Here is a 114,323-nt window from a genome sequence, read left to right as displayed (position 1 = left end):
GCGTGCAGCGCGTGCCCTCCACCGAGTCGCAGGGCCGTATCCACACCTCCGCCGCCGGCGTGCTCGTGACGCCCGAGGCGGAGGAGGTCGACGTCGAGATCCACGCCAACGACCTCCGCATCGACGTCTACCGCTCCTCCGGGCCCGGCGGCCAGTCCGTCAACACCACGGACTCCGCCGTCCGCATCACGCACCTGCCGACCGGTGTCGTCGCGTCCTGCCAGAACGAGAAGAGCCAGCTCCAGAACAAGGAGCAGGCCATGCGCATCCTGCGGTCCCGGCTGCTGGCCGCCGCCCAGGAGGCCGCCGAGCAGGAAGCCTCCGACGTGCGCCGCAGCCAGGTGCGCACCGTGGACCGCTCCGAGAAGATCCGGACGTACAACTTCCCGGAAAACCGGATCTCGGACCACCGCGTCGGCTTCAAGGCGTACAACTTGGACCAGGTGCTCGACGGTGACCTCGACGCGGTCATCCAGGCCTGCGTCGACGCCGACTCCGCCGCCAAGCTCGCCGCCGCATAAGCCGCACCCGCCCCGCCCCGCTCGTGAACCCGTACGGAGAACCGCGATGAACCTGCTGCTCGCCGAGGTGGCCCAGGCCACCCAGCGGCTGGCCGACGCCGGTGTCCCCTCACCGCGATTCGACGCCGAGGAACTCGCCGCGTTCGTGCACGGCGTCAAGCGGGGCGAACTGCACCACGTGCCGGACGCCGACTTCGACGCCCGCTACTGGGAGACGATCGCCCGCCGCGAGAACCGCGAGCCGCTCCAGCACATCACCGGCCGCGCCTTCTTCCGCTACCTGGAGCTCCAGGTCGGGCCGGGCGTCTTCGTGCCCCGCCCGGAGACCGAGTCGGTCGTCGGCTGGGCGATAGACGCCGTACGCGCGATGGACGTCGTGGAACCCCTCATCGTCGATCTCTGCACCGGATCGGGCGCGATCGCGCTCGCCATGGCGCAGGAGGTGCCGCGTTCGCGTGTGCACGCTGTCGAGCTGTCCGAGGACGCCCTGAGGTGGACCCGGAAGAACGCCGAGGGGTCCAGGGTCACCGTCCACCGCGGCGACGCCCTGAGCGCCCTTCCCGAGCTCGACGGACAGGTCGACCTGGTCATCTCCAACCCGCCCTACATCCCGCTCACCGAGTGGGAGTACGTGGCGCCGGAGGCCCGCGACCACGACCCGCAGATGGCCCTCTTCTCCGGCGAGGACGGCCTCGACACCATCCGCGGCATCGAACGCACCGCCCACCGCCTGCTCCGCCCCGGCGGGCTCGTCGTCATCGAGCACGCCGACACCCAGGGCGGCCAGGTGCCGTGGATCTTCACCGAGGAGCGGGGCTGGGCCGACGCGGCCGACCACCCCGACCTCAACAAGCGCCCCCGGTTCGCGACGGCCCGCAAGGCCATGCCGTGACCACCGGGACACCGGCACCGCACGATCCCTACCCGCCCCACCCGTACATGTCCGAGGAGGCCGGCTGATGGCACGGCGATACGACTGCAACGACGCGACCGACCGTACGACCGGCCTGCGTGAAGCCGCGTCCGCCGTCCGCCGCGGCGAACTGGTCGTGCTGCCCACCGACACCGTGTACGGGATCGGTGCGGACGCCTTCAGCTCGGAGGCGGTCGCCGACCTGCTGGACGCCAAGGGCCGCGGACGCAACATGCCGACCCCTGTCCTGATCGGCTCCCCGAACACCCTGCACGGCCTGGTCACCGACTTCTCCGAGCAGGCGTGGGAGCTCGTCGACGCGTTCTGGCCCGGTGCCCTGACGCTCGTCGCCAGGCACCAGCCGTCGCTCCAGTGGGACCTCGGCGACACGCGGGGCACCGTCGCCGTACGGATGCCCCTGCACCCGGTCGCCATCGAGCTGCTCACGGAGGTCGGCCCGATGGCCGTCTCCAGCGCCAACCTCACCGGACACCCCTCGCCCGAGGACTGCGACGCGGCCCAGGGCATGCTCGGCGACAGCGTCTCCGTCTACCTCGACGGCGGCCCGACGCCCGGTATCGTCCCGTCGTCCATCGTCGACGTCACCGGCAAGGTCCCGGTCCTGTTGCGGGCCGGCGCGCTCACGGTCGAGGAACTCCGCAAGGTGGTACCCGACCTCGAGGTGGCCAATTGACCGCCCCTGAGGGGCGTGGCATAGCGGGGCAGCACGACACTTTCCGCATCCTCCACGTCAGCACCGGCAACGTCTGCCGCTCGCCCATCACCGAGCGGCTGACCCGCCATGCCCTCGTGGACCGGCTCGGCGACCCGCTCAGCGGCGGCCTCATCGTGGAGAGCGCCGGCACCTGGGGGCACGAGGGCGCACCCATGGAGGCCAACGCCGAGGTCGTCCTCGCCGACTTCGGCGCGGACGCCACCGGATTCGTCGGCCGTGAGCTCCTCGACGAGCACGTGATCCGCGCGGACCTGGTCCTCACCGCCACCCGCGACCACCGCGCCCAGGTGATCTCCATGGGCCACTCGGCGGGCCTGCGGACCTTCACCCTCAAGGAGTTCACCCGTCTGGTGCGGGCCATCGACCCCGCGACGCTGCCCGACGCCCGCGAGGAGGGCGTCGTCGAGCGCGCCCGCGCGCTGGTGCGCGCCGCGGCGGCCCTGCGCGGATGGCTGCTGGCACCCACGGCGGAGGCCGACGAGGTCTACGACCCGTACGGCGCGCCGATCACGTTCTTCCGCTCCATCGGCGACGAGATCAGCCAGGCGCTCGATCCGGTCATGACGGCACTGACCGGAGTGCGCGCCCCGCACTGAGGTGCGCCGACCGGCGTAGAGGGGCGCCCGGCAGCGGGCAGGCCGCCCGGGGCGGGCCTACATTGGATCTGACGCCACGCACCCCCCTCCTCCAGGCCCGGAGCCGTCAGATGCCGGTCACCACTCCAGCCGCACCCGCGCCGCCGCTCTCCGCGTCGGAGACCGCCCTGCCGCAGGACTTCGGCGCCCTGCTCCGACAGGACCCGGAGGTCGGGGGCATCCTCCTGGCCGAGACCGGCCGGCAGTCGAGCACGCTCCAGCTCGTCGCCGCCGAGAACTTCACCTCGCCCGCGGTCCTCGCCGCCCTCGGCTCCCCGCTCGCCAACAAGTACGCCGAGGGCTACCCCGGTGCCCGTCACCACGGCGGCTGCGAGCAGGCCGACGCCGCCGAACGCGTCGCGGTCCGGCGGGCCATGTCGCTCTTCGGCGCCGAGCACGCCAACGTCCAGCCGCACTCCGGCTCCTCGGCCGTCCTGGCGGCCTACGCCGCCCTCCTGCGCCCCGGCGACACGGTGCTGGCCATGGGCCTCCCGTACGGGGGACACCTCACCCACGGCGCTCCGGGCAACTTCTCCGGGCGCTGGTTCGAGTTCGCCGGTTACGGCGTCGACCCCGACAGCGGGCTCATCGACTACGCGCAGGTGCGCGCCCTCGCCCGGGCCCGGCGCCCCAAGGCGATCGTCTGCGGATCGATCTCGTACCCCCGGCACCCCGACTACGAGGAGTTCCGGGACATCGCGGACGAGGCCGGCGCGTACCTGATCGCGGACGCCGCCCATCCGATGGGGCTGATCGCCGGGGGAGCGGCGCCCAGCCCGGTGCCCTACGCCGACGTGGTGTGCGCCACGACGCACAAGGTGCTGCGCGGACCGCGCGGCGGGATGATCCTCTGCGGTGCCGAGCTCTCCGAGCGGATCGACCGCGCGGTGTTCCCGTTCACCCAGGGCGGCGCCCAGATGCACACGGTCGCGGCGAAGGCCGTCGCCTTCGGGGAGGCGGCAGCCCCCGGCTTCGCGGTCTACGCCCACCGGGTCGTCGCGCACGCCCGGGTCCTGGCCGCCGCTCTCGAGGCCGAGGGCTTCGAGGTCACCACGGGCGGCACGGACACCCACATCGTCGTCGCGGACCCCGGCCCGCTGGGCGTCGACGCGCGTACCGCCCGCGAGCGGCTGATGGCCGCCGGCATGGTGTTGGACACCTGCGCACTGCCGTACGGGGACGCGCGCGGCATCCGGCTCGGCACCGCCGCCGTCACCACGCAGGGCATGGACGAGGACGACATGGCCCGGATCGCGTCGCTGCTCGGTGCGGCCGTACGGGCGGAGGACGACGCCGCCCGCACGCGGGCCGAGGTGCGCGCGATGACGGAGCGCAATCCGCCGTATCCGGGGTAGACGGCCCTGATGAGGCATGTGCAACCAACACCCGTGGCTCGGTGTCCTTGCTCATGAGACTAGGGTGTGGGGCTGAGATGGCCGGCGAAATCTGTGGGGCAGCCCGTGCGTGATTACCTGCTGACGCTCTGTGTCACGGCCGCAGTGACCTATCTGCTGACCGGACCGGTGCGGAAGTTCGCCATCGCGGTCGGGGCGATGCCCGCGATCCGCGCGCGTGACGTACACCGGGAACCGACACCTCGGCTCGGTGGCATCGCCATGTTCGGCGGACTGTGCGCGGGCCTGATCGTCGCGGACCACCTGTTCAACCTGAACAGCGTCTTCGAGCTGTCCAACGAACCCCGGGCCCTGCTCTCCGGGGCCGCCCTGATCTGGCTGATCGGCGTCCTGGACGACAAGTTCGAGATCGACGCGCTGATCAAGCTCGGCGGGCAGATGATCGCCGCCGCCGTCATGGTCATCCAGGGTCTGACGATCCTGTGGCTGCCCATCCCCGGTGTCGGCACGGTCGCGCTCACGCAGTGGCAGGGCACGCTGCTCACGGTCGCGCTGGTCGTGATCACCATCAACGCGGTCAACTTCGTCGACGGGCTGGACGGCCTCGCGGCCGGCATGGTCTGCATCGCGTCCGCGGCGTTCTTCCTGTACACCTACCGGCTCTGGTACGGGTACGGCATCGAGGCGGCCGCCCCGGCGACGCTCTTCGCCGCGGTCCTGATGGGCATGTGCCTCGGCTTCCTCCCGCACAACATGCACCCCGCCCGGATCTTCATGGGCGACTCCGGCTCGATGCTCATCGGCCTGGTGCTGGCCGCCGGCGCGATCTCCGTCACCGGACAGGTCGACCCGGACGTCATGAAGCTCTTCCTGGAGGGCAGCGAACGGCAGGCGACCCACGCGATGCTGCCCGTCTTCATCCCGCTGCTGCTGCCGCTGACGATCATCGCGATCCCGGCCGCCGACCTGGTGCTGGCCATCGTGCGGCGTACCTGGAACGGCCAGTCGCCGTTCGCCGCCGACCGCGGGCACCTGCACCACCGGCTGCTGGAGATCGGGCACTCGCACAGCAGGTCCGTGCTGATCATGTACTTCTGGTCGGCGCTGATCGCGTTCGGCGCCGTCGGCTACTCCGTCCACTCCGCGTCCCTCTGGATCGTGCTGGTCATCGTGGGGCTCAGCGCGGTGGGCCTCATCCTGCTGCTCATGCCGCGCTTCACCCCGCGCGCCCCGCTCTGGGCCGAGTCCTTCGTGCCGCCGCGCTACCGCAGGCGCCGGCACCGGGACCACGAGGAGTCCGCGGACACCGCGGACGCGACCTCGCGGGGCCAACAGGACCTCGACGGCTCGCACATGGCCTCCCCGGTGCCGGACAGGCCCCCGGTGGCCGTGGGGGTCTCCGGCGTCAACGGAGCGACCGCGATCGGCCCCCGTTCGCGGTTCACAGATCGGGACCGTGCCGATTCGCCGCGTTAGCGACCACGGTGCAGAAGTCCCCATACCAGACAATGCGCCGTGATGTTCTGCACAGACGCGCGGGTTAACTCTCATGTGTGACAGCTGGCACACTTTCTGAGTAAAGACCTCATCAAATAGTTTGTGATACCGTTCACGAAGCCCGGTGAGGAGCCGAAGGACCTGAGTAGCACGGTCCCTCGGCCCGAGGTATCGACTCGGACCGGGCCTACGCTCGTCCCTGACGACCACTGCCCACCCCCTGCAATGCGGAGTAACCGCCATGCCGTCCAACGACGTCCGGACTCTCCTTCACACCGCCGTGCCCACCGCTGCCGTCGGTGTGGTCGCCGTCGCTGTCAGCGCTGCGCTCGCAGGCGGCAAGGGGGCGATCGGTGCGGCCGTCGGGACGCTGGTGGTGATCCTCTTCATGGGGATCGGGCTCGGCGTCCTGCAGCGTACGGCGAAGTCCCTGCCCCACCTGTTCCAGGCCATGGGGCTGGTGCTGTACACGGTCGAACTGCTGCTGCTGTTCGTCTTCGTGGCCGCCTTCCAGAACACGACGCTGTTCAACCCGAGGGCCTTCGCCGCCTCGCTGATCGCGGCGACGCTCGCGTGGGTCGCGGCGCAGATCCGTGTGCACATGAAGACCAAGATCCTTTACGTCGAGCCGGACCCGTCCGCGGGCAAGACGCCCGAGAACACGGGGTCTTCGACGTGAGGGGTAGGGCCGGGATAAGCGAGCGTTCGAGACCCTGCTATCGTCCGGTGCCAACTGCGGCACTGCGGGCGCGGGCATCAAAATCGGCGCCTGCTTCATCGCGAGGCGCAATGCCTGAGCCGCCCCCCATCCGTAAAACCAGTCCAGTGCCGACCAGCGGCTGCTTGCCGCGCCGACACAACGAGGTTGCCGTACCTATGCGCCACGCTGAAGGAGCCCGCGGTGAGTGCTGACCCGACGACGGTGCTCGCCTTCGAGACCGACTGCCACATCTTCGACGGATGCGGCTTCCCGGCTCCTGGCCTGCACTCCTTTGTTTTCGAGCCGATGTTCACCGTCGGCGGCATCGAGATCAACAAGCCGATGCTGCTGGCGGTCCTGAGCACCGTTGTCGTCGTCGGCTTCTTCTGGGCGGCCTTCAACAAGCCGAAGGTCGTGCCCGGAAAGCTCCAGATGGTCGCCGAGGCGGGTTACGACTTCATCCGCACCGGTGTGGTGTACGAGACGCTCGGCAAGCGCGAGGGCAAGAAGTACGTGCCCCTCATGGTCTCGCTGTTCTTCTTCATCTGGATCATGAACCTCTGGGCGATCATTCCCTTCGCCCAGTTCCCGGTGGTCTCGGTCATCGGGTTCCCGGTGGCGCTGGCCGCGATCGTGTACATCCTCTGGGTCAGCCTGACCTTCAAGCGGCACGGTTTCGTCGGTGGCTGGAAGAACATCTCCGGCTACGACCCGTCGATCGGCCCGGCCCTCCCGTTCGTCATGCTCATCGAGATCATGTCGAACCTGCTGATCCGGCCGTTCACCCACGCCGTGCGACTCTTCGCCAACATGTTCGCCGGCCACGTGCTGCTGCTGATCTTCACGATCGCCAGCTGGTACCTGCTGAACGGCATCGGCATCGCCTACGCCGGTGTCTCGTTCGTGATGACCATCCTGATGACCGCCTTCGAGCTGTTCATCCAGGCGCTGCAGGCCTACGTGTTCGTCCTTCTGGCCTGCAACTACATCCAGGGCGCTCTCGCAGAGAACCACTGAGCAGCACCCGGCTCCACCCCCGATAGTCGTCCGGTGGCCAACCCCCACCGGTTCTGAAAGAGAAGGAAGAAACGGCATGTCCGCTCTTGAGACCCTCGCCGCCGTCAACATCACGGGCAACCTCGGTTCCATCGGCTACGGCCTCGCCGCGATCGGCCCCGGCGTCGGCGTCGGCATCATCTTCGGTAACGGCACCCAGGCGCTGGCCCGCCAGCCCGAAGCTGCCGGCCTGATCCGCTCGAACCAGATCCTCGGCTTCGTGCTCTGTGAGGCGCTCGCCCTGATCGGTCTCGTCATGCCCTTCGTCTACCCGGTCGACTAATTCGCGGCATTACCACTGCCCGAAGCGACGAAAGGCATTGATGTGAACGCCCTACTGCTGGCGTCCGAAGAAGAGATCCAGAACCCGCTGCTTCCCGCGGTGCCTGAGATCATCATCGGCCTCATCGCCTTCGCCATCGTCTTCGGTTTCCTCGCCAAGAAGCTCCTCCCGAACATCAACAAGGTTCTGGAAGAGCGCCGCGAGGCCATCGAAGGCGGTATCGAGAAGGCCGATGCGGCCCAGACCGAGGCCCAGAGCGTTCTTGAGCAGTACAAGGCTCAGCTCGCCGAGGCCCGCCACGAGGCCGCCCGTCTGCGCCAGGAGGCGCAGGAGCAGGGTGCCGTCATCATCCAGGAGATGAGGGCGGAGGGTCAGCGGCAGCGCGAGGAGATCATCGCGGCCGGCCACGCCCAGATCGAGGCCGACCGCAAGGCCGCGGCGTCCGCGCTGCGTCAGGACGTGGGCTCCCTCGCCACCGCCCTGGCCGGCAAGCTCGTCGGCGAGTCCCTCGAGGACCACGCCCGGCAGAGCGGCACCGTCGACCGGTTCCTCGACGAGCTCGAGGCGAAGGCCGAGGCCGTCCGATGAACGGAGCGAGCCGCGAGGCGCTGGCCGCCGCACGCGAGCGCCTCGACGCACTGACCGACTCCACGTCGGTCGACGCGGCGAAGCTCGCCGAGGAGCTGGCAGCCGTCACCGCGCTGCTCCACCGCGAGGTGTCGCTGCGCCGGGTCCTGACCGACCCGTCGCAGGGCGGCGAGGCCAAGGCCGAGCTGGCCGGGCGACTGCTGAGCGGACAGGTGGGCGGCGAAGCCGTGGACCTGGTCTCCGGCATGGTCCGTTCCCGCTGGTCGCAGTCGCGTGACCTGGTCGACGCGGCCGAGGAGCTGGCGAACACCGCCGACCTCACCGCTGCCCAGCGCGCGGGTGTGCTCGACGACGTCGAGGACGAGCTGTTCCGGTTCGGCCGGATCGTCTCCTCCGACGTGGCACTGCGGTCGGCCCTGACCAGCAAGTCGGCCACGGGCTCCGCCAAGAGCGAGCTGCTCCGCAGCCTGCTCGGCGGCAAGGCCCAGCCGGTCACGGAGCGTGTGATCACGCGCCTCGTGACCCAGCCCCGAGGACGTAGCCTGGAAGCGGGACTCGACTCCCTGTCCAGGCTCGCCGCGGAGCGCCGGGACCGCATGGTCGCCGTCGTCACCTCGGCGGTGCCGCTGTCCGATCGGCAGAAGCAGCGCCTCGGCGCGGCCCTGGCGAAGATCTACGGCCGGCAGATGCACCTGAACCTGGACGTGGACCCCGAGGTCCTCGGTGGGATCTCGGTGCGCGTCGGTGACGAGGTCATCAACGGCACGATCGCGGAGCGCCTCGAAGAGGTCACCCGCAGGATGGCCGGCTGACAGCGCGCAGCGCCCACACCGCACCAACTGAACGAGCAAGAATTGCGGCCCGGTTGGGCCGTGCAGAAATTGCAGAAGATTCCTGGGGGTCGCCCCCAGACCCCTTTGAGAAACTTCGGGCCCAACAAGGAGAGCAGGGAACCCCAGATGGCGGAGCTTACGATCCGGCCGGAGGAGATCCGGGACGCACTGGATAACTTTGTCCAGTCGTACCAGCCGGACGCGGCCTCGCGCGAGGAGGTCGGGACGGTCAGCGTTGCCGGCGACGGCATCGCGAAGGTGGAGGGCCTGCCCTCCGCCATGGCGAACGAGCTGCTGAAGTTCGAGGACGGCACCCTCGGTCTCGCCCTCAACCTCGAGGAGCGCGAGATCGGTGCGATCGTCCTCGGCGAGTTCAGCGGAATCGAGGAGGGCCAGCCGGTGCAGCGCACCGGTGAGGTGCTCTCCGTCGGCGTCGGCGAGGGCTACCTCGGCCGCGTCGTCGACCCGCTCGGCAACCCGATCGACGGTCTCGGCGAGATCGCGACCGAAGGCCGTCGCGCCCTCGAGCTGCAGGCGCCTGGCGTCATGGTCCGCAAGTCGGTGCACGAGCCGATGCAGACCGGCTACAAGGCCGTCGACGCCATGGTGCCGATCGGCCGCGGCCAGCGTCAGCTGATCATCGGCGACCGTCAGACGGGTAAGACCGCTCTGGCCGTCGACACGATCATCAACCAGCGCGACAACTGGCGCTCGGGCGACGTGAACAAGCAGGTGCGCTGCATCTACGTCGCGATCGGTCAGAAGGGCTCCACCATCGCCTCCGTGCGCGGTGCCCTCGAAGAGGCCGGTGCGCTCGAGTACACGACCATCGTCGCCGCCCCGGCGTCCGACCCGGCCGGCTTCAAGTACCTGGCGCCGTACACCGGCTCGGCCATCGGCCAGCACTGGATGTACGACGGCAAGCACGTCCTCATCATCTTCGACGACCTCTCGAAGCAGGCCGACGCCTACCGCGCCGTGTCGCTCCTGCTGCGCCGTCCGCCGGGCCGCGAGGCCTACCCGGGCGACGTCTTCTACCTGCACTCGCGTCTGCTGGAGCGCTGCGCCAAGCTCTCCGACGACATGGGCGCCGGTTCGATGACGGGCCTCCCGATCGTCGAGACCAAGGCGAACGACGTGTCGGCGTTCATCCCGACCAACGTCATCTCCATCACCGACGGCCAGTGCTTCCTGGAGTCCGACCTGTTCAACGCGGGTCAGCGTCCGGCGCTCAACGTCGGTATCTCGGTCTCCCGAGTCGGTGGCTCCGCCCAGCACAAGGCCATGAAGCAGGTCTCCGGCCGACTGCGTGTGGACCTCGCCCAGTACCGCGAGCTGGAGGCGTTCGCCGCCTTCGGTTCCGACCTGGACGCGGCTTCCAAGGCGTCGCTGGAGCGCGGTAAGCGCATGGTCGAGCTGCTGAAGCAGCCGCAGTACGCCCCGTTCCCGATGGAGGAGCAGGTCGTCTCCGTCTGGGCCGGCACCACGGGCAAGATGGACGACGTCCCGGTCGAGGACATCCGCCGCTTCGAGAGCGAGCTGCTGGAGTTCCTGCGCCGTGAGCGCAAGGACCTCCTGACCAGCATCGCCGAGGGCGGCAAGATGTCCGACGACACGCTGCAGTCGATCGCCGACGCGATCGCCGCCTTCAAGCAGCAGTTCGAGACCTCGGACGGCAAGCTCCTGGGCGAGGGCTGATCGATGGGCGCTCAGCTTCGCGTTTACAAGCGCCGCATCCAAGCCGTCACCGCGACCAAGAAGATCACCAAGGCGATGGAGATGATCGCCGCCTCGCGCATCGTCAAGGCGCAGCGCAAGGTGGCGGCGTCGATGCCGTACGCGACCGAGCTCACCCGTGCGGTGACCGCGGTCGCGACCGGCTCGAACACCAAGCACCCGCTCACCACCGAGGCCGAGTCCCCGGCCCGGGCCGCGGTCCTGCTCCTCACGAGCGACCGCGGTCTGGCCGGCGGCTACTCCTCCAACGCCATCAAGGCGGCGGAGCGGCTCCGGGAGCGGCTGGCGGCCGAGGGCAAGGAGGTCGACACGTACATCGTCGGCCGCAAGGGCGTCGCGTACTACGGCTTCCGTGAGCGCAAGGTCTCGGAGTCGTGGACCGGCTTCACCGACAGCCCCGAGTACTCGGATGCCAAGAAGATCGCCGAGCCCCTCATCGCGTCCATCCAGAAGGACACGGCGGAGGGCGGGGTCGACGAACTGCACATCGTCTTCACGGAATTCGTGTCGATGATGACGCAGAACGCGGTCGACGGCCGGATGCTGCCGCTGTCGCTCGAGAAGGGCGAGGAGGAGAGCACCGAGAAGGGTGAGATCCTTCCGCTGTTCGAGTTCGAGCCGTCGGCGGAGGACGTCCTCGACGCCCTTCTGCCGCGCTACGTCGAGAGCCGTATCTACAACGCACTGCTGCAGGCCGCCGCTTCCGAGCACGCCGCCCGCCGCCGTGCGATGAAGTCGGCGACCGACAACGCCGGGGACCTGATCAAGAGCCTCTCCCGGCTTGCCAACGCGGCCCGCCAGGCCGAAATCACCCAGGAAATCAGCGAGATCGTCGGCGGTGCAGGTGCGCTGGCCGACGCGTCCGCGGGGAGTGACAAGTAATGACGACGACAGTTGAGACGGCCGCTGCCACGGGCCGCGTCGCCCGGGTCATCGGCCCGGTCGTCGACGTGGAGTTCCCCGTCGACGCGATGCCGGAGATCTACAACGCCCTGCACATCGACGTCGACGACCCGGCCGAGGCCGGCGCTCGTAAGACGCTGACCCTCGAGGTCGCCCAGCACCTGGGCGACGGCATGGTCCGCGCGATCTCGATGCAGCCCACCGACGGCGTGGTCCGCCAGGCCCCGGTGACCAACACGGGCACGGGTATCACCGTCCCGGTCGGTGACGTCACCAAGGGCAAGGTGTTCAACACCCTCGGTCAGATCCTGAACGAGCCGGAGGCCGAGGCGCAGATCACCGAGCGCTGGCCGATCCACCGCAAGGCCCCGGCCTTCGACCAGCTCGAGTCCAAGACCGAGATGTTCGAGACCGGCCTGAAGGTCGTCGACCTGCTGACCCCGTACGTCAAGGGCGGCAAGATCGGTCTGTTCGGTGGTGCGGGCGTCGGCAAGACGGTCCTCATCCAGGAAATGATCATGCGTGTGGCGAAGCTGCACGACGGTGTGTCGGTGTTCGCCGGTGTCGGCGAGCGCACCCGTGAGGGCAACGACCTCATCGACGAGATGACCGACTCGGGCGTCCTGGACAAGACCGCGCTGGTCTTCGGCCAGATGGACGAGCCGCCGGGCACCCGTCTGCGGGTCGCGCTGTCCGCCCTGACCATGGCGGAGTACTTCCGCGATGTGCAGAAGCAGGACGTGCTGCTCTTCATCGACAACATCTTCCGCTTCACGCAGGCCGGTTCCGAGGTCTCCACGCTGCTCGGCCGCATGCCGTCCGCGGTGGGTTACCAGCCGACCCTGGCCGACGAGATGGGTGTGCTCCAGGAGCGCATCACCTCGACGCGTGGTCACTCGATCACCTCGATGCAGGCGATCTACGTCCCCGCGGACGACCTGACCGACCCGGCCCCGGCCACCACGTTCGCCCACCTCGACGCGACGACGGTTCTCTCCCGTCCGATCTCCGAGAAGGGCATCTACCCGGCCGTGGACCCGCTGGACTCCACGTCCCGCATCCTGGACCCGCGCTACATCGCGCAGGACCACTACGACACGGCCAGCCGCGTCAAGGGGATCCTGCAGAAGTACAAGGACCTCCAGGACATCATCGCGATCCTCGGTATCGACGAGCTGGGCGAGGAGGACAAGCTCGTCGTCCACCGTGCCCGTCGCGTCGAGCGCTTCCTGTCGCAGAACACCCACGCCGCCAAGCAGTTCACCGGCCTGGACGGTTCGGACGTCCCGCTCGACGAGTCGATCGCCGCGTTCAACGCGATCTGTGACGGGGAGTACGACCACTTCCCCGAGCAGGCGTTCTTCATGTGCGGTGGCATCGAGGACCTCAAGGCCAACGCCAAGGAGCTCGGCGTCTCCTGAGCCTCCGGCTCACCGAGGGGGGTGGGTGTGTCCCGCCCCCCTCACCACGCCCCGTAGAATTGACCCAACACCCGGCACGACCGCCGGGTGGTGACCCGAGGAGCCACCCTTGGCTGCTGAGCTGCATGTCGAGCTGGTCGCCGCGGACCGCAGTGTCTGGTCCGGCGAGGCCACCCTCGTTGTCGCACGTACCACGTCCGGCGACATCGGCGTCATGCCCGGTCACCAGCCGCTTCTGGGTGTGCTGGAATCGGGCCCCGTGACGATCCGTACGAGCGACGGCGGGACCGTTGTCGCCGCTGTGCACGGCGGTTTCATCTCGTTCGCGGACAACAAGCTCTCCCTGCTGGCGGAGATCGCGGAGCTGGCTGACGAGATCGACGTCCAGCGCGCGGAGCGTGCGCTGGAGCGCGCGAAGTCGGACACGGACGCAGGTGCCGAGCGCCGCGCGGACGTGCGACTGCGTGCGGTGGCGGCGCACTGAGCGTCCCCACGAGGAGTTTTCAACTCAGCCGCGGCCCGAGCTGGAGAGATCCAGACCGTGTCGCGGCTGAGGCAATGCAGGTGCAGTCCGGTTCGGCTCGGTTCGGTATCCGTTACTCGACGATGCGAGGAGGTTGGTGGAGATGGTCCTCGCGTTGTGGGTAGGCGGTCTGGTCGTCGTACTGGTCGCGGTGGGTCTGTTCGTCTTCGGCCTCCGCAGGCGTCTGATCCAGCGCTCCGGCGGAACTTTCGACTGCAGTCTGCGGTGGGACGTGTCCGAGGAGCCGGATCCCTCCGGCAAGGGCTGGGTCTACGGTGTCGCCCGCTACAGCGGTGACCGCGTCGACTGGTTCCGGGTGTTCTCCTACTCGCCCCGGCCGCGTCGCGGTCTGGAGCGCTCCGCCATCGAGGTGGTCGCACGCCGGCTGCCCGAGGGCGAGGAGGAGCTTGCGCTCCTGTCCGACTCCGTCGTGCTCGGCTGTCTCCACCGGGGGACGCGCCTGGAGCTGGCGATGAGTGAGGACGCGCTGACCGGTTTCCTCGCCTGGCTGGAGGCGGCGCCTCCCGGCCAGAGGGTCAATGTGGCCTAGGCGGAGCTCTCGCTGGTCGAGGCCCCCCGGACTCCGTCCGGGGGGCCTCTGCCGTCCGTGCGGCCGTCTACCGCGCCGCTGAGGTCGCGAGCACACCCCGGGCTGACGTCCCGTCTGGCCAGGTCCACCCCGCGACGACGCGCGCGGAGGAGTCCTCCGCGGTGTCCGCTGGCCGCAGGACCCGGTTGACCCGCACGTCGGCCCCGTCGTCCGGCCCGGCCGGGTGCACCGCGACGGACGGGTCGGCGGTGTCGCTCTCGCTCCGGTGCTGCGGAGCCGCCTCACCGCGCAGCAGCGCGCGCAGCTGTTCGGCGGCCACGGGGTCCTGGACACCGTCGTAGATCCACCGGGTTCCGAGCACCCCGTGCTCGGAGGTGCCGATCAGGGCCCCGCCGGGGACGGTCTCCGCGGCCGCGGCCCGGTAGGTCATGGGCACCAGGTAGGCCACCGGAGGCTGCGGCGCGGTGTCCACCACGATCATGAGCTCGATCCCGACCTCCCCCTCCGGATCGTCCAGGCGGAAGCCGCCGGCCACCACGAGCTCCGGTGCCTTCGTGTCGCCCGCGTACCAGCTCTGCTCCGGGAGCCAGCCGGTGAGCAGCTCCAGCTTGGTGGGCGCCATGGTGGTGCGGTGGATGAATGCCACATGAGCTCCTTCGACGGTCGGGTCCTGCCCTTCGGCAGGGCCCGATCGAACCTATAGGAACCCCTCGCGTCGTCTCAGGGGGGCCGGAGCACGAAAAACCGGGGAGACAGGGGGCGGTCCTGTCTCCCCGGCGCTTTTCCGGGGGGTGGCGGCCGTCTCGTAGGGGCGGACCGAGACGGTGTCGTGGACGGGCTAGTTGAGGCCGTTGTCCATCGCTGTCACGAGCTCACCGTTCGCGGTGTCACCGCTGAACTCCCAGAAGAACGCTCCGCCCAGGCCCTGGCTGTTCGCCCAGGCCATCTTGGACGTGATCGTCGCCGGGGTGTCGTAGCTCCACCAGTTGGTGCCGCAGTGGGCGTAGGCGGTGCCGGCGATCGTGCCGGTGGCGGGGCAGCTGTTCTTCAGGACCTTGTAGTCCTCGATGCCCGCCTCGTACGTGCCTGTCGCGGCACCGGTCGCCGTGCCGCCGGGGGCGGACTGGGTGACACCGGTCCAGCCGCGGCCGTAGAAGCCGATTCCGAGGAGCAGCTTCGAGGCCGGGACGCCCTGGGCCTTCAGCTTGGCGATCGCGGCTGCGGAGTTGAAGCCCTCCTGCGGGATGCCGGAGTACGAGTTCAGCGGGGAGTGCGGGGCCGTCGGGCCCTTGGCCGCCCAGGCGCCGAAGAAGTCGTACGTCATGACGTTGTACCAGTTCATGGACTGGGCCGCGCCGGCGTAGTCCGCGGCGTCGATCTTGCCGCCGGTGGAGCCGTCCGCGGTGATCGCGGCGGTGACCAGGTTGCCCGTCCCGAACTTCGACCGCAGGGCCGAGGCGACGTTCTTCAGCGCGGCCGGACCGCTGGTGTCACAGGTGAGACCGCAGGCGTTGGGGTATTCCCAGTCGATGTCGATGCCGTCGAAGACATCGGCCCAGCGCGGGTCCTCGACCAGGTCGTAGCAGGACTGGGCGAAGGCCGCCGGGTTCTGGGCCGCCTGCGGGAAGCCGCCGGACCAGGTCCAGCCGCCGAAAGACCAGAGGACCTTGATGTGCGGGTACTTGGCCTTCAGCTTGCGCAGCTGGTTGAAGTTGCCGCGCAGCGGCTGGTCCCACGTGTCGGCGACGCCGTCGACCGACTGGTCGGCGGTGTAGGCCTTGTCGTAGTCGGCGTACGCGTCGCCGATGGTGCACTTGCCGTTCTGGACGTTGCCGAACGCGTAGTTGATGTGTGTGATCTTCGCGGCGGAGCCCGAGGTCACCAGGTTCTTCACGTGGTAGTTGCGTCCGTAGACGCCCCACTCGGTGAAGTAGCCGAGGTTGATCTTGTCGCCGGTGCCGGGGGTGCCCGGGTCGGTGGTGCCGGTGGTGCGTACGGCCACCGAGGCGCTGACCGGGCCGGTCTGGTCAGCGGTGTCGCGGGCCTGCACCGTGTACGAGTAGTCGGTGCCCTTGGTGAGGCCGGTGTCGGTGTACGTCGTCGTGGTGACCGTCGCGACCTTGGCGCCGTCGCGCAGGACGTCGTAGTTCTTGATGCCCTTGTCGTCGGTGGCGGCGGTCCAGCTGAGCTTCGCCGAGGTGTCCGTCACGTTGCTCGCGGTGGGGGTGCCGGGCTTGGACGGGGCGGTGTCACCGGGGACGGTGGGGCCGCCGTCACAGGAGGCGCCGTTCAGCTTGCAGCCGGCGGGGGAGCCGGAGCCGGTGCCGTTGAAGCCGAAGCTGATGCTGGCGCCCGGGGCCACCGAGCCGTTCCAGCCGAGGTTCTTGGCGGTCCAGTGGGTTCCGGAACTGGTGACGGTGGCGTCCCAGGCGGAGCCCACCGCGGTGCCGGAGGGGAAGTCCCACTCGATGGTCCAGGAGGAGAGGGCGGTGGTGCCGGTGTTCTTCACCGTCCACTGGCCCTCGAAGCCGGTGCCCCAGTCGGACTTCTTGACGTAGGTGGCGGTCGCGGAGGTGGCGGCTTCGGCCGGGGAGGCCAGGCCGACCATCGCGGCAAGGGGGAGCAGCAGTGCGGTGAGGCCCGCGACCGCCTTGGATCTCGTGGCCGAACCGGCTCCGCGTCTCCATCTGGGGCGGGACCGGCGTAGGGGGTTGTCAGTGCTCAACGGTGCTCCTCGGGTGAGGTCCGGCAAACGGGGATCAAACCCTGCGTCGCCCTGAGCCCGCTTTGTCATGGCGTACTCACCGCAGCGTGTTCGGTGAGATTAGGAAGGTCTGGACCAATCGTCAAGAGGTCCAGACCAAAGATTCGCGCCAGGATTCAGAGCTCCAACTCCTGCGCGAGCACCGCCGCTTGGACCCTGCTGCGCAGTCCGAGCTTGCCGAGCAGCCTGCTGACGTGCGTTTTCACGGTGGCCTCGGCCATGGAGAGCCGCACTGCGATCTCCGCGTTCGGCATCCCCTCGCCGAGGCAGCCCAGAACCTCGCGTTCCCGCCGGGTCAGGGTGTCGAGCGCCTCGGGGGCGTGCCCGCGCGTCCCGCGCGCGGAGGAGGCGCCAGCGAACTCCCGGATGAGCCTCCGGGTCACGGTGGGGGCGATCAGGCCCTCGCCGCGCGCCACCGTGCGGACCGCCTCGATCAGGTCCGCGGCCTCGGTGTTCTTCAGCAGGAAGCCCGACGCGCCCGCGCGGAGCGCCCCGAAGACGTACTCGTCCAGATCGAACGTCGTCAGCACCAGCACGTCCGCCAGCCCCTCCGCCACGACCTGCCGCGTCGCGGAGACCCCGTCGAGCCGGGGCATCTGCACATCCATCAGCACCAGATCGGGCCGCAGTTCCCGGGCCAGCCGTACGGCCTCCTCCCCGTCCGCCGCCTCGCCCACGACCTCGACGTCCTGGGCGCTGCCCAGGATCAGCACGAGTCCCGCACGCACGGCCGACTGGTCCTCCGCGACCAGCACCCGGATCGTCATCTCTCGTACGTCCTCTCCTCGACGGGCAGTTCGGCCCGCACCAGCCAGATCTTCACGCCGTCCTCCCGGGCCTCCGGGCCCGCTGCGATCGTCCCGCCCAGCAGTGCCACCCGCTCCCGCATCCCCACGAGCCCGGCGCCCGAACCGGGCGCGCGAGGCCCGGGGCGGTCACCCAGCACACTGCTCACCTCGACGGTGAGCACCTCGCGCGTCCGCCCCAGCCGGACCGCCACCGGGCCGGGCGCCGCGTGCTTCAGCGCGTTGGTCAGCGACTCCTGGACGATGCGGTACGCCGCCAGCTCCACCGGCGCGGGCAACGGCCCGGTCTCCTCGCGGCCGTCGTCCAGGGTGACGGTGAGGCCGCTGGAGGCGGAGTTCGCTCCCGCCTGGCCGACGAGGGCGTCGAGCGCGGCGAGGGTCGGCGCCGCACTCGGGGGCCCGGCCGCTCCGTTCTCCCGCAGGAGGCCGATCAGCCGCCGCATCTCGGCCAGCCCGTCGACACTGTTCTGCCGGATCACCCCGAGGGCGTCGCGCGAGGTGCCAGGGTCGTCGATCGAGAGCGCGGCGGTGGAGTGGATGGCGATCGCGGAGAGGTGGTTGGCGACCATGTCGTGCAGCTCGCGCGCCATGCGTGACCGCTCGGCGGTCACCGCCTGGACCCGGTCCATCTCGGCCAGCAGGACGGTCTGGTCGGCGCGCAGCCGCGCCGCCACGGCGGCCTCGCGGTGGTTGCGGACACTGGCGCCGGTGAGCGCGGGCCCGAAGGAGACCATGCCCGTGACGATGCCGATGAGCAGCGCGTCCGCGGACGGGATCCAGGCGATGAAGCCGGCGGTCACGGCCACCGTGACGAGCAGGGTGGTCACCGGGATGCGGCGTGCGGCGGCCGGGGTCCCGTACAGCACGGCGGCGTAGACGAGGTCGGTGAACATCAGCAGGGTCGCCAGGCTGCCCACGGTGAACTGGTCGGCGACCAGCGCGAGGGTGCCGATGACCAGCGCGGTCTGCGGGGCGCTGCGCCGCATCAGCTCCAGTGCCGACATCACCGCCAGCGGCACCAGCGAGGCCCAGGGGGCGTCGAGGAGCCGCCCGTTCTGGATGTGGATGCCGACCAGCCAGAGGAACACTCCGCCGGACAGGCCGACGGACGCGAGGATCACGTCGTCGCGGTGCGGGCGCGCGAGGGAGGACACCCTCCCATCCAACACGGCGCCGTGCCCCGCGGCGTCCCCGCCCGGGGTGAGGTGGCGCTACATCGAAGGATGCAGTCACGTTTCGTCACTGCCGACGACGAACCGCGGCCCGTCGGAGGGGAGTCTGGAGAGGACCGGAAGGAGAAGGACCGTGATCGTCACGCTGATCGTGCTCTGCGAGGCCGGATTCTGGGTCCTCCTGGCCGCCGGACTCGCCCTGCGGTACGTCGCGCGAAAGCCCCGGCTCGGCGCGGCCGTGCTGCTGTGCGAGCCGCTGCTGGAGGTCGTCCTGCTGGTGGTGACCGCCATCGACCTCAAGAACGGCGCCGTGCCCGACTGGAAGCACGGTCTCGCCGCCGTCTACATCGGTTTCACCGTGGGACTCGGCCACTCGACCGTCACATGGGTCGATGCCAGGGTCGCCCACCGCTTCGCCGGCGGCCCGCCGCCGGTGAAGCCCCCGAAGTACGGGATGGCGCGGGCCGCCCACGAGTGGCGCACCGCGGCCCGGTGGATCGTGGCCGCGGGGACCGCCATGGCCCTGCTCCAGGCGGCCATCTGGTACGTCGGAGGGGACGGCGACACCGGCTCGCTGCAGATGTGGCAGCAGAAGATGCTCTGGGTGATCGGGATCAACCTGGTCATCGCCGTGGGGTACACGGTGTGGCCCAAGCAGGAACCCAGGGACCGGGCCGGCGCCGGCCGCTGATTCAGCGCTCCCCGCCCGGCACCCACAGCACGTCCCCGACCTCCTTGTTCGCCGTCCTGGCGAGGATGAACAGGAGGTCGGAGAGACGGTTGAGGTAGGTCGCCGTCAGGGCGTTCATGACCTCGCCGTGCTCCTCCAGCGCCGCCCAGGTGGACCGCTCCGCCCGGCGTACGACCGTGCAGGCCTGGTGCAGCAGGGCCGCCCCCGGGGTGCCGCCCGGAAGGATGAAGCTGCGGAGCTTCTCCAGCTCCTCCAGGAAGGTGTCGCAGTCCGCCTCCAGCTTGTCGACGTAGGACTGCTCCACCCGCAGCGGCGGGTACTCCGGGTTCTCCACCACCGGCGTGCACAGGTCCGCGCCCACGTCGAACAGGTCGTTCTGCACACGGACGAGGACCTTCACGACGTCCTCCGGGAGATTCCCGAGCGCGACGGCCGTGCCGATGGCGGCGTTGGCCTCGTTGGCGTCGGCGTAGGCCGAGATCCGCAGATCGGTCTTGGCGGTCCGGCTCATGTCGCCGAGGGCGGTGGTGCCCTTGTCGCCGGTACGGGTGTAGATACGCGTCAGGTTGACCATGGGTCCAGCGTAGTTACGCTCCGGCCCGCCGGAAGGCGCGTGTGCCGGCCGTCACCGCCAGAAGGGCGAAGACGACGGCCACCGACGCCCCGTACAGCATGTGCGCCGTGGCGTACGAGCCGACGTACGCGTCCCGCACCGCGTCCACCAGGTTGCGGAACGGCGTGAGGTGCGACAGCACGTCCAGCCAGGAGGGGCCGAGGGTCATCGGGAGCATCAGCCCGGAGAGCAGCACGGCCGGCAGGGTGACCGCGTCGGGCACCGGACCTCGCGCGGTCCGCGGACGTCCCGGTCAACACCGTGTACAACTGCTTCCCCCGCCGAGGAGGACCTCTTCCTGGACCGCGGCAGCGGCATCGTCGACCGGCTCTGCCGTTATGTCCGGGGCCGAGTGGCGGGGGAGTCCGCCGCCGACGCCGTGCTGCGCGAGTTGCGCATCCAGCTGGAGGGCGTCTCGCCCACGGCCGGCCTCATGGAGGGGTACGCGGACTTCATGAGGGCCGTCGAGGGCGCCGACGGCCTCGAGGCCCGCCTCTGGCACATCCAGCAGGAGGCCCGGCTCCACCTGGAGGCGACCATGCGGGCGGAGTCCGGGGCGGACCCCGGCGACCCGGCACCGGATCTGGTGGCCGGTCAGCTCTCCTGGGTGCACAGCACCTGATGGACTTCATCGGCGGCGAGATGGTGGCGGGCCCGCAAGCCGGACGAGGTCTCCCGTGACGCGCTCGCCCTGCTCGACGGCGTGGAGGACCTCCTCGGCGAGAAGGTCCTCAACTACGCGCGGCGCGCCGCCGCGTGACGGCGGACGGTGTGATGTCCGTCATGTGAGACGTGACGCGCATCTCTTCGCGGCCTCAGGACCCCTCACGGGTACTAATCTCCGCCGGAGAGCATGCGAACTACCGAGAATGCATAGGGGTGCGAAACGTGGCCAGGAAGCTCGCCGTCATCGGCGCCGGACTCATGGGGTCCGGTATCGCGCAGGTCTCCGCCCAGGCGGGCTGGGACGTCGTGCTGCGTGATGTCACCGACGAGGCCCTGGCCCGCGGGCGCGCCGGTATCGAGGCCAGCTACGGCAAGTTCGTCTCCAAGGGCAAGCTGGAGGCGGCCGACGCCGAGGCGGCGCTCGCCCGGATCACCACGACCACCGACCTGGACGCCGTGGCCGACGCGGACGTCGTCGTCGAGGCCGTCTTCGAGAAGCTCGAGGTCAAGCACGAGATCTTCCGTACGCTCGACAAGGTCGTACGGGAGGACGCCGTCCTCGCCTCCAACACCTCCGCCATCCCGATCACCAAGATCGCGGCCGTGACGGAACGCCCGGAGCGGGTCGTCGGTGTGCACTTCTTCTCGCCGGTCCCGATGATGCAGCTCTGCGAGCTGGTGCGCGGCTACAAGACCAGCGACGAAACCCTGGCCACCGCGCGGGAGTTCGCGGAGTCCGTGGGCAAGACCTGCATCGTCGTCAACCGCGACGTCGCGGGATTCGTCACCACCCGGCTGATCTCGGCGCTGGTCGTCGAGGCGGCCAAGCTGTACGAGTCGGGCGTCGCCTCGGCCGAGGACATCGACACCGCCTGCAAGCTGGGCTTCGGCCACGCCATGGGCCCGCTCGCCACGGCCGACATGACCGGGGTGGACATCCTGCTGCACGCCACGGGCAACATCTACACCGAGTCCCAGGACGAGAAGTTCGCCGCCCCGGAGCTGATGCGCCGGATGGTCGATGCAGGTGACATCGGCCGCAAGAGCGGGCAGGGCTTCTACACCTACTGATCACGACCGGGTTCCCGGGCCGCCCGATCCGCCGTCGGGCGGCCCGGGAACCCGGGATCCGGCGCCGTCAGGCGTACGGATCCGGCGTGCGACGCCGGAGCCTTTCACCCCTCGGGGTGAATTCGGTATCGGTTCGCTTACAGACGGCAACTTCCCTGTCGCCGCGGCAGTCAGTTGTGGCAGAGGAAGAAAGAGAAAACAGACAGACCGACCTTGCTACGGGGTACTCCAGGGGAGCGCATATGCACATCAGGGGCGACCACGCCGAGCTGGTCGTCGGGGGCCGCCTCGACGTCCGAAGCGCGGCGGACGCCCGTACGGTTCTGCACTCGGCCGTCGACGACGGAGCCGGTGACCTCGTGCTGAACCTGACCGAGCTGGACTCCTGGGACGCCACCGGCCTGGGGGTCATCATGGGCGCGCACCGCAGAGCCGGCCGGGCCGGACGGCGGCTCGTGCTGCGCGGCGTGCCACCGCAGATGCAGCGCCTGCTGGTGGCCACCAGGCTTCACAGGATCCTCGCCATCGAGGGCGGGATCGCTGCGGACTCCCTGCCGCGCGTCTGAGCCGGCCGCGGGCGATACACGCACAATCCTCACGAGAACGTGATGTCAGGGGCGGCGCGGCACCCCGCCGGTTCGTAGATACTGTGCGAAGGTTTAGGGTTCGGCCGTCTGCCGATCGACGACGACCCACTGGCGGACACCGGACCGTGAGCGACAGCGGGGCGTGCGAGGCCGGAGGGGGCGACCGCGCGCTGCGCGTCTGGGGGACTGTGACGATGGACCCGACCAACCGGGGACCGGAAGAGTACGGCCGTGGCACCGACCGGTCCGGTGACGACGGCGGGCGCCGACGGCAGTCCCGCGACCCGCTGACGCCCGACTTCGGGCACCAGGCACCGCAGCAGTCGCGCACCGTGCAGCTGATATCGGGCGACTTCCTGCTCACCGTCAACCCGGTCGACGGCAGCGAGATCGAGCCCTGCAGGCCGGGGGAGGGGCCCGACGCCCCCGTGCGGCACACCGCCGCCCAGCGCGTGGAGCGCGAGCGCGCCGCCGCGCCGCCCGTCCCGCCGGGGCCGCCCGCGCCGCAGATGCCCCTCCTGGAGCGCCAGGACGAGCGCGATCGGCTGGTGCGGCTGCTGGCCCGGGGGCGCTCGGTGTGCCTCACCGGTCCGGCGGGCTCCGGCCGCACGGCCGTCCTGGACGCCGTCGCCGGCGACTGCGCCGACCTGGCACCGGACGGGGTCGTACGGCTCTCCGGGTACAGACGGACCGTCACCGAACTGCTGTACGGACTGTTCGAGGCCGTCTACAGCGCGCCGCTGCACCGCCCCGACCGCGAGGGGCTGCTCGCCCTCGTCCACGGGATCGGCGCCGTGGTCCTCGTCGACGACCTGGAGCTCGGCGGCGCCGCGCTCCAGGAACTGCTCGACGCGACCCCCGAGTGCGCGTTCCTCTTCGCCACGACCCCGGACGTCTCCGCGGCCGAGGCGCAACTCGAAGAGGTCCTCCTGGCCGGCCTCGGCCGCAGCGCCTCGATCGAGCTGATGGAACACGTCGTGGAGCGCGCGCTCACCGACGAGGAGGCGAACTGGGCGGGAGACCTCTGGTTCGAGTCCGAGGGGCTGCCGCTGCGCTTCGTCCAGGCAGGCGCCCTGCTGCGCCAGCGCGACGACCGGCGCGCCGGCCAGGAGGCGTCCGACGGGTACGACGACGACCCCGACGGCTCCCTCTTCGGCAGATCCGAACCGGCCGACCTCCCGCTGCCCAGCCTCGGCGAGGGCGCGGCGCCCGCCGCCCTGCTCGCCTCCCGGCTGAGCGAGGCCGCCCGGGAGACCCTGCGCTTCGCCGTCGCGCTCGGCGGTGAGGTGCCGCACCAGGCACACCTCCCGGCCCTCGTGGGGGACACCCATGCCGACGCCGCACTGGGCGAGCTCGCCGGCAGCGGGCTGCTCTCCCCGGCGGGCCCCCGGTACCGCCTCGCGGCCGGAGTCCTGACCCAGCTGGAGGCGAGCGGATACGGCGAGGACGCCGACGCCCACGCCCGCAGTGCCGCCCAGCACTTCACCTGGTGGGCGGGGCACCCCTCCGTCACCCCGGAACGCGCGGTGGCCGAGGCGGACGCGGTCCTGGCCTCGATGGCGCGTCTCGTGCCGGGAGAGGCGCCGGGACAGGCCAGTACGGCCGTACTGCTGGCCCGCAGCGCCGCTCCCGCCTTCGCGGCGGGCCTGCAGTGGGGCGCCTGGGAGAAGAGCCTGAGGACCGGCCAGGAGGCCGCGAGGATCGCCGGCGAGGTGGCGGAAGAGGCCTACTTCCATCACGAGTTGGGCGTCCTCGCGCTCTGCACCGGCCATCTGGACCGGGCCAGGGCCGAGCTGGAGGCGTCCATCGGCATGCGCGGGGCGCTCGCCGACAAGCCCGGCGCGGTGGCGGGGCGACGGGCCCTGGCCCTCGTCGCGGACCGCTCCGGCGAGCCGGTGCACGGCGTCCCGGCCGGTGAGGAGGCGCCTGCCCCGCGTCACGACGAGCCGGCCTCGCCTCCCGGCGGTGTCCCTCCGGCCGCACCGCTCTTCCCCCGGCGGACCGAGACCTCCGCGACCCTGATCACCCGTCAGACGCCGCCGCCCGCCGGCAGGCCCGTCGGCGCGGGTGTGCTCCGGGGCGCCCGGCGCAATCTCGTCGCCGTGGGCGCGGGCGCGCTGCTGGCGGCTGTCCTCGGCACGGTGGTGACCCTGGGCGCCACCTCGGGCGGCGGGGAGGACCCGGAGGGGCAGAGCGTCACGACCGAGCAGTCGGCCAGCGAGGACGGCAGCGAGAACGACAGCTCCGCGGACGAGCCGGCCGACGACCCGGCGGCCGGCGAGGGCACCGCCGGCGGGGACTCCGCGACCCCGGGCCCGTCCGGCACCGCCGGCCCGTCCGCGAGCGGCACCCCGTCCCCCAGTTCCTCGGCCCCCGGCACGAGCCCGTCGGGCACGCCGTCGGGCGGCAGCCCGAGCGACCGGCCCACGGAGGGCAGCCCCTCACCTACGAAGAAGCCGACGAAGCCGCCGGTCACTCCGACGACGAAGCCCCCGACGAGCTCGCCGACCACGCCCTCCACCGAGCCGACCCCCACGGAGACGCCCTCCACGGAGACGCCGACGGAGCCGGAGACCTCCAACTCCGCGAGCGGCCCGGCCGAGACCGCCACGGCGTCGGCGAGCCAGGACGGACCCGTCACGCCCACGACGGCCTGAAAACGACGGCCTGAACACGACGGCCCGGCCGCGACCTGCTGGCCGTGACCGTCCGGCCGTGACCGCCCGGACAGGGCGGCCCGGAACACGACGACGCCGTACGGACCCGGAACCGGGTGCGTACGGCGTCGTCGAAGGCGGAAGCGTCCCGGGTCAGAACAGGCGCAGCTTGTCGTCCTCGATGCCGCGCATCGCGTCGTAGTCGAGGACCAGGCACCCGATGCCCCGGTCCGTCGCCAGCACCCGGGCCTGCGGCTTGATCTCCTGCGCCGCGAACACACCCCGTACCGGTGCCAGATGCGGATCGCGGTTGAGCAGCTCCAGGTAGCGGGTCAGCTGCTCCACGCCGTCGATGTCGCCCCGTCGCTTCAGCTCGACGGCCACCGTCGCGCCGTCCGCGTCCCGGCACAGGATGTCGACCGGGCCGATCGCGGTCGGGTACTCACGGCGGATCAGGGTGTACCCCTCGCCGATCGTCTCGATGCGGTCGGCGAGCAGCTCCTGGAGGTGCGCCTCCACGCCGTCCTTGATCAGCCCCGGGTCGACACCCAGCTCGTGGGACGAGTCGTGGAGGATCTCCTCCATCGTGATGATCAGTTTCTCGCCCGCCTTGTTCACCACCGTCCAGACGCCCTCGTTGTCGTCGGCGCCCTCCTTCAGGGTGCACGGCGGGGACATCCAGTTGAGCGGTTTGTACGCCCGGTCGTCGGCGTGGATGGAGACGCTGCCGTCCGCCTTCACCAGGATCAGACGGGGGGCGGAGGGCAGGTGGGCGGTGAGCCGGCCCGCGTAGTCGACGGAGCAACGGGCGATGACGAGACGCATGGTCGGCAACGCTACTCGACTACCGGTGGTCGACGCGATTCCCGGCTGCCCCGCCCGGTACAGCCCTTGACGTACCCCTATCGGGCTTGCCCCTCTTTGCGACCGTTCGTTATTGGCCGGTTGTGTTCCCATTCTCCTGGTGCGGCCCGGACTGCGCCCTTACCGTGGAAGCAGGAGGTCGCCGTCTGTGTACGCAGCGTCGCCGCCCTGCCCTGCCCGTAAGGCCCCGGCCACCCGTCGGGGTCGCGAGAGGAGAACCCATGTCGCTCGACGTCTCACCGGCGCTGTTGGAACAGGCCGAGCGAGGCGAGGTCGACGAAGCCGACTTCGTCGACTGCGTCCGGACCTCCCTGCCCTACGCATGGGAGATGATCAGCTCCCTGGTGGCCCAGCTGAAGGTCGACGGCGGACAGTTCGCCGACAACCAGACGCCCCCGCCGGACGAGCAGGCACGTGGTCAGCTGCTGCGTGCGCTCGCGAGTGATGCGATACGCGGCGCGCTGCAGCGGCACTTCGGAGTGCGCCTGGCATTCCAGAACTGCCACCGCGTCGCGGTGTTCCCGCTGGACGCCTCGGTCGACGAGCGACTGGCCCGATTCACCTCGGTGAGAGGCCAGTTGCTCAACCAGTCGCCCGAACTACGGGACTGCTGAACGCTTCTGCTGCCGCTCCGGGCCGCGGGAGGTGCAACTGGCTCCGGGGCGGCAGCCCCCGCACCACCAGGACCACCTGCGTGAACCGCTCACTCCAGCAAGGGCAGCACTTCCGTGCCCAGCCGCTGCACGTTCGTCTCGGTCGCCGCGAGATCGCCCGACCCCTCGACCATGAGGGCGAAGCGCGTGATGCCCGTGCGCTCCGCCGTGGCCGCCAGGCGGTCGGCGGCGAACCGGGGCGGCCCCACCGGATGCAGGCCGCAGAGGAACTCCGTGTACGCCACGGGGTCGCGCATCACCCGGTGCCGCCCGTCGACCGTCACATGGGCGCCGAGCCCCTGCCGCAGCCACCCCGGCATCGCCTTCACGAGCGTCTCCACGGCGTCGGCGGGGCTGTCGGCGATCTGGGTCACCCCTGCGGACACATGTGCTACCCGCTCCACGACCTCCGCCGGCTGGCCGGCTGCGCGGGCGGCCGAGCGCCACAGAGCGACCATGTCGGCCTTCTCCTCGTCGCCGCAATGCATCCCGAGGAGCATCGGCAAACCCTTTCCAGCGGCGAGTTCCACGCTTTTCGGCGAGGTGCACGCGACGATCACCTCGGGGCCCGGCGGACCGTCCCCGAGGAGCTCGTCGGCCCGTGGCACGACGGCCACCTCACGGAAGCCGAAGCGCTCCCCGCGCCCCGCCACCCGGGGCTTGCCGAGCCAGTCGAGCAGGAGGTCCAGCGACTCGGGGAAGCCCTTCTCGTACGCCTCCAGCCCCGCGCCGAACACTTCCAGGTCGACCCAGGGACCGCCGCGCCCCACCCCGAGGGTGAAGCGTCCGCCGCTGGTCAGGTGCAGCAGCGCGGCCTGCTCGCCGAGCATCACCGGATGCTGGCTCGGCAGCACGCTCACCGCCGTGCCCACCCGGATCCTGCGGGTGCGGCCGAGCAGCAGGGCGGCCAGTGTCGTGGCGGACGGGCACACCCCGTACGGCACGAAATGATGTTCCGCCAGCCAGACGGAATCGAGCCCGGACTCCTCCGCGACCTCTGCGGAGCGGACGGCCCGGTGCAGGGCCTCACCCTGCCCCTGGCCCGGAAACTGTGCTGCCAGTACGAACGTTCCTACGCGCATCGCCTTCTGCCTCCTTACGGCCGACGCGGCTGCCCCCACTGGCAACAACGTCTGACACGTGCCAAAGGCACGGGCCACGGCGAAGTTGTTGCGATTTTCCGGTAACCCACCCGCCCCGTCGCTGCTGTCACGTCACTCCCGGCACCTGCCCGCAGCCGATGGCTCTAGGCTGGACGGGACGAACTGCCCGTACCGCCGCCCCGTGAGGTGTTCCGTGTCCCCGCGCCGCAACCGCCCCCGAGGCGGCGAGAGTCCTGTCGGCAACGCCCGCGAGGCGGGGGACCGGTACGGCGGGGGCGGTGACACGGAGAACTGGCAGGGCGAGGAGTGGTCGGTGCGCCCGGTGAGCGGCGCGAGCGCGGCGGGCAAGCGCTACCGCTGCCCCGGCTGCGACCAGGAGATCCCCTCCGGCGTCCCGCACCTCGTGGCCTGGCCCGAGTTCGGCGGGATCGACGACCGCAGGCACTGGCACAAGGCCTGCTGGAACGCGAAGGACCGCCGCACCACACGGGTGCAGCGGTCCAGGAACGCTCCGCGGTACTGAGTCAGACGTCGCGGCGGTCCAGCGACACGAGGGCGGCGGCCATGGCCACCGCGGTCACGCCGAGGATGATCCAGAGCGGCTCCCAGCCGGTCGGCCCGGACGTGGTCACCGAGGCGTCGTACATCGCGCCCAGCTGGTTGGGGATGGAGTACTCGAAGAGGGCCTGCTGCACACCCGCGAGCGTCGGCGAGAACATGAACATCGCGAGGACCAGCGGGAGCAGCACCACCGCGATCATGAGGGTGATGGCGCCCGCCGAGTGCCGGATGAGCGCGCCGAGCGCGAGCGAGAGCAGCCCGAGCGTCGCGACGTAGAGGCCCACCCCGACCGTGGAGCGCACCCAGATGGCCCCGTCGGCCGTGGCGCCGTCCAGCATGGCCGTCTGAAGGACACCGACGACCCCGGTGGTCACCGTGGTGATCGTGAAGGCGAGCAGGAAGAAGACCACCGACTTCGCCACCAGCATCCGTGACCGGCTCGGGCACGCGGTCAGCGTCGTACGGATCATTCCGGTGCCGTACTCGGACGCGATGGTCAGCACGCCGAGGGTCATCACGCAGATCGAGCCGAGCAGTACGCCGAAGAAGCCGAGGCTGAGCACGGGGGTCCCGTCCAGATCGGCGTCCGAGACGCTCACGGCGAACGCGGTGAGCAGGCCGATGCCGATCAGCAGCACGATCATCACGCCCAGCGTCCACATGGTGGAGCGCACGGAGCGGATCTTCGTCCACTCGGAGGCGATCGCGTCACCGAGGCCGGGCGTGCGCACGGGGATCGGAGAGGCGTACAGGCCCGCCTGCCCGCCCCAGCCCTGCTGCGGCTGCCGGTACGGCGCCTGCGGGGCCTGGTGCGGCTGCGGGGGCGTCTGCGCGGGCGGCGGAGGCATCGTCATCGGGGGTCCTCGCTGGTCTTGCGCTCGGGCCGGTCCGCGGGGACGGCGGGTGCGGGTGCGGCGTACGGGTTCTGTCCCGGGGGCGGCGGGGCGTACCAGCTCTGCTGCGGTACCTCGGGCGGAGGCTGCGGGGTGTGACCGGGCTGCCCGTGGGCCGCCACCAGGCCGGGGTGCCCGTAGCCGGGCGGCGGCACCTGGAGCCCGGCCTTGGCGTCCGCCGTCGAGCGGTAGTCCACGACGCCCTGAGTCATCCGCATGTACGCCTCCTCCAGGGACGCCTGGTGCGGCGAGAGCTCCCAGAGCCGGACGTCCGACCCGTGGGCCAGATCGCTGATCCGCGGCAGTCCGAGCCCCATCACGCGCAGGGCGCCGTCCGGCTCCGGCACGACCCGTCCGCCCGCCTCCGTCAGCGAAGCCGTCAGCTTCTCCCGCAGCTCGGGGCCGTCCGACGAGACCCGCACACGGGCGAAGTCGGCGGAGTTGGCCGAGATGAAGTCGGTGACGCTCATGTCGGAGAGCAGCTGCCCTCGGCCGATCACGATCAGATGGTCGGCGGTGAGCGCCATCTCGCTCATCAGATGGCTGGAGACGAAGACCGTGCGCCCCTCGGAGGCGAGCTGCTTCATCAGGTTGCGGACCCAGAGGATGCCCTCGGGGTCCAGACCGTTGACCGGCTCGTCGAAGAGCAGCACCTGCGGGTCGCCGAGCAGCGCAGCCGCGATGCCGAGCCGCTGGCCCATGCCGAGGGAGAAGCCCTTGGAGCGCTTCTTCGCGACGTCCTGGAGCCCGACGACGCCGAGGACCTCGTCGACCCGTGCCGCGGGGATGCCGGCCAGCTGGGCCAGGCACAGGAGGTGGTTGCGGGCGCTGCGCCCGCCGTGCACGGCCTTGGCGTCGAGCAGAGCCCCCACCTGGCGCGGCGCGTTGGGGAGGCTGCGGAAGGCGTGGCCGCCGATCGCCACATGTCCCGCCGTCGGCCGGTCCAGGCCGAGCATCATGCGCATGGTGGTGGACTTCCCCGACCCGTTGGGACCGAGGAACCCCGTGACGGCGCCCGGCCGCACCTGGAAGGAAAGGTTGTGCACGGCCGTCTTGGCGCCGTAGCGCTTCGTCAGGCCGACTGCCTCGATCATTCTCCAGCCCCATCGACTTATCTGTCGTCGGGGCCCAGGCCTGTGGCCGCACGCCCCCGTAAGAGTTAGGAGGATAACCAGCGGCACACGGTTCCGGCCAAGCCGTTCCCCGGAGCGTCGGCGGGCGGGACTCCGCTCAGGCGTCCCGCTTCCTCAGCACGAGGTAGCCGCCGATCAGCGCCGCCACCACCCACAGCACCATGATCCCGAGCCCCGCCCACGGGCCGTAGGGTGCCGGGTCGCTGTTCATGGCGTCCGGGACCACCTGCATGATCTTGGAGCCGGCCTGGTCGGGGAAGTAGCGGGCCACGCTCTTCGCCCCGGGGACCGCCGAGAGGATCTGCGACACGAGGAAGAAGAACGGCATCAGGATGCCGAGCGACAGCATGGAGCTGCGCAGCATCGTGGCCACGCCCATGGAGAAGACCGCGATCAGCCCCATGTAGACGCCGCCGCCGAAGACCGCACGCAGCACGTTCTGCGCGCCGATGTCGGTGCCGCGGTCGCCGAGCAGCGCCTGGCTGAGGAAGAAGGTGACGAAGCTGGTGGCGAGGCCGACCACCAGGGCCAGGACGCCCGCCACGGCGATCTTGCTGAAGAGGAACGACCCGCGCTGCGGCACGGCCGCGAGCGAGGTGCGGATCATCCCGGAGCTGTACTCCGTGCCCACCACCAGGACGCCGAAGACCACCATCGCCAGCTGTCCCAGGACCATTCCGGAGAAGCTCACGAAGGTCGGGTCGAAGGTGGCCCGCTCGGCGTCGGAGAGATCGTCGAACTGGCTGTTCAGCAGGGCGCTGAGCGCCGCGCCCATGGCGACGGTGACGACGAACGCGCACACCAGCGTCCAGGTGGTCGACGAGACCGTACGGATCTTGGTCCACTCGGAATTCAGGACCGCGGGTACCGATGCCATCACCGTCACGCCCCCTTCGTGCCGTCGTCGGCCGTGCGGCCGCCGGTCCGCTGCGGGCCCCATCCCTCGCCCCACTGCGGGCCCGCCTGCGGTGGCGGGGCGCCCTCGCGTTCGGAGTGGGCGTGGTACTCCACGGAGCCCGCGGTCATCTGCATGAAGGCCTCCTCCAGGGACGCCCGCTGGGCGCTGAGCTCGTGCAGCACGATCCCGTGCCGGCCGGCGAGCTCGCCGAGCCGCTCCGGGGCCTCGCCGTCGATCTCCAGCGTGCCGCTGCCCGACTCGACCGCCACGACGCCCTCCGCGTGCAGCACGTCACGCAGGCGCTCCTGCTCCGGCGAGCGCATCCGTACGAAGCTCCGGGAGTTCTCGTGGATGAAGTCGGCCATCGACGTGTCGGCGAGCAGCTTTCCCTGCCCGATGACGATCAAATGATCCGCGGTCAGGGCCATTTCGCTCATCAGATGGGAGGAGACGAAGATCGTCCGTCCTTCCGCGGCGAGGGTCTTCATCAGATTCCGGATCCAGTGGATCCCCTCCGGGTCCAGACCGTTGACGGGTTCGTCGAACATCAGGATCTCGGGGTCGCCCAGCAGTGCGGCGGCGATTCCCAGCCGCTGGCCCATACCGAGGGAGAAACCCTTGGACTTCTTCTTCGCCACCGCGCTCAGACCGACCGTGTCGAGCACGTGGGAGACCCGGCTCGCCGGGATGCGGTTGCTCTGGGCGAGACACAGGAGGTTGTTGTACGCGCTGCGGCCGCCGTGCATCGACTTGGCGTCGAGCAGCGCCCCGATGTGCTTGAGCGGCTCCTGGAGCTCGCGGTAGTGGCGGCCGTCGATGCGCACCGTGCCGCTGGTCGGGTTGTCGAGGTCGAGCATCATCCGCATGGTGGTGGACTTGCCCGCCCCGTTCGGGCCGAGGAACCCCGTCACCATCCCGGGCCTGACCCGGCATGACAGACGGTCGACGGCAACCTTGTTGCCGAAGCGCTTGGTGAGGCCGTCCAGCTCGATCATGCCGCTCACGCTAGAACGGCCGCGCGCCCGGCGCCACCACAAAGGCGGAACCGGGCGCGTGAAGGAGTACGTCCGACGTACGTGCCGTACGTCAGCGGGTCTGCTGGGCGGGGACCCCGCGGGTGGCGGAGTCGTCCTCGACCGGGGAGCCCGCGGCGGCGACCGCGGCGCCCGTCAGCGTCGCCAGCATCTCGCGGACGTTGGTCAGCTGGGCGTTGATCGAGTCGCGGCGGTTGGTGAGCGCCGCCAGCTCGCGCTCCGATTCGCTGCGGATCCGGTCGGCCTTGGCGTTGGCGTCCGCCACGATGTCCTCGGCCTGACGCTGAGCCGTCTCCACCGTCTGGCGGGCGCGGCGCTCGGCGTCCGTACGGAGCTTCTCGGCCTCCAGGCGGAGCTGCTCCGCGCGGTGCTCGATCTCGGCCAGGCGCTTCTCGGCCTTCGCCTGACGGGACGCGAGATCGCGCTCCGACTGCTCACGGCGCTTGGCGAGGTTCGTCTCGAAGTCCGCGGCGGCCTGGGCGGCCTTGGCGCGGGTCTCCTCGAAGAGGGCGTCGGCCTCCTCGCGCTTCTGCTGGGCGTCCTTCTGGGCGTCGGTGCGGAGCGTGCTCGCCTCGCCCTTGGCCTTCTCGACGATACGGACGCCCTCGTCCTCGGCCTTCGCCTTGCGCTCCGCGGCGAACGTCTCCGCGTCGTTGCGCACCTGCTGGGCGGCCGACTCGGCCAGCTCGCGGTGCTGCTCGGCCGCGCGGCGGGCCTCCTCGCGCAGGTCCTTCGCCTCCTCCTCGGCGAGACGGAGGATCTTCTCGACGCGGGCGCCGAGACCGGCGTACGACGGCTCGGCGTCGTTGACCTGGGCCTGGGCGTTCTGCGTCTCGAGGTGGAGTTCCTCGATGCGCTTTTCCAGAGAGGTGATACGGGCGAGAGCGCTGTCACGGTCGGCGACGAGTTTGGTAATGCGGTCGTCCACCTGACCGCGGTCGTATCCACGTCGCACGAGCTCGAAGCCGAAGGGGGAGGAAGGGTCGCTCATGGGGTTCCTGTCGAATGAGACCGGTGAGGTGTTAGAGGGAATCCTAGGGGCCTGGGCGGCGTGTCAACGTGAAGATGCCGCTTTGGTATGGAGAATGACACCCCTTTTGAGTGGCTGACCCCCGGAGCGCTTGCGACCCGAAGGCTTAAATGTTCATGGCAAAATCCGCGAGGGGCTACCCGTCCGACGCCTTGCCACCCGACCGGGTACCCGCCGACGCGCCGGCCTTGACGCCCCCGGCGCCACCGCCCGACGCCTTGCCCGTTCCACCCGGAGCCTCGAAAGATTCCAACGCCTCGAGGACGTCCTGGACACGGGAGATCTCCGTATTGATGTCCTCGCGCCTGCGGACGAGCAGGTCCAGCTCCCTGCGTCCCTCGTCCACCGTCTGCTTGGCCTCGGCCTCCGCGTCGGCCCGCAACTTCTCGGCCACGCGGGTCAGTTCGGCCTTCTTGGTCTCGGCCTCCTTGAGGAGCGACTCGGCGCGCTTCACGGCGGCGATACGGACCTTGCTCGCCTCCGAATTCGCGTCCGAGAGCAGCTCCTTGGCCTTGGCCTCGGCCTCCGCCCGCTGTTCCGTCGCCGCCTTCATCAGCTTGTCGACGCGCTCGCCCGCCGTCTTCATCTGCTCGGAGGTCTCGCGCCGGGCGCGCTCGTGCAGTTCCTCGATCTCGCTCTCGACCCGGGTCCGGAGCTCCTCCGCCCGCTCCCGGGTGGCCGTGGCGTCCCGGCGGGCGCCGACGAGCAGCTCGTCCGCGTCCGTACGGGCCCGCTCCACCAGGGAATTGCCCTCGACCGTGGCCTCGGAGGTGATCCGGACCGCCTCGTTGCGCGCAGCGCCGACCATCCTGTCGGCCTGCTCCTCGGCCTCGGTGGCGGCGCGCAGCGCCTCCTCCTGGGCCTTTTCGACGAGCTGGTCGGCCTGTTCGGCGGCGTCGGCACGGCGCTTCGCCGCCGCCTCGCGCGCCTCGTCCAGCAGCCGGTCCGCCTCCTCGCGGGCCTCCGCGCGCACCTGCTCCGCCGCGGACTCGGCGTCGGCACGGAGCCGCTCCGCCTCCTCGCGGGTGCGGGCCGCGTGCTCCTGGGCCGATCCGACGGTCTGCGCCGCCTCCGCGTGCAGCCGCTCCGCCTCGTCGGTCGCCTCGCCGACGAAGCGCTCCGACTGCTCGGTGGCCTCGGTGCGGATCCGCTCGCTCTCGGTCGCCGCCTCGGCCATGAGCCGGTCGGCCTGCGCCGCCGCCTCGGTACGGATCCGGTTGGCGTCCTCCCGGGCCTCGCCGCGGGCACGCGCGGCGTCCTGCTCCGCCGACGCCAGAGCGTCGGAGGCCTCGGTGCGGACCCGCTGGCTGTACTCCGAGGTGTCCGAGCGCAGCTTCTCCGACTCGGTGATGGCCTCGGACACGGTCCGCTCGGCCAGGGTCTTGGCGGCCTCCGACTCCTCGTGCGCGACCTGGCGGGTCCGGTTGGCGTCCTCGGCGGCCCGCTCGCGCTCGGCGTAGGCGTCGGAGCGGACCCGGTCCGCCTCCTCCTGCGCCTCCGTCCTCGTCCGTTCCGCCGCGTGCTCGGCGGCGGAACGCAGCCCGGTGATCTCCTCCTCGGCCTGCTCCTGCAGCCCGGCGACGGAGTCGCGCACCTGCTGGGCGGTCTGCTCGGCGGCGGAGACCAGCTCGGAGGCCCGGCTCTCCGCCTCCTCGACCAGGCGCTGGGCCTCCGCCTGGGCCTCCTCGACCCGCTTGCGCGCGGAGGCGAGGAGCTCCTCGCTCTGTTCGCGGGCGCGCTCGCGCTCCTGCTCCGCCTCGGCGCGCGCGGAGCCGAGTGCCTCCTCGGCAGCGCGCCGGCGGCGGTTGGCCTCCTCCTGGGCGGCTGCGAGGGCCTCGGCGGCCTCGGTGCCGACCCGCTCGGCGGCGGCCGCGGCCTCGGAGCGCACCCGGTCGGCGTTCTCCTGGGCCTCGTTCTTCAGGCGCTCGGCCTCCGTGGCGGCCTCGGTGCGCAGCCGTACGGCGACGGACTCGCCCTCGGAACGGGACCGCGCGGCGTCGGCGGCCGCCTCGGTGCGCAGCCGCTCGGCCTCCGTCGTGGCCTGCTCCTGGAGCGTACGGACCCGCTCGGCCGCCTCCGTGCGCAGGCGCTCGGACTCCTCGCTCGTCTCGCGGCGGATCTGCTCCGCCGCCGTACGCGCCTCGGCGAGCGCCTCCTCGGCCGCGGTGACCCGGGACTCGGCCTCGGTGTGCAGCCGGGCCAGCTCCTCGGCCGCCTCGGCCTTGCGGGCCTCGACCCCGCGCTCGGTCTCCTCGCGCAGCTCCTCGGCCGCCTTCTCCGCCGCGGCGGTCAGGGCGGCGGCCTGCTCCTCTGCCTCGGCACGGAGCTTCTCCGCCTCGGCGCGGCTGCGCTCCAGCGCCTCCTCGGCCTGCTTGCGCAGGGTGGCGGCACGCTCGGCCGCCTCGGTCCGGACCCGCTCGCTCTCGGCGCCGGCGGAGGTCCGCAGCTCCTCGGCGTCGGACTTGGCCTCGGTGAGCAGCTCCTCGGCGGTGCGGGCACCCTCCTCCAGCTGCTGGACGGCCTCGCGGCGGGCCTCGCCGCGGATCCGCTCGCCCTCGGCCACGGCCTCGGAGCGCAGCTGCTCGGCCTCGCCGCGGAGACGGCGGGCCTCCTCCTGCAGCTCGACCGTCCTGGCGCGGTACTCCTTGGTGTCGTCCTTGGCCGCGCCCTTGAGCTGGTCGGCCTGCTCGGCGGCCTCGCCGCGCAGCTTCTCCGCCTCGGCCTCGGCCTCGCGGCGGATCCGGTCGGCCTCCTCGCCCGCGGCCCTGGTCGTGGACCTGGCGTCGTCGGACGCCTTGGTCAGCACCTCCTCGGCGCTGCGGGCCGCCTTCGCGAGCTGGGCCGCGGCGTCCTCGGCGGCCAGGGTGCGGGCCTTCTCCGCGGCCTCCGCGACGACCCGCTCGGCCTCGGCCCGGGCGTCGACGAGTGCCTGCTCGGCCTCTTCCTTGAGGGTCTCGGCCTGCTTGGTGGCCTCACCGACCAGCCGGGCGATCTCGGACTTGGCCGTGCGCGTGCGCTGCTCGTTCTGCGACTCGGCGCCGGCCAGCCGCTTGACCGCGGCCTCCTTCGCCTCGGCGAGGACCTTCTCGGCCTCCAGCCGGGCCTCGCGCAGCCGGGTCTCGGCCTCCTGCATGCGCTGCTCGGCGGTGCGGTTCAGCTCCGCCGTCTGCTGCCGGGTCTGGTCGGTCTCGGCGGTGGCCGTCGAGCGCAGCTGCTCCGCGTGGCTGGTGGCCTCCTGGGCCTGCGTGGAGGCGGCCTCGAGCAGCCGCTCGGCGTCCCTGCGGGCGCGCAGCAGCGTGGACTCGGCGTCGGCACGGGCCGACTCGGTCTCGGAGTTGAGGCGGCGACGGGTCTCGTCGGCCAGCCTGGCCGACTCGGCGCGGGCGGCGGCCAGCGACTGCTCGGCCTCCGTGCGCGACTCGTCCAGGAGACGGCGGGCCTGGGACTCGGTCCTGGCCCGCAACTGCTCGGCCCAGGCGACGTTCTCGTTGACGTGGGACTCGACGGTCTGACGGCGCTCCGCCAGCTCCTGGTCGAGCCGCTGACGCCGCTGCACGGCCTCGGCGTGCAACTCCGCCTGCAGACGCGCCTGATGCTCGGCGTGCTCCTGCAGGATGCGCTGCGTCTGCGCCCTGGCCTCGCGCAACTCGCGCTCGGCGTCGGTCCGCAGCTGGTCCGCCTGGATCTGGGCGTTGCGGAGCATCTGTTCGGCCTGGTAGCCGATGTCCGCGCTGTCGTGTGCGGGACGGGTCGCCAGATTGCGCCGCGCCTCGTGAAGCTTGGCGCGCAAGACCTCGACCTGGTAACCGAGGTCCTCGGCGTGCTGGACGGCCTTCTCCCGGTCGGTCTTCAGCCGGTCCATCTCGGCTTCGAACCGCGAGAGATGGTCGTCGTCAGCTCGGTGGCTCTGCTGGCTCTCGTAGCCCCGCACTGCGCGGTCCCATCCTTCCCCGAGCTCTCAACGTCTTTCGAGCAGGGGAGACCCCAACCCTGGTCGCAATTCTCCGTACGAGTACCGCTCGCCGGCGAACCGTCCCCCCGGGGAATGGTGACAGATCAACTGCGAGGACGCGGCACGGCCCCGATCCGGCCCCGGCCCGGAACCACCCACTCTACCGGGCCGGTATCGGTCGGGTCAGTGCTCCGTCGCCGAGGTGACCAGTTCGGTCAGCACACCGTGGCAGTCCTTGGGGTGGAGGAAGGTGATCCGGGAGCCCATGGACCCGGTCCTGGGCTCGTCGTACAGCACCCGGACGCCCTTCCCGCGGATGTCCGCGGCGTCCCCGTCGACGTCCGCGGTCCCGAAGGCGATGTGGTGCACCCCCTCGCCGTTCTTCGCCAGCCACTTGCCGACGGCCGAGTCCTCCCGGGTCGGTTCCAGCAGCTGGAGGTAGGAAGCCCCGCCGTCCGAGGTGTCGTTGATCTTCAGCATGGCCTCGCGGACACCCTGCTCCTCGTTGATCTCGGAGTGGTGCACCTCGAAGCCGTAGGTCGCACGGTAGAACTCCACCGTCCTGTCGAGGTCGAAGCAGGCGATTCCGATGTGGTCGATTCGCGTCAGCATGGAACCAGTGCAGCGCCCCGCAGGTGGTTACGCAACGTGCGCGCGATCACACCGACAGCCGGATGACGGGCGCCGTACCGCTCAGTACATTCAGGTAAACCCTCGTTCACAACCAATCCAAGGGGCTGCGCCTCATGTCAGGAACGACCGGAACCACCTCAGTGATCGTCGCGGGCGCTCGTACGCCCATGGGCCGTCTCCTCGGCTCGCTGAAGAGCTTCTCCGGAGCCGACCTCGGAGGCGTCGCCATCAAGGCAGCGCTGGACCGGGCCGGGATCGGCGGCGACCAGGTCGAGTACGTGATCATGGGCCAGGTCCTCCAGGCCGGGGCAGGGCAGATCCCGGCGCGCCAGGCGGCGGTCAAGGCCGGTATCCCGCTGAACGTTCCCGCGCTCACCGTCAACAAGGTGTGCCTCTCGGGGCTCGACGCGATCGCCCTGGCGGACCAGCTGATCCGCGCCGGTGAGTTCGACGTCGTGGTGGCCGGCGGCCAGGAGTCGATGACCAACGCCCCGCACCTGCTCCCGAAGTCCCGCGAGGGGTACAAGTACGGCGCGGTCGAGATGCTCGACTCGATGGCGTACGACGGTCTGACGGACGCCTACGAGAACATCCCGATGGGCGAGTCCACCGAGAAGCACAACACCCGCCTGGGTCTGGCCCGCGCCGACCAGGACGAGATCGGCGCCCTGTCCCACCAGCGCGCCGCCGCCGCGCAGAAGAACGGCATCTTCGAGGCCGAGATCACCCCGGTCGAGATCCCGCAGCGCAAGGGCGACCCGGTCCTCTTCTCCAAGGACGAGGGCATCCGGCCCGAGACGACCGCGGAGTCCCTCGGGAAGCTGCGCCCGGCCTTCACCAAGGACGGCACGATCACGGCGGGCACCTCCTCGCAGATCTCCGACGGCGCAGCCGCCGTCGTCGTCATGAGCAGGGCCAAGGCCGAGGAGCTGGGCCTGGACTGGATCGCCGAGATCGGTGCCCACGGCAACGTGGCGGGTCCGGACAACTCGCTCCAGTCGCAGCCGTCCAACGCCATCCGCCACGCCCTGAAGAAGGAGGGCATCGGCGTCGAGGACCTCGACCTCATCGAGATCAACGAGGCGTTCGCGGCCGTCGCGGTCCAGTCGATGAAGGACCTCGGCGTCACCTCCGACAAGGTGAACGTGAACGGCGGCGCGATCGCGCTCGGCCACCCCATCGGGATGTCCGGCGCCCGCGTGGTGCTGCACCTGGCGCTGGAGCTGAAGCGGCGCGGCGGCGGCACCGGGGCGGCGGCCCTGTGCGGCGGCGGCGGTCAGGGCGACGCGTTGATCATCCGCGTACCGGGCAAGTAGTACACCGTAGGAGCGAGCGAGGAGGCCGAGCGTGACAGTGGACGTCCCCACCCTGGTCGAGCAGGCGAGAGAGGGCAGGCCGCGTGCGGTGGCCCGGCTCATCTCCCTGGTGGAGGGTGCCTCGCCGCAGCTGCGCGAGGTGATGGCCGCCCTGGCACCGCTCGCGGGTCACGCCTACGTCGTCGGGCTGACCGGATCGCCGGGTGTCGGCAAGTCCACCTCCACCTCGGCGCTGGTCTCCGCCTACCGCGCGGCGGGCAAGCGGGTCGGGGTCCTCGCCGTCGACCCGTCGTCGCCGTTCTCCGGGGGCGCGCTCCTCGGTGACCGGGTCCGGATGTCGGAGCACGCCTCCGACCCGGGCGTCTACATCCGTTCGATGGCCACCCGCGGCCATCTGGGCGGACTGGCCTGGTCGGCACCGCAGGCGATCCGGGTGCTCGACGCGGCGGGCTGCGACGTGATCCTCGTGGAGACGGTGGGGGTCGGCCAGTCGGAGGTGGAGATCGCCTCCCAGGCCGACACCTCCGTCGTCCTCCTCGCCCCCGGCATGGGCGACGGCATCCAGGCGGCGAAGGCCGGAATCCTGGAGATCGGCGACGTCTACGTCGTGAACAAGGCCGACCGGGACGGGGCGGACGCCACCGCCCGCGAGCTCAACCACATGCTGGGCCTGGGGGAGTCCCGGGGGCCGGGCGACTGGCGGCCGCCGATCGTGAAGACGGTCGCCGCCCGGGGCGAGGGCATCGACGAGGTCGTCGAAGCCCTGGAGAAGCACCGGGCCTGGATGGAGGAGCACGGCGTCCTGGCCGGGCGGCGCACGGCGCGCGCCGCCCGCGAGGTCGAGACGATCGCCGTCACCGCGCTCCGCGAACGGATCGCCGATCTGCACGGCGACCGCCGGCTGGACGCCCTCGCGGAACGGATCGTGGCCGGCGGCCTCGACCCGTACGCGGCGGCGGACGAGCTGGTCGCGGGGCTCACGGGCGGCACCTGACGGATCCCGGGGGCGTACCGGGCCGCACGCCGCTCCGGCGGGGCCCGGCGTGGGCGGCGTGTCCGGCGTGGCGAGGCCGTCCTGCCGCCGGACGACGGCACCTGCCCTGTCCGGCGTCACCTGTGGGACGACGCCGGACAGGACCGTGGACGGCCGCTCCGAGGGGGACGGGTCAGTCGTCGTCACCGTCGTCGTTGTCGTTGTCGTTGTCGTGGTCCACGGTGACCTTGCCGCTCTTCGCGTCCACCCGCAGTTCGTGCTCCTTGCCGTCCTTGCCCGCGACGTCGACGTCCCAGTGCAGCGGTCCGCGACCGGCGTCGTCGTCATCGTCGTCCAGGTCCACGGAGGTCACCGTGCCGGGCTGCTGGGCGAGCGCCGCCGCCACCGCCGCGTCCAGGGAGACCGCCGCCGAACGGGGCGCGTGCCGGTCGCGGTCGTCGGCGCCGGATGCGGAGCCGCCCTCCCGGTCGGACAGCACCGTGCCGTCCGCGGCGTCCACGGTCACGTCGTGCCAGACCTTGTCCGAGCCGTACACGTCGAGCTCCCAGACCGTACGGGAGCCGTCGTCATCGTCCAGCTCGGCCTCGGTGACCGTGCCGGGGACGGCCTTCAGGGCGGCGCCGACGGCGTCGTCGACGGCGGCCCGGCCTTCCTTCGTGCTCCCGGTGCTCCCGGTCCGTGCGTCCGCCGAGGACGCCCGGCCGTCGGCCCGGTCGCCGTCGGAGTCCGCGAACGCGGCGGTCGTGGCGATCCCGCCTCCGACGAGCACGGCGGCGGTGACGGCGGCGATGGCGATGTTGCGCTTCATGGTGGGTTTCCTCCCCGACGGGATGTGCGGTGCGACGGGAACCACACTGGCCCGGCGATGCTGAACGCAGGCTGAAGCCACCTGAAGACGCCTTCAGGTCCGGTTTGGGAAGCTGTCCCCATGCGCCTGTTGATCGTGGAGGACGAGAAGCGTCTCGCGACGTCCCTCGCGAAGGGACTCACCGCCGAGGGCTTCGCCGTCGACGTCGTGCACGACGGCCTGGAGGGGCTGCACCTGGCCGGCCAGGGCGTCCACGACCTCGTGGTCCTGGACATCATGCTGCCCGGGATGAACGGCTACCGGATCTGCGCCGCACTGCGCGCCGCCGGGCACGGGACGCCGATCCTGATGCTGACCGCCAAGGACGGGGAGTACGACGAGGCGGAGGGCCTCGACACGGGCGCCGACGACTACCTGACCAAGCCGTTCTCGTACGTGGTGCTCGTCGCCCGGATCCGGGCCCTGCTGCGCCGTCGCGGAGGCTCCGCATCCCCGGTGCTCACCGCCGGCGCGCTGCGGATGGACACCGCCGCCCGCAGGGTGCACCTGCGTGGGGACGAAGTCGTCCTCACCGCGAAGGAGTTCGCCGTCCTGGAGCAGCTCGCGCAGCGGGCGGGCGAGGTGGTCAGCAAGGCGGACATCCTGGAACACGTCTGGGACTTCGCCTACGACGGCGACCCCAACATCGTCGAGGTCTACGTCAGCACCCTGCGCCGCAAGCTCGGCGCCGCGTCGATCCGCACGGTACGGGGCGCGGGCTACCGGCTGGAGACGCCGTGAGGTCCGTGCGCGCCCGTGCGGCCCTGGGCGCCACGCTGGTCGTCGCCGTGGCCCTGGTCGTCGCCGGGCTCGCCGTGCTGGCGGTGCTGCGCGGCAACCTGACGGACCGGGCCGGGCTGGAGGCGGAGGTGGCCGCGCGCGAGGCGGCCGGGCAGCTTGCCCTGGGGGTGCCCTACGCGGAGCTCGAACTGGGCGACGAGGAGACCCACCCGGTCCAGGTCACCGACGAGGCGGGGCGCGTGGTGGCCGTCTCCAAGGACCTGGAGGCGATCTCGGGGACGGGCACGTCCCGGGTCGTACCGGGCCCCTCGGCGCCGGTGCCGAGTCCTGGGGACGACGATGACGACGATGACGACGACGGGGGCGATCCGGCCGGCGGCGAGGTCTCGTCGGACGCGCCGGACTTCGGCAACGGCACCGCCACGGTCGACGGCGAGACGGCGGACTACCGCTTCGCCACCGTCGAGGCCACGACGAAGAAGGACGTCACCCTCACCGTGCACGCGGGCGCCCCGCTCGCGGCCGAGCAGCAGGCCGTCGACACCGTACGCACCTCCATGCTGACGGGGCTGCCCGTCATGCTGCTCGTCGTCGCCGGGGTGACCTGGCTGGTCACCAGGCGCGCACTGCGCCCGGTCGAGGGCATCCGGCGGGAGCTGGCCGCGATCACGGCGTCCGAGGACCTCGGCCGCCGGGTGCCCGAGCCGGACTCGCGGGACGAGATCGCGCGGCTGGCCCGCACCACCAACGAGACCCTGACCGTGCTGGAGGGATCGGTCGACCGGCAGCGGCGCTTCGTGGCCGATGCCTCGCACGAGCTGCGCAGCCCGATCGCCTCGCTGCGCACGCAGCTGGAGGTGGGGGCCGCCCATCCGGAGCTGCTGGACGTGCCCGGAGCGGTCGCCGACACCGTACGGCTCCAGGTGCTGGCCGCCGATCTGCTGCTGCTCGCCCGTCTGGACGCGGGGGAGCGGCCGGGGCGTACGGCGGTCGACCTGGGTGCGCTGGTCCGCGAGGAGGTCTCCCAGCGCGCGGCGGACCGCATCCCGCCCGAGGTGTCCGTGGAGGGGACCGGAGCGCTCGACGTCGCCGGTTCCCGCGGGCAGCTGGCCCGGGTGGTCGGCAATCTGCTGGACAACGCCCAGCGGCACGCGGGGCGTTCGGTCGGCGTCTCGGTGCGGGCGGAGCGCGGTGACGTCCTCGTGGAGGTCTCCGACGACGGCGCCGGCGTCCCCGAGGCCCAACGGGAGCGGATCTTCGAGCGCTTCGTGCGCCTGGACGACGCCCGCGGCCGCGACGAGGGCGGAGCCGGGCTCGGTCTGGCCATCGCCCGTGACGTGGCCGCCCGCCACGGCGGCACGCTCACCGTGGGCACGGCGCCGGACGGCGGCGCCCGGTTCACCCTGCGGCTGCCGGGCCGGACCGCGGCGCAGGAGCCGGGGCGGACGGCCGACGACGGCTGAGGGCGCCCTTTGCTACGGCTTGCCGCGCCGCCCGCGCAGATGGTCCGCGATCGGGGTCAGGGCCGCGTGCAGCGCGGAGAGCTCCTCGGGGGAGAGCAGGTCCATGAAGTGCCTGCGCACCGACTCGACGTGGTGCGGCGCGACCTTCTTCATCGTCTCCGCGCCGAGGTCCGTGAGGACCGCGAACAGTCCGCGCCGGTCCGACTCGCAGTGCTGGCGCCGCACCATGCCGGCGTTCTCCATGCGGGTGATCTGGTGGGAGAGCCTGCTCTTGGACTGCAGGGTGGCGGCGGCGAGATCGCTCATCCGCATCCGCTGCTCCTCCGACTCCGAGAGGTTGACCAGGATCTCGTAGTCGTTCATGGTCAGGCCGAACGGCTGGAGGTCCTTCTCCAGCTGATGCGTCAGCAGCCTGCTGACGTCCAGGTGGGTGCGCCAGGCGCACTGCTCCGCGTCGGTCAGCCAGCGAGTGGCCGTCTCGGTCTCCATGTATGGATTCTACCTAAGATGTTGAAAGCCGGACGAAGTCTGGGAGTGTGACCCCGCGCACGTACTGCCGGGCGTCACACTCCGCAGACTACCGTTCACAGCCCGAAGCGACGCTGGAGGTCCCCCAGCTGACCGGGCATGCGGGGTGTGGAGCCGTGTTGACCGCCCCCGCCTCCGGGGCCGCCCCCCGGCACCCCGGGCTCGTGCGGGACGGCGCCGGTGGCCTGCTCGGGCATGAGCACCTCGGTCGACTGGAGCAGGACCGTACCCGCCCCGACGAACTCGAACTGGTGCTCCTCGCCCGAGGTCCCGCCGATCCCGGTGAGCGAGCGCAGCCCGCCCATGACCCCGGTCATGTAGCCGTGATCGTAGTGGTGGCAGGGGGAGGGGCAGTCCGCCCACCCCACCAGCGCCTGCGGGTCCACCCGCAGCGGCGGCTCCATGAAGACCACCGGGCCGTTGGACGCGGCGACGAACTTGCCCGTACCGATCAGGGTCAGGAAGCCCGGCACGATGGACTGCTTCAACGCCAGCGTCGGCTGGTAGGCCAGCAGGTTCCCGGACCTGATCGTGAGGTTGCCGTCCTCGAGGTCGAAGGAGTTCACGTCGAAGGCGCGGTCGGCGAGCAGCATCTTGCCGCTGCCCTCGGCCACCACCCAGTCGCTCGCGTGCAGCGGGGAGTGGAAGCTCGTGCGGATCAGCCGCTCGAAGCGCCCGTGCCCGATGCCGTTGAAGTCGATCCGCCCGTAGTAGGCGATCATCTTGCCCTTCTGCAGGAACCACTGGCCCCCCTTGAGTTCCACGCAGAAGGTGTAGGCGTTGACGTTGTCGTCCGAGGGCAGCGTCATCGGGTCGAAAACCACCGGCGTGCTCACAGCTTCTCCTCCGACGCCTGGACGTACACCGCTCCGTTGCCGCTGAGCTCCAGCTGGAACGCCTCACCGGAACCGCGCCCCACCATGTCGCGCCAGCCCAGCGCGGTGGACAGCTTGTTGGTCACGTCCCCGTGGTGGGCGACGTAGGCCTGCGGGTCCACGTGCACCGGCCTCCCCGGGGAGATCGGCAGCTCGATCACCCCGCCGTGGGCCATCACCGCGACGGCGCCGTGGCCCTTGAGCGTCGTCGTGAACAGGCCCTGCCCGGTCACCTGGCCGCGCACCATGCCCATCACCCCGCCCTGCGAGCCCATGAACATGGTGCCCTGGGTGAGCGTCCCGTCGAACGCGAGCAGCCGGTCGGCCTCCACGTAGAGGGTGTCGCCGGCCAGGTTGATCACCTGGATGTGGTGGCCGCCGTGGCCGAACATCACCGTGCCGTTGCCCTCGACGGTCATCAGCGGGGTCGCCTCGTTCGCCATGCGCCGGCCGATCATCGACCCGAGGCCGCCCTGCCCGCCCTGGATGTTCGGGGTGAAGGAGACCTCGCCCCGGTACGCGATCATCGCGCCTCGCTGGCTGTACATCTTCTGGCCGGGGCCCACCACGGCCTCGACCATCTTCGAGTTGATCTCGCGGAACGGCATCAGACATCGCCCCCGACGGTGTTCCGCTCGCTGGGCTGGACGTAGACGAGCCCGTCGCCCTCGAAGCGGATCTGGAAGGACTCGCCGGACCCCTCGCCCATGAGCGTCCGGAAGTTCACCCCGGACTGGAAGTGCTGCTGGAGCCTGCCCTGGTGGGCGATGTAGGCGCCCGGGTCGACGTTCAGGGGGTACTGGGGCGTCACCCGCAGCACCACGGCCGAGCCGTCCGACATGATCGCCGCCTGGCCGGTGCCCTCGACGGTCGTGGTGAACAGGCCGTTGCCGCTCGCCCCGCCCCGCAGGCCCGTGAACGAGGTGCCGGTGCGCAGCGCGGCGTCGGTGGCCAGCAGATTGCTGGCCTCGACGTACAGCGTCTCGCCGTGCAGCGAGACGAGGTTGATCTCGCTCGCGCGGTCGGCGAAATAGCAGGTGCCCTGCCCCGTCACCTCCATCATCACCATCTGTTCGCCGGTCAGCCGGCGGGTCACCATGCCGCGGAGACCCTCACCGCCCCCGGACATCTTCTTGAACGCCATCCGGCCGTCGTACGCGACCATCGAGCCGTTCTTCGCCTTGACGGCATCGCCCGTCAGGTCGACGGCGAGCGTCTTGCTGCCTTGGAGTCGGAACATCGCCACGGTGCGACGGTAGCCGCAGGAGGGGCCGGCGGACAGAGCCAGGTCGCCGCTCCCCGCTCCGGCACGGCCCTGATATGGGCCGATACGTGCCGGGGGTGCCCGGCGCGGACCCCCTGCCGTCGAGGGCCGCGGCCGATGCCACAATGGCTGTGCTTGTGCCTGCGTTCACAAGCCGACACGCCCCTCCCACCGAAGGTGCCCTCGTGGACATCAAGACCGCTTCCGCCCTGCACCGGCTGCGCCTCATCTCGCTTCCCGAGGCGCTGTCCTTCCCGGCGCTGCTCATCTTCGGCTCGCTGCTCATGCGGGTCTCGGACATCGACTTCCTGATGCCGCCCCTCGGCGCGCTGCACGGCCTGCTCTTCACGATCTACGTGATCTTCCTCGTGGACGTGTGGGTCAAGGCCAAGTGGCCGCTCAAGCGCGTCGCGCTGTTCTTCCTGCTGGCGGTCGTCCCCTTCGGCGGCCTCTACGGCGAGAAGCTGCTCAAGAAGTACGAGGCCGACGGCGTCATCGCCGCCCGTGCCCGCGCCGAGGGGACGGTCAGCGCGTGATCGTCGCCTTCTCCGTGAGCCCGCTGGGCGTGGGCGAGGACGTCGGCGAGTACGTGGCCGACGCCGTGCGCGTCGTCCGTGAATCCGGCCTGCCCAACCGCACGGACGCGATGTTCACCTCCGTCGAGGGGGAGTGGGACGAGGTCATGGACGTCGTCAAGCGCGCCGTCGCCGCCGTCGAGGCGCGTGCGGGCCGTGTCTCACTGGTGCTGAAGGCCGACATCCGGCCCGGCGTCACCGACGGCCTGACCTCCAAGGTGGATACCGTGGAACGGCACCTGGCGGGCTGACGCGCCGTCCGTACCCCTGCCCCGCGCGGGCCGGGAGCCCCCGGCGAGGGGGCTCCTCCCGTTCGGGCGAAGAAATCCCCTCACTCGGACCTGCCGGGTCGACACCGTGCCGTATCTCCCCTTCTGTGGGCATACCTGCATATCCGACCATGGGAGGCGTGATGCCGTCGCAGGGTCACGACCACGACAGCCGCGGCCGTCCCGCGGAACCGCCCGCCGCACGGCGCCCCGTCGGGCCCCGCACCCTCCCGGGCGCGAGGCCGCACCGGTCGGGAACGGTGCTCCTCGCGGCGGTTGTCCCCGCGCTCACCGGACTGCTGCTCGTCCACCTGCTGTGGCCCACGCACTGGGCCACGCGCGGGGAGGGCCGGAGATGGCTGGTGCTCGCCGACTCCGTGGCGTTGGTGTCCGTCGGCCTGATCGAGCTGTTCCTGCTGGTCAACGTGGCCGTCGTCGCGTACGCCGTGACGGTGGCGAGGGACCCGGACCCGGTGGCGCCCGAGCCCGGCCTCCAGGTCGCCTTCCTCGTCACGTACACGCCGGGCAGGGAGCCGCTCACCAGGGTGCGGGCGACCCTGGAGGGCGCCGTACGGATGCGCCACCCCGGCCCGCTGGACGTGTGGCTGCTCGACGAGGGCGACGACCCGGAGGCGCGGATGCTCTGCGCCGAGCTGGGCGTGCACCACTTCACCCGCCTCGGGGTTCCCGAGTGGAACCGGCCGACCGGCCCGCACCGGGCCGGGACGAGACACGGCAACCACAACGCCTGGCTCGCCAAGCACGGTGACGGCTACGAGGTCCTCGCCTCCGTGGACACCGGCCATGTCCCGCGGCCGGGCTTCCTGGAGCGGACGACGGGGTACTTCCGCGACCCCGACACGGCGTTCGTCGTCGGCCCGGCGGTCCGCGGGAGCGACGCGGCGGCCGTCACCGCGACCCCCCGCTTCGACGCGCTGGTCCAGCGCGCGGGCAACCGCCACGGCACGCCCCTGCTGGCCGGCGCCGGGGCCGTCGTGCGCGTCGCGGCGCTGCGTGGGGCCGGAGGCTTCCACGACTCGGCGGCGGCCGGGCCGGCCACCGGCTTCGGGATCCACCGCCTGCGCAACCCGCTGACCGGCCGGTACTGGAGTTCCGTGCGGACCGCGCAGGCGCAGGTGGCCGGCGACCAGGAGGCCCCCCGGCCGGACCGCACCCCCTGGAGGGCCGGGGAGCTTCTGCGGCCCTACGGGAAGGCGTTGTTCCGCAGGGGGCCCGGCGGGCTGCTGGGCTACACCCTGACCCTGCTCCACCGGCCCGTGGCCGTGGTCACCTGCCTGCTCGGCCCGCTGAGCCTTCTGCTCGCCTGTACGCACGCGGCGCTCGGCGTCCGGGCGGTGCTTCCCCTGGCCACCGCCGTCGTGCCGTGCGTGGTGCTGGTCGACACGGCGGTGCGCGGCCGGGGGAGCAGCCCCGCCGGGCGCCCCTCCCGCCCGCTTCCCGCGCAGGAGACGGAACCCACCCTGGCGGCCACCCCGGCCGGAGGCAGCTGATCAGCGAGGCCCCGCCCGCTCAGGGCTCCTGGCCGGCCAGCGCGATGCCGAGCGGGGTGCGCTCGTACAGCACCTGATGGCCGTACCGCCGTGAGGTCAGCAGGCCCGCCGCTCGCAGCGCCGACAGGTGGGCCGACACGGAGGACGGGGCCAGCGAGAGCCGGTGCGCCAGCGCGCTCGTCCCGGCCGGTTCGCCCAGTGCGCACAGCACATCGGCCCGCGCCCGCCCCAGCAGCCGGGCGAGCGTGTCCGGTGTCCGGTCGGCGGATTCCGTCCACAGCCCGCCGATGCCGCGTGCGGGGTAGATCACCGCGGGCTGCCAGGGTGCCTCGTGGCCGCCGACGACTTCGGGCCAGACGAAGACGCTGGGCATCAGGACGAGCCCCTGGCCGCCGAGGACACGGCTGTGGTCGCCCCGGGTGCCGACCACGGTCAGGGTCGACTCCGCCCAGCGCAGCTGCGGGCTGATCTCGCCGAGCAGCCGTTCGAAACCGACCTCGGCGAGGCGGCGCGAGTGGAAGGCGATGTCCGCCTCCAGCAGGGCGCGCAGCCGTGGCCAGTGCGGCTCGACCATCACCTGCCAGGCCCGCTCCAGCAGGTCCGCCAGTTCCCGCACCGCCCGCGCCGGATCGGCCAGGAGCCGCCGCCCGGCGGGGGAGTGCGGGCCCTCCGGGGTGTCGGCGAGGGCGAGCGCCATGTCGTCGCGGGCGGTCGCCGGCTCCGTCGCGCGTACGGCCGCGATCTCGTCGGCGAAGGTGGCGAGCGGTCCGAGCGGCGGCGGGCAGATGAAGTCGGGGTTGTGACCGCCGTCCGGCATCAGCGCCCACAGCGGTCCGAGGTCCAGTCCGGCCGCGCCCTCCGCGATCCGTCGCAGCCAGGGCAGGTGGTAGCCGTGCCGGCCGGGGCGGTGGAGGGTGCGCACCGCCTCCTGCGTCTCCCAGAGCGGCGAGAGAGCGAAGCGGCAGCGGAGCAGGTCGCTCTCGTCGAAGTGCAGATGGAACGGCATGGGAACCACCCAACTTTCGGCGTGAGCCGAAAGTCTACGGCGCGACGGGTGAGCTGCCCCACGCTGCGTCCATGCCGAACGACACCTCCGCTCCCGCGAGCGCACCCCTCGACGAGCCCACCGCCGGTACGCCGGCGCCGGAGGGCTCCACGGCCGCCGGATACCGGGCCGTGTTCGCCGTCCGGGAGTTCCGGGCGGTCTTCGCCGCGCACCTCCTCTCCCTCCTCGGCGTGGTCGTCAGCGAACTGGCGCTCACCGTGCTCGTCTACGACCTCACCGGCTCCCCCCTGCTCTCCGCCCTCACCTTCGCCCTCGGCTTCCTCCCCTACGTCGTCGGCGGCACGCTCTTCGCCGGGGTCGCCGACCGCTGTCCGGCCCGCCGCGTCCTCGTCACCTGCGACCTGGTCTGCGCGGCCTGCGTCGCGGTGATGGTCCTGCCCGCCACCCCCGTCGCGGGGCTGCTCGTGCTGCGCTGCGTGGTGGCGGCGGTGGCACCCGTCTTCACGGGGACCCGCACGGCGGCGCTCACCGACATCCTGGGCGAGGGCGACCTCTACGTCCTGGGGCGTTCACTGCTCCGCCTCGTCTCGCAGAGCGCCCTGCTCGTCGGCTTCGGTGCGGGCGGGGTGCTGCTCACCGCGCTCTCCCCGCGCGGGGCGATCACCGTCACCGTGCTGACCTTCCTCTGCTCGGCCGCCCTGCTGCGCCTCGGCACGGCGGACCGGCCCGCCCGGGCGGCTGCGGGCGCGGGCGGCGCGCTGCTCAAGGAGTCCCTCGCCGGGGCCAGGGCCGTCCTCGGCGACCGGGGGATCCGGGGTCTGCTCCTGCTCTTCTGGGTCCCGGCCTTCTTCGTGGTCGCCCCGGAGGCGCTCGCGGCGCCGTACGCGGACGCGATCGGCGCCGGCCCCGCCGGTGTGGGGCTGCTGATGTGCGCGATGGCCGTCGGGCACATCGGTGCCGAGCTGTACGTGGGCACCGCCCTCGGCCCGGCCGCCCGCTCCCGGCTCGTCCTGCCGGCCGCCGCCCTGGGCCTGCTGCCCCTCGTGCTCTACGCGTTCCACCCGGGCACGGCCCTGGCACCGCTGGTGCTCGTGCTCACCGGGGCCGGTGCCGCCTACGTCATCGGGCTCGACCAGTGGTTCGTCGAGGCGGTCCCGGAGGAGCTGCGGGGCCGGGCCATGACGATCCTCACCGCCGGCCTCATGACCGTCCAGGGGCTCGGCATGGCGCTCGCCGGACTGGCCGCCGAATTCCTCCCGGTGCACCAGGTCGTCGCGTACTCGGGCGCCGCCGGTACCGTCTGCACGCTCCTCCTCGTCGCCGAGGTGCGTAGAACGCGTGTCCGGTACCGAAGTGCGAGACAGGGCTGACCGCCATGTGACCAGTGGGTAAGGTCGTGCCGTGCCGAAGCCGCTCAGCCTCCCCTTCGATCCCATCGCCCGCGCCGAGGAACTCTGGAACCGGCGCTGGGGGCCGGTGCCCTCCATGGGCGCGATCACGTCGATCATGCGTGCGCAGCAGATCCTGCTCGCCGAGGTGGACGCGGTGGTCAAGCCGTACGGGCTGACCTTCGCCCGCTACGAGGCACTGGTCCTCCTCACCTTCTCGCAGGCCGGTGAGCTGCCGATGTCCAAGATCGGCGAGCGCCTGATGGTCCACCCCACCTCGGTGACGAACACCGTCGACCGGCTGGTGCGCTCGGGGCTGGTCGACAAGCGCCCCAACCCCAACGACGGGCGCGGAACCCTCGCCTCCATCACGGACAAGGGGCGCGAGGTCGTCGAGGCGGCCAGCCAGGACCTCATGGAGATGGACTTCGGGCTCGGGGCGTACGACGCGGAGGAGTGCGCCGAGATCTTCGCCATGCTGCGCCCGCTCCGGGTGGCCGCTCAGGACTTCGACGACAGGCGGGAGTGAGGGGCGGGGCGCCTGAAGATCGCCCCGGCGGCCCGGTTACGCTCGATGTCATGAAACGCAGCGTGCTGACCCGCTATCGGGTGATGGCCTACGTCACCGCCGTCATGTTGATGATCCTGTGCGTGTGCATGGTCTTCAAGTACGGATTCGACACCGGTGAGGGGCTGACCCTCGTCGTCTCGCAGCTCCACGGTGTCCTCTTCATCATCTACCTGGTCTTCGCCTTCGACCTCGGCTCCAAGGCGAAGTGGCCCGTCGGCAAGCTGCTCTGGGTGCTCGTCTCGGGCACGATCCCGACCGCCGCGTTCTTCGTCGAGCGCAAGGTCGTCCGCGAGATCGAGCCGCTGGTCACCGACGGCTCCCCGCAGGCCGTCAAGGCCTGATCCGCCCCACCCGGACCGCCCCGCGCGAAGCGCCGGGCGGTTTGCCGTCGACATTTACTAGGACGTCCTAGTAAATTTGTTCCATGGACGCTCAAGAGATCGAGGAAGGCCGCCGCCGCTGGCAGGCCCGTTACGACAAGGCCCGCAAGCGCGACGCGGACTTCACCACGCTCTCCGGGGACCCGGTGGACCCCGTGTACGGCCCCCGCCCCGGCGACACGTACGAGGGGTTCGAGCGGATCGGCTGGCCCGGCGAGTACCCCTTCACCCGGGGGCTCCACGCCACCGGCTACCGGGGCCGCACCTGGACCATCCGCCAGTTCGCCGGCTTCGGCAACGCCGAGCAGACCAACGAGCGGTACAAGACCATCCTGGCCAACGGCGGAGGCGGGCTCAGCGTCGCCTTCGACATGCCGACCCTGATGGGCCGCGACTCCGACGACCCCCGCTCGCTCGGCGAGGTCGGCCACTGCGGTGTGGCCATCGACTCCGCCGCCGACATGGAGGTCCTCTTCAAGGACATCCCGCTCGGTGACGTCACCACCTCGATGACGATCAGCGGTCCCGCCGTCCCGGTCTTCTGCATGTACCTGGTCGCCGCCGAGCGCCAGGGTGTCGATCCGGCGGTGCTCAACGGCACGCTCCAGACCGACATCTTCAAGGAGTACATCGCGCAGAAGGAGTGGCTCTTCCAGCCCGAGCCGCATCTGCGGCTCATCGGCGACCTGATGGAGCACTGCGCCCGCGACATCCCCGCCTACAAGCCGCTCTCGGTCTCCGGCTACCACATCCGCGAGGCCGGGGCCACGGCCGCGCAGGAGCTCGCGTACACCCTCGCCGACGGCTTCGGTTACGTGGAGCTCGGCCTCTCCCGCGGGCTGGACGTCGACACCTTCGCCCCCGGGCTCTCCTTCTTCTTCGACGCCCACCTCGACTTCTTCGAGGAGATCGCCAAGTTCCGCGCGGCCCGCAGGATCTGGGCCCGCTGGATGAAGGAGACGTACGGGGCGACGACCGACAAGGCGCAGTGGCTCCGCTTCCACACCCAGACCGCCGGTGTCTCGCTCACCGCCCAGCAGCCGTACAACAACGTCGTACGCACCGCCGTGGAGGCGCTCTCCGCGGTCCTCGGCGGCACCAACTCCCTGCACACCAACGCCCTGGACGAGACGCTCGCCCTCCCCTCCGAGCAGGCCGCCGAGATCGCGCTGCGGACCCAGCAGGTGCTCATGGAGGAGACCGGCGTCGCCAACGTCGCCGACCCGCTGGGCGGTTCGTGGTACGTCGAGCAGCTCACCGACCGCATCGAGGCGGACGCCGAGAAGATCTTCGAGCAGATCAGGGAGCGGGGGACCCGGGCGCATCCGGACGGCAAGCACCCCATCGGCCCGATGACCTCCGGCATCCTGCGCGGCATCGAGGACGGCTGGTTCACCGGCGAGACCGCCGAATCGGCCTTCCGCTACCAGCAGTCGCTGGAGAAGGGCGAGAAGCGGGTCGTCGGGGTCAACGTCCACCACGGCTCCGTCACCGGCGACCTGGAGATCCTGCGGGTCAGCCACGAGGTCGAGCGCGAGCAGGTGCGCGAGCTCACCGGGCGCAAGGCCGGCCGCGAGGAGGCGAGGGTGCGGGGCGCGCTGGACGCGATGCTCGCAGCGGCGCGCGACGGTTCGAACATGATCGGGCCGATGCTGGAGGCCGTACGGGCCGAGGCGACGCTCGGCGAGATCTGCGGTGTGCTGCGCGACGAGTGGGGCGTCTACACGGAGCCGCCCGGCTTCTGACGGCGGACCGGGACCTCCCGGCCCCTGGTGGCGGGGTCAGCTCCGCCGCGGGGACTCCTGCGAATCCTGCGCGAACGCGCGCGGAGGCTCCTGCGAGGACGCCGCTCCCAGTCCCGAGAGCAGCAGCAGGGTGAAGCGCCGGGCCCAGTCGGCGTCGACGGGCTCGGCGCTCACCAGCGCCCGGTGCACCACCGCGCCGGCGATCACGTCGAAGATCAGGTCGACGGTGCGGGCAGCCACCTCCGGGTCCGGTTCGAGCTGGAGCTCCCCGCGGTCCTGCGCCCGCTCACGCCCCTGCAGGACCAGGTGCTTCTGCCGGGCGACGATCGAATTCCTTATCCGGTCCCGCAGCGCCTCGTCGCGTGTCGACTCCGCGACCACGGCCATCAGCGCGGTCTTGGTCTCCGGCCGCTCCAGCAGGGCCGCGAACTGGAGGACCACGGCCTGCACGTCGGCCGCGAGGCTGCCGAGATCGGGCAGCTCCAGCTCGTCGAAGAGCACCGCCACCGCGTCCACGACCAGTTCGTTCTTGCCGGCCCAGCGGCGGTAGAGCGTGGTCTTGGCGACCCCGGCCCGCGTCGCCACGTCGCCCATCGTCAGCTTCGACCACCCGAGGTCGACCAGCGACGCACGGGTCGCCTCCAGGATCGCGGCGTCGGCCTCGGCGCTGCGGGGACGTCCGGATCGGGTGGGTTCGGTGGGGCTGCGGCTCAGCATGCGGGTGACCATACCGGCCGGTAAGTACCGCTGACCGGCCCCGGAGTCCGTGAGACAGATCACCGCGCACTCTTGCCCCGCAGGGGGTGCGGACAGTTACGCTACGGGTCGTAGCGTAAGAAGCGACGGTCCGTCCGTCGTTGCGCCACGACCGATCGACAGCCACAGGCGCCGGGTGGGGACCCGGCACCGAGCACGGGGTAATTCAGGGCCTCAAGACCGTTTCCGTCCGCGCGCCGCGCACACCGGCGTGGCTGTGGACGGGGGCGGTTCGCGGATCGCTTTCCGGAACAGTGCGCGCAGGGGGGAGGATGTACGTATGCAGCCTAGGAACATGTCCATGAGCGGCGTCGTCGACCTCGCCGCTGTGAAGGCGGCCGGCGACGCCAAGGCGAAGGCGGAGCAGGCCCGCGCGGAGTCCGCCCGGCAGGGGGGCGGCGGTGTCGTCGCACCCGCCTCCCTGGTGATCGACGTCGACGAGGCGGGTTTCGAGACCGACGTCCTCCAGCGCTCCACCGAAGTCCCCGTCGTCATCGACTTCTGGGCCGAGTGGTGCGAGCCGTGCAAGCAGCTCGGCCCGCTCCTCGAGCGCCTCGCCGCCGAGTACAACGGCCGCTTCGTGCTGGCCAAGGTCGATGTCGACGCCAACCAGATGCTGATGCAGCAGTTCGGGATCCAGGGGATCCCGGCGGTCTTCGCCGTGGTGGCCGGGCAGGCCCTCCCCCTCTTCCAGGGTGCGGCCCCCGAGAGCCAGATCCGCCAGACCCTGGACCAGCTGATCCAGGTCGGCGAGGAGCGGTTCGGCCTCACCGGGATCGTCGTGGACCAGGGCGCAGGGGCCGAGGGCGAGGAGAGCGTCCCCGCCGAGGTGCCGGCTGGTCCGTACGACGCGCAGCTGGAGGCGGCCGCGCAGGCGCTGGACGACAACGACTTCGACGGTGCGGTCCAGGCGTACAAGGGAGTCCTCGCGGACGACCCGGTCAACACCGAGGCGAAGCTCGGCCTCGCGCAGGCCGAACTGCTGGGCCGGGTAGCGGGCATGGACCCGCAGCAGGTCCGCAAGGAGGCCGCGGAGAATCCGGCGGAGCCGGCCGCGCAGATGGCCGCCGCCGACCTGGACCTCGTGGGCGGCCACGTGGAGGACGCCTTCGGCCGGCTCGTCGAGACGGTCCGCCGGAATGCCGGCGACGACCGCGACGCCGTGCGGGTGCGGCTCCTGGAGCTCTTCGAGGTGATCGGGCCCGACGACCCCAGGGTCACCGCCGCCCGGACGGCGCTGGCGCGCGTCTTGTTCTGATGTGACAACACGGCCGTGGAGCCCTCGGGGCACCACGGCCGTTTTCGCGGGTGAACGACAAGGAACCCGCTTGCTTTACCAAAACTTGATAAAAGTACGCACTGTTACTGGCAGTAAATCACCTCCAAGGATCTGTCCGGTTTCGGATATGTATCCCGCCATTCGCACATGCCTCCGGTGCCACCCTGTGTGGCCGGTCGGTACCCCTTTGTCGTGTCCTGGTTATCGGGCCGTTACTAGCGAGTAACGACCCCCCTTGTGTCACGGCCGCGAATGCACCACGATCGGCCACGCTCGGTCCAATACCCGTCAGCCCGGCAACCGGTCGGCGCATGTGGGTCCGTTGGGTCCCCACCGGGTGGTCGGCGGCAGTGGCGCCGATCGCGGACAGGGGGGTTCCTGCCCCTGGGCAGGGCCTGTCCGAAACGGGTTGCGCAGACGCGTGGCCAGTGGTTGTCGCTCGGGGGTGATCGCCGGTGATTCGGATGCGGTACGCGCCTCCGGTCCGGGCGCTCTCCTTCCCGAGGACGTAGCACTTCTCCCATCCCAGGGCGGGCACGATGCCCGTACCGGAGATGTACGTCCGAGAAGGAGGAAATTTATGAGTTCGCAGGTTCGCGGTGGTACCAGATGGAAGCGTTTCGCTCTGGTCATGGTGCCGAGCGTCGTCGCGACCGCCGCTGTCGGCGTCGGCCTGGCGCAGGGCGCGCTCGCCGCGTCGTTCAGCGTCTCCGGCCAGAGCTTCAAGGTCTCCACCGACAAGCTCGTCGGTGAGGACTTCGTCCAGTACGGCAGCGTCGCTGTCGGCAAGGACCTCAAGGGCAACGACGCGGCGCACCCGGTGGCGGTGTCGGGCTTCAGCAAGGCCACGATCACCAACATGTGCCAGTCGGTGGTCACCCCCGACCTGCCCTTCGGTCTCGGCAGCGTCAGCCTTCAGCTGAACGCGGGCACCGACCCGAAGAAGCCCGTCGAGGCGACGAACCTCTACCTCGACGTCGCTCAGCTCGACGCTGACGCGTACTTCGAGCAGATCGACATCGGCGTCGCCGCCGGTTCGGTCGGCAAGCCCGGCATCCAGTCCGGTACGGAGAAGGCCGTCAACCCGAACGGCTTCGCCCAGCGCGCCAAGACGGCCACGCTGTCCAACGTGGAGCAGACGGCGTGGGCGACCACGGCCGGCACCTTCAAGCTCAGCAACCTGAGCCTGAAGCTGCACAAGGGCGTCAAGGAGTGCTTCTAGCACTCGCCCGGGTGGCCGGAGCTCCGTGAGGGCCTCCGGCCGCCCACCCCTTCTCTTCTCACAGCAGTACCGGTTCCAGGGAGCTGTTTTCCATGAGCCCCGAGTCCACAGGGCAGAACGAGCACTACCTCACCGTCTACCGGCGGGGATTCCGCACCTGGCGGGGTAACCGGCCGTTCTGGGCGGGCCTGTTCACCATCTTGGGTGGTCTACCCATCGCGTACTTCCCGTACGCCAACATGCACCTCGGCAACATGACGATCGCGATGTCCACCACCGCGGGTGCGGGGTCGCTGATCATCGGGGTCCTGCTCGTCACGCTGGGCCTCACGATGTGGTTCCACAGCATCGTGCGGGTGTTCGCCGGTGTCGCCGCGATCCTGCTCGCGCTGATCTCCATACCCGTCGCCAACATCGGCGGCTTCATCATCGGCTTCGCGTTCTCGCTCCTCGGCGGAGCCCTCTCCATCGCGTGGGCCCCGGCCGACACGACGGGCGCCCCGGCGCCCGAGGCCCGGGAGGAGCCGAGGCTCCTCGGCGAGGCCCCGGAGGGCCCTCAGTACACGCAGGAGACGTACGGCGCGGCCGAGGCCCCGCAGAAGCCCATGCTGTTCAAGGCCGCGGCGGAGGCCGACGGTGGGAGGCATCGTGCGGGGTGACGACGGGCAGGCGAACGACTTCGGGCCGGAGGACGTCCCGGAGCGAAGAGGGCCCCGCCACGCGGCGCCCAGGAAGTCACTCCTGACGAAGCTGCACATGCCCGCGGGCAAGAAGGCGTTCGCGCTCGCCGCGATGCCGACTGCCGTCTTCGTGGGCATGGGACTCACCCCCAAGCTGGCCATGGCCGACGACAGCTCGGACATCCCCTTCGCGCCCGGTCCCTGCGTGACCCGGTCCGACGAGCCGTCCGAGTCGCAGGAGCCCGAGGCCGAGCCGACCCCGAGCGCCACGGCCTCCGAGGACGCTGGCAAGGACGACGCGGGCAAGGACGACGCCGGCAAGGACGACGAGGGCACCACACCGAAGCCCTCCGCCAGTGCGGACACGTCCGAGGAGGACACGCCTGCGGAGACCTCCGGGAACAAGGCCGCCACCTCGGCCACTCCCACTCCCACGCCCACCGAGTCGAAGAACCCTCTCGACCCGCTCGGCGTCGGTGACGCGCTCAAGGACCTCTTCGACGGACCGGACAAGGAGACGGCCGAGCCGTCCTCCGAGGCCACCGCCGAGAGCCCGGAGCCGTCCGCGAGCACGGCCGCCGACAAGCCGGCCGAGAAGGCCACGGAGAAGGCGAAGGACACGGTCGACAAGACCACCGACGCCATCCGTGACGCCGCCGAGAAGGCGGGCGAGGGCGTCGAGGAGCTCGACGACGACGTCAAGGGCCTCGACCCCGTGAAGGACGAGGACATCCCGGACGGCGCCAAGGAGCGCTTCCCGTGCCCGACCGCCGACCCCGAGGCGCTCGCCGCGGCCGACCTGGAGCAGGGCATCCCGCTGCTCCCCGACGACCCGTGGACGCTGGAGACCTCCAAGCTCACGCTCACCGGGCTCGACTACGCGGGAATCGTCGAGGTGAAGACGTACAACGGCAGCACCAAGAAGGTGCTGAAGTTCACCGCCGACACCATCGACATCAAGGACCTGCACCAGCTGACGACGGGTCCCGCCGGCACCACGGGCCACGTCAAGGCGGCGGAGGGCTCGACCTCCACCATCCGCAACGGCACGGTGACCATGTACACGGAAGAGCTGAAGGGCAACCTCTTCGGCCTCATCCCGATCACCTTCAGCCCGGAGACCCCGCCGCCGCTGAACGTGCCGTTCGCCTTCTTCACCAACGCGACGGTGAAGCAGGCGGGACAGTTCGGCGGATCGCTCAAGGTCCCCGGCCTGCAGAACTACTTCACCGGCGGCACCGGCTGACCGGTGATCCGGACCCGTCCGGGAGCCGCACGACGACTGTGGCCCGCACCCCCGTTCCCACGGGGGTGCGGGCCACAGTCGTGTCCGCCGCGGAGCGCGTCAGGCGCGCTCGCCGCTCAGGTGGTGCACCCGGACCATGTTGGTGGTGCCGGGGACACCGGGAGGCGAACCGGCAGTGATGACCATCGTGTCGCCGTCGCTGTAGCGGTTCAGCTTCAGCAGCTCGGCGTCCACCAGGTCGACCATGGCGTCCGTGTTGTCCACGTGCGGCACGACGTAGGACTCGACGCCCCAGCTCAGCGCGAGCTGGTTGCGGGTCGACTCCTCCGTGGTGAAGGCGAGGATCGGCTGCGCCGTGCGGTAGCGGGAGAGGCGGCGGGCGGTGTCACCGGACTTGGTGAAGGCCACCAGCGCCTTGCCGTCCAGGAAGTCCGCGATCTCGCAGGCCGCGCGTGCCACGGAACCACCCTGGGTGCGGGGCTTCTTGCCCGGCACCAGCGGCTGGAGCCCCTTGGACAGGAGCTCCTCCTCCGCGGCGACGACGATCTTCGACATCGTCTTGACCGTCTCGATCGGGTACGCGCCGACCGAGGACTCCGCCGACAGCATGACCGCGTCCGCGCCGTCCAGGATCGCGTTGGCGACGTCGGACGCCTCGGCGCGGGTCGGCCGCGAGTTGGTGATCATCGACTCCATCATCTGGGTCGCCACGATCACCGGCTTGGCGTTGCGGCGGCACAGCTCGATGAGGCGCTTCTGCACCATCGGGACCTTCTCGAGCGGGTACTCGACCGCGAGGTCGCCGCGGGCGACCATCACGGCGTCGAAGGCGGCGACGACGCCCTCCATGTGCTCGACGGCCTGCGGCTTCTCGACCTTGGCGATGACGGGGACCCGGCGGCCCTCCTCGTCCATCACCTTGTGCACGTCCTTGACGTCCTCGGCGTCCCGGACGAAGGACAGCGCGACCATGTCGCAGCCCATCCGCAGGGCGAACCGCAGATCCTCGACGTCCTTCTCGGACAGCGCGGGGACGTTGACCGCCGCACCCGGCAGGTTGATCCCCTTGTGGTCGGAGATGACACCGCCCTCGATGACGATGGTCGTGACCCGCGGGCCGTCGACCGAGACGACCTTCAGCTCCACGTTGCCGTCGTTGATCAGGATCGGGTCACCCTTGGCGACATCGCCGGGCAGCCCCTTGTAGGTGGTGCCGCAGATCGACTTGTCGCCGGGGACGTCCTCGGAGGTGATGACGAACTCGTCCCCACGGACCAGCTCGACGGGACCCTCGGCGAACTTCGCGAGGCGGATCTTGGGGCCCTGGAGGTCGGCGAGCACACCGACCGCGCGGCCGGTCTCGGCGGCGGCCTTGCGGACCCGGTCGTAACGGCCTTGGTGCTCCTCGTGGGTACCGTGACTGAAATTGAAACGGGCCACGCTCATGCCGGCCTCGATCAGAGCGACGAGCTGCTCATGGGAGTCGACGGCGGGACCGAGGGTGCAGACGATTTTGGAACGGCGCATGAGGCGGATCCTATCGGTTTGTTTCACTGCGGAATATTCCGTCTGGCGGAAGATACAAAGGGGCGCGGGGCCGCTCAGTTGTGGACCAGCGCGAAGGTCTGTCCGGCGATCTCCAGCTCCTCGTCCGTGGGCACGACGGCGACCGCGACCCGAGCGTCGTCCGGCGAGATCAGCCGCGGTTCGCCGGACCGCACGGCGTTGCGGTCCGCGTCCACGACCAGGCCGAAACCCTCCAGTCCCGCGAGCGCAGCCTCCCGCACCGGAGCCGAGTTCTCCCCGACCCCCGCCGTGAACACCACGGCGTCCACCCGGCCGAGGACCGCCGAATAGGCGCCGATGTACTTCTTCAGCCGGTGGATGTAGATGTCGAACGCGAGGGTCGCGCGCTCGTCGCCCTCGTCCACCCTGCGCCGGATCTCCCGCATGTCGTTGTCGCCGCAGAGTCCGACCAGACCGCTCCGCTTGTTGAGCAGGACGTCGATCTCGTCCGCCGACATCCCCGCCACCCGCTTCAGATGGAAGGTGACGGCGGGGTCGACGTCGCCCGAGCGCGTCCCCATGACCAGCCCCTCCAGGGGGGTCAGTCCCATGGAGGTCTCCACGCAGCGGCCGCCCGCCACCGCGGAGGCCGAGGCGCCGTTGCCCAGGTGCAGCACGATCACGTTCAGGTCGGCCACCGGCCGGCCCAGCAGCTCGGCCGTCCTGCGCGAGACGTACGCGTGCGAGGTGCCGTGGAATCCGTAGCGGCGGATGCGGTGCGCGTCGGCGGTCTCGACGTCGATCGCGTACCGCGCCGCGGACTCCGGCATCGTCGTGTGGAAGGCCGTGTCGAAGACCGCCACCTGCGGCAGGTCCGGGCGCAGTGCCTGCGCGGTACGGATCCCGGTGATGTTCGCCGGGTTGTGCAGCGGGGCCACCGGGACGAGCCGTTCGATCTCCTTCAGCACCTCGTCGGTGACCACGGTGGGTTCGCTGAACCTGAGCCCGCCGTGCACCACCCGGTGCCCGATCGCCGCGAGGTCGGGGGAGTCCAGCCCGAGCCCGTCGGCCGCCAGTTCCTCGGCCGCGGCCTCCAGCGCCTCCGCGTGGTCGGCGATCCTGCCGGTGCGCTCGCGCGGTCCCCCGCCGGTCAGGGGGGTGTGCACCAGCCGGGAGGACGACTCGCCGATCCGCTCGACCAGGCCGGTGGCCAGCCTCGACCGGTCGCGCATGTCCAGCAGTTGGTACTTGACCGACGAGGATCCGGAGTTGAGTACGAGTACGCGGTGGGCGTCGTTCATGGAGCGGGAACCTTCACTGCTCGGGCCGGTGGTCATCGCGGTCATTCCTCGCCCTGCGCCTGGATCGCCGTGATCGCCACCGTGTTGACGATGTCCTGGACCAGCGCGCCGCGGGACAGGTCGTTGACCGGCTTGCGCAGCCCCTGGAGGACCGGACCGACCGCGACCGCGCCCGCCGAACGCTGGACCGCCTTGTAGGTGTTGTTGCCGGTGTTGAGGTCCGGGAAGATCAGCACGGTCGCCCGGCCCGCCACCTCCGACGCCGGCAGCTTGGTCGCGGCGACGGACGGCTCGACCGCCGCGTCGTACTGGATCGGTCCCTCGATCCTCAGGTCCGGCCGTGAGGCGCGTACCCGCTCCGTGGCCTCCCGCACCTTGTCGACGTCGGCGCCCGTGCCCGAGGTGCCCGTCGAGTACGAGAGCATCGCGATCCGTGGGTCCACACCGAAGCGGGCCGCGGTGACCGCGGACTGCACCGCGATGTCCGCGAGCTGCTCGGCGTCCGGATCCGGGTTGACCGCGCAGTCGCCGTAGACGAGGACCCGGTCGGCGAGGCACATGAAGAACACCGAGGAGACGATCGAGGCCTCGGGCTTCGTCTTGATGATCTCGAAGGCCGGCCGGATCGTCGCCGCCGTGGAGTGCACCGAGCCGGAGACCATGCCGTCGGCCAGGCCCTCCTGGACCATCAGGGTGCCGAAGTAGTTGACGTCCGAGACGACGTCGTACGCCAGCTCCACCGTGACTCCGCGGTGCGCGCGCAGTCCGGCGTACCGCTCGGCGAACCTCTGGCGCAGTTCCGAGGTCCGGGGGTCGACGACCTGGGTCCCGGCGAGGTCGATCCCCAGGTCGGCGGCCTTCTTGCGGATGACGTCGGGGTCCCCGAGGAGCGTCAGGTCGCAGACGTCGCGGCGCAGCAGCACGTCCGCGGCGCGCAGGACGCGTTCCTCGGTGCCCTCGGGCAGGACGACCCGGCGCCGGTCGGAGCGGGCCTGTTCCAGCAGCTCGTGCTCGAACATCATCGGGGTGACCCGGCCACTGCGGGCCACCGAGATCCGCTCCAGCAGGGCTGCGGTGTCCACGTGGCGCTCGAACAGGCCGAGGGCGGTCTCCGCCTTGCGGGGTGTCGCCGCGTTCAACTTGCCTTCGAGGGAGAAGAGTTCGGCAGCGGTCGGGAAGGAGCCGCCGGTCACCGCGACGACCGGGGTGCCCGGTGCCAGGCGCGTCGCCAGCCGGAGTATCTCCTCGCCGGGGCGCTCGTTCAGGGTGAGCAGCACACCCGCGATGGGGGGCGTGCCGGCGCTGTGCGCGGCGAGCGAGCCGATGACCAGGTCCGCGCGGTCTCCGGGGGTGACGACCATGCAGCCCGGGGTCAGGGCCTTGAGCAGGTTCGGCAGCATGGCACCGCCGAACACGAAGTCCAGGGCGTCCCTGGCCAGCCCCGAGTCGTCGCCGAGCAGGACCGTTCCGTCCAGCGCGGTGGTGATCTGGGCGACGGTGGGTGCGGAGAGGGCCGGCTCGTCGGGCAGCACCGAGCAGGGGACCGGGAGCTGCTCCCGCAGGCGCTCGGCGATCTCCGCGCGGTCCTCGGACGCCACCCGGTTCACGATCATCGCCAGGACGTCGCAGCCGAGACCGGCGTAGGCCCGGTAGGCGTTGCGCGTCTCGGCCCGCACGGACCCGGCGTCCTGGCCCTTGCCGCCGACCACCGCGATGACCGAGGCGCCGAACTCGTTGGCGAGGCGCGCGTTCAGGGCCAGTTCGTCGGGGAGCTGGGTGGCGGCGAAGTCGCTGCCGAGGACCAGTACCACCTCGTAGTCGCGGGCCACCCGGTGGAACCGCTCGACGAGCAGGGAGACCAGCTCGTCGGTACCCTTCTCCGCCTGGACCGCCGAGGCCTCGTGGTAGTCCAGGCCGAAGACGGTCTCCGCGCTCTGCGACAGCCGGTAGCGGGCCCGCAGGAGCTCGAACAGCCGGTCGGGCCCGTCATGGACGAGGGGCCGGAAGACGCCGACCCGGTCCACCTGGCGCGTCAGTAGCTCCATGACTCCCAGATCGACGACCTGGCGGCCGTCTCCCCGGTCGATCCCGGTCACGTACACGCTGCGCGCCACGCGTGGTCTCCCGTCCTCTTTGGCTGGCATTGTCCCTTTGACGATACCTACCGGGCCAGGTCGGCCGCCCCCCGGGCACCGTGCCCGGGGCGGGCGCTCCCGGCACCGGACGGTCCCCGCGGACGGAGCCGGAAGCGCGGGTGCCCGCCTCGGCGTGGGACAATCGTCGTGGCTCACGGTACGGGGGTTTCTCGACGGGTCCCCGGAATGCATGGCACTAGCGAGCAGGAGACAGAGCAGGATGCGCATCGGAATTCTCACCGCAGGCGGCGACTGCCCAGGCCTGAACGCTGTGATCCGGTCGGTCGTGCACCGCGCCGTTGTGGGGCACGGCGATGAGGTCATCGGCTTCGAGGACGGCTTCAAGGGGCTGCTCGACGGCCACTTCCGGCCCCTCGACCTGAACGCGGTCAGCGGCATCCTGGCCCGCGGTGGCACGATCCTCGGCTCGGCCCGGCTCGAGCGCGACCGGCTGCGCGAGGCCGCCGAGAACTGCGCGGAGCTCTCCCGCCGCTACGGCATCGACGCGCTGATCCCGATCGGCGGCGAGGGCACGCTCACCGCGGCCCGCATGCTCGCCGACGCCGGGATGCCCGTCGTCGGCGTACCGAAGACCATCGACAACGACATCTCCGCCACCGACCGGACCTTCGGCTTCGACACCGCCGTGGGCGTCGCGACGGAGGCCATAGACCGCCTCAAGACGACGGCCGAATCGCACCAGCGGGTCATGGTCGTCGAGGTCATGGGGCGCCACGCGGGCTGGATCGCGCTGGAGTCCGGGATGGCCGGCGGTGCCCACGGCATCTGCCTGCCGGAGCGGCCCTTCCAGGTCGACGACCTGGTCAAGATGGTCGAGGAACGCTTCGCGCGCGGCAAGAAGTTCGCCGTCGTCTGCGTCGCCGAGGGTGCGCACCCGGCCGAGGGTTCCATGCCGTACGCCAAGGGCGAGATCGACCAGTTCGGCCACGAGCGGTTCAAGGGCATCGGCAACCGCCTCGCCGCCGAGCTGGAGCTGCGCCTCGGCAAGGAGGCCCGGCCGGTCATCCTCGGCCATGTGCAGCGGGGCGGCACGCCGACCGCCTACGACCGGGTGCTCGCGACCCGCTTCGGGTGGAACGCCGTGGAGGCCGTGCACCGCGGTGACTTCGGCCGCATGACGGCGCTGCGCGGGACCGAGATCGTGATGGCCCCGCTGGCGGACGCCGTGGCCCGGCTGAAGACGGTTCCCAGCGACCGGATGTACGAGGCCGAGTCCGTCTTCTGATCCGCCGGCGACCGGCACACCCGGCCCCGGCCGTCCCCCGTGGACGGCCGGGGCCGGGTCCGTCACCCGCCGGCGGAGGCTCCTCAGATGCCGGCCGTCCGCCAGAACTCCTCGACCACGCGGTCCAGGAAGACCCGGCCCTCCTCGCCCCCGGTCCCGGCCCGGTCCCGGCTGGTGGTGTTCCAGCTCAGCGTCGACACCATCAGGCTCTGGTAGTCACCGTGCAACTGCTCCAGCACGTCCTGGACCAGGATCCGGTCCAGCGGGACGAGCTTGTCCACGGGGCGTACGTACGCCTGCCAGCGGGTCGTGACCGCCCTGGTCAGCAGATCCGCCAGCTCCTCGTTGCGGCCGGTCGCGGTCAGGAACTGGGCGGCCGACATGTCCAGTGCCTCGCAGAGGGCCACGGCCTGGCGCTCGTTGCCGCGCCACCGGCCGGAGTCCTCGATCCGCTGGTACGCGGCGACCGTCATCCCGAGCGCACGCGCCAGGTCGTCCACCGCCAGGTCCCGGGCCAGCCGGTGGTCGCGCAACGTGCTCGCGGCGGCCAGCAGTTCGCCGGGCGCGCACCACAGGACACCGGCCAGCGCCATGAGTTCGCGTTCGCCAGGCATGGCGGTGCCGCGCTCCCAGGCCATCACGGTCTCTGCCGTGATCCGCATTCCGTACTGGGCGCCGAGACCGTACGCAACATGTCCGGGAGCCATTCCCAGCGCCTCGCGGAGACGGCGCGCGGCGGGGGCGTTGAAGGGCGGGGTGGGATGCACGGCCCCACCGTAGAAGGCCGGGAACGGCCTGGCTACAGGCTGTTCCTCTCAGTTCACCCTTCGTAGGATCCTCCTAGGGCGCCTTCCGGCGGAGCCCCGGGCCATCAGCGGGTTTCGGCCACCCAGTGGTAGTGCAGCTCGGGCCTGCCGACCTGACCGTAGCTGGGCCGCCGCACGGCCCGGCCCACCGTCACCAGATGCTCCAGGTAGCGGCGGGCGGTGATCCGGGAGATCCCCAGCTCCTCGCCCGCGGCCGCTGCGGTGGCCCCGTCCGACGCCTCCCGCAGCGCCCTGGTCACCGCCTCCAGCGTCGGGCCGCTCAGCCCCTTGGGCAGTGCGGCCGGGTCCGAGACCCGCAGCGCGCCCAGGGCCCGGTCCACCTCCTCCTGGCCGCTCGCCTCGCCCGCCGCCGCCCGGAACTCGGCGTACCGCACGAGCCGGTCCCGGAGCGTGGGATACGTGAACGGCTTCAGCACGTACTGCACGACGCCGAGCGACACGCCTTCCCTCACCACCGCCAGGTCCCGCGCCGACGTCACCGCGATGACGTCCGCCGTGTGCCCCGCCGCCCGCAGCGACCGCAGCAGCTGGAGACCGTGCCCGTCCGGCAGGTACAGGTCGAGAAGCAGCAGATCCACCTCCGTGCGGTCCAGCGCCCGCACGGCCTCCGCGCGGGAGTGCGCGACGGCCGCCACCTCGAATCCCGGCACCCGGTCCACGTACATCTGATGGGCGTCGGCGGCCACCGGGTCGTCCTCCACGACCAGCACCCGGATCACGGCGCGACCACCTCCGCCGCCCGGCCGGAGAGCGGCAGCCGCACCGTGAACTCCGCTCCGCCGTCCGGCGCCCGTCCCAGCGTCACCGTCCCGCCGTTGCGGTGGACCGCCTGCCGTACGAGAGCCAGCCCCAGGCCGCGGCCGGTGCCGTGGGTCGTCCAGCCGCGCCGGAACACCTCGTCCGCGTCGTCCGGGCCGATCCCGGGGCCGTTGTCGGCGACCCGCAGCAGCAGTTCGCCGTCCTCCGTCCGCGCGGTCACGGTGACCATGGCCCGCGCGGCGGCGCGCTGCGCGGGGACGGGCGCCCCGTCGGTGCCCGTCGCCGTCCCGGACGCGGCGTCCACCGCGTTGTCGATGAGGTTGCCGAGGATCGTGACCAGGTCCCGCGGGGCCGGCGAGCGCGGCAGGGCCCCGTCGTCGATCAGGCTGTCCTCGGCGAGCACCAGCTCCACCCCCCGCTCGTTGGCCTGTGCGGCCTTGCCGAGCAGCAGGGCGGCCAGCACCGGTTCGGCGACCGCGCCCACGACCCGGTCGGTGAGGACCTGCGCCAGCTCCAGCTCCGCCGTCGCGAAGTCCACGGCCTCGTCGGTCCGGCCCAGCTCGATGAGCGAGACCACGGTGTGCAGCCGGTTCGCCGCCTCGTGCGCCTGCGAGCGGAGCGCCTGGGTGAAGCCGCGCTCCGAGTCGAGCTCGCCGGACAGCGCCTGGAGCTCCGTGTGGTCCCGCAGCGTCACGACGGTGCCGCGCCGCTCGCCGCCCACCACCGGGCTGGTGTTGACGACGATCACCCGGTCCGCCGTGAGGTGGACCTCGTCCACCCGCGGCTCGGACGCCAGGAGCGCCCCGGTCAGCGGCGCCGGCAGTGCGAGCTCGTCGACCCGGCGCCCGACCGCCCCCGGGGCCAGCCCCAGCAGCTCCCGGCCGGCGTCGTTGATCAGGGCGACCCGGCGCCGCCCGTCCAGCATGAGGAGCCCTTCGCGCACCGCGTGCAGTGTGGCCTCGTGGTAGGTGTGCATCCTGCTCAGCTCCCGGGCGTTCATGCCGTGCGTGTGCCGGCGAAGCCTGGCGTTGATCACGTACGTCCCCAGCGCCCCGAGCGCCAGGGCGGCGCCCGCCGCCGTGGCCAGGGCGCCCAGCTGCTCCCGTACCTGCGTGGACACCCGCTCGACGGTGATGCCCGCGCTCACCAGGCCGACGATCCTGTCCCCGTCGTGGACCGGGGTGACCACGCGTATCGACGGCCCCAGCGTCCCGGTGTAGGTCTCCTCGAAGGTCTCCCCGAGCAGGGCGCGCTCGGTGTGCCCGATGAAACGCCGGCCGATCTGGGAGGTGTCGGGGTGGGTCCACCGGACCCCCCGGGGGTCCATGATCGTCACGAACGCGATCCCGGTGTCCTCGCGGACCCGCTCCGCGTACGGCTGGAGTACGGCCGACGGGTCCGGGGTACGGATGGCCTCCCGCACGGATGGTGATCCGGCCATCGCGAGGGCGGCCGCGCGCACCTGGCGGGCGGCGGTCTCCTCCGCCTGGGAGCGGCCGGAGACGTACGCGAAGACGGCGCACCCGGCCACGACCGCTGCCACGAGCAGGGCCTGCATCGCGAACAGCTGGCCGGCCAGGCTGCGGGGGAGGGTCCGGGGCAGGCGCATGCCCCACAGTCTGCCTGGAGGCGTCCGCCCGCCCAAGATGGCCGATAAGCGTCCGTGAACGATATGAACGCAAGGGTGACGGCCGTCACAGGGCAGTGAATAGTCACCGGGGCCCCCAGGGACGGGGAGCCGACGCATACCCGAGGAGACCCCCGTGGCAGAGAAAGCCGCACGACGGGACCGCACCCACTATCTCTACCTGGCCGTGATCGCCGCCGTGGTTCTGGGCATCACGGTGGGCCTGGTCGCTCCGGACTTCGCCGTGGAGCTCAAGCCGATCGGCACAGGCTTCGTCAACCTCATCAAGATGATGATCTCGCCGATCATCTTCTGCACGATCGTGCTGGGGGTCGGCTCCGTACGGAAGGCCGCCAAGGTCGGCGCCGTCGGCGGTCTGGCCCTCGGCTACTTCCTGGTGATGTCGACCGTCGCCCTGGCCATCGGCCTGGTCGTCGGCAACCTCCTGGAGCCCGGCTCCAGCCTCCACCTCACCGAGGCGGCCCGCGCCGCGGGCGAGGCGCAGGCCGGCGACAGCGAGTCCACGGTGGACTTCCTGCTCGGCATCATCCCCACCACCATGGTGTCCGCCTTCACCGAGGGCGAGGTCCTCCAGACGCTGCTCATCGCCCTGCTCGCGGGCTTCGCACTCCAGGCGATGGGGTCGGCCGGAGAGCCGGTCATCCGCGGCATCGGCCACATCCAGCGCCTCGTCTTCCGCATCCTCGCCATGATCATGTGGGCGGCCCCGGTCGGCGCGTTCGGCGCGATGGCGGCGGTCGTCGGCGAGACCGGAGTGGACGCGCTGAAGTCCCTGGCCATCATCATGGTCGGCTTCTACGTCACCTGCGCGCTCTTCGTGTTCGTGGTCCTGGGCGCCATCCTGCGCCTGGTCGCCGGGGTCAACATCCTCTCGCTGCTGAAGTACCTGGGCCGTGAGTTCCTGCTGATCCTCTCCACCTCCTCGTCCGAGTCGGCCCTGCCGCGGCTGATCGCGAAGATGGAGCACATGGGCGTCAGCAAGCCCGTCGTCGGCATCACCGTGCCGACCGGCTACTCCTTCAACCTCGACGGCACGGCGATCTACCTCACGATGGCCTCGCTCTTCATCGCCAACGCCACGGGCGACCCGCTGAGCATCGGCGAGCAGATCTCGCTGCTGGTCTTCATGGTGATCGCCTCGAAGGGCGCGGCGGGCGTCACCGGCGCCGGCCTGGCGACCCTCGCGGGCGGCCTCCAGTCGCACCGCCCCGAACTGGTCGACGGCGTCGGGCTGATCGTCGGCATCGACCGCTTCATGAGCGAGGCCCGCGCCCTGACGAACTTCGCGGGCAACGCGGTGGCCACGGTGCTCGTCGGCACCTGGACCAAGGAGATCGACAGGGAGCGGGTGGACCGGGTCCTCTCCGGCGCCCTCCCCTTCGACGAGCAGACGATGACGGACGACGCCCACAGCGGTGAACCCCAGGTCCCCGAGGCCAGGGACGGCGGCGAGGAGCAGCCCTCGCTGGCGAAGGCCTAGTACGTGACGACGCGGCCGGTACGGGGGTCCCGTGCCGGCCGCGTCGTCACGTTCCCGCGGCGGTCTCCGCCACCGGTCCGGGGATCCGGCGTCGCCGTCTCACAGATCCTCCGGCAGGAGCCGGAACGCGGAGTGGCCGGTCAGGGGACGCATGGTCCGGAAGTGCCGGAATGTGGCCGGGCGTGATCGTTCCGTGCTGGTCCCGCAGGGCGCGTTCGCGGATGATCACTGCTGCGACCAGGCACAAGGGGTGGGGACGCTGAACGCCGTACGACGTCGAAGAGCCATGATCGCGCTTCTGCTGCCGGTCCTCGTCGGGACCGCCGGATGCGGCGCGGGCGAAGAGGCCCCGGCGGGCGAGGCGGTCTACGGGCAGCCGCTGGCCGACCAGTTCCAGGCCGCGACGGACGCCACCCGGGGCGCGGGCACCGCCGCTTTCGTCTCGATGCTGACGTACGGCACGGCGGGCGGCGACGCGGTGCAGCGCGTACGGGGGAGTCAGGACTACGGGCGGGGCACGTCACACGCGGACACCGGCTTCGACGCCCCCCGCACCTTCCCGAAGGGCATGCTGGAGTACCTGAGGGGTGCGGTTCCTGAGGGCCGGCAGGTGCTGGCCACGGCGGACGACGACGTCTACGTCCGCAACGGCCGCTCCGCCTGGCTGAAGTACACCCCCGAAGCCGTCAGCAGGTTCGGCGTGGCCACGGCCGAGGTCGCCGGCCATGCGGCCGGGGACGCGGCGCCGTACAGCGGGACCCTCGCGGACCTCGTCCCGCGCACCATCCCCCGGGAGGCCCCCGAGCGCCGGGCGGACGGCAGCCGGGTCTACCGGGTGACCCTGCTGCCCGAGGTGGCGGGCGAGCTCCTGCCGCGTCACCTGCGGGGCGCCGGCGACGCCTGGGGGACGGAGCCCGTGGGGCTGACGGTGAAGCTGGACGCCGACGGGAGGCTGGCCTCGGCCACCGCCGACCTCGCGCCCGTCCTTGCCGCGCTGCACGACCAGGGCATGCTCGCCGGGGTGGAGAGGCTGCGGGCGGCGTACGAACTCAGCGCCTTCGGCGAGCCGGTGAAGGGCGAGCGCCCCTCCGGCGACGCGCCGGTCGAGGACGCCGGAGAGGTGCTGGCGCCCGTCGCCACGCTGAAGGCGGGCCGGTGCGCGTCCACCGGTGGCACAGGGCTGGGCACCCAGGAGATCGTCCGGCCCGTGGACTGCGCGAAGCAGCACGACATTCGCGTACTGGGCCAGGTGCAGGTGGACCGGGCCTTCCAGGGCCGACGGAACGTCGGGAACGGCGACCGCTACGGCAGGGAGGAGTGCGGGCGCGTCGACGCCGCCGCGCCGAAGGACTGGCGGCGCGGCGGACGCTACGCGGACGGGTTCAGCATGCAGGGGCAGTCGGAGGTGGGCGTGTCCGTCACCATGGACGGGGAACCCGGCAGCGGGACGGAGACGACGGTGGAGGGCTCCTACACCTGCTTCCTCACCGTCGCCCGCTGAGCGCCGGCCGACCGGGACGCGCGGTTGCCCGTCCCGCCGCCCTTGCCTTGACGCCGACGTCAAGGATTACCGTCGCGGTATGCGAATCGGGGAACTGGCCGAACGCGCCGGTACGACCACACGGACGCTGCGGTACTACGAATCGCGCGGACTGCTGCACGCACGCCGCGCGGAGAACGGCTACCGCACGTACGACGAGAGCGATCTGCGGCTGATCCAGCAGATCCGGACCCTCCAGGACTTCGGGTTCGACCTGGAGGAGACCCGTCCGTTCGTCGACTGCCTGCGTGCCGGCCACCCGGCGGGCGACGCCTGCCCCGCCTCGCTGGCCGTCTACCGCCGCAAACTCGGTGAGCTCGACGCGCTCATCGGCCAGCTCCAGGGCGTCCGGGCCGAGGTCGGCGCCCAGCTGGCGCGCGCCGAGCTGGAGGCGTCGGCGGGGGTTCCGGGCGGCCCCGAACCACGATGTGAACTGAACTGGGAGGACGAGGGATGATCCACGCAGAAGGTGTCGCCGAGGTCACCGACGCGACGTTCGACGCCGAGGTCCTGGGAGCCGGTCTGCCGGTCCTGGTCGAATTCACCGCCGACTGGTGCGGCCCCTGCCGCCAGCTCGCCCCGGTGCTCGGCTCGATCGCGAGGGAGGAGGCGGACCGCGTGAAGATCGTGCAGATCGACGTGGACCACAACCCGGCGATCACGAGCCGGTACGCGGTGCTGTCGATGCCGACGCTGATGGTGTTCCGGGACGGCGAACCGGTGAAGTCGATGGTGGGGGCCCGCCCGAAGCGCCGGCTTCTCCAGGAACTGGAGGACGTGCTGCCGGCGGGGGTGTGAACGTCGGGCGGTCACGGGCACATGGAAGGACTGGGGACCCTGCCCGGCTGTCCGTGACTGCCCGTCGACCGCCTCGGGGCCCCTGACAGGCTTCGGCGACACACCGGGCGTCGGCTGATCACGTGTGTGAGGACCAGCAGGCGGCCAGGCTTCGCCCCTGGGGCTCGACGCTCCGGCCAACGAATGGAGGCAGCTCCGGTAGGGACACGCGTTGCCCGATGGTGCTTTCGCCCTGCCGCCTTTCGGGGGGATTCGTCAATTCGTTGTGCAGCGGCCGCCGGCGGGATTCCGGATCCGCTCGCCCGGCCGAGCAATACAAGCGGCGCATTACACGCTGTTGGTGGCTGCGCACTCCGCGATAGCCTGGCGCCGGCCAGGACGTCATCAGGGTCGGTGACGTACGAGGGGGGGACCGTGGAGCGGCGTGACGTACGAGGGCACTACGAAGGACTCGCCGCCGAGTACGACGATCACTGGGTGTACGGGCCCAGCTACATCCCTTGGATGGCGACCCGCATCGCCGAAGCGCTAAGGCTTACGGCCACCGATCGCATAGCCGACATCGGTTGTGGGACGGGGCTGTTCGCGCGAGAGGTGGTGAAGGCTGTCAGGCCCACCCACCCTGTTCTCTGTGCGGACCCGTCGGAAGCGATGCTGCGTCAGATGGGCACGCCGCCCCCGTCCGGTCTGATGCCGGTCGTTGCCTCGGCGGAGGCCATCGCCGAGGGCGACGTCGATCTGCCGCAGGGCCAGCTCGACGCGATGTGGTTGAAGGAGTCGGTTCACCATCTCCCGGACCCGGCGCGGACACTGCGAGGACTTGCCGCTCGGCTGGCGCCCGGTGGACGCCTCCTGGTGGTTATGCTCCCGGCCGCCATCCGGTATCCGCTGTTCGATGCGGCACTCACCCGTTTCGAAGAGCTCCAGCCAGACCCAGCCGACATCGTGGGGCATCTGGAAGCCGCCGGAATGAAGGCCGGGCTCACCCACGTCGAGCACGAGCTGCGCATCGACCGGGACAGGTACTTCGGCATGGTGCGCGCTCGCTACATGTCGCTGCTCTCCACGTTCAGCGACAGTGAGATCGCAAGGGGCATCGAAGAGATGAGCGCAGCTCACCCCGAGCCCGTTCTTGTGTTTCCCGACCGATTCGCCTTCGTCCTGGGCGAAGCGGAGAAGCGGCCAGGTGGGGGCGAGTGAGTACTGTGGTTGATGAACGGCTGCGTCGGCTCCGGAGCGAACTGGACGATCATTCGCGGATCGCGGACCACCTCGGGCTCGACCTCGAGCGCCCCCTGCGCAGTCTCAACGACGGCTATCCCGAGAATGCCGTGGCGCTCGTCGGGAAGCTGACCGAGAAGCTCCTCAAAGAATTATGGCGCCACCACAGCATCGAGGGCGACCCCACGACCAAGGCGCTGAACGATCTGGTCAAGCGCTGCCGTCCGCACATCCGCAGCAGCACGGTGATGGACGCCCTCGACGACATCCGCCGGCTCCGCAACCGCTCCACCCATGACGGATACGACATCAGTGACGAGGACGGCCTGCTGGCGGTACGCCGCCTCGTGGATGTGCTGGTCTGGTTCACTGACACGGGAAGTACGGCGCTCATCGGTGGAGAACCTGATGTGGCCCCGGAGGTGGCCAGACGCTGTGAGTTCTTGGCGGGTCTGTACGTCACCCTGGGCTATCGGCAGGCCAAGCGCTTCGTTCTCAGCCCCGATACCGTCTACCAGCTGTTCTGCCGCGAATCAGGCATGCGGTTCGAGTATGTAGAACTCATGCTCTCCCGGGAGGCCGACGACCTGAGCACGGTCCTCGCCACCACCGGTGGCGAATTGCTGCGGACCCGGTTGCCCAAGCTCACCAGGTTCGTCGTCCTGGAGGACGACAATGGCAGCGCGGCCCCCGGCGCCCTTCACGACCTGCTCGGACTCGACTTCCGTATCGTCCGTTACGAAGGCTTCGTCGAGACACTGATCAACATCGATACACATATCGGGGCCATCTCGTCCCTGATCGAGCACCCAGAGCTCCATGCCCCAGTCAGCGCAGCGGTACTGAGCACCGACCCGTACACCGGCGAATCCCGGATGGCGGAGGCCGAGGATGCAGCGGAGTTGCTCACCCGCCTCGCTGGGGGCAGCGCCAACGTGCTCGTCACCGGCCGCTCCGGAAGCGGTAAAACCACTCTTCTGCGCTCCTTGGCGTCCAACCCTGAAACGCGGCAGTTTCGCTTCTACTTCGATCTCGGGCTCAAACCCAAGGACGAGCCGTTCTCGGAGTACGTCGGGCGGCTACTGGCGCCGTCCATGGCATCGGACCGCTCCCGTGCCTACGACCTTTTTCTCTACCTGATCCGCTCAGGCACCGCGCTCTGCATTCTCGACGCGGTCGACGAAGCTGTAGAGGAATCAAGCCCTGCCGGCTTCCTGCGGCTCTTCGCGGATCTCGCGGCTGTGCTCTCCGCCGAGTCCGCCGTGGTCATGAGCTCGAGGGTGTCCTTTCTGGCAGATTCACCACAGGTTCGCCAACTGTTGGACAGCGGAGCAGGCCGTTCCGAGCAGCTTGTCGAGCAGATGTACGCCAATGGAGTCGACCCGGCGAGGGTCCCGCACTTCCACCTCGTACGCCTCGCTGAACCTGATGCGACACCGTTGGAAAGGCGACTCACAACGGCACTGGCACTTCCTCCTGATCAGCCCCTCGCCGACATCCTTGGTGCACACATCACGCAGACACTGGCCGCGCATAGCCGAACAGACATCGAAGAACGCATGACCGCTTCATTCGGACACGCTTTCATGACCGACCAGACCGTCTTCTCCCTTCTCGACCTGCACCGGTCGTTGGGGATGAGCGCGTTCACCGACGGGCGGCTCGCCTTCGACGCCTGCGTATTCCTTCCCTTGCTACGCCAGGCGGGCAGCGACCAAGTCGCCTTCGTGCACACCGCCTACCAGGCGCTTCTGGCTGCGAGGTATCTCGCTGAGGCCGAACACCGGGACACGGCAGCGGGTGTACCGGGCGGCGCATTTCTCACCGAACAGGTACGGGCGTTCCTCGCGGGCCTGCCCGGGAGCCCGGCGACCGACGACTGTGTCCTGCCCGCCGGGACATATCTCGTCGGCCCCGCGGAACGGCTGCTGCTGCGCCGAGTACCGCGATCCGTACGCTTCGATCGTCACGCCGTGACCGTGGCGCGCTACCGGCGCTTCCTCCAGGCGCTCAACAGCGACGGTACCTCTCCATGGGACCATCCCGACCAGCCGGCCAATGTCACGCACCACCCGTGGACCGACCGGTTGCGCGAGGCCGGCTACTACGCGGACGCACGATTCGACGCGTACCCGGCTGTCTGCGTCAATTGGTGGAGCGCCTACGCCTTCGCTGCGTTCGAGGGCAAGAGGCTGCCCACGTCCCTGGAATGGGAAGCCGCGGCGCGCGGTACGGACGGACGGCTGTTCCCGTGGGGTGATGTCCCGGACGCCGATCTGGTCAACTGCGCGGACTCATGGGTCGGGCACTCTGTTGTCACCTACCAAGCCTGGTACGAGGACTTCGCGGGTGACGCTGTGCGCAGGGCATGGGTGAGCCCGGCGGCCGAACGTCCCGGTAACCGATCTCCGTTCGGTATTGAGGACATGGTTGGTAACTGCTGGGAGTGGACCTCCACCAGTCTTGGCGATCCCGGTGAGGCCGTCATCTGCGGCGGCAGCTATGACAATCCGATGCGCGCGGTGCAGGTGAGCAGCAAGGGGATCTACCGAAAACGCGGCGGGAGCAACGCGGTGGGATTCCGGTGCGTGGAAGATGTCACGGTCACGGAGGAGACGACGATATGAGCGGCGAGCCTCGCCACGGAACGATCATCGACCGGCGGGCGAGCGGTGGGGGAGTGAACGGCACCCTCGGGTCCTACATCGTTCAGGATGGCGAGGACCAGCGGTACTACGGCTTCGACTACCGGCAGATCGTTACCGAGGGGTTTCGGACCATCCGTACAGGAGAACGAGTCCGCTTCTACGTCTCGGACGCCAGCCCCGACCGGGCGGAGTTCGTCATCCGGCTCGACCAGCCGGACCCGTCCGAGTACTACGGATGACCGCGCCGCTCCCCCTCGAGACCGTCACCGGTGCTCGTCAGGAGCTGACGGTTGTCGTGCCCGTGCGCCTGCTGCGAACTCCGGAATGGGAACCGGGTCCGTTTCCGTTCGAGCTGGGTAGCCGTCGCACCGACGCCGAGACGAGGGCGACGTACTTCGCCCCTGCATGCGCGCGTGTTCTGTACGGCGCACCGGGCAGGCCCCGCCGCTGGTACCGGCCGATGTCGGTCGTGCATGACGGCGTGCACCTCATCGGAATGGAGCTACTGCGCACTGCCACCGCCCGAAATCCTGAACATGCTTTCGCAGTAATGCATTTCACGGTGACCAGACCGCTCCTGCCTGTAGTGCGAGCGATAGCCGGACGGGCTGCCGCCGGTGGCGACGCCCCGATGCTCATCGGTCCGCTGGATCCTGCGGTGCTCCTGGCCGGCCTGGCCGAGGTCACCAGTGGGACCGGGACTTTCGCCCTTTCCCGCCCCTACACCGTCGCCTTCCTCACCCCCGAGGCCTCTCACGGTCCTGCACTTCGTGCAGGCTATGAAGGGGAACTTCCGGACACTGCCGATCGCTGGCTCTGGCAGCTGGCGTCACGGTCGACCCCGGCCGACTTCCCACTCGCCCCGGAGACTGCCGCCGTGGAGCTCGGTAATGCCGTGCGCATCTCGGCAGACTGGAGTGCCTTGGTGCTGCGGCAGGGAGCCGCCTTCCTCGGTCACCGAGCCGACACGGGGGATGGAGACTTCTACGCTTTCGGAGCCCTGCACTCGCGCACCGTCTACCTGGACGCGCTGCTGCTCGGGTCCCTGCAACGTGACCATATCGACGAACTCACCGACGAACTCTCGGATGTCTTCGATGCCAGGCGGCTGGCACGGAGAGTCGCCACGCTGGAGCGCAGCATCGCGGCCTTCCGAAGCACCTATTGGCGCCAGCACCTGACTGCCCACGGCCCAGCCAACGAGTTGCTGCTCGCCTTCCAGAACCAACATCGGCTTCCTGACCGTTTCGGCGAGATCCTGGCGGAGGCCGCTGACTACAGTCGTCTGGTGCAGACGCAGGAGAGTCAGCAGATCAGCGGCGCTCTGGGAGCGCTCACGGTCCTGGGCCTGCCGCTCGGGACGTCGCTCGGCGTGCTCCAGGTTGTCGGCGACGAATCCGTCAGCCACCTACTCGTTGCGCTCGGGATCTCCGTGGTCGTGACCGCCGGTGCTCTCGCGACGCGGTACGGGCGGCTGGTGCTTTCCTCGCTGCGCGGGGCTGGCAGGCCGTAGCCCGGTGGTAGGACGGGTGAGTCCCGCTCGCACAAGCCGGCGCTGGTGCTCAACCATGGTTGTGCGGCGCCTCGGTGGGGCTTGATGTGAGGCCACGCACCGTTCGCTGCCCCAAGAGCCGAGATCGCGGGAGGTCGGCATGCCGGCGCCCTCACAGCGAGGGGCCCGCACCGCCCCTGGCGGTGCGGGCCCCTCCGGCCGTTCGCGCCGTCAGGCCGGACGCAGCCACACCGTCGCGAGCGGCGGGAGCGTCAGGGTGATGCTGGTGTCCCTGCCGTGGGCCGGCACCGCCTCCGGCTTCAGGGGCTCCTCGTTGCGCACGTCGCTCCCGCCGTAGCGGGCGGCGTCCGTGTTCACGACCTCCACCCACGCCTCCGGGCCGTCCGGCACACCGATCCGGTAGTCCTGCCGCACCACGGGGGAGAAGTGCGAGACCGCGATCAGCGGTGATCCGTCCGCGTCGTACCGCACGAACGAGAACGCGTTGTCCTCGGCGGCGCCGCCGTCGATCCAGCTGAAGCCCTCCGGGGAGGTGTCCCGCTGCCAGAGCGCGGGCAGCGCGTTGTAGACCGCGTTGAGGTCCGTGACCAGGGTGCGCACGCCCCGGTGGTCGCCGGAGGCCTCGTACGTCTCGTCGAGCAGCCACCAGTCCGGGCCGTGGCCCTCCGACCACTCCGCTCCCTGGGCGAACTCCTGTCCCATGAAGAGGAGTTGCTTGCCGGGGTGCGCCCACATGAAGCCGAGGTAGGCACGGTGGTTGGCCCGCTGCTGCCACCAGTCGCCGGGCATCTTGCTGACCAGCGCCTGCTTGCCGTGCACCACCTCGTCGTGCGAGATCGGCAGCACATAGTTCTCGCTGTACGCGTACACCATCGAGAAGGTCATCTCGTTGTGGTGGTACTTGCGGTGGATGGGCTCCTTCGAGACGTACACGAGGGAGTCGTGCATCCAGCCCATGTTCCACTTCAGGCCGAAGCCCAGGCCGCCGGAGTCCGTGGCGCGGGTGACGCCGTCCCAGGCGGTCGACTCCTCCGCCATCGTGACGACCCCCGGGTTGCGCCGGTAGACCGTCGCGTTCATCTCCTGGAGGAAGGCGACCGCGTCCAGGTTCTCCCGGCCCCCGAACTCGTTCGGCGACCACTGGCCGTCCTCGCGGGAGTAGTCGAGGTAGAGCATGGAGGCGACCGCGTCGACCCGCAGGCCGTCGATGTGGAACTCCTCGCACCAGTACGTGGCGTTGGAGACCAGGAAGTTGCGGACCTCCTTGCGGCCGTAGTCGAACTCCAGGGTCCCCCAGTCCGGGTGCGCTGCCCGGTTCGGGTCGGAGTGCTCGTACAGCGGGCGGCCGTCGAACTCGGCGAGCGCCCAGTCGTCGCGCGGGAAGTGGGCCGGCACCCAGTCCATGAGGACGCCGATGCCCGCCGCGTGCAGCGCGTCGACCAGGAAGCGGAAGTCGTCCGGGGTGCCCATACGGGACGTCGGCGCGTAGAAGCCGGTGACCTGGTAGCCCCAGGACCCCCCGAAGGGGTGCTCGGCGACGGGCATCAGCTCGACGTGGGTGAAGCCCAGCTCCTTCACGTACGAAGGGAGCTGCGCGGCGAGCTGACGGTACGACAGGCCCGGCCGCCAGGACGGCAGATGGATCTCGTAGACGGAGAACGGGGCCTCGTGCACCGGGCGGTCCCCGCGGTGCGCCATCCAGTCCGCGTCCTGCCACGGGTGGTGCGAGGCCGTCACCACCGAGGCGGTGGCCGGCGGGACCTCCGTGTGGCGGGCCATCGGGTCCGCCCGCTGGGTGTGCGACCCGTCGGGCCGGCAGATGTCGTACTTGTAGACGGCGCCCTCGCCGACACCGGGCAGGAACACCTCCCAGACACCGGTGGAGCCGAGCGAGCGCATCGGGAAGGCCGTGCCGTCCCAGTAGTTGAAGTCGCCCGTGACCCGGACCCCGCGGGCGTCCGGTGCCCACACCGTGAAGCGGGTGCCGGTCACGCCCTGGTGCTCCATGGGCTGGGACCCGAGCGCCTTCCAGAGCTCCTCGTGCCGGCCCTCGCCGATCAGGTGGAGGTCGAGTTCACCGATGGCCGGCAGGAAGCGGTACGGGTCGTCCACCTCGATCGTGTTGTCCTCGTAGGCGACCCGCAGGCGGTAGCGCTCGGGCACCGCCGGCAGGGACAGCACCCCGGAGAAGAAGCCGTCGCCGTCACTCTGCAGTTCGGCCCCGGTCCGCTTGCCCTCCACCAGCACGGTCACCGAGCGGGCGTAGGGGCGCAGCACCCGGAAGAGCACTCCGGCCGGCACCGGGTGCGCGCCGAGGACCCCGTGCGGGTCGTGGTGCTCGCCGGCGAGCAGCCGGCCCCGGTCCGCGTCGTCCAGGGCGGTCGCGGGCAGGACGTTCTTGCTCCCTCCTCCGCGCCGGGGGCGGGGCGGGGCACCGGTGGCCGCCGCGGCCGTCTTCCGGGCCCGGGGGCGCTTGGCGGGGGTCGGGGCGGAGGGCTCCGCCGCCGGGACGGCAGAGGCGGGGTCGGCCGGGGCGGCCGCCGTGACCTCGGTGGTCACCGGCTTGGCCGTGGGCGGGACCTCGATGGGCTCGGGTGACTTGCGGGACGGCTTGCGGGCGGTCACAGAGACTGCCTCCTCGGAAGGGGAGTGGTGGGAAGCGGAGGTCAGGCGGGTGTGGCGGCCAGGCGCTGGATCGCGGCCATCGGAACCGGCAGCCAGTCGGGGCGGTGCCGTGCCTCGTACAGCACCTCGTACACGGCCTTGTCGGTCTCATGGGCGCGCAGCAGCTCCGGCTCGCCGCGCGGGTCGGAGCCCGCCGCGCTCGCGTAGCCCTCGCAGTACGCGGCCCGGCAGCGGGCGGCCCATTCGGGGTTCCACGGATGGTGCGAGCGTGCCGCGTAGTCGAAGGACCGGAGCATCCCCGCGACATCGCGCACCGGTGGCTGAGGGCTGCGGCGTTCGGGCAGCGGCCTGGCCGGCTCGCCCTCGAAGTCGATCAGCGACCAGAAGCCGTCGTCGCCCCTCAGGGTCTGGCCCAGGTGCAGGTCACCGTGGACCCGCTGCGCGGGCCAGCCGCGCCCCGTACCTCCGAGCGCCGCGACGGCGTCGAAGGCGGTGCGCAGGCCCGGCACGTACGGGACGAGCGCCGGGACCGCCTGGGCGGCCGCCTCCAGGCGCTCCACCATCCCCGCCACCAGGTCCCTGGTCCGGTCCTGGGCCAGCGGGGGTGTCGGCAGCGCGGCGGCGAGGGCCGTGTGCACCTCGGCGGTGGCCCGGCCGAGCGCGTGCGCCTCGGGGACGAAGTCCCGCCCCGCGGCCAGGGCGGCGAGCGCGAGCTGCCATCCGTCCTGCGCGCCGCGCAGGAAGGGCTGCAGCACGCCGAGCGTGAGGGGCTCCGGACCCGTCGCCGCCTCGAACCAGGCCACCGGGGCGGGGACCCGGCCACAGCCCTCGCGGCCGAGCGCGAGGGGCAGTTCGAGATCGGGGTTGGTGCCGGGGAAGACCCGCCGGAAGATCTTCAGGATGAAGGCGTCGCCGTACACGAGCGAGGAGTTGGACTGCTCGGTGTCCAGGACGCGCGGGGTGAGTCCCGGCGGGATCGGTTCCGCGCGGTCGAAGCGGAGCGGGCCGAGGGATCCGGGGTTACGGAATCGTTCCAGCAGGAGGTCGGCGACGCGCGGATCGTGCAGTCCTTCGTACAGGGTGCGGCCCGCCAGGGGGCCTTCCGGGACCTGGCCGATGCGTGCGTCGGCGAGCCGCGGGGGCAGGGTGGTGCGCACGCCGAGCAGGAGCTGGTAGCAGTCACCCCGGTCCGGTGCGGCCCGTCCGCCCGGCTGGTGGACCCGGACGAGCAGGTGCAGCAGCCCGGGCCCCGTGCCCGCGGTGTCCAGAGGCAGTATCTCGGTGGCGGCGACGAGGGAGAACCCGGTGACGGGCTGCCCCTTGCCCGCGAACCACCGCTGCCGGGGCACCCACTCGTGGAGCAGCGGGGCGAGCGACGGCAGCAGCGCCGTCGTTCCCGTGGAACTCGTCGAATGTCTTCTTGTCGTCTTTCTCGATGTTGTGTTCTTCGCCAGGGCGACTCGAGTGGATGCAGCCTCCGACATGGCATCGCGTCCTTTCCCCGGGCACACCACAGGATGCGAAGAGTGTCCCGGATTGCGGCAATGGCTGTCCGGCTGTGCGGGACGTGTCGGGTGAGGAAAGTCCGTACGGACTCGATCAAGGGGCCATGGAGAGCCCGATGGAGCCCGGAAGCGCTCGATATGGGGGAGAGTGCCCCGTGCGGGGCGGCGGAAACCGCCCCGCGGGTGGCGCCTCGGCGGTGAGGCGCCGTCAGCCGGCCGTCACCGGTGGTCAGCCGACCGGGGCATCCTTCCGCATCCGGAACCAGTAGAAGCCGTGTCCCGCCAGGGTCAGCAGGTAGGGCCACTGACCGACGGCCGGGAAGCGCACGCCGCCGATCAGCTCCACCGGATGACGCCCGTCGAAGTCCCGCAGATCGAGCTCGGTGGGCTGCGCGAACCGCGAGAAGTTGTGGACGCACATCACGAGATCGTCCTTGTACTCGCGGGTGAACGCGAGGACGGCCGGGTTCGACGACGGCAGTTCACTGTACGAGCCGAGGCCGAACGCCGGATTCTGCTTGCGGATCTCGATCATCCGGCGCGTCCAGTGCAGCAGCGAGGACGGCGACGCCATCGACGCCTCGACGTTGGTGACCTGGTAGCCGTAGACCGGGTCCATGATCGTGGGGAGGTAGAGCCGCCCCGGATCGCTGGAGGAGAAGCCGGCGTTCCGGTCGGGTGTCCACTGCATCGGGGTGCGCACGGCGTCGCGGTCGCCCAGCCAGATGTTGTCGCCCATCCCGATCTCGTCCCCGTAGTAGAGGATCGGGGAGCCGGGCAGGGAGAGCAGCAGCGCCGTGAACAGCTCGATCTGGTTCCGGTCGTTGTCCAGGAGCGGCGCGAGGCGCCGGCGGATGCCGATGTTGGCCCGCATCCGCGGATCCTTGGCGTACTCCGCGTACATGTAGTCGCGCTCTTCGTCCGTGACCATCTCGAGCGTCAGCTCGTCGTGGTTGCGCAGGAAGATGCCCCACTGGCAGCCGGCCGGGATCTCCGGGGTCTTCGCCAGGATCTCCGAGACCGGGTAGCGGCTCTCGCGCCGTACGGCCATGAAGATGCGGGGCATGACCGGGAAGTGGAAGGCCATGTGGCACTCGTCGCCGCCGGCCGTGTAGTCGCCGAAGTAGTCGACGACGTCCTCGGGCCACTGGTTGGCCTCGGCCAGCAGGACCGTGTCCGGGTAGTTGGCGTCGATCTCCTTGCGGACCCGCTTGAGGAAGTCGTGGGTCTCCGGGAGGTTCTCGCAGTTGGTGCCCTCGCGCTGGTAGAGGTAGGGCACGGCGTCGACCCGGAAGCCGTCGATACCGAGGTCCAGCCAGAAGCGCAGGGCCGAGATGATCTCCTCCTGCACCGCCGGGTTCTCGTAGTTGAGATCGGGCTGGTGCGAGAAGAACCGGTGCCAGTAGTACTGCTTGCGGACCGGGTCGAAGGTCCAGTTGGACGTCTCCGTGTCGACGAAGATGATCCGCGCGTCCGGGAACTGCTTGTCGTCGTCGGCCCAGACGTAGTAGTCGCCGTAGGGCCCGTCGGGGTCGGTGCGGGACTGCTGGAACCAGTCGTGCTGGTCGCTCGTGTGGTTCATGACGAAGTCGATGATCACGCGCATGCCGCGTTGGTGCGCGGCGTCGACGAACTCCACGAAGTCGGCGAGATCGCCGAATTCGGGCAGCACGGCGGTGTAGTCGGATACGTCGTAACCACCGTCGCGCAGGGGTGACTTGAAGAACGGCGGCAGCCAGAGGCAGTCGACGCCCAGCCACTGCAGGTAGTCCAGCTTGGCGGTGAGGCCTTTGAGGTCACCGACGCCGTCCCCGTTGGAGTCCTGGAAGGACCGGACGAGTACCTCGTAGAAGACGGCGCGCTTGAACCAGTCGGGGTCGCGGTCCTTGGCGGGAGTGTCCTCGAACAGGTCGTGGACGGGCTCATTGACGATCATTGCGTGGGTGACCCTCCGGTCGGCGGGGACGGTCGCAGGACCGCGATGTGCGCGGGCGTGACGCCCGGCTCGAGGCGCACATAGAAGGCCCTGCCCCAGTGATAGGTGTCGCCGGTGAGCTCGTCGCGCACCGGCACGCTCTCGTGCCAGTCGAGGCCGAGCCGCGGCATGTCCAACGAGACCGTGGCCTCCTGGGTGTGGTGAGGGTCGAGGTTGACGACCACCAGGACGGTGTCCGGACCGGAGCGCTTGCTGTAGACGATCAGCGCCTCGTTGTCGACCGTGTGGAAGTGGACGTCGCGCAGTTGCTGGAGTGCCGGATGGCGGCGCCTGATCCGGTTGAGGGAGGTGATCAGGGGAGCGAGTGAGCGGCCCTCACGTTCCGCCGACTCCCAGTCCCTGGGCCTGAGTTGGTACTTCTCGGAGTCCTGGTACTCCTCGCTCCCGGGACGCACCGGGGTGTTCTCGTACAGCTCGAAGCCCGCGTACACACCCCAGGAGGGGGACAGCGTCGCGGCCAGCACGGCCCGGGCGGCGAAGGCCGCCCGCCCGCCCTCCTGGAGGTAACCGGGAAGAATGTCGGGCGTGTTCACGAAGAAGTTGGGCCGCATGTACGAGGAACTCTCGCCCGAGAGCTCGGTCACGTACTCGGTCAGTTCCTGCTTCGTGTTACGCCAGGTGAAGTACGTGTAGGACTGCTGGAAGCCGACCGAGGCCAGCGTGCGCATCATCGCCGGGCGGGTGAAGGCCTCCGCCAGGAAGATCACGTCCGGGTCGGTGCGGTTGATGTCGGCGATCACCTTCTCCCAGAAGACCACCGGCTTGGTGTGCGGGTTGTCGACGCGGAAGATGCGGACGCCGTGCTCCATCCAGAACCGCAGGATGCGCACGCTCTCCGCGACGATCCCGCGCAGGTCCGTGTCGAACGCGATCGGATAGATGTCCTGGTACTTCTTGGGCGGGTTCTCGGCGTAGGCGATCGATCCGTCGGAGCGGTGGTGGAACCACTCCGGGTGCTCCGTCACCCAGGGGTGGTCCGGGGAGCACTGGAGGGCGAAGTCGAGCGCGATCTCCATCCGCAAGGTGCGGGCCGTCGCGACGAAGTGGTCGAAGTCCTCGATCGTGCCGAGGTCCGGGTGCACGGCGTCGTGCCCGCCCTCGGCCGAACCGATGGCCCAGGGCACGCCGGGGTCGTCGGCCCCGGGGGTGAGGCTGTTGTTCGGGCCCTTGCGGTGGGTCGTCCCGATGGGGTGGACGGGCGGGAGGTAGACGACGTCGAACCCCATCGCGGCCACGGCGGGAAGCCGCTCGGCGGCGGTGCGGAACGTGCCGCTGACCAGCCGGGGGGCGGGCGGGGGAAGCTCCGCGGAGACCGCCGGGCTCTTCTTCCGTGTGGCGGCGGCGGTCTTCGCCGTCTTCGTGGCACGCGGTTTCCGGGCGGGCTTCGGGGGTGCCGGCTCCTCCAGGCGCGCTCCCTCGGAGCGGGGGAACAGCTCGTACCAGGAGCCGTACAGGGCGCGCCGGCGCTCGACGGTCAGCGGCAGCGGCCGGGACGCGGTGACCAGCTCGCGCAGGGGATGACGGCCGAGCGCCTCGTCCACCTCGGCGGTCAGGGCCGCCGCGAGGCGGGAGGCCGCCGGGCGGCCGGTGTCGCGCAGCGCGTCGACGGCGGCCAGCACGGCCTCGCGCCCGTCCTGCTTGGGCACGCCCTCGGCGGCGCGGGCGTAGAGCTCGGCGCCCTCCTCCAGGACCAGTGCCGTGTCGATGCCCGCAGGGATCTTGATCTGCGCGTGGGCGCGCCAGGTGGTGACCGGGTCGCTCCACGCCTCGACCGTGTACGTCCAGCGGCCCTCGGACTCCGGAGTGACGTCGGCGCCCCACCGGTCCGTGCCGGGAGCGAGCTCGCGCATCGGCGTCCAGGGCCCGGGCCGTCCGTTCGCGTCGTGCAGGACGACGTTGGCGGCCACGGCGTCGTGCCCCTCGCGGAACACGGTGGCGCTGACCTCGAAGGTCTCGCCCGCGACGGCTTTGGCGGGCCGTCTGCCGCAGTCGACGAGCGGACGGACGTCCAGGACGGGAATGCGACCGATCATGGAATCACCTGGGGGTCGGAGCTCGGCATGCACGGCGCGCGACGTGGGCGTGAAGGGCTGACCGCGCGCGCCGCGATGGTGGGGTTGCGTCCTTTGTAGCTGCTCGGTCGTCGGCTGGCGGGCTGTGGGCATGGCCGCTCCTGTCCGCGTTCACTCGAATGGACTCGAATGGCAGGTGCACGGGGGTTCGACCTCGGACCGGGGCACCTGGGATGTGCAGCGCGGGGGGTGTTACCGGGGGAGCCTTCCCACCGCGTTCGGGCTGCCAACCCGGCGGCGTGTTAACTCCTGGGTGCACCTGGCGCACGCGCTGTGGGCCGCGCGCCGGTCCCCCGGCCGTCACGCGGGCACCTCCGAAGCCTTCCCTGTGGTGCGGGGTGCCACAAGTCCGCGTGTGGAGGGGAAATCAGCCATATCGCCCGTGACAGAGGGGTACGTAACTGGCGCATCTGGCCCATGGGGCGGGAGGGGCCGCAGGTGTCGCAGACAAGCCTGTGACAGGAGTGGCGCAGGAGTCTGCGGAGGGAGGGCGCGTTCGGTGCTGTGCCCGGGACGGGGGCGGGCGGACAGCACGGCGGAGGACCCACTGAGCCGGGCGCGCGCCGTGGTTGCGCACGGCGGCACACCGCTACCGTCGAGGGTGACGGAGAGGGCGCCCACCGTCGTGCGTCCCCTCGGATCCGTACGTCCCCTGTAAAGGTGGGATACGTGAAGGCCATTCGTCGATTCACCGTGCGTCCCGTCCTCCCCGAACCCCTGCGACCGCTCAGCGACCTCGCCCGCAACCTGCGCTGGTCCTGGCACAACGAGACCCAACAGCTCTTCCAGGCGGCCGACCCGGAGGGCTGGCGGCCCGCGGACGCCGACCCCGTGCGCCTGCTCGGCGCCGTCTCCGCCGCGCGCCTCGGCGAGCTGGCCGGGGACCAGCACTTCATGCGCCGGCTCACCGAGGTGTCCGAGGACCTCCGGGAGTACCTCGGCGGTCCGAGGTGGTACCAGGACCAGCTCTCCCAGGGCGCGGAGCTCCCCGCGGCCATCGCCTACTTCTCCCCCGAATTCGGGGTCACCGCCGCCCTGCCCCAGTACTCGGGCGGGCTCGGCATCCTGGCGGGCGACCACCTGAAGGCCGCCAGCGACCTGGGCGTCCCCCTCATCGGGGTCGGCCTGCTCTACCGGCACGGCTACTTCCGCCAGAGCCTCTCCCGGGACGGCTGGCAGCAGGAGCACTACCCCGTCCTCGACCCCAACGAGCTGCCGCTCACCCTCCTGCGCGAGGCCGACGGCACCCCCAGCAGGGTGGTCCTCGCCCTGCCGGGCGGCCGCTCGCTGTACGCCTCGGTCTGGCAGGCCCAGGTCGGGCGCGTCCCCCTGCTCCTCCTCGACTCCGACGTCGAGGAGAACGCACCGGGGGAGCGCGACGTCACCGACCGGCTCTACGGCGGCGGCAGCGACCACCGGCTGCTCCAGGAGATGCTGCTCGGCATCGGCGGGGTGCGCGCGGTGCGCACCTACTGCAGGCTGACCGGGCACGCCGCCCCCGAGGTGTTCCACACCAACGAGGGGCACGCCGGGTTCCTCGGCCTGGAGCGCATCCGGGAGCTCTCCGAGACGGGCCTCGACTTCGACGCCGCCCTGGAGACCGTGCGGGCCGGCACCGTCTTCACCACCCACACCCCGGTGCCCGCCGGGATAGACCGCTTCGAACGGCAGCTCGTGGCACGGCACTTCGGTGACGACGGCGAGCTGCCCGGGGTCGCTGTGGAGCGGATCCTGCGCCTGGGCATGGAGACCTACCCCGGGGGCGAGCCCGACCTCTTCAACATGGCGGTGATGGGGCTGCGGCTCGCCCAGCGGGCCAACGGGGTCTCCACCCTGCACGGCTCCGTCAGCCGGGAGATGTTCTCCGGGCTGTGGCCGGGATTCGACCCCTCCGAGGTGCCGATCACCTCGGTGACCAACGGGGTCCACGCCCCGACCTGGGTCGCCCCCGAGGTTCTCCGGCTCGGAGCCGGCACCTTCGGCTCCGAACGCGCGGAGAACGCCCTCGCCGGAGCCGACGTCGGCGGGGGGACCGGCACGGACGCCGGGACGGCGGGCGCCCCCAGACGGTGGGACGCCGTGGCACGGGTCCCCGACCGTGACATCTGGGAGCTGCGCCGGGGGCTGCGCGAACAGCTCGTCACCGAGGTGCGCAAGCGGCTCTACGCCTCCTGGCGCAGGCGCGGCGCGGGCACCGCCGAGCTGGGCTGGATCGACGACGTGCTCGATCCGGACGTGCTGACCATCGGCTTCGCGCGCCGGGTGCCGTCGTACAAGCGGCTGACGCTCATGCTGCACGACCGCGACCGGCTCCGGGAGCTGCTGCTCCACCCGACGCGTCCGGTCCAGATCGTCGTCGCCGGCAAGGCCCATCCCGCCGACGACGGCGGCAAGCGGCTGGTCCAGGAGCTGGTGAGGTTCGCGGACGACCCCCGCGTGCGCCACCGCATCGTCTTCCTGCCGGACTACGGCATGGGGATGGCGCAGAAGCTCTACCCGGGCTGCGACGTCTGGCTCAACAACCCGCTGCGCCCCCTGGAGGCGTGCGGCACCAGCGGGATGAAGGCCGCGCTCAACGGCTGCCTCAACCTCTCCGTGCGCGACGGCTGGTGGGACGAGTGGTTCGAGCCCGACTTCGGCTGGGCGATCCCCACCGCCGACGGCTCCGCCACCGACGAGGAACGGCGCGACGAACTGGAGGCGGGCGCCCTCTACGCGCTGCTCGAGGACCGGGTCGCCCCCCGCTTCTACGACCGCAATGCGGAGGACCTGCCCGAGCGGTGGATCGAGATGGTCCGCCGCACCCTCGTCACCCTGGGGCCCAAGGTCCTGGCCGGCCGCATGGTGCGGGAGTACGTGGAGCGGCTCTACGCGCCCGCGGCGCTGTCCCGCCGGGCGCTGGAACCCGCGGCCGCCCGTGCGCTCGCCTCCTGGAAGACCAGGATCCGGGCCGCCTGGCCGCAGGTGGCCGTCGACCACGTGGAGGCCACGGCCGACACGGTCGTCGGCGGTTCCGCCGAGCTGGGGTCCACCCTGGCGCTGCGGGTCCGGATCGCCCTGGGCGGCCTCGACCCGGAGGACGTGGAGGTGCAGGTCGTCGCCGGGCGGGTCGACTCCGGGGACGCGATCGCCGAGGCCCAGACGTTCCCGCTTAAGCCGGCGGGCGGTCACGACCTGGAGGGCCGCTGGCTGTACGAGGGTCCGCTCGCCCTGGACCGCACGGGGCCGTACGGCTACACGGTGCGTGTCCTGCCCTCGCATCCGCTGCTCGCCTCGGGCGCGGAACTGGGCCTGGTCGCGGTGCCGAGCGCCTCCACGGGGGACGGCGGCGGGGTGCTGCTGCGCTGACACCTCCCGCTCCCACGGCGGGCCCGGCGCGTCCCCCGCGCCGGGCCCGCCTCCGTCCGGCGGCCGACGGGCAACCGGCAGGGGTGCTTTCGCCCCGATCTCGCTACCATGGCACCCCTGCCCGTGTGGCCTCGCGGCCACCGACGTGACAGCGAGGCGTCCTGCGGACGCGAGTGGAGGTCAGCACGGTGAACGGCGGCGGAGGCCGAGCGAGACGCCTGACCCGTCGGCTGGCCGCGCAGAAGGGGACGTCCCGGCAACTGAACGCCCGGGGCCCGGAACCCGCCGTGTCACCACGGGGCGACCGCTTCACCACCGCCGCCCGGATGCGCTGGCTCAACGCCGCCGGCACCCGGATCGGCACCACCCTCGACCTGGAGCGCACGGCCGAGGAACTGGCCGCGTTCAGCGTTCCCCGGCTGGCCGACGCCGCCGCCGTCGACCTGCTGGAGTCCGTGCTGCGCGGCGAGGAGGGCGAGCGGGTCACCGGTGCCGCGGTGCCCGTCACCCGCGCCATGGCGGTCCGGGCAGTCGACGCGCTGCAGGAGCTCGAACCCTCCCCGGTGGGCGAGGTGGTGGACCGGCGGGAGCGCCGCGAGACGCTGCTGACCACCGAATGCCTGCGCAACGGCCGCCCCGTGCTGGTCAGCCGGATGACACCGCAGGACTACACCCTCGTCGCGCCGACGGACAGCGCGGAGGCGGCGATGCGCCGTCAGGGCGTCCACAGCTACCTGGCCGTGCCGCTGGTCGCCCGGGGCGTCCTGCTGGGTTCCGCCGACTTCGTGCGCGCCGGGGACCGCCCGCCGTTCAACCGGGCCGACCTGGAGCTGGCCACCCAACTCGCCTCCATGGCAGCCGTGTTCATGGACAACGCCCGGCTCTACGGCCGCGAGCGCGAGCATGTCGTCTCGCTCCAGCGCTCCCTCCTGCCGCGCGCCACCCCGCACACCCCCGGCCTGCGGGTGCACGCCCACTACGCACCCGCCGTCGACGCGCACGGGGTGGGCGGCGACTGGTACGACGTGGTCGCGCTCCCCAGCGGACGCACGGCCCTGGTCGTCGGCGACGTCACCGGACACGGCCTGCCCGCCGCCGCCACGATGGGCCGGCTGCGGACCGTCGCCCGCACCCTGATGATGCTGGACATCGCCCCCGACCGGCTGCTCGCCCGGCTCGACCTGGCCACCCGCGACCTGGAGGACGACCAGGTCGCCACGTGCCTCTGCGCCGTCTACGACCCCGCGGACTCCAGCTACACCCTTGCGAGCGCGGGCCACCCGCCTCCCCTCCTGGTGGACGCGGGCGGCACCGCCCGCTACCTGGACGTGCCGGTCGGAGCACCGCTGGGCGCGGGGGTCATCCCGTACGACCCGCTGCGGGTGCGCGGTCCGGTGGGCGGCCGGCTGGTGTTCTACACCGACGGGCTGATCAAGACGCGCACCGACGACGTGGACGTCCAGCTGGAGGGCCTGCGCACCTCGGTGGCCGCGATGGCACCGGAGCGGCTCGACGCCGGCGGTCCGCTGACCTCGCCGCGGCCCGACGACGGCCGGTTGGACGAGGCGGTGCTGCTGGTCGCCGGGGGCCACGAGCTCGCGCCCGGGGTCAGGCTGCGGGAGTGGGACCTGCCCACGGAGGGCAACCCGGCCTCCACGGCCCGCAAGCTGGTCACCGAGCAGCTCGCGCGCTGGGACCTCGCCGAACTCGCGGACGTGACGGAGCTGGTGGTCAGCGAACTGGTGGGCAACGCCCTGCGGTACGGCGGAGGCCCCGGCCGGCTCCGGCTGCTGTGCGACGAGCGGCTCCAGGTGGAGCTCGCCGACACCGGGCCGGACCTGCCGCAGATCCAGCACGCCGACGTCAGCGACGAGGGTGGCCGCGGGCTCCAGCTCATCAACCTGCTCTGCCGCAGGTGGGGTTCGTGCCGCACGGCGACCGGAAAGATCGTCTGGGCGGAGCAGAACATCCCCGGACGGGGCCCGGACTCCGCGCACTGACGCACGCGGGACGGCCCCGGGAGCACGCTCCCGGGGCCGTCCTGTCCCTTCGGTCGTCCGTTCCGGGGGCCGCCCGCTCCGGCGTCCCCCGGCCGGTGCTCAGAAGGTGAGCTTGACGCTGTTGAAGGTGCCGGTGTCGCCCGAGTAGGCGTCCTGGACCTTGAGGTTCCACGTGCCGTTGGCCACCTCGGAGGAGGCGTTGACCGTGTAGGTCGCCACCACGTTGTCCGCGGAGTCGCTCGACGAGGAGTTCTTCAGGCGGTACGCCGTCCCGTCCGGGGCGACCAGGTCGAGGACGAGGTCACCGCGGTAGGTGTGGGTGATGTTGACCGCCACGGAGAGCGTGCTGGGCGCGTTGCCGGTGACGCCGCTGACGACGACCGGGAAGTTGGTGGTGCTCAGGTCGGCGATCGCCTTGACGGTCGTGTTCTGGAAGACCTTGCCGCCCGGGTCGGTGCCGCCGCCGGGGCGGGAGCCCACGGCGATGGCGGCCCAGGCGTTGGCCACGCCGGCGTACTCGGCGCTCGACGTGCCGTACAGCTCACCGGCCACCGCGAGGGTGCCGGTGCGGGCCGCCGCGTAGTTCGTGGTGGAGGTGAACTTCGTGGTGAGCGCCTTGAACCAGATCTGCAGCGCCTTGTCCCGGCCGATGCCGGTCACCGGAAGGCCGTCGGAGGTCGGGGAGTTGTACGACACCCCGTTGACGGTCTTGGCGCCGCTGCCCTCGGAGAGCAGGTAGAAGAAGTGGTTCGCCGGGCCCGAGGAGTAGTGGACGTCGATCGAGCCGAGGCCGGAGTACCAGCTGTCCTTGGACGCCCCGTCCTTGCTGGGCTTGTCCATGTAACGCAGCGGGGTGCCGTCGCCGTTGATGTCGATCTTCTCGCCGACGAGGTAGTCGCCCGGGTCCGTGGCGGTGTTGGAGTAGAACTCCACACCCGCCGCGAAGATGTCCGAGGTGGCCTCGTTGAGGCCGCCGGACTCGCCGCTGTAGTTGAGGCCGGCGGTGTTGGAGGTGACGCCGTGCGTCATCTCGTGGGCCGCCACGTCCAGCGAGGTCAGGGGGGCCAGGTTGCCGCTGCCGTCGCCGTAGGTCATGCAGAAGCAGCTGTCGGACCAGAAGGCGTTGACGTAGCTGTTGCCGTAGTGGACGCGGGAGTACGCGCCGACGCCGTTGCCCTTGATGCCGGTGCGGCCCATGACGTTCTTGTAGAAGTCCCAGGTCTCCGCGGCCCCGTAGTGCGCGTCGGCGGCGGCCGTCTCGGTGTTCGAGGCGCTGCCGTTGCCCCAGATGTCGTCCGCGCCGGAGAAGAGCGTCCCGGTGCCCGAGGTGCCGCGGTTCAGGTTGTACGTCTTGTGGCTGCCGCGCGCGGCGTCGGTCAGGTTGTACGAACCCGAGGAGCCCGAGGTGCCCAGCGTGACCTGGCCGCTGTACTGGGTGTTGCCGGTGCCGGTCTCGATGGCCTGCCACTCGTACAGCTTGGCGCCCGAGGAGGCGTCCGTGATGACGTGCAGCTCGTTCGGGGTGCCGTCGTGCTGGAGGCCGCCGACCACGGTCTCGTAGGCGAGCTGCGGGGTGCCGCTCGCCGCCCAGACGACCTTGCGCGGGGCCGTGCTCGCCTCGGTGCTCTTCGAGCCGTCGGCCCGGGCCGCGGTGAGCGCCTGCTTCTCGGCGGTGGCCGGCGCGACGTCGGCGGCGGTGCCGACCGCCTTCAGCTGCGCGCCGGTCGCCTTGGACGCCTTGGTGACGCCCTCGGTCTTCCCGGCCTTCGACTCGGCGACGACGAGGTCGCCGCCGAGGACGGGGAGGCCGTCGAGGGTGCGCTCGTAGCGGGTGTGGGTGGTGCCGTCGACGTCCTTGACGACGTCGCGGACCACGAGCTTCTCCGTGGCGCCGAGCCCGAGCTCCTCGGCGGTGGCCGCCTTGGTGGCGTTGGCCTCCTTGAGCAGCTCGGCGCGCTGGGCGGGGGAGAGCTTCGCGGGGAGCGCGCCGGGGTCGGCGCCCTTCACCGCGGCGGCGGGCGCCGCGGACGCGCCGTCGGAGGCGGCCGTTGCGGCACCGCCCTGCATTCCGACGGCGAGGAGAGCTGCTGCGGCTATCAGAGCGCCGGTCGCGGTGGCACGACGGCTGGGCGTGGGTCTCACGCGGACTCCTTCTGCGAGGGGGGCTTACGGACCACTGGGTGAGCGGACCGGGCGGAGCGGGCGGTGCGCAGAGCAGGCGGTGCGTGGAACGGGGGAAGAGTGTCAGCCGGAGCATGTGCGTGTCAGGACCGCGTCAACACATTGGCCGGAAGTCGTCCGTTGCCGGAAATACCGTGTTCGTTAAGCGGACGTTTCGCTGTGTGTCATTCCGGTGGCACGGGAAGATCGCCCGGAGCCCGACGGCCCTTGCCCCGCTGGGTGGGAAGGGGTTTCGCCCGTATCCCCTCCGAGTGGGGGCGGGCGCGGCGGGGTGGCCGGAGACCGAGGGATGAGACGGACCGGCGCTATGGCTGGTTCCGCGATGCGCCGGCGGGGAGGCCGGACTCCGACGCCGGGTCCCGGCCTCCCCGCCGGGATGCTGTGCACGGCAGGGCTCCGGTGTCCGCCGTCCGCTGCCTCGGTGCGGTGCGGCGGTGCGGAGAGTGTGTGAGCGAGCGCGTGGACGGGGCCGGGAGTCCTGCGCCGCCTACGCGGAGGCGCTGTCCGGTGGCATCCTGCCCCGTCGCGGCGGCGAGGTGCTCCACGCCGGCGACCGCGGCAGCCCCTGGTCGCCGGGGCGGGCCAGGAGCGGGACGCCGTACTCCTCGTCCGCCACCCCGGCCGCACGGCCTTCGCCCGCATGGTCGCCGACCCCGAGTACCAGCAGGTGACGGCGTTGCGGACCGCCGCTCTCACCGAGGCCGTCCTCCGGCCCACCCGGCCCTGGGAGGCCGGCGGGGGCCCGCGGCGCCGCCTCAGGCCCGCCCCGGGTGCGGGGCGGGCCGGTCCGCACCCGTCAGGCCAGGCTCTCCCGCCACGCCTTGTGGAGGTCGGAGAACCGCCCCGTACCGCCGATGAGTCCGGCCGGGGAGCCGTCCTCGACGATCCGGCCCCACTCCATCACCAGCACCCGGTCCGCGATCTCCACGGTCGACAGGCGGTGCGCGATCACCACCGCCGTGCGGCCGTGCAGGACGGTGTCCATGGCCTGCTGCACCGCCCGCTCGCCGGGGACGTCCAGCGAACTGGTGGCCTCGTCGAGGATCAGCACGGCGGGATCCGCCAGCAGGGCCCGGGCGAACGCGACCAGTTGGCGCTGCCCCGCGGAGATGCGGCCGCCCCGCTTGCGGACGTCGGTGGCGTACCCGTCGGGCAGCGCGCTGATGAAGTCGTGCGCCCCGATGGCCTTGGCCGCGTGCTCGATCTCCTCGGGCGTCGCCTCCGGACGGCCGATGGCGATGTTCTCGGCGATCGTCCCGGAGAAGAGGAACGCCTCCTGCGTCACCATCACCACACCCCGCCGCAGCTCGGGCGTGGCCAGGCCGCGCAGATCGGTGCCGTCCAGCAGGACCCGGCCCTCCGTCGGGTCGTAGAAGCGGGCCAGCAGCTTGGCCAGCGTCGACTTGCCCGCGCCCGTCGAGCCGACCACGGCCACGGTCTGGCCGGCCGGGATCGTCAGGTCGAAGCGCGGCAGGACCTCGCCGCCCGTGCGGTAGGCGAACCGCACCCCGTCGAAGACGACCTCGCGGCCGGGGTGCTCACCGGCCAGGACGGGCAGCGTCTCCGGCGTGGCGGGCTCCGGCACGGCGGGCTCCTGCGCGAGCAGGCCCGCGATCTTCTCCAGCGAAGCGGCCGCCGACTGGTAGGAGTTGAGGAACATCGCCAGCCGGTCGATCGGGTCGTACAGCCGTCGCAGATACAGCACCGCCGCGGCCAGCACACCGAGGGCCAGCGTTCCCGACGCCACCCGGTAGGCGCCCCACAGCACCATTCCGGCCACCGCCGTGTTGGCGACGAGCCGCGAGCCGACGACGTAACGGGCCATCTCCAGCAGTGCGTCGCCGTTCCTCCGCTCGTGGCGGTGGTTGGACACCGCGAAGTCCTCGTCGTTGGCGCGCTCCCTGCGGAAGGCCTGCACGGGACGGATCCCGTTCATCGTCTCCGCGAACTTCACGATCACCGCGGCCATCGCCGACGAGCGTGCCGAGTAGGCGCCGGCGGCCCTGCGGGTGTAGCTCCGCACCAGCAGGTACAGCGGGGCGAAGGAGGCCACCGCGATGGCGCCGATCCCGAGGTCCAGCCAGAGCAGCATCAGGGAGATCGCCACGAACGACAGGACCACCCCGATGAGCTCCTGGAGTCCCTCGCTGAGCAGCTCGCGCAGGGACTCCACGTCCGTGGTCGAGCGGGAGATCAGCCTTCCCGAGGTGTAGCGCTCGTGGAAGTCCACGCTCAGCGCCTGCGCGTGACGGAAGATCCGGCCGCGCAGGTCGAGCAGCACGTCCTGGTTGATCCGCGCGGCGGACCGGATGAAGGTGTACTGGAGCAGCCCCGCGCCGGCCGCGCACACCGCGTATCCGATGCCCACGGCGGCCAGCGGCCCGTAGTCGTGGGCGCGGAACGAAGGCACACCGCTGTCGATGGCGTACGCCACCAGCAACGGGCCGGCCTGCACGGCGGCCTGCTGGACCAGCAGCAGGAGCGACGCCACCACCACCCTGGCCCGCAGCGGTGCCAGCAGGGAGGCGAGCAGGGACCGGGTGGCACCGGGAGGGGCGGGCAGGGCGTCGGCGTCGAACGGGTCCGTGCCGTCCGGGTCCGGCCCGGGCCCCTTCCCGGGCAGGTCCTCGTCGGCGAGGGCCGGTCCGTCGGCAGTGGTACTGGTCATCGGGTGCTGCCCTCCTCGGGGACGAGGACGTGTCCGTCCCCGGCGCCCGACATCAGCCAGGCGTACTCGGCATGGGTGCGCAGGAGTTCCTGATGGGTCCCCACCGCGCTGATCCGGCCTTCGGACAGCAGGGCAACCCGGTCGGCGAGCATCACCGTGGACGGACGGTGGGCGACGACCACCGCGGTCGTCTCCTCCAGCACGCGCCGCAGCGCCGCCTCCACCATCGCCTCCGTATGGACGTCCAGGGCGGAGAGCGGGTCGTCGAGCACCAGGAAGCGCGGCGTGCCGACGACGGCGCGGGCCAGGGCGAGGCGCTGCCGCTGGCCGCCGGAGAGGCTCAGGCCCTGCTCGCCGACCTGCGTGTCGACGCCCTGCGGAAGATCGTGCACGAAGTCGGCCTGGGCGACCGACAGCGCCCGGTGCAGCTCCTGTTCACCCGCACCCTCCGCGCCCATGAGGACGTTCTCCCCGACGGTCGCCGAGAAGAGGGTCGGTTCCTCGAAGGCCACCGACACCAGCTCGCGCAGCCGGGACCGCTCCATCAGGGCGATGTCCTCACCGTCCAGCAGGATCCGGCCTCCGGTGACCTCGTGCAGCCGGGGGACGAGCGCCGTCAGCGTCGTCTTCCCGGAGCCCGTGGTCCCCACCAGGGCCATCGTCTCGCCGGGACGGATCCGCAGGTCGATCCGGGCCAGTACGGGCGGTGAGCCCGGCTCGGCGTCGGGGTAGCGGAACTCGACCCCGTCGAAGACGATGCCCGCACCCGCCTCCCTGCCGACGGAGCCCGGCCCCTCGGGCTCCTCCTCCTCGGCGGCGTCCATGACCTCGAAGTAGCGGTCGGCAGCCGTGGCCGACTCCTGGCACATCGCGAGCAGGAAGCCGATCGAGTCGACGGGCCAGCGCAGGGCCAGTGCCGTCGAGAGGAAGGCGACGAGTGTCCCGGCCGACAGTCCGCCGTCCGCCACCTCGATCGTGCCGAGCACCAGCGCAGCGCCGATGGCCAGTTCGGGAATGGCGGTGACGAGTGCCCAGATGCCTGCGAGCAGGCGCGCCTTGCCGAGCTCCGTCGTACGCAGCCGCCCGGCGAGCGAGCGGAAGGCCAGCGCCTGGCTGCGGTTGCGGCCGAAACCCTTGACGATGCGGATGCCCAGCACGCTCTCCTCGACGACTGTCGTCAGATCGCCGACCTGGTCCTGGGCCCTGCGCGCCACCAGTGCGTACTTCGTCTCGAAGAGCGAGCACAGGATCATCAGGGGCACGGCGGGAGCGAGCAGCACGAGTCCCAGGGACCACTCCTGGGCGAAGAGGATGACGAAACCGACCAGGATCGTCGTGCTGTTGACCAGCAGGAACGTCAGCGGGAACGCCAGGAACATCCTCATCAGCATCAGGTCCGTGGTCCCGCGCGAGAGCAGCTGCCCGGACGGCCAGCGGTCGTGGAACGCCACCGGAAGCCGTTGCAGATGGCGGTAGAGGTCGGCGCGCATCGACGCCTCCACACCGGCCAGCGGCCGCGCCACGAGCCACCGCCGGAGCCCGAACAGCCCTGCCTCGACGATCCCCAGCAGCAGCAGGTAGAGCGCCCCGAGCCATACCCCGCCCGGATCACGGTCGGCCACGGGGCCGTCCACCATCCACTTGAGGACCAGTGGGATCACCAGGGCGAGACAGGAGGCGAGAACCGCCACGAGGGCGGCACCGATCCAGCGCACACGCACCGGTCTGACGTAGGGCCACAGTCGCAGGAGGGAGCGCACGGCGGACCGTTCCGTGGGCTCTGCAGGTTTTTCGGGCATCAGGACCGAGCCTAGGGTTCACCACTGACATCGATCACATGGTTTTCCGGTCACGCGCCGCTGGTCGGAGCAGGCGGTCAACCGATCGGCTGATGCGCGCGGGAGCGTGACGGTGGATACCGGCGCCGCCCGCCCGCCGGAATCCTTGCGGGCATGGCAATCATCGAAGTGAACGGGATCCGCAAGGCCTACGGCGGCCGCCCCGCGGTCGACGGGGTCGGATTCTCCGTCGAGGAGGGGGAGATCTTCGGCATCCTCGGCCCCAACGGAGCCGGCAAGACCACCACCGTCGAATGCGTCGAAGGGCTGAGGGTGCCCGACTCGGGCACCGTCCGGGTCGCCGGGCTAGATCCGGCCACCGAGCGCCGGGCGGTCACCCAGCTGCTGGGCGCACAGCTCCAGGAGAGCGAGCTCCAGCCCAAGCTGACCGTCGAAGAGGCCCTGGAGCTCTACAGCGCCTTCTATCCGCGACCCGCAGACCGCAACGCGCTCGCCGAACGGCTCGGGCTCCACGAGCACCTCGGCCGCCGCTTCGCCGGGCTGTCCGGTGGCCAGAAACAGCGGCTGTTCATCGCGCTCGCGCTCATCGGCAACCCGAAGGTGGTCGTGCTGGACGAGCTCACCACCGGCCTCGATCCCCGCGCGCGCAGGGACACCTGGCGACTCATCGAGGAGATCCGGGACAGCGGGGTGACCGTCCTGCTGGTCACCCACTTCATGGAGGAGGCCCAGCGGCTCTGCGACCGGGTCGCGGTGATCGACAGGGGCCGGCTCGTCGCGCTCGACACCCCCGGCGGCCTGACCGGCGGAGCGGCGGGATCGACCGCCATCTCCTTCGTCCCCTCGGAGCCGATCGCGTACGCCGAGCTCGCAGCGCTGCCGGGCACCGCCTCCGCCGACGTGACCGGTCCCGGCGGGCGGGTGGTCGTCCACGGCACGGACGAGACCGCCAACGCCGTGATCACGCTCCTGGCCCGCCGCCGCATCACCGCCCGTCAGCTGCGCGTCGCGGAGGCGGGCCTGGACGACGTGTTCCTCGACCTCACGGAACGGACCTCATGACCATGCCCGCCATCGGCACGACCGCATCCCGCCCCGCCCCGCTCGCCGCCGTCCTCAGGGCGGAGACGCGGCTCTTCCTGCGCGAACCCGGCAGCCTGTTCTGGATCCTCGCCTTCCCGGCCGTCCTGATGACGATCCTGGGCCTCGTCCCGTCCTTCAGGAAGGCCGACGACGCCCTCGGCGGCCGCAGCGTCATCGACCTGTACGTACCGGTGGCCGTGCTGCTGGCCATGATCATGGCCGGACTCCAGGCCATGCCGCCGGTCCTCACCGGTTACCGCGAACGCGGGATCCTGCGGCGGATGTCGGCCACGCCGGTGCGCCCCTCGGCCCTGCTCGCCGCGCAGATCGTGCTGCACGGCGCGGCATCGCTGGGATCCGCGGCCCTCGTCCTGGCCGTCGGGCGCGTCGCGTTCGGTGTGCGGCTGCCGGGACAGGTACCCGGCTACGTGACGGCCCTCCTCCTCGCCGTCACGTGCGTCCTCGCCCTCGGCGCGACGATCTGCGCGCTGTCCCGGACGTCGAAGATCGCGACCGCCGTCGGCTCGGTCGCCTACCTCCTGATGATGTTCACCGCCGGGGTCTGGGTGCCGGTCCAGACCATGCCGGACCTGCTGCGCACGATCGTCGAGTTCACCCCCTTCGGGGCCGCGTCCCAGGCCCTGGACCAGGCGGCCTCGGGCGACTGGCCGGGCTTCGCGCACCTCGGCGTCATGGTGGTGTGGACCGCGGCACTGGGCGCGGCCTCGACCCGGCTCTTCCGCTGGGAGTGACCTGGGGGCCGCGCACGGGGGAGACTGGAGGGAACGGGGGAGGGGTGTGCCATGGGTGGCGTCAGGACGGTCGAGCAGCGCTGGGAGCAGTTCTACCGGCACGGCCCGAACACCCTGCTCGGCATCGGCACCCTGATGGCCGCACTCTCCGCGGACCTCGTCGGGATGTCCGAGGACGACCGGTACGCCACGGCCGTCCTCGTCGCGGTGGCCTCCGCGCTCCAGCTGTGGTGGGGGCGGGCCAGGTCCGGGGCGCCCGCGCGCGGGACCGCCGCCCGGAGCTACTACGTGCTCCGGACCCTCATCGCGTTCGCCCTCTGCTGGTACAACCCGTTCTTCTCCGTCTTCGCCATATCCGGCTACTTCGACGTCGCCGAACTGGTGCCCGGACGTTTCATGCGTGCCGGCCTGTTCTGCACCGCCGTGACCATGGCGGGCAGCCAGTCCGGCGGCGGCATGCCCCCGGCCTCCCTCACCAACTGGGCCGCCTTCGGCGCACTCCTCGTCCTCCACTTCTCCCTCGCCCTGCTCTTCGGCAGCATCAGCGCCCGCGAGACGGAGCGGACCGCGCGTCAGACCGCGACCATCACCGAACTGGAACGCGCCAACACCCGTCTGGAGCAGGCACTCGCCGAGAACGCCGCCCTGCACGCCCAGCTCCTGGTCCAGGCGCGGGAGGCCGGCGTGGCCGACGAGCGGAGGAGGCTCGCCGCCGAGATCCACGACACCCTCGCGCAGGGCCTGACGGGGATCATCGCCCAGCTCCAGGCCGTCACCTCGACCGAGGACCCCGCCCTGGCCCGGGAGCACCTCGACCGCGCGGCGGGGCTCGCCCGGCACAGCCTCGCCGAGGCCCGCCGCTCCGTGCACGACCTCGTGCCGGCCGCCCTGGTCCACGACGACCTGCCCGGAGCACTGAAGGCGACCGTCACGGCATGGGTGGAGCGCACCGGCGTACGGGCGGACCTCACCGTCACCGGTACCGTCGAGCCGCTGCACGACGAGGTCGGCGCCACCCTGCTCCGCATCGCCGAGGAGGCACTCGCCAACACGGCCCGGCACGCCGGGGCGGCACGGGCCGGAGTGACTCTCTCCTACATGGGCGACGAGGTCGCCCTGGACGTCCGCGACGACGGGTGCGGCTTCGACCCGGCGGCCCTGCCCCCGCGCAGCGGCACGGGAGGCTTCGGACTCGGCGGGATGCGCGCCCGTGCCGAGCGGATCGCGGGGACGGCCGAGGTCGAGACGGAGCCGGGGCGGGGCACGGCCGTCTCCGCCCGGGTACCCCTGGTACGGCGTACCTGACGGCCGGTAACCTGGGCCGCCATGACCGGCACCACGGGAACCGCGCGCGTCATCACGCTGCTCGTCGTCGACGACCACCCCGTCGTACGGGACGGTCTGCGCGGGATGTTCGCCTCGGCACCCGGCTTCGAGGTGCTCGGCGAGGCCGCGGACGGGGTGGCCGCCGTGGAGCTCACGGCCCGCCTGGACCCCGATGTCGTCCTGATGGACCTGCGGATGCCCGGCGGCGGGGGCGTGGCGGCCATCGCCGAACTGGCCCGGCTCGGTGCCCGGTCCAGGGTGCTCGTCCTCACCACGTACGACACCGACTCCGACACGCTGCCCGCCATCGAGGCGGGTGCGACCGGCTACCTCCTCAAGGACGCGCCCCGCGAGGAGCTCTTCACCGCGGTGCGCGCGGCTGCGGACGGCCGCGCGGTCCTGTCGCCCGCCGTGGCCTCACGCCTCATCTCGCGGGTGCGCACCCCTGGTGCGCCCGCCCGCGAACCGCTGTCCGCGCGGGAGCGCGAGGTGCTCCGGCTCGTCGCCCGGGGAACCTCGAACCGGGAGATCGCCGCCGAGCTGTTCATCAGCGAGGCGACCGTGAAGACCCACCTCACCCACGTCTTCGCCAAACTGGGCGCGAAGGACCGGGCGGCGGCCGTCGCCACCGCCTACGAGCGCGGCATCCTCGGCTGACCGGGTCCGTCACCCCGCCACCCGCAGCAGCAGCACCGACCTGCCCTCCACCGTGAGTTCGGCACCACCCTGGTGGAGGGTGCCCGGGGCCGTGGACTGGTCCTCGCGCGAGGTGTCCAGCACCAGTTCGTAGGACTGGGCCCAGGGCGGGCCCGGGAGCCGGAACGCGCAGGGCCGGTGGTCCGCGTGGAGGACGGCGAGGAAGCTGTCGTCGGTGATCTGCCCGCCCCGGGCGTCCCGGCCCGGGATGTCGCGCCCGGAGAGGTAGAGGCCGAGCGTCGCCGCGGGCGCGTACCAGTCGCCGTCCGTCATCTCCTCGCCCCGCGGGGTGAACCACGCCAGGTCCCGCAGCCCGTCGGGGGCCTGCGGCGTCCCGGCGAAGAAGGCGCGGCGGCGCAGCACCGGGTGGCGGTGGCGCAGGGCCAGGACCCGGGCGGTCAGCTCGGTCAGCTCCCGCCACCGGGGGTCCTCCAGGAGCGACCAGTCCACCCAGCTGACCTCGTTGTCCTGGCAGTAGGCGTTGTTGTTGCCCCCCTGGGTGCGTCCCATCTCGTCGCCGGCCACCAGCATCGGCACCCCGGTCGACAGGAGCAGGGTGGTCAGGAGGTTGCGCAGCTGCCGGCGGCGCAGGGCGTTGACGTCGGCGTCGTCGGTCTCGCCCTCCGCGCCGCCGTTCCAGGAGCGGTTGTCGTTCGTGCCGTCCCGGTTGCCCTCGCCGTTGGCCTCGTTGTGCTTGTGGTCGTAGCTGACCAGGTCGCGCAGGGTGAAACCGTCGTGTGCGGTGACGAAGTTGACCGAGGCGTACGGGCGTCTGCCGCCCCAGGCGTACAGGTCGCTCGATCCGGTGAGCCGGTACCCGATGTCGCGCACGTCCGGGAGCGCGCCGCGCCAGAAGTCCCGTACGGCATCGCGGTAGCGGTCGTTCCACTCGGTCCACAGCGGCGGGAACGCCCCCACCTGGTAGCCGCCGTTGCCGACGTCCCACGGCTCGGCGATCAGCTTGACCCGGCGCAGGACGGGGTCCTGGGCGATCACGGCGAGGAAGGGGGAGAGCATGTCGACGTCGTGCATCGAGCGGGCGAGCGCGGCCGCGAGGTCGAAGCGGAAGCCGTCGACGCCCATCTCCGTCACCCAGTAGCGGAGCGAGTCCGTGATCAGCCGGAGGACCTGCGGCTGCACCACGTGCAGGGTGTTGCCGCAGCCGGTGTAGTCGGCGTACCGGCGGGCGTCCGGCTGGAGGCGGTAGTAGCCGCGGTTGTCGATCCCGCGCAGGGACAGCATCGGGCCGAGCTCCCCGGCCTCGGCGGTGTGGTTGTAGACCACGTCCAGGATCACCTCGATCCCGGCGTCGTGCAGGGCGCGCACCATCTGCTTGAACTCGCCGACCTGCTGGCCGGCGGTGCCCTTCGCGGCGTAGCCGGCGTGCGGGGCGAAGTAGCCGATCGAGTTGTAGCCCCAGTAGTTGTGCAGTCCGCGCCGCAGCAGATGGTCCTCGTGCGCGAACTGGTGGACGGGGAGCAGCTCGACCGCCGTGACCCCGAGGCGCCGCAGGTGGCCGATCGCGGCGGGGTGGGCGAGCCCGGCGTAGGTGCCGCGCAGCTCCGGCGGGATGTCCGGGTGGAGCTTGGTGAAGCCGCGCACGTGCAGTTCGTAGATGACCGAGTCCGCCCACGGCGTCTTGGGCCTGCGGTCCTCCGCCCAGTCGTCGTCGTCGTGCACGACGACGGCCTTGGGGACGTACGGCGCGGAGTCCCGGTCGTCGCGCACGGTGTCGGCGACGTGCTGCTCCGGCCAGTCCCTCACATGGCCGTACACCTCGGGCGGCAGGGTGAACGAGCCGTCCACCGCCCGTGCGTAGGGGTCGAGGAGCAGCTTCGCGGCGTTCCACCGGGCTCCGGTCCAGGGGTCCCAGCGGCCGTGCACCCGGTAGCCGTAGCGCTGGCCCGGAGGTACGCCGGGGACGAAGCCGTGCCAGATCTCATGGGTCAGCTCGGTGAGCGGCAGCCTGGTCTCGGTGCCCCGCTCGTCGAAGAGGCAGAGCTCGACGGCCTCCGCCCCGCCGGCCCAGAGGGCGAAGTTGGTGCCGGCGACGCCGTCCGGTCCGGTCCGGTAGCGGGCCCCCAGCGGCATCGGGGCACCCGGCCATACGGGTGGTCTGTCCGGCCCGTCCCCGAGGGCCGCTCCGGTGGCCACCGCTCTCCCCGTCGTACGCGGCGTTTCCTCCTGCTCGGCTGTGCTCGACACCTCTCAGCCTCCTGCGGCTCGTAGGAGCGGCCACCCGTAGGGAGGAGTACGCGGCGTCCCGGCCGCGGCCTTCCTGGCGGTGTCCTTCCCTCTGTTCTGCCCACCGGGGGGCCCGCACTCACGTTTCCCCGGAGCGGCGGTGTCGTTGGGGGAGCGTGAACCACGTAGCGAAGAGAGCGCGGGCCGGTTCGGCCGCCGTGCTGACATGGGCAGGACTGTTCACCGTGCTGGCCGTACTGACCGGCTGCACCGGGGCGACGTCGTTCTTCGGGGACGACCGTTCGCCCGGGGACGCCATCCGGATCGTCCCCGGGGACGGTGCCGAGAACGTCGGGGCGGACAGCCGGCTGGAGGTGACCGTCCCCGACGGGCGGCTGGAACGGGTGAAGGTGACGCGGACGCAGGACGCGGAGCACCAGGAGGTGCCGGGCCGGATCGCCGAGGACGGCCGCTCCTGGGAGCCCCGGGACGACGGGTACCGGCTGGGGCTGGCCGGGAAGTACAGCGTGGAGGCCGTGGCCGTCGACGGTGACGGCCGTCGCTCGGCCCGCAGCACCACGTTCACCACGCTGGTCCCCGAGGACCGCTTCATCGGCTACTTCAAGCCGGAGAACCGCTCCACCGTGGGCACCGGCATGATCGTCTCCTTCGACTTCAACCGGCCCGTCACGCGCCGGGCCGAGGTGGAGAAGGCCATCAGGATCACCACGGAGCCCGAGGTCGAGGTGGTGGGCCACTGGTTCGGCAAGGACCGCCTCGACTTCCGCCCCGCGGCCTACTGGGAACCGGGCACCCAGGTCACCGTCGACGTGGGCCTGCGCGACGTCGAGGGCGCGCCGGGGGTGTACGGCAGCCAGCGGAAGAAGGTGACCTTCCGGGTGGGCCGCTCCCAGACGTCCGTGGTGGACGCCGCGGCGCACACCATGGAGGTGAGCCGCGACGGCGAGGTCGTCAGCAGCGTGCCGATCACCGCCGGGGCGGCGAAGACCACGACGTACAACGGGAAGATGGTGGTCTCCGAGCTGCACGACGTGACCCGCATGGACGGCAGCACCGTCGGCTTCGGCGGTGAGTACGACATCAAGGACGTCCCGCACGCCATCCGGCTGACGAAGTCCGGCACCTTCCTGCACGGCAACTACTGGGAGTCCCCGGACATCTTCGGGTCCGAGAACACCAGCCACGGGTGCATCGGGCTCCGCGACGTGAAGGGCGGCAGCTCGGACACACCGGCCGGCTGGTTCTTCGAGCGGACGCTCGTGGGCGATGTCGTCGAGGTCGTCAACTCCGCGGACGGCACCGTCGCTCCGGACAACGGCCTCGGTGGCTGGAACGTCGGCTGGGCGCAGTGGAAGGCCGGTTCGGCCCTGCGCTGATCCCCGCTCCGACCTGCGAAGGTCCCGGAGGCGCCGCCTCCGGGACCTCCGTACGGCGGTCCGGGACGACTTGGGACGGAACGGTGACGTTCCGGGGGAGTTCTCCTCGCGCGCGGTGTGATTATCTTGCGCCGAGCACGCATGTACAGCGTGCGGGAGTGCGGGCCATGGCGGGGCCAGGCCGTGCGAGGGGAGACGACCACATTGAACGGGCAGCCGATATCGGGGGCATGGGCCGGCGCGGGCGGGGAACGGCGTGGGCGCGGAGCCCGCGCACTCCCGGCACTGGCACTGGGCGCGCTGCTGTTGCTGGTGACCGCGTGCGGAGGCAGCGGAGCCGCCGCCGAGAAGGACGGCAAGGGGCCGGCCGCGAAGACCGAGGACACCAGCGCCTCGCAGGCGGTGGTGACCATCGCGCCCAAGGACGGCGCCGACTCCGTGGCGACCAGCGGGGCACTGAAGATCTCGGCGTCCAAGGGCACGTTGAGCGCGGTCAAGGTCGCCGACCCCAAGGGCAAGGAGATCGGGGGCAGGATCGCGAAGGACGGCCTGAGCTGGGTGCCCGACCGCCACCTGGCCGCCGCGACCAAGTACACCGTGCACGCGGTCGCCAAGGACGCGAAGGGCCGCCAGTCGGCCAAGGACACCACCTTCACCACGCTCGTCCCGCAGAACACCTTCATCGGCCAGTACACCCCCGAGGACGGGTCGACCGTCGGCGTGGGCATGCCGGTCTCGATCCACTTCACGCGCGGCATCACCGACCCGGCGGCCGTCGAGAAGGCGATCGCCGTCACGGCCGAGCCCGCCGTGGAGATCGAACCCCACTGGTTCGGCAACGACCGCCTCGACTTCCGCCCCGAGAACTACTGGGCGGCCGGCACGAAGGTGACCCTGCGGCTCGATCTCGACGGCGTCGAGGGACGGCCCGGGGTCTACGGCAAGCAGGCCAAGACCGTGAGGTTCACCATCGGCCGCAGCCAGGTGTCCACGGTCGACGCGAGCTCCCACCGGATGAAGGTCGTCCGTGACGGCAAGCAGATCAAGGACATCCCGGTCTCCGCGGGCGCCCCGGCCACGACCACGTACAACGGCCAGATGGTCATCAGCGAGAAGCTCAAGGTGACCCGGATGAACGGTGACACCGTCGGCTTCGGCGGCGAGTACGACATCAAGGACGTGCCGCACGCGATGCGCCTGTCGACGTCGGGCACCTTCATCCACGGCAACTACTGGGGCGGGTCGGGCATCTTCGGCACGACCAACACCAGCCACGGCTGCGTCGGTCTGCGGGACGTGCGCGGCGGCTGGGACGGCAAGACCCCGGCCGCCTGGCTCTTCGACAACTCCCTGATCGGTGACGTCGTCATCGTGAAGAACTCCGAGGACAAGGTGATCCAGCCGGACAACGGCCTCAACGGCTGGAACATGGACTGGTCGGAGTGGACCGCGTAGGTCCCGCCGTACGGAGGGGCCCGGTGCTGTGACCAACGGCACCGGGCCCCTTCGCGTTAGCGGCGGTTAACCTGCCTCCCATGACCGTAACCCTCGAAGTACGCGACAACGTCGGCACGATCCGGCTGGACCGGCCGCCCATGAACGCCCTGGACGTCGCCGTCCAGGACCGGCTGCGCGAGCTCGCCGAGGAGGCGGGCCGGCGCGACGACGTGCGGGCCGTGATCCTCTACGGCGGCGAGAAGGTGTTCGCGGCGGGTGCGGACATCAAGGAGATGCAGAAGATGGACCACGCCGCGATGGTGGTGCGGTCCAGGGCCCTCCAGGAGTCCTTCACCGCGGTGGCGCGCATCCCCAAGCCCGTGGTCGCGGCCGTCACCGGCTACGCTCTGGGCGGCGGCTGCGAGCTGGCGCTCTGCGCCGACTTCAGGATCGCCGGGGACACCGCGAAGCTGGGCCAGCCGGAGATCCTGCTGGGGCTCATCCCCGGCGCGGGCGGCACCCAGCGCCTGGCCCGGCTGGTGGGTCCGTCCCGTGCCAAGGACCTGATCTTCACGGGCCGTCAGGTGAAGGCCGAGGAGGCGCTCGCGATCGGCCTGGTGGACCGGGTGGTCCCCGCGGCGGAGGTGTACGAGCAGGCGCACGCCTGGGCCGCCCGGCTGGCGCGGGGGCCTGCGCTCGCCCTGCGGGCCGCCAAGGAATCCGTGGACGCGGGGCTGGAGACGGACATCGACACGGGCCTGACGGTCGAACGGAACTGGTTCGCCGGTCTGTTCGCCACCGAGGACCGGGAGCGCGGCATGCGCAGCTTCGTGGAGGAAGGCCCGGGCAGGGCCGAATTCCTCTGACCGAGCGTGAGTTGCGCACACCGGAGCGCGCGTTCATCCGTGCGGGCGGATTAGCTGGACCTTAAGAGAACCTTAAGGTCCAGCACCCGTGGCGCCCGTGCAATTGCTCGGTCCACCCCCGTCGCCGCAGGTGGGTGTGGCCGTACAGGCTCCCTTTCTGCCTCTGGCATATGCCGGAGAACCGGCCCGGAATGACTGGTTCCGGGAGAGGGATTCTGTCGGAACGGTCACGGAGAGCGTTCCGTGCGGCCATGATGGTGGGCATGGCGGGCCTGGAGGGTGTGGAACAGCCGCGACCGCGCAGCGGCGCGACAGCGGCACGCTGGACGACTGCCGTCGAAGACGAACAGGCGTTCAAGGCGCTGGAGTTGTTCGGAAATCCGACGGAGGGCGAAGTCCGGCTGCCCTCCCGTCCGGAGTCCGCGGCGACCGCCCGGCGGATCACCTCGTGCGTGATGCTGCGTCAGTGGCAGCTTCCGCCGCAGACCGCCGAATACGGAGTGCTACTGGTCTCCGAGCTCGTGGGCAACGCGGTCCGGCACACCGGGGCGCGGATCTTCGGCCTGAGGATGCTGAGGCGCCGCGGGTGGGTCCGCATCGAGGTGCGCGATCCCTCGCGCGGGCTGCCGTGCCTGATGCCCGTCCGTGAGACGGACGTCAGCGGGCGGGGTCTCTTCCTGGTCGACAAGCTCTCCGACCGGTGGGGTGTGGACCTCTTACCCCGCGGCAAGACCACCTGGTTCGAGATGCGCACCACGGACCGCTGACACGCAGAAGCCCCCGGTCGGCCGGTGTGTGGCGTGTCGGGGGCTCCTGAGGGGGCCGTGGAATGGGGGGTGTGTCCACGGCCGCACAGGGGACCTGGCTCGGGTCGGAGGAGGTCGTGCTCCGACTATGGCAGACGGGCGACTCCGGAGCCAAAGCCGCAAAACGGGCAATGCGTAAACAAGCCCACTATTTGGGTTCTGAATCGAAGGTGCGATGGGTCACTTGCCTGGCATTCTTTGTGTATGTAATGGCTTCTCTGGGTGATTCATTGAGTACCTGAGGGGCGTATCTCTTCACATATTCTGCCCATCCAGTCCTTTTCGTCCTACTGTGTCTCGGGTCTCGGGGAAACAGCACCCGACCGACCCGCGAGGTGGACGGCCATGGACGGTCGCAGGGCACCGGTGCCCCGCCGCAGCGCCCTGCGTGCGGCGGCGGGCGCCCTCCTGGCAGGCGCGGCCGCCGCGGGCTGCGCTCCGGGCGAAGCGACCCGGGCCGCTCCCGAGGCGCGGAGCTCCGGGAACGCGCAGAACCTCCGGAAGGCCCACGGCGCCGCACGCCCGGCCGCCACCGCGCACCGCTTCCCCGGGCAGCCGGTCCAGATCGCGCACGGCCCCCGCGACCGCCCCCGGGTCGCCCTCACCTTCCACGGCCAGGGAGACCCCCACCTGGCCCGCGCCGTCCTCGCCGAAGCCGAGCGGGCCGCCGCCCGGCTCACCGTCCTGGCGGTCGGCAGCTGGCTCGACCAGTACCCCGGCATGGCCCGCCGGATCCTCGACGGAGGCCATGAGCTCGGCAACCACACCCAGAGCCACCTCGACATCAACGCCATGGACGAGAAGCAGGCGTACGAGGAGATCACCGGCTGCGCCCGGCGGCTGCGCCGGCTCACCGGCTCGGCCGGCACCTGGTTCAGGCCCTCGCGCGCCCAGTACGCCACCCCGCTCGTCCAGGACCTCGCCCGCCGGGCCGGGTACCCGCACGTGCTCTCCTACGACGTGGACTCCCTCGACTTCACGTCCCCCGGGGTCGCGGCGGTGACCCGGAAGGTCGCCGGTGAGCTCCGCAACGGCTCCGTGGTGAGCCTGCACTTCGGCTACCGGGACACCATCGCCGCCCTGCCCCTCCTCCTCACCGAGATCGACCGGCGCCAACTGCGCGCGGTGACCACCACGGAGTTGTTGACCTGATGCCTCCCTCGCCGCGCGCCCTCACCGCCGCCGCCCTGCTCCTCGCCGCGCTCGCCGGCTGCGCCGCCCCTTCCGGCGGCGCGCGGTCCGAGCCCTCCCGCACCGAGGCGGCGGCCCGGCCCGACCGGCCCGCCGCCCCGCCCGGGCTGCCCGGCATGCCTCCCGTGCTCGACCCCCGGGACGTCTACGCGGCGGACCGGGCGGGGCGGCTGGCGCCGGCCGTCAAGGACTTCCCCTCCCGGGTCTACGTCCCCAACACCAACTCCAACACGGTGACGGTGATCGACCCGGCGACGTACAAGGTCATCGAGACCGTCCCGGTCGGGAACCAGCCGCAGCACGTCGTGCCCTCCTGGGACCTGAAGACGCTCTGGGTCAACAACGACCTCGGGGACAGCCTCACCGCGATCGACCCGGCGACCGGGAGGAAGGGCCGGACGGTCGACGTCTCCGACCCGTACAACCTCTACTTCACCCCGAACGGCCGGTACGCCGTCGTCATGGCCTCGATGGACCGCGAGCTGGTCTTCCGCGATCCGAGGACCATGAAGGTGGCGAAGACCGTGCCGGTGGACTGCGCGGGCGTCAACCACGCGGACTTCTCGTCGGACGGCCGGTACTTCATCGTCTCCTGCGAGTTCTCCGGTGAACTGCTCAAGGTCGACACGGAGAGGATGGAGGTCGTCGGGCAGCAGAAGCTGCCGATGCAGGGCGCGATGCCCCAGGACGTGAAGCTCTCCCCGGACGGCACGACCTTCTACATCGCCGACATGATGGCCCACGGCATGTGGGTGCTCGACGGCAAGGCCTTCACCACCCCGAAGCTGCTGCCGACGGGCAAGGGAGCCCACGGCCTCTACGTGAGCCGGGACTCCGCCGAGATGTACATCTCCAACCGGGGCGAGGGGTCCGTGTCGGTCTTCGACTTCGCCCGGAACGAGCTCACCAAGAAGTGGCACCTCCCCGGCGGTGGCAGCCCCGACATGGGCGGCGTCTCGGCGGACGGCAAGGTGCTCTGGCTCTCCGGACGCTACGACGCCGAGGTGTACGCCATCGACACGGCCAGCGGCAAGGAGCTCGCCAGGATCCCGGTCGGCAGCGGGCCGCACGGACTGGCCGTCTATCCGCAGCCGGGCCGCTACTCGCTGGGCCACACGGGAGTCTTCCGCTGACGGCGGCCCGGCGGCGGGCCTGCCCGCCGCCCGCCGGATCCGCCGCCCGGCCCGCCGGATAATCTGACCCCCTCAGCAATGCTCAACGAAGGGGCGGAACAGTGGCGGACATCGAGTCGGCACGCAAGGCATTCGAGCGCTTCGACCAGAACAGCGACGGCAGCATCACGGCCTCCGAGTACAAGAGCGCCATGGCGCAGCTCGGTGACCACCACGTCACCGAGACGGTGGCGCAGGCCGTCATCAAGGCCCACGACACCAACGGCGACGGCGAGCTCACGTTCGACGAGTTCTGGGCCTCGCAGAACAAGGGCTGACCCGCACCGGACCGTCCCGGACTCCGGGCGGCCCGGCGCTCAGCCCTCCGGGGCGGAGGGGTGGGCGGCCTCGAAGGAGGACCGGAAGAGGGCCTGGATCTCCTCGGGGCCGAGGCCCTCCTCGCGCGCCCGGTGCAGCCACTCGTTCAGCGCGGCGCGCAGCGGCCACTCGGGGCCGGACCCCGGCTCGGTGAGGGTGCGGGTGATGAAGGTCCCCGCCCCCTGGCGCACCTCCGCGAGCCCCGCGCGCTCCAGTTCCCGGTAGGCCTTGAGCGTCGTGTTCGGGTTGACCTTCGTGGCGGCGGCCACCTGCGCCGCCGTGGGCAGCCGGTCGCCCTCCTCCAGCGCACCCATCCGCAGGGCCTGTTCGACCTGCCGGACGATCTGGAGATACGTCGCCACTCCACTGCGGCGGTCGATGCGGAACACGACCACGGACATCACCTTCCGCTCGATCGATGACACTGTACGGAGAGAATGAGGGCTGTCCCTACAGGGGGCGCCGGGAAGCCCACCACAGGGCGAAGCCGGCCAGCGCGACGGCGCCGGCCAGCAGGATGCCCGCGCCGGTCCACTGCATCGCCGTCATCTGGTCGTACTCGAGGTACTGGAAGACGTTGTCGACGATGCCCTTCTCCTTGATGCACGCGGCGGTGGCCTTCTCGGTCGTCTCGGCGCACGAGCCCCATCCGTAGAGCTGCCCGTCGGCGCCGGCGACCCAGCGGTCGACCTCGTAGGCGTCGTCGAGGCGGGCGGGGAGGGCGGCGTCCAGCGGGTACGTGATCGTGCGCGGGGTGCCGAGGCGGTCCCGGAACATGCCCCAGACGGTCTGGGCACCCACGCAGAAGACGAACGTGACGACCATCGAGGCGAGGACCCGCCGCAGCAGGACGCCGATCGTGATTCCGGCCGCGGTCAGGAACAGGGCGAGCGCGGGGAGGACGGGGCCCGTGGTGTCGAAGACCGAGGGGTCCATCCAGATGTCGGGCAGGACCGAGCGGTAGGGCCGCCACCACCAGGTGAAGACCGCCGAGAGGGCCGAGCCGGCCGCCAGGGTGGCCAGGAGGCACCAGCCGATCTTCGCGACGAGCCAGCGGCGGCGGGTCACGGACTGTGTCGTGACGAGCTGCGCGGTGCCCTGTTCCTGGTCGGCTGCGATCAGCGGGGCGCCGAGGAAGACGGCGAGGACGCCGGGCAGCAGACCCAGCAGGGACGTGAGATTCCGGTACTGCTCGCCCACGACGGGGAGCGGCACGCTCTTCCCGGGCCAGCCCGCGGCGGCGAGCAGGTCGGTCAGCTGGCCGCGCTGGTACACGATCCAGAGCGACCCGAGGGCCACGAGGGCGAGGAGGGAGCCCAGGGTGGCCCGGTGCTGGCGCAGGACGAGCCAGGTCAGGCCGCGCAGCATCCTCGGACGGGCGGTGCGTGCGGCCGGTGTGCCGGTCAGGGTGGTGCTCATGCGGTCCGGGTCCCCTCGGTCTCGTTCTGTGCGCCCGGTGTGAACAGCGCGGGCGCGTCCGGCGAGCGCAGATGCGCGAGCAGTACTTCCTCCAGGCTCGGCTCGGCCACCTGCCAGTTCCCCGGCAGCGGGCCGTCCGTCCGCACCATCGCCTGGAACTGCCGGCCCTGCACGCGCTGCTCGACCACCGTGTGACGGGAGAGGGCGGCGGGCAGGCCCCCGTTCTCGGCCAGCCCGGTCACCAGGGTGTGCGCCGGGACGAGCGCGTCGGCGTCACCGGCCATCCGGATCCGGCCTTCGGCGACGACCAGCAGGTAGTCGCACATGTCCTCCAGCTCGGCCAGGATGTGCGACGACATCACCACGGTGGTGCCCCGCTCCACGGCTTCGGCCATCAGCAGCGTGCTCATCTCGTCGCGGGCCAGCGGGTCGAGGTCCGCCATCGGCTCGTCGAGGAGCAGCAGGTCGGGCCGCTTCCCGAAGGCCAGCGCGAGGGCGACCCGGGTGCGCTGACCGCCGGACAGCGTCCCGACGGCGGCGTCCATCGGCACCTGGCCCGAGCGCACGATCCGCTCCGCCGCCGCCGCGTCCCACCCGGGGTTGAGCTCGCTGCCGATCCGCAGGGTCTCCGCCACGCTGAACCGCTTGAACATCGGCTTGTCCTGCCCGAGGAAGGCGAACCTCGGCATCACCCCGGAGTCGCCGACCGGCACGCCGAAGACGCGCAGTTCGCCCTGGGTCGGTACCACCTGACGGGACGCCAGCCCCAGCAGCGTGCTCTTCCCGGCGCCGTTGGGGCCGACCAGCCCGCAGATCCGCCCTGCCGGCAGCCGGAAGGAGCAGTCCCGCAGTGCCCAGCCGCGCCGGTAGCGCTTCCCCAGCCCGGAGGCCTCCAGGGCCCAGGTGCCCGAACCGCCGCCGGAGTCGGTCGTCCCCGCCATGCGCCTCACCTCAATTCCATTAGTCAATTAATGGAATCATGGTCATGCGGGGACATGCCTGTCAAGCACGGCTCCGGGGCCCGCACCGCGGACGGTGCGGGCCCCGGAGCCGTGCGCCTGCTGTGACCGGCCCTTCCGCCGGGGCTACTCCGGCAGGGAGTGGAACTCCCTGCGGAGGGCGACGATGCCGTCGCCCTCCCGTGTCGGATGGACCCGGTTGGTCAGCAGAACCGCGTAGCGGCCCGTGCCGGGATCGACCCAGAGGCTCGTCCCGGTGAATCCCGTATGGCCGTACGAGGCGGGGCCGAAGGACGGTCCGACGGGGGAGCCGGCCGGGTCCTGGCCCTGCCAGGCGAGGGCGCGGCGGAGGTTCAGCCCGTCGGTGTGCGGGGCGGTCATCAGGGCGTGGGTCTCCGGACGCAGCACCTCGCGGGCCCCGCCCGCCAGCGAGACGGCCAGCCGCTCCGCGTCGGCGAGGGTGGCGAACAGCCCCGCGTGGCCGGCGATCCCGCCGAGCACGGCGGCGTTCTCGTCGTGCACCTCGCCCACGACGGTCCTTCCCCGCCAGGGGCACCGCTCGGTCGCGACGGCGCGGTCCCGGCCGGCGGGTCCCGGGGTGAAGCCGGTGTCCTCCAGGCCGAGCGGTGCGCACACCAGCTCGGCCACCAGGGCGTCCAGCCCTTGTCCGCCCGCCTGTTCGGCGATGAGGCCGAGCAGCATGAAGCCCTGGGAGGAGTAGGTGACCCGCGTGCCCGGCGCGGACAGCAGCGGCAGCGTGCCGAGGGCGGCGAGCAGGGACTCCCGGGTGCCGTGGTCGCGGTACATCGGCACCCCGCCGGGCAGGCCCGAGGTGTGGGCGAGGAGGCCGGTGACGGTCAGGCCCGCCTTGTCGGTGTCCCGGTAGCGCGGGAGGAGCTCCCCCACCGTGGCGGTCAGGGACAGCGCGCCGCGCTCGGCGAGCGCCATGACGGCCAGGCCGACGACGGGCTTGGTGACGGAGGCGAGGTCCCACAGGTCGGTGCCGTCCAGCTCCGCCCCGTCCCAGCTCCTGGTGCCCAGCGACCCCCGGTCGACGGGCCCGTGTGCGGTGCCCACCGACCATGCGGCGCCCGAGTAGAGGTGCCGAGCCCGGCCCTCGGCCAGCAGCGCGGCGCGCGGGCCCCCGTCCGCCGCCTCCGGGGCCCGGGCGCTCACAGGTCCACGCCCGGGTTCCCGGCGCGCGCGCCGTCGC

The 114,323-nt window shown here is 71.3% G+C and carries 99 protein-coding genes and 2 pseudogenes (2 of these 101 only partly in view); 60 read left to right on the top strand and 41 right to left on the bottom strand.

Going from position 1 to position 114,323, the window contains the following annotated elements; genetic code table 11:
* The 16 genes from prfA to ACFC51_RS01955 all read left to right on the top strand — a co-directional run.
* On the top strand, positions 1-521 hold the 3' portion of the coding sequence (gene prfA, locus ACFC51_RS02030; protein WP_014154059.1) for a peptide chain release factor 1. Its footprint begins 556 nt before the window's first position; 521 of the gene's 1,077 nt are visible here — the last part of the coding sequence; the start codon falls outside the window, past its left edge; its stop codon occupies positions 519-521.
* Between the two features lie 46 nt (positions 522-567).
* Positions 568-1,413: a peptide chain release factor N(5)-glutamine methyltransferase gene (gene prmC / locus ACFC51_RS02025; protein WP_329232890.1), complete on the top strand. Its 846-nt coding sequence runs from the start codon at positions 568-570 to the stop codon at positions 1,411-1,413.
* Between the two features lie 67 nt (positions 1,414-1,480).
* Positions 1,481-2,128, top strand: coding sequence for an L-threonylcarbamoyladenylate synthase (locus ACFC51_RS02020; RefSeq protein ID WP_376373775.1), 648 nt, complete (start codon positions 1,481-1,483; stop codon positions 2,126-2,128).
* Entirely contained in the window at positions 2,125-2,766 is a 642-nt protein-coding gene (locus tag ACFC51_RS02015; protein ID WP_073745241.1) for a protein-tyrosine-phosphatase, read from the top strand. Before ACFC51_RS02020 ends, ACFC51_RS02015 begins: the two co-directional genes overlap by 4 nt.
* 110 nt (positions 2,767-2,876) lie before the next feature.
* The gene (gene glyA, locus ACFC51_RS02010; protein WP_376526539.1) at positions 2,877-4,160 is read left to right on the top strand and encodes a serine hydroxymethyltransferase; all 1,284 of its coding nucleotides are present in this window, start codon (positions 2,877-2,879) and stop codon (positions 4,158-4,160) included.
* Positions 4,161-4,253: 93 nt separating this feature from the next.
* Positions 4,254-5,636, top strand: coding sequence for an MraY family glycosyltransferase (locus tag ACFC51_RS02005; RefSeq protein WP_376373768.1), 1,383 nt, complete (start codon positions 4,254-4,256; stop codon positions 5,634-5,636).
* Positions 5,637-5,898: 262 nt separating this feature from the next.
* Positions 5,899-6,336 carry a hypothetical protein gene (locus ACFC51_RS02000; RefSeq protein ID WP_376373765.1) on the top strand — a complete coding sequence of 146 codons (438 nt, stop codon included), beginning with the start codon at positions 5,899-5,901 and terminating at the stop codon, positions 6,334-6,336.
* 222 nt (positions 6,337-6,558) lie between these two features.
* Positions 6,559-7,374, top strand: a complete 816-nt coding sequence (atpB, locus tag ACFC51_RS01995) for a F0F1 ATP synthase subunit A (protein ID WP_329232899.1) — start codon at positions 6,559-6,561, stop codon at positions 7,372-7,374.
* 76 nt (positions 7,375-7,450) lie between these two features.
* Complete coding sequence (gene atpE / locus ACFC51_RS01990; protein ID WP_014048348.1) at positions 7,451-7,696, top strand: ATP synthase F0 subunit C; 246 nt, start codon at positions 7,451-7,453, stop codon at positions 7,694-7,696.
* A 42-nt stretch (positions 7,697-7,738) separates the two neighbouring features.
* Positions 7,739-8,284, top strand: coding sequence for a F0F1 ATP synthase subunit B (locus ACFC51_RS01985; protein WP_329232901.1), 546 nt, complete (start codon positions 7,739-7,741; stop codon positions 8,282-8,284).
* Positions 8,281-9,096: a F0F1 ATP synthase subunit delta gene (locus ACFC51_RS01980; protein WP_376373761.1), complete on the top strand. Its 816-nt coding sequence runs from the start codon at positions 8,281-8,283 to the stop codon at positions 9,094-9,096. Before ACFC51_RS01985 ends, ACFC51_RS01980 begins: the two co-directional genes overlap by 4 nt.
* Before the next feature lie 147 nt (positions 9,097-9,243).
* A complete protein-coding gene (atpA, locus tag ACFC51_RS01975; protein WP_099174457.1) occupies positions 9,244-10,815 on the top strand; it encodes a F0F1 ATP synthase subunit alpha in 1,572 nt (523 codons plus the stop codon).
* A 3-nt stretch (positions 10,816-10,818) separates the two neighbouring features.
* A complete protein-coding gene (locus ACFC51_RS01970; RefSeq protein ID WP_376373758.1) occupies positions 10,819-11,736 on the top strand; it encodes a F0F1 ATP synthase subunit gamma in 918 nt (305 codons plus the stop codon).
* On the top strand, positions 11,736-13,178 hold the full coding sequence (gene atpD, locus ACFC51_RS01965) for a F0F1 ATP synthase subunit beta (RefSeq protein WP_376373755.1): 1,443 nt from the start codon (positions 11,736-11,738) through the stop codon (positions 13,176-13,178). Before ACFC51_RS01970 ends, atpD begins: the two co-directional genes overlap by 1 nt.
* 109 nt (positions 13,179-13,287) lie before the next feature.
* Positions 13,288-13,662, top strand: coding sequence for a F0F1 ATP synthase subunit epsilon (locus tag ACFC51_RS01960; protein ID WP_014154046.1), 375 nt, complete (start codon positions 13,288-13,290; stop codon positions 13,660-13,662).
* Positions 13,663-13,804: 142 nt separating this feature from the next.
* Positions 13,805-14,251 carry a DUF2550 domain-containing protein gene (locus ACFC51_RS01955; RefSeq protein WP_014154045.1) on the top strand — a complete coding sequence of 149 codons (447 nt, stop codon included), beginning with the start codon at positions 13,805-13,807 and terminating at the stop codon, positions 14,249-14,251.
* Between the two features lie 67 nt (positions 14,252-14,318).
* Here ACFC51_RS01955 and ACFC51_RS01950 read toward each other — a convergent pair whose 3' ends face one another.
* The 4 genes from ACFC51_RS01950 to ACFC51_RS01935 form a co-directional block, all read right to left on the bottom strand.
* Entirely contained in the window at positions 14,319-14,897 is a 579-nt protein-coding gene (locus tag ACFC51_RS01950; protein ID WP_376373752.1) for a 1,4-alpha-glucan branching protein, read from the bottom strand.
* Positions 14,898-15,089: 192 nt separating this feature from the next.
* Positions 15,090-16,976: a glycosyl hydrolase family 18 protein gene (locus ACFC51_RS01945; RefSeq protein ID WP_376373749.1), complete on the bottom strand. Its 1,887-nt coding sequence runs from the start codon at positions 16,974-16,976 to the stop codon at positions 15,090-15,092.
* 155 nt (positions 16,977-17,131) lie between these two features.
* On the bottom strand, positions 17,132-17,782 hold the full coding sequence (locus ACFC51_RS01940; RefSeq protein WP_376526536.1) for a response regulator: 651 nt from the start codon (positions 17,780-17,782) through the stop codon (positions 17,132-17,134).
* Positions 17,779-18,975, bottom strand: coding sequence for a sensor histidine kinase (locus ACFC51_RS01935; RefSeq protein WP_376526533.1), 1,197 nt, complete (start codon positions 18,973-18,975; stop codon positions 17,779-17,781). The genes ACFC51_RS01940 and ACFC51_RS01935 overlap by 4 nt, the downstream gene beginning before the upstream one ends.
* 151 nt (positions 18,976-19,126) lie before the next feature.
* Between ACFC51_RS01935 and ACFC51_RS01930 the strand changes: the two genes are divergently transcribed.
* The gene (locus tag ACFC51_RS01930) at positions 19,127-19,684 is read left to right on the top strand and encodes a hypothetical protein (RefSeq protein WP_376526530.1); all 558 of its coding nucleotides are present in this window, start codon (positions 19,127-19,129) and stop codon (positions 19,682-19,684) included.
* Position 19,685: 1 nt separating this feature from the next.
* Here the strand turns inward: ACFC51_RS01930 and ACFC51_RS01925 are convergent, their stop codons facing one another.
* Entirely contained in the window at positions 19,686-20,258 is a 573-nt protein-coding gene (locus ACFC51_RS01925) for a cob(I)yrinic acid a,c-diamide adenosyltransferase (RefSeq protein WP_376373738.1), read from the bottom strand.
* Between the two features lie 13 nt (positions 20,259-20,271).
* Positions 20,272-20,511 (bottom strand): annotated as a pseudogene (locus ACFC51_RS01920) (ABC transporter permease); the annotation flags it as partial.
* A gap of 11 nt (positions 20,512-20,522) precedes the next feature.
* Here ACFC51_RS01920 and ACFC51_RS01915 point away from each other — a divergent pair.
* The 4 genes and pseudogenes from ACFC51_RS01915 to ACFC51_RS01900 all read left to right on the top strand — a co-directional run.
* Positions 20,523-21,057, top strand: a pseudogene (locus ACFC51_RS01915) (TetR/AcrR family transcriptional regulator); the annotation flags it as partial.
* Between the two features lie 128 nt (positions 21,058-21,185).
* The gene (locus ACFC51_RS01910) at positions 21,186-22,034 is read left to right on the top strand and encodes a 3-hydroxyacyl-CoA dehydrogenase family protein (protein ID WP_376526528.1); all 849 of its coding nucleotides are present in this window, start codon (positions 21,186-21,188) and stop codon (positions 22,032-22,034) included.
* A gap of 242 nt (positions 22,035-22,276) precedes the next feature.
* The gene (locus ACFC51_RS01905; RefSeq protein ID WP_073745281.1) at positions 22,277-22,600 is read left to right on the top strand and encodes an STAS domain-containing protein; all 324 of its coding nucleotides are present in this window, start codon (positions 22,277-22,279) and stop codon (positions 22,598-22,600) included.
* Positions 22,601-22,815: 215 nt separating this feature from the next.
* Complete coding sequence (locus ACFC51_RS01900; RefSeq protein ID WP_376527045.1) at positions 22,816-25,278, top strand: ATP-binding protein; 2,463 nt, start codon at positions 22,816-22,818, stop codon at positions 25,276-25,278.
* Positions 25,279-25,431: 153 nt separating this feature from the next.
* Here the strand turns inward: ACFC51_RS01900 and nucS are convergent, their stop codons facing one another.
* Positions 25,432-26,103, bottom strand: coding sequence for an endonuclease NucS (nucS, locus tag ACFC51_RS01895; protein ID WP_099174445.1), 672 nt, complete (start codon positions 26,101-26,103; stop codon positions 25,432-25,434).
* Between the two features lie 260 nt (positions 26,104-26,363).
* Between nucS and ACFC51_RS01890 the strand changes: the two genes are divergently transcribed.
* Complete coding sequence (locus tag ACFC51_RS01890) at positions 26,364-26,756, top strand: SCO5389 family protein (protein WP_014154035.1); 393 nt, start codon at positions 26,364-26,366, stop codon at positions 26,754-26,756.
* 89 nt (positions 26,757-26,845) lie between these two features.
* Here ACFC51_RS01890 and ACFC51_RS01885 read toward each other — a convergent pair whose 3' ends face one another.
* Entirely contained in the window at positions 26,846-27,877 is a 1,032-nt protein-coding gene (locus ACFC51_RS01885; RefSeq protein WP_376526526.1) for an LLM class flavin-dependent oxidoreductase, read from the bottom strand.
* Between the two features lie 214 nt (positions 27,878-28,091).
* On the opposite strand from ACFC51_RS01885, the gene ACFC51_RS01880 reads away from it, so the two are divergent.
* Complete coding sequence (locus ACFC51_RS01880) at positions 28,092-28,421, top strand: ATP/GTP-binding protein (RefSeq protein WP_376377002.1); 330 nt, start codon at positions 28,092-28,094, stop codon at positions 28,419-28,421.
* A gap of 1 nt (position 28,422) precedes the next feature.
* On the opposite strand, the gene ACFC51_RS01875 is transcribed toward ACFC51_RS01880, so the two are convergent.
* The 7 genes from ACFC51_RS01875 to mce form a co-directional block, all read right to left on the bottom strand.
* Complete coding sequence (locus ACFC51_RS01875) at positions 28,423-29,313, bottom strand: ABC transporter permease (RefSeq protein WP_376526523.1); 891 nt, start codon at positions 29,311-29,313, stop codon at positions 28,423-28,425.
* Complete coding sequence (locus ACFC51_RS01870) at positions 29,310-30,446, bottom strand: ABC transporter ATP-binding protein (protein WP_376377006.1); 1,137 nt, start codon at positions 30,444-30,446, stop codon at positions 29,310-29,312. The genes ACFC51_RS01875 and ACFC51_RS01870 overlap by 4 nt, the downstream gene beginning before the upstream one ends.
* 136 nt (positions 30,447-30,582) lie before the next feature.
* Positions 30,583-31,362, bottom strand: coding sequence for an ABC transporter permease subunit (locus ACFC51_RS01865; protein WP_376377008.1), 780 nt, complete (start codon positions 31,360-31,362; stop codon positions 30,583-30,585).
* Between the two features lie 5 nt (positions 31,363-31,367).
* A complete protein-coding gene (locus tag ACFC51_RS01860; RefSeq protein WP_376377010.1) occupies positions 31,368-32,378 on the bottom strand; it encodes an ATP-binding cassette domain-containing protein in 1,011 nt (336 codons plus the stop codon).
* A 91-nt stretch (positions 32,379-32,469) separates the two neighbouring features.
* On the bottom strand, positions 32,470-33,408 hold the full coding sequence (locus ACFC51_RS01855) for a cellulose-binding protein (RefSeq protein WP_376377012.1): 939 nt from the start codon (positions 33,406-33,408) through the stop codon (positions 32,470-32,472).
* 175 nt (positions 33,409-33,583) lie between these two features.
* Entirely contained in the window at positions 33,584-37,378 is a 3,795-nt protein-coding gene (scy, locus tag ACFC51_RS01850; protein ID WP_376526521.1) for a polarized growth protein Scy, read from the bottom strand.
* A gap of 204 nt (positions 37,379-37,582) precedes the next feature.
* Positions 37,583-38,011: a methylmalonyl-CoA epimerase gene (gene mce, locus ACFC51_RS01845; RefSeq protein WP_329232943.1), complete on the bottom strand. Its 429-nt coding sequence runs from the start codon at positions 38,009-38,011 to the stop codon at positions 37,583-37,585.
* Between the two features lie 134 nt (positions 38,012-38,145).
* Between mce and ACFC51_RS01840 the strand changes: the two genes are divergently transcribed.
* Positions 38,146-39,348, top strand: a complete 1,203-nt coding sequence (locus tag ACFC51_RS01840; RefSeq protein WP_376377017.1) for an acetyl-CoA C-acetyltransferase — start codon at positions 38,146-38,148, stop codon at positions 39,346-39,348.
* Between the two features lie 31 nt (positions 39,349-39,379).
* Complete coding sequence (gene meaB / locus ACFC51_RS01835) at positions 39,380-40,342, top strand: methylmalonyl Co-A mutase-associated GTPase MeaB (protein WP_376526518.1); 963 nt, start codon at positions 39,380-39,382, stop codon at positions 40,340-40,342.
* A 172-nt stretch (positions 40,343-40,514) separates the two neighbouring features.
* On the opposite strand, the gene ACFC51_RS01830 is transcribed toward meaB, so the two are convergent.
* Complete coding sequence (locus tag ACFC51_RS01830) at positions 40,515-41,150, bottom strand: PepSY domain-containing protein (RefSeq protein WP_376526516.1); 636 nt, start codon at positions 41,148-41,150, stop codon at positions 40,515-40,517.
* Between the two features lie 120 nt (positions 41,151-41,270).
* Between ACFC51_RS01830 and ACFC51_RS01825 the strand changes: the two genes are divergently transcribed.
* Both ACFC51_RS01825 and ACFC51_RS01820 read left to right on the top strand, forming a co-directional pair.
* Positions 41,271-41,930, top strand: coding sequence for a response regulator transcription factor (locus ACFC51_RS01825; RefSeq protein WP_376526513.1), 660 nt, complete (start codon positions 41,271-41,273; stop codon positions 41,928-41,930).
* Positions 41,927-43,393, top strand: a complete 1,467-nt coding sequence (locus ACFC51_RS01820; RefSeq protein ID WP_376526510.1) for a sensor histidine kinase — start codon at positions 41,927-41,929, stop codon at positions 43,391-43,393. The genes ACFC51_RS01825 and ACFC51_RS01820 overlap by 4 nt, the downstream gene beginning before the upstream one ends.
* Before the next feature lie 12 nt (positions 43,394-43,405).
* Here ACFC51_RS01820 and ACFC51_RS01815 read toward each other — a convergent pair whose 3' ends face one another.
* From ACFC51_RS01815 to ACFC51_RS01800, 4 genes are all read right to left on the bottom strand, one after another.
* Positions 43,406-43,882 carry a MarR family transcriptional regulator gene (locus ACFC51_RS01815; protein WP_329232952.1) on the bottom strand — a complete coding sequence of 159 codons (477 nt, stop codon included), beginning with the start codon at positions 43,880-43,882 and terminating at the stop codon, positions 43,406-43,408.
* Between the two features lie 95 nt (positions 43,883-43,977).
* The gene (locus ACFC51_RS01810) at positions 43,978-44,757 is read right to left on the bottom strand and encodes an AIM24 family protein (RefSeq protein ID WP_376526507.1); all 780 of its coding nucleotides are present in this window, start codon (positions 44,755-44,757) and stop codon (positions 43,978-43,980) included.
* Entirely contained in the window at positions 44,754-45,404 is a 651-nt protein-coding gene (locus ACFC51_RS01805; RefSeq protein WP_376526504.1) for an AIM24 family protein, read from the bottom strand. Before ACFC51_RS01805 ends, ACFC51_RS01810 begins: the two co-directional genes overlap by 4 nt.
* Positions 45,404-46,036, bottom strand: a complete 633-nt coding sequence (locus ACFC51_RS01800) for an AIM24 family protein (protein ID WP_329239002.1) — start codon at positions 46,034-46,036, stop codon at positions 45,404-45,406. Before ACFC51_RS01800 ends, ACFC51_RS01805 begins: the two co-directional genes overlap by 1 nt.
* A gap of 209 nt (positions 46,037-46,245) precedes the next feature.
* Here ACFC51_RS01800 and ACFC51_RS01795 point away from each other — a divergent pair, with 209 nt between their 5' ends.
* The 3 genes from ACFC51_RS01795 to ACFC51_RS01785 all read left to right on the top strand — a co-directional run bounded on the left by ACFC51_RS01795 (position 46,246) and on the right by ACFC51_RS01785 (position 48,415).
* Complete coding sequence (locus ACFC51_RS01795) at positions 46,246-46,596, top strand: DUF3817 domain-containing protein (protein ID WP_329232959.1); 351 nt, start codon at positions 46,246-46,248, stop codon at positions 46,594-46,596.
* Positions 46,593-46,886, top strand: a complete 294-nt coding sequence (locus tag ACFC51_RS01790; protein WP_376526502.1) for an MTH1187 family thiamine-binding protein — start codon at positions 46,593-46,595, stop codon at positions 46,884-46,886. Before ACFC51_RS01795 ends, ACFC51_RS01790 begins: the two co-directional genes overlap by 4 nt.
* 161 nt (positions 46,887-47,047) lie before the next feature.
* Complete coding sequence (locus ACFC51_RS01785) at positions 47,048-48,415, top strand: glycosyl transferase (RefSeq protein WP_376527043.1); 1,368 nt, start codon at positions 47,048-47,050, stop codon at positions 48,413-48,415.
* Between the two features lie 19 nt (positions 48,416-48,434).
* On the opposite strand, the gene ACFC51_RS01780 is transcribed toward ACFC51_RS01785, so the two are convergent.
* A complete protein-coding gene (locus tag ACFC51_RS01780) occupies positions 48,435-49,421 on the bottom strand; it encodes a DUF5937 family protein (RefSeq protein ID WP_376526499.1) in 987 nt (328 codons plus the stop codon).
* Positions 49,422-49,492: 71 nt separating this feature from the next.
* On the opposite strand from ACFC51_RS01780, the gene ACFC51_RS01775 reads away from it, so the two are divergent.
* The 4 genes from ACFC51_RS01775 to ACFC51_RS01760 all read left to right on the top strand — a co-directional run bounded on the left by ACFC51_RS01775 (position 49,493) and on the right by ACFC51_RS01760 (position 53,505).
* Positions 49,493-50,791 carry an MFS transporter gene (locus tag ACFC51_RS01775; protein ID WP_376526496.1) on the top strand — a complete coding sequence of 433 codons (1,299 nt, stop codon included), beginning with the start codon at positions 49,493-49,495 and terminating at the stop codon, positions 50,789-50,791.
* 31 nt (positions 50,792-50,822) lie between these two features.
* Complete coding sequence (locus tag ACFC51_RS01770) at positions 50,823-51,338, top strand: MarR family winged helix-turn-helix transcriptional regulator (protein ID WP_376377034.1); 516 nt, start codon at positions 50,823-50,825, stop codon at positions 51,336-51,338.
* A gap of 50 nt (positions 51,339-51,388) precedes the next feature.
* Entirely contained in the window at positions 51,389-51,721 is a 333-nt protein-coding gene (locus tag ACFC51_RS01765) for a DUF3817 domain-containing protein (RefSeq protein ID WP_376377035.1), read from the top strand.
* 83 nt (positions 51,722-51,804) lie between these two features.
* Complete coding sequence (locus ACFC51_RS01760; protein WP_376526494.1) at positions 51,805-53,505, top strand: methylmalonyl-CoA mutase; 1,701 nt, start codon at positions 51,805-51,807, stop codon at positions 53,503-53,505.
* 36 nt (positions 53,506-53,541) lie between these two features.
* On the opposite strand, the gene ACFC51_RS01755 is transcribed toward ACFC51_RS01760, so the two are convergent.
* Positions 53,542-54,222 carry a TetR/AcrR family transcriptional regulator gene (locus ACFC51_RS01755; protein ID WP_376526491.1) on the bottom strand — a complete coding sequence of 227 codons (681 nt, stop codon included), beginning with the start codon at positions 54,220-54,222 and terminating at the stop codon, positions 53,542-53,544.
* A gap of 319 nt (positions 54,223-54,541) precedes the next feature.
* Here ACFC51_RS01755 and ACFC51_RS01750 point away from each other — a divergent pair, with 319 nt between their 5' ends.
* The 4 genes from ACFC51_RS01750 (at position 54,542) to ACFC51_RS01735 (ending at position 58,688) form a co-directional block, all read left to right on the top strand.
* Positions 54,542-55,519, top strand: coding sequence for a tetratricopeptide repeat protein (locus ACFC51_RS01750; protein WP_376526489.1), 978 nt, complete (start codon positions 54,542-54,544; stop codon positions 55,517-55,519).
* 601 nt (positions 55,520-56,120) lie between these two features.
* Positions 56,121-56,762: a DUF6230 family protein gene (locus ACFC51_RS01745; RefSeq protein ID WP_376377043.1), complete on the top strand. Its 642-nt coding sequence runs from the start codon at positions 56,121-56,123 to the stop codon at positions 56,760-56,762.
* 92 nt (positions 56,763-56,854) lie between these two features.
* Positions 56,855-57,421, top strand: coding sequence for a DUF6114 domain-containing protein (locus tag ACFC51_RS01740; protein ID WP_376377045.1), 567 nt, complete (start codon positions 56,855-56,857; stop codon positions 57,419-57,421).
* Entirely contained in the window at positions 57,411-58,688 is a 1,278-nt protein-coding gene (locus ACFC51_RS01735) for a hypothetical protein (protein WP_376527041.1), read from the top strand. The genes ACFC51_RS01740 and ACFC51_RS01735 overlap by 11 nt, the downstream gene beginning before the upstream one ends.
* 99 nt (positions 58,689-58,787) lie before the next feature.
* Here the strand turns inward: ACFC51_RS01735 and pyk are convergent, their stop codons facing one another.
* From pyk to pta, 3 genes are all read right to left on the bottom strand, one after another.
* The gene (gene pyk / locus ACFC51_RS01730) at positions 58,788-60,215 is read right to left on the bottom strand and encodes a pyruvate kinase (protein ID WP_376377047.1); all 1,428 of its coding nucleotides are present in this window, start codon (positions 60,213-60,215) and stop codon (positions 58,788-58,790) included.
* A 74-nt stretch (positions 60,216-60,289) separates the two neighbouring features.
* Entirely contained in the window at positions 60,290-61,495 is a 1,206-nt protein-coding gene (locus ACFC51_RS01725) for an acetate kinase (RefSeq protein ID WP_376377049.1), read from the bottom strand.
* A 41-nt stretch (positions 61,496-61,536) separates the two neighbouring features.
* Positions 61,537-63,609, bottom strand: a complete 2,073-nt coding sequence (gene pta / locus ACFC51_RS01720; RefSeq protein ID WP_376377051.1) for a phosphate acetyltransferase — start codon at positions 63,607-63,609, stop codon at positions 61,537-61,539.
* A gap of 241 nt (positions 63,610-63,850) precedes the next feature.
* On the opposite strand from pta, the gene ACFC51_RS01715 reads away from it, so the two are divergent.
* Positions 63,851-64,876 (top strand): ATP-dependent 6-phosphofructokinase, encoded by a 1,026-nt coding sequence (locus ACFC51_RS01715; protein WP_376377053.1) that lies wholly within the window; start codon positions 63,851-63,853, stop codon positions 64,874-64,876.
* A gap of 83 nt (positions 64,877-64,959) precedes the next feature.
* Here the strand turns inward: ACFC51_RS01715 and ACFC51_RS01710 are convergent, their stop codons facing one another.
* The 3 genes from ACFC51_RS01710 to ACFC51_RS01700 form a co-directional block, all read right to left on the bottom strand.
* A complete protein-coding gene (locus ACFC51_RS01710; RefSeq protein WP_376369195.1) occupies positions 64,960-65,583 on the bottom strand; it encodes a helix-turn-helix domain-containing protein in 624 nt (207 codons plus the stop codon).
* A 164-nt stretch (positions 65,584-65,747) separates the two neighbouring features.
* Entirely contained in the window at positions 65,748-66,422 is a 675-nt protein-coding gene (locus tag ACFC51_RS01705; protein WP_376369094.1) for a response regulator, read from the bottom strand.
* Positions 66,419-68,071 (bottom strand): ATP-binding protein, encoded by a 1,653-nt coding sequence (locus tag ACFC51_RS01700; RefSeq protein ID WP_376526487.1) that lies wholly within the window; start codon positions 68,069-68,071, stop codon positions 66,419-66,421. Before ACFC51_RS01700 ends, ACFC51_RS01705 begins: the two co-directional genes overlap by 4 nt.
* Positions 68,072-68,225: 154 nt before the next feature.
* On the opposite strand from ACFC51_RS01700, the gene ACFC51_RS01695 reads away from it, so the two are divergent.
* From ACFC51_RS01695 to ACFC51_RS01660, 8 genes are all read left to right on the top strand, one after another.
* The gene (locus ACFC51_RS01695) at positions 68,226-69,590 is read left to right on the top strand and encodes a cation:dicarboxylate symporter family transporter (RefSeq protein ID WP_376369096.1); all 1,365 of its coding nucleotides are present in this window, start codon (positions 68,226-68,228) and stop codon (positions 69,588-69,590) included.
* 286 nt (positions 69,591-69,876) lie between these two features.
* Positions 69,877-71,091 (top strand): hypothetical protein, encoded by a 1,215-nt coding sequence (locus ACFC51_RS01690; protein WP_376526485.1) that lies wholly within the window; start codon positions 69,877-69,879, stop codon positions 71,089-71,091.
* 79 nt (positions 71,092-71,170) lie between these two features.
* Positions 71,171-71,587, top strand: coding sequence for a MerR family transcriptional regulator (locus tag ACFC51_RS01685; protein WP_376369098.1), 417 nt, complete (start codon positions 71,171-71,173; stop codon positions 71,585-71,587).
* On the top strand, positions 71,584-71,928 hold the full coding sequence (gene trxA / locus ACFC51_RS01680; RefSeq protein ID WP_376526483.1) for a thioredoxin: 345 nt from the start codon (positions 71,584-71,586) through the stop codon (positions 71,926-71,928). Before ACFC51_RS01685 ends, trxA begins: the two co-directional genes overlap by 4 nt.
* A gap of 504 nt (positions 71,929-72,432) precedes the next feature.
* The gene (locus ACFC51_RS01675) at positions 72,433-73,128 is read left to right on the top strand and encodes a class I SAM-dependent methyltransferase (protein ID WP_376526480.1); all 696 of its coding nucleotides are present in this window, start codon (positions 72,433-72,435) and stop codon (positions 73,126-73,128) included.
* Complete coding sequence (locus ACFC51_RS01670; protein ID WP_376526477.1) at positions 73,125-75,776, top strand: SUMF1/EgtB/PvdO family nonheme iron enzyme; 2,652 nt, start codon at positions 73,125-73,127, stop codon at positions 75,774-75,776. Before ACFC51_RS01675 ends, ACFC51_RS01670 begins: the two co-directional genes overlap by 4 nt.
* Positions 75,773-76,036, top strand: coding sequence for a hypothetical protein (locus ACFC51_RS01665; RefSeq protein WP_376526474.1), 264 nt, complete (start codon positions 75,773-75,775; stop codon positions 76,034-76,036). The genes ACFC51_RS01670 and ACFC51_RS01665 overlap by 4 nt, the downstream gene beginning before the upstream one ends.
* Positions 76,033-77,310 carry a hypothetical protein gene (locus ACFC51_RS01660; RefSeq protein WP_376526471.1) on the top strand — a complete coding sequence of 426 codons (1,278 nt, stop codon included), beginning with the start codon at positions 76,033-76,035 and terminating at the stop codon, positions 77,308-77,310. The genes ACFC51_RS01665 and ACFC51_RS01660 overlap by 4 nt, the downstream gene beginning before the upstream one ends.
* A gap of 210 nt (positions 77,311-77,520) precedes the next feature.
* Here the strand turns inward: ACFC51_RS01660 and glgB are convergent, their stop codons facing one another.
* From glgB to ACFC51_RS01640, 4 genes are all read right to left on the bottom strand, one after another.
* Positions 77,521-79,935 carry a 1,4-alpha-glucan branching enzyme gene (glgB, locus tag ACFC51_RS01655; RefSeq protein ID WP_376526468.1) on the bottom strand — a complete coding sequence of 805 codons (2,415 nt, stop codon included), beginning with the start codon at positions 79,933-79,935 and terminating at the stop codon, positions 77,521-77,523.
* A 41-nt stretch (positions 79,936-79,976) separates the two neighbouring features.
* On the bottom strand, positions 79,977-81,419 hold the full coding sequence (locus ACFC51_RS01650; protein ID WP_376526465.1) for a maltokinase: 1,443 nt from the start codon (positions 81,417-81,419) through the stop codon (positions 79,977-79,979).
* 250 nt (positions 81,420-81,669) lie between these two features.
* Entirely contained in the window at positions 81,670-83,376 is a 1,707-nt protein-coding gene (treS, locus tag ACFC51_RS01645; protein ID WP_376369102.1) for a maltose alpha-D-glucosyltransferase, read from the bottom strand.
* Positions 83,373-85,469 carry an alpha-1,4-glucan--maltose-1-phosphate maltosyltransferase gene (locus tag ACFC51_RS01640; RefSeq protein WP_376526462.1) on the bottom strand — a complete coding sequence of 699 codons (2,097 nt, stop codon included), beginning with the start codon at positions 85,467-85,469 and terminating at the stop codon, positions 83,373-83,375. The genes treS and ACFC51_RS01640 overlap by 4 nt, the downstream gene beginning before the upstream one ends.
* A gap of 708 nt (positions 85,470-86,177) precedes the next feature.
* On the opposite strand from ACFC51_RS01640, the gene glgP reads away from it, so the two are divergent.
* Both glgP and ACFC51_RS01630 read left to right on the top strand, forming a co-directional pair.
* A complete protein-coding gene (gene glgP, locus ACFC51_RS01635) occupies positions 86,178-88,856 on the top strand; it encodes an alpha-glucan family phosphorylase (RefSeq protein WP_376526459.1) in 2,679 nt (892 codons plus the stop codon).
* 188 nt (positions 88,857-89,044) lie between these two features.
* Positions 89,045-90,856 carry a SpoIIE family protein phosphatase gene (locus tag ACFC51_RS01630; protein WP_376526456.1) on the top strand — a complete coding sequence of 604 codons (1,812 nt, stop codon included), beginning with the start codon at positions 89,045-89,047 and terminating at the stop codon, positions 90,854-90,856.
* Positions 90,857-90,955: 99 nt separating this feature from the next.
* On the opposite strand, the gene ACFC51_RS01625 is transcribed toward ACFC51_RS01630, so the two are convergent.
* The 3 genes from ACFC51_RS01625 to ACFC51_RS01615 all read right to left on the bottom strand — a co-directional run bounded on the left by ACFC51_RS01625 (position 90,956) and on the right by ACFC51_RS01615 (position 97,504).
* Positions 90,956-92,998, bottom strand: a complete 2,043-nt coding sequence (locus ACFC51_RS01625) for a M4 family metallopeptidase (protein ID WP_376369106.1) — start codon at positions 92,996-92,998, stop codon at positions 90,956-90,958.
* A gap of 835 nt (positions 92,999-93,833) precedes the next feature.
* The gene (locus tag ACFC51_RS01620) at positions 93,834-95,705 is read right to left on the bottom strand and encodes an ABC transporter ATP-binding protein (RefSeq protein ID WP_376526453.1); all 1,872 of its coding nucleotides are present in this window, start codon (positions 95,703-95,705) and stop codon (positions 93,834-93,836) included.
* Entirely contained in the window at positions 95,702-97,504 is a 1,803-nt protein-coding gene (locus ACFC51_RS01615; protein ID WP_376526450.1) for an ABC transporter ATP-binding protein, read from the bottom strand. Before ACFC51_RS01615 ends, ACFC51_RS01620 begins: the two co-directional genes overlap by 4 nt.
* Positions 97,505-97,657: 153 nt before the next feature.
* Here ACFC51_RS01615 and ACFC51_RS01610 point away from each other — a divergent pair, with 153 nt between their 5' ends.
* Genes ACFC51_RS01610 through ACFC51_RS01595 form a run of 4 tightly spaced genes read left to right on the top strand, consistent with a single transcriptional unit; the run spans position 97,658 to position 101,322 of the window.
* Positions 97,658-98,566, top strand: coding sequence for an ABC transporter ATP-binding protein (locus tag ACFC51_RS01610; RefSeq protein ID WP_376369109.1), 909 nt, complete (start codon positions 97,658-97,660; stop codon positions 98,564-98,566).
* Positions 98,567-98,568: 2 nt separating this feature from the next.
* Positions 98,569-99,339 (top strand): ABC transporter permease, encoded by a 771-nt coding sequence (locus tag ACFC51_RS01605; protein ID WP_376527039.1) that lies wholly within the window; start codon positions 98,569-98,571, stop codon positions 99,337-99,339.
* A 51-nt stretch (positions 99,340-99,390) separates the two neighbouring features.
* On the top strand, positions 99,391-100,644 hold the full coding sequence (locus ACFC51_RS01600; protein ID WP_376369111.1) for a sensor histidine kinase: 1,254 nt from the start codon (positions 99,391-99,393) through the stop codon (positions 100,642-100,644).
* Positions 100,645-100,665: 21 nt separating this feature from the next.
* A complete protein-coding gene (locus ACFC51_RS01595; protein ID WP_376369112.1) occupies positions 100,666-101,322 on the top strand; it encodes a response regulator in 657 nt (218 codons plus the stop codon).
* Positions 101,323-101,331: 9 nt separating this feature from the next.
* On the opposite strand, the gene glgX is transcribed toward ACFC51_RS01595, so the two are convergent.
* Entirely contained in the window at positions 101,332-103,452 is a 2,121-nt protein-coding gene (gene glgX / locus ACFC51_RS01590) for a glycogen debranching protein GlgX (RefSeq protein WP_376527037.1), read from the bottom strand.
* Between the two features lie 269 nt (positions 103,453-103,721).
* On the opposite strand from glgX, the gene ACFC51_RS01585 reads away from it, so the two are divergent.
* From ACFC51_RS01585 to ACFC51_RS01555, 7 genes are all read left to right on the top strand, one after another.
* Complete coding sequence (locus tag ACFC51_RS01585; protein ID WP_376369114.1) at positions 103,722-104,942, top strand: Ig-like domain-containing protein; 1,221 nt, start codon at positions 103,722-103,724, stop codon at positions 104,940-104,942.
* A gap of 204 nt (positions 104,943-105,146) precedes the next feature.
* Positions 105,147-106,397, top strand: coding sequence for an Ig-like domain-containing protein (locus tag ACFC51_RS01580; protein WP_376526447.1), 1,251 nt, complete (start codon positions 105,147-105,149; stop codon positions 106,395-106,397).
* An 80-nt stretch (positions 106,398-106,477) separates the two neighbouring features.
* Complete coding sequence (locus tag ACFC51_RS01575; RefSeq protein ID WP_376369116.1) at positions 106,478-107,245, top strand: enoyl-CoA hydratase/isomerase family protein; 768 nt, start codon at positions 106,478-106,480, stop codon at positions 107,243-107,245.
* Positions 107,246-107,496: 251 nt separating this feature from the next.
* Complete coding sequence (locus tag ACFC51_RS01570; protein WP_376369117.1) at positions 107,497-108,012, top strand: ATP-binding protein; 516 nt, start codon at positions 107,497-107,499, stop codon at positions 108,010-108,012.
* A gap of 384 nt (positions 108,013-108,396) precedes the next feature.
* Positions 108,397-109,203: a polysaccharide deacetylase family protein gene (locus tag ACFC51_RS01565; RefSeq protein ID WP_376369118.1), complete on the top strand. Its 807-nt coding sequence runs from the start codon at positions 108,397-108,399 to the stop codon at positions 109,201-109,203.
* On the top strand, positions 109,203-110,375 hold the full coding sequence (locus ACFC51_RS01560) for a beta-propeller fold lactonase family protein (protein WP_376526444.1): 1,173 nt from the start codon (positions 109,203-109,205) through the stop codon (positions 110,373-110,375). Before ACFC51_RS01565 ends, ACFC51_RS01560 begins: the two co-directional genes overlap by 1 nt.
* Positions 110,376-110,476: 101 nt before the next feature.
* Positions 110,477-110,692: an EF-hand domain-containing protein gene (locus tag ACFC51_RS01555; RefSeq protein ID WP_376369120.1), complete on the top strand. Its 216-nt coding sequence runs from the start codon at positions 110,477-110,479 to the stop codon at positions 110,690-110,692.
* A gap of 39 nt (positions 110,693-110,731) precedes the next feature.
* Here ACFC51_RS01555 and ACFC51_RS01550 read toward each other — a convergent pair whose 3' ends face one another.
* From ACFC51_RS01550 to ACFC51_RS01530, 5 genes are all read right to left on the bottom strand, one after another.
* Positions 110,732-111,133, bottom strand: coding sequence for a GntR family transcriptional regulator (locus tag ACFC51_RS01550; protein WP_376369196.1), 402 nt, complete (start codon positions 111,131-111,133; stop codon positions 110,732-110,734).
* A 49-nt stretch (positions 111,134-111,182) separates the two neighbouring features.
* Positions 111,183-112,151 (bottom strand): ABC transporter permease, encoded by a 969-nt coding sequence (locus ACFC51_RS01545; RefSeq protein WP_376369121.1) that lies wholly within the window; start codon positions 112,149-112,151, stop codon positions 111,183-111,185.
* Positions 112,148-113,092: an ABC transporter ATP-binding protein gene (locus ACFC51_RS01540; RefSeq protein ID WP_376369122.1), complete on the bottom strand. Its 945-nt coding sequence runs from the start codon at positions 113,090-113,092 to the stop codon at positions 112,148-112,150. The genes ACFC51_RS01545 and ACFC51_RS01540 overlap by 4 nt, the downstream gene beginning before the upstream one ends.
* A 144-nt stretch (positions 113,093-113,236) precedes the next feature.
* Positions 113,237-114,286, bottom strand: a complete 1,050-nt coding sequence (locus tag ACFC51_RS01535) for a serine hydrolase domain-containing protein (protein ID WP_376369123.1) — start codon at positions 114,284-114,286, stop codon at positions 113,237-113,239.
* Positions 114,283-114,323, bottom strand: partial view of an IclR family transcriptional regulator gene (locus ACFC51_RS01530; RefSeq protein WP_376369124.1) — the end only. Its footprint extends 829 nt past the window's final position; the window shows 41 of its 870 coding nt (coding positions 830-870); its start codon lies beyond the right edge, outside the window; it ends in the stop codon at positions 114,283-114,285. The genes ACFC51_RS01535 and ACFC51_RS01530 overlap by 4 nt, the downstream gene beginning before the upstream one ends.

The organism is Streptomyces sp. NPDC055962, from assembly GCF_042270185.1.
GTDB lineage: Bacteria > Actinomycetota > Actinomycetes > Streptomycetales > Streptomycetaceae > Streptomyces.
This window is presented reverse-complemented; position numbering and strand designations above follow the sequence as displayed.

What these genes read in the sequence shown, in the direction of transcription:
- prmC (WP_329232890.1), top strand. Translation starts at nt 568, where the DNA reads ATGAACCTGCTGCTCGCCGAGGTGGCCCAGGCCACCCAGCGGCTGGCC.
- ACFC51_RS02020 (WP_376373775.1), top strand. Translation starts at nt 1,481, where the DNA reads ATGGCACGGCGATACGACTGCAACGACGCGACCGACCGTACGACCGGC.
- glyA (WP_376526539.1), top strand. Translation starts at nt 2,877, where the DNA reads ATGCCGGTCACCACTCCAGCCGCACCCGCGCCGCCGCTCTCCGCGTCG.
- ACFC51_RS02000 (WP_376373765.1), top strand. Translation starts at nt 5,899, where the DNA reads ATGCCGTCCAACGACGTCCGGACTCTCCTTCACACCGCCGTGCCCACC.
- atpE (WP_014048348.1), top strand. Translation starts at nt 7,451, where the DNA reads ATGTCCGCTCTTGAGACCCTCGCCGCCGTCAACATCACGGGCAACCTC.
- ACFC51_RS01980 (WP_376373761.1), top strand. Translation starts at nt 8,281, where the DNA reads ATGAACGGAGCGAGCCGCGAGGCGCTGGCCGCCGCACGCGAGCGCCTC.
- atpA (WP_099174457.1), top strand. Translation starts at nt 9,244, where the DNA reads ATGGCGGAGCTTACGATCCGGCCGGAGGAGATCCGGGACGCACTGGAT.
- ACFC51_RS01970 (WP_376373758.1), top strand. Translation starts at nt 10,819, where the DNA reads ATGGGCGCTCAGCTTCGCGTTTACAAGCGCCGCATCCAAGCCGTCACC.
- atpD (WP_376373755.1), top strand. Translation starts at nt 11,736, where the DNA reads ATGACGACGACAGTTGAGACGGCCGCTGCCACGGGCCGCGTCGCCCGG.
- ACFC51_RS01955 (WP_014154045.1), top strand. Translation starts at nt 13,805, where the DNA reads ATGGTCCTCGCGTTGTGGGTAGGCGGTCTGGTCGTCGTACTGGTCGCG.
- ACFC51_RS01940 (WP_376526536.1), bottom strand. Translation starts at nt 17,782, where the DNA reads ATGACGATCCGGGTGCTGGTCGCGGAGGACCAGTCGGCCGTGCGTGCG.
- ACFC51_RS01925 (WP_376373738.1), bottom strand. Translation starts at nt 20,258, where the DNA reads ATGGTCAACCTGACGCGTATCTACACCCGTACCGGCGACAAGGGCACC.
- ACFC51_RS01905 (WP_073745281.1), top strand. Translation starts at nt 22,277, where the DNA reads ATGCACATCAGGGGCGACCACGCCGAGCTGGTCGTCGGGGGCCGCCTC.
- ACFC51_RS01900 (WP_376527045.1), top strand. Translation starts at nt 22,816, where the DNA reads ATGGACCCGACCAACCGGGGACCGGAAGAGTACGGCCGTGGCACCGAC.
- nucS (WP_099174445.1), bottom strand. Translation starts at nt 26,103, where the DNA reads ATGCGTCTCGTCATCGCCCGTTGCTCCGTCGACTACGCGGGCCGGCTC.
- ACFC51_RS01890 (WP_014154035.1), top strand. Translation starts at nt 26,364, where the DNA reads ATGTCGCTCGACGTCTCACCGGCGCTGTTGGAACAGGCCGAGCGAGGC.
- ACFC51_RS01885 (WP_376526526.1), bottom strand. Translation starts at nt 27,877, where the DNA reads ATGCGCGTAGGAACGTTCGTACTGGCAGCACAGTTTCCGGGCCAGGGG.
- ACFC51_RS01875 (WP_376526523.1), bottom strand. Translation starts at nt 29,313, where the DNA reads ATGACGATGCCTCCGCCGCCCGCGCAGACGCCCCCGCAGCCGCACCAG.
- ACFC51_RS01870 (WP_376377006.1), bottom strand. Translation starts at nt 30,446, where the DNA reads ATGATCGAGGCAGTCGGCCTGACGAAGCGCTACGGCGCCAAGACGGCC.
- ACFC51_RS01865 (WP_376377008.1), bottom strand. Translation starts at nt 31,362, where the DNA reads ATGGCATCGGTACCCGCGGTCCTGAATTCCGAGTGGACCAAGATCCGT.
- ACFC51_RS01860 (WP_376377010.1), bottom strand. Translation starts at nt 32,378, where the DNA reads ATGATCGAGCTGGACGGCCTCACCAAGCGCTTCGGCAACAAGGTTGCC.
- ACFC51_RS01855 (WP_376377012.1), bottom strand. Translation starts at nt 33,408, where the DNA reads ATGAGCGACCCTTCCTCCCCCTTCGGCTTCGAGCTCGTGCGACGTGGA.
- mce (WP_329232943.1), bottom strand. Translation starts at nt 38,011, where the DNA reads ATGCTGACGCGAATCGACCACATCGGAATCGCCTGCTTCGACCTCGAC.
- ACFC51_RS01840 (WP_376377017.1), top strand. Translation starts at nt 38,146, where the DNA reads ATGTCAGGAACGACCGGAACCACCTCAGTGATCGTCGCGGGCGCTCGT.
- ACFC51_RS01830 (WP_376526516.1), bottom strand. Translation starts at nt 41,150, where the DNA reads ATGAAGCGCAACATCGCCATCGCCGCCGTCACCGCCGCCGTGCTCGTC.
- ACFC51_RS01825 (WP_376526513.1), top strand. Translation starts at nt 41,271, where the DNA reads ATGCGCCTGTTGATCGTGGAGGACGAGAAGCGTCTCGCGACGTCCCTC.
- ACFC51_RS01815 (WP_329232952.1), bottom strand. Translation starts at nt 43,882, where the DNA reads ATGGAGACCGAGACGGCCACTCGCTGGCTGACCGACGCGGAGCAGTGC.
- ACFC51_RS01805 (WP_376526504.1), bottom strand. Translation starts at nt 45,404, where the DNA reads ATGCCGTTCCGCGAGATCAACTCGAAGATGGTCGAGGCCGTGGTGGGC.
- ACFC51_RS01800 (WP_329239002.1), bottom strand. Translation starts at nt 46,036, where the DNA reads ATGTTCCGACTCCAAGGCAGCAAGACGCTCGCCGTCGACCTGACGGGC.
- ACFC51_RS01785 (WP_376527043.1), top strand. Translation starts at nt 47,048, where the DNA reads ATGCCGTCGCAGGGTCACGACCACGACAGCCGCGGCCGTCCCGCGGAA.
- ACFC51_RS01780 (WP_376526499.1), bottom strand. Translation starts at nt 49,421, where the DNA reads ATGCCGTTCCATCTGCACTTCGACGAGAGCGACCTGCTCCGCTGCCGC.
- ACFC51_RS01775 (WP_376526496.1), top strand. Translation starts at nt 49,493, where the DNA reads ATGCCGAACGACACCTCCGCTCCCGCGAGCGCACCCCTCGACGAGCCC.
- ACFC51_RS01765 (WP_376377035.1), top strand. Translation starts at nt 51,389, where the DNA reads ATGAAACGCAGCGTGCTGACCCGCTATCGGGTGATGGCCTACGTCACC.
- ACFC51_RS01760 (WP_376526494.1), top strand. Translation starts at nt 51,805, where the DNA reads ATGGACGCTCAAGAGATCGAGGAAGGCCGCCGCCGCTGGCAGGCCCGT.
- ACFC51_RS01755 (WP_376526491.1), bottom strand. Translation starts at nt 54,222, where the DNA reads ATGCTGAGCCGCAGCCCCACCGAACCCACCCGATCCGGACGTCCCCGC.
- ACFC51_RS01750 (WP_376526489.1), top strand. Translation starts at nt 54,542, where the DNA reads ATGCAGCCTAGGAACATGTCCATGAGCGGCGTCGTCGACCTCGCCGCT.
- ACFC51_RS01745 (WP_376377043.1), top strand. Translation starts at nt 56,121, where the DNA reads ATGAGTTCGCAGGTTCGCGGTGGTACCAGATGGAAGCGTTTCGCTCTG.
- ACFC51_RS01740 (WP_376377045.1), top strand. Translation starts at nt 56,855, where the DNA reads ATGAGCCCCGAGTCCACAGGGCAGAACGAGCACTACCTCACCGTCTAC.
- pyk (WP_376377047.1), bottom strand. Translation starts at nt 60,215, where the DNA reads ATGCGCCGTTCCAAAATCGTCTGCACCCTCGGTCCCGCCGTCGACTCC.
- ACFC51_RS01725 (WP_376377049.1), bottom strand. Translation starts at nt 61,495, where the DNA reads ATGAACGACGCCCACCGCGTACTCGTACTCAACTCCGGATCCTCGTCG.
- ACFC51_RS01715 (WP_376377053.1), top strand. Translation starts at nt 63,851, where the DNA reads ATGCGCATCGGAATTCTCACCGCAGGCGGCGACTGCCCAGGCCTGAAC.
- ACFC51_RS01710 (WP_376369195.1), bottom strand. Translation starts at nt 65,583, where the DNA reads ATGGCTCCCGGACATGTTGCGTACGGTCTCGGCGCCCAGTACGGAATG.
- ACFC51_RS01700 (WP_376526487.1), bottom strand. Translation starts at nt 68,071, where the DNA reads ATGCGCCTGCCCCGGACCCTCCCCCGCAGCCTGGCCGGCCAGCTGTTC.
- ACFC51_RS01690 (WP_376526485.1), top strand. Translation starts at nt 69,877, where the DNA reads ATGATCGCGCTTCTGCTGCCGGTCCTCGTCGGGACCGCCGGATGCGGC.
- ACFC51_RS01685 (WP_376369098.1), top strand. Translation starts at nt 71,171, where the DNA reads ATGCGAATCGGGGAACTGGCCGAACGCGCCGGTACGACCACACGGACG.
- trxA (WP_376526483.1), top strand. Translation starts at nt 71,584, where the DNA reads ATGATCCACGCAGAAGGTGTCGCCGAGGTCACCGACGCGACGTTCGAC.
- ACFC51_RS01675 (WP_376526480.1), top strand. Translation starts at nt 72,433, where the DNA reads ATGGCGACCCGCATCGCCGAAGCGCTAAGGCTTACGGCCACCGATCGC.
- ACFC51_RS01665 (WP_376526474.1), top strand. Translation starts at nt 75,773, where the DNA reads ATGAGCGGCGAGCCTCGCCACGGAACGATCATCGACCGGCGGGCGAGC.
- ACFC51_RS01660 (WP_376526471.1), top strand. Translation starts at nt 76,033, where the DNA reads ATGACCGCGCCGCTCCCCCTCGAGACCGTCACCGGTGCTCGTCAGGAG.
- ACFC51_RS01650 (WP_376526465.1), bottom strand. Translation starts at nt 81,419, where the DNA reads ATGTCGGAGGCTGCATCCACTCGAGTCGCCCTGGCGAAGAACACAACA.
- treS (WP_376369102.1), bottom strand. Translation starts at nt 83,376, where the DNA reads ATGATCGTCAATGAGCCCGTCCACGACCTGTTCGAGGACACTCCCGCC.
- ACFC51_RS01640 (WP_376526462.1), bottom strand. Translation starts at nt 85,469, where the DNA reads ATGATCGGTCGCATTCCCGTCCTGGACGTCCGTCCGCTCGTCGACTGC.
- ACFC51_RS01620 (WP_376526453.1), bottom strand. Translation starts at nt 95,705, where the DNA reads ATGACCAGTACCACTGCCGACGGACCGGCCCTCGCCGACGAGGACCTG.
- ACFC51_RS01615 (WP_376526450.1), bottom strand. Translation starts at nt 97,504, where the DNA reads ATGCCCGAAAAACCTGCAGAGCCCACGGAACGGTCCGCCGTGCGCTCC.
- ACFC51_RS01610 (WP_376369109.1), top strand. Translation starts at nt 97,658, where the DNA reads ATGGCAATCATCGAAGTGAACGGGATCCGCAAGGCCTACGGCGGCCGC.
- ACFC51_RS01605 (WP_376527039.1), top strand. Translation starts at nt 98,569, where the DNA reads ATGCCCGCCATCGGCACGACCGCATCCCGCCCCGCCCCGCTCGCCGCC.
- ACFC51_RS01600 (WP_376369111.1), top strand. Translation starts at nt 99,391, where the DNA reads ATGGGTGGCGTCAGGACGGTCGAGCAGCGCTGGGAGCAGTTCTACCGG.
- ACFC51_RS01595 (WP_376369112.1), top strand. Translation starts at nt 100,666, where the DNA reads ATGACCGGCACCACGGGAACCGCGCGCGTCATCACGCTGCTCGTCGTC.
- glgX (WP_376527037.1), bottom strand. Translation starts at nt 103,452, where the DNA reads ATGCCGCTGGGGGCCCGCTACCGGACCGGACCGGACGGCGTCGCCGGC.
- ACFC51_RS01575 (WP_376369116.1), top strand. Translation starts at nt 106,478, where the DNA reads ATGACCGTAACCCTCGAAGTACGCGACAACGTCGGCACGATCCGGCTG.
- ACFC51_RS01570 (WP_376369117.1), top strand. Translation starts at nt 107,497, where the DNA reads ATGATGGTGGGCATGGCGGGCCTGGAGGGTGTGGAACAGCCGCGACCG.
- ACFC51_RS01565 (WP_376369118.1), top strand. Translation starts at nt 108,397, where the DNA reads ATGGACGGTCGCAGGGCACCGGTGCCCCGCCGCAGCGCCCTGCGTGCG.
- ACFC51_RS01560 (WP_376526444.1), top strand. Translation starts at nt 109,203, where the DNA reads ATGCCTCCCTCGCCGCGCGCCCTCACCGCCGCCGCCCTGCTCCTCGCC.
- ACFC51_RS01550 (WP_376369196.1), bottom strand. Translation starts at nt 111,133, where the DNA reads ATGTCCGTGGTCGTGTTCCGCATCGACCGCCGCAGTGGAGTGGCGACG.
- ACFC51_RS01545 (WP_376369121.1), bottom strand. Translation starts at nt 112,151, where the DNA reads ATGAGCACCACCCTGACCGGCACACCGGCCGCACGCACCGCCCGTCCG.
- ACFC51_RS01540 (WP_376369122.1), bottom strand. Translation starts at nt 113,092, where the DNA reads ATGGCGGGGACGACCGACTCCGGCGGCGGTTCGGGCACCTGGGCCCTG.